General features: G+C 56.3%; 98 protein-coding genes, 2 pseudogenes, 1 riboswitch and 1 other annotated feature (1 of these 102 running past the window's edge). Of the genes and pseudogenes, 29 read left to right on the forward strand and 71 right to left on the reverse strand.

The features are described 5' to 3' along the window. The 10 genes from F1381_RS02100 to F1381_RS02145 all read right to left on the reverse strand — a co-directional run. Positions 1-375, reverse strand: partial view of an O-antigen ligase family protein gene (locus F1381_RS02100; protein ID WP_151733164.1) — the 5' end (the start) only. Its footprint begins 972 nt before the window's first position; only the first 375 of its 1,347 coding nucleotides appear in the window; the start codon lies at positions 373-375; its stop codon lies off the left edge, out of view. Positions 376-384: 9 nt separating this feature from the next. Then, the gene (locus tag F1381_RS02105; protein WP_246187870.1) at positions 385-1,326 is read right to left on the reverse strand and encodes a glycosyltransferase; all 942 of its coding nucleotides are present in this window, start codon (positions 1,324-1,326) and stop codon (positions 385-387) included. Positions 1,327-1,345: 19 nt separating this feature from the next. Beyond that, complete coding sequence (locus F1381_RS02110; RefSeq protein WP_151733165.1) at positions 1,346-2,035, reverse strand: sugar transferase; 690 nt, start codon at positions 2,033-2,035, stop codon at positions 1,346-1,348. A gap of 36 nt (positions 2,036-2,071) precedes the next feature. After that, positions 2,072-2,962: a UTP--glucose-1-phosphate uridylyltransferase GalU gene (galU, locus tag F1381_RS02115; RefSeq protein WP_151733166.1), complete on the reverse strand. Its 891-nt coding sequence runs from the start codon at positions 2,960-2,962 to the stop codon at positions 2,072-2,074. A 76-nt stretch (positions 2,963-3,038) separates the two neighbouring features. Beyond that, entirely contained in the window at positions 3,039-3,680 is a 642-nt protein-coding gene (locus F1381_RS02120; protein WP_151733167.1) for a CpsD/CapB family tyrosine-protein kinase, read from the reverse strand. After that, a complete protein-coding gene (locus F1381_RS02125) occupies positions 3,664-4,404 on the reverse strand; it encodes a YveK family protein (RefSeq protein ID WP_151733168.1) in 741 nt (246 codons plus the stop codon). Before F1381_RS02125 ends, F1381_RS02120 begins: the two co-directional genes overlap by 17 nt. A gap of 265 nt (positions 4,405-4,669) precedes the next feature. Continuing rightward, complete coding sequence (locus tag F1381_RS02130) at positions 4,670-5,305, reverse strand: response regulator (RefSeq protein ID WP_151733169.1); 636 nt, start codon at positions 5,303-5,305, stop codon at positions 4,670-4,672. A 23-nt stretch (positions 5,306-5,328) separates the two neighbouring features. Further along, the gene (locus F1381_RS02135; RefSeq protein WP_246187871.1) at positions 5,329-6,774 is read right to left on the reverse strand and encodes a sensor histidine kinase; all 1,446 of its coding nucleotides are present in this window, start codon (positions 6,772-6,774) and stop codon (positions 5,329-5,331) included. Between the two features lie 505 nt (positions 6,775-7,279). Further along, complete coding sequence (locus F1381_RS02140) at positions 7,280-7,459, reverse strand: hypothetical protein (protein WP_151733171.1); 180 nt, start codon at positions 7,457-7,459, stop codon at positions 7,280-7,282. Between the two features lie 140 nt (positions 7,460-7,599). Continuing rightward, on the reverse strand, positions 7,600-8,451 hold the full coding sequence (locus tag F1381_RS02145) for a helix-turn-helix transcriptional regulator (protein WP_151733172.1): 852 nt from the start codon (positions 8,449-8,451) through the stop codon (positions 7,600-7,602). Positions 8,452-8,534: 83 nt separating this feature from the next. On the opposite strand from F1381_RS02145, the gene F1381_RS02150 reads away from it, so the two are divergent. Beyond that, positions 8,535-10,466 carry a beta-N-acetylhexosaminidase gene (locus tag F1381_RS02150; protein WP_187355146.1) on the forward strand — a complete coding sequence of 644 codons (1,932 nt, stop codon included), beginning with the start codon at positions 8,535-8,537 and terminating at the stop codon, positions 10,464-10,466. A 95-nt stretch (positions 10,467-10,561) separates the two neighbouring features. Then, positions 10,562-10,777 (forward strand): hypothetical protein, encoded by a 216-nt coding sequence (locus F1381_RS02155; RefSeq protein WP_151733174.1) that lies wholly within the window; start codon positions 10,562-10,564, stop codon positions 10,775-10,777. Between the two features lie 11 nt (positions 10,778-10,788). On the opposite strand, the gene F1381_RS02160 is transcribed toward F1381_RS02155, so the two are convergent. Then, complete coding sequence (locus F1381_RS02160; protein ID WP_151733175.1) at positions 10,789-11,079, reverse strand: hypothetical protein; 291 nt, start codon at positions 11,077-11,079, stop codon at positions 10,789-10,791. Between the two features lie 102 nt (positions 11,080-11,181). Between F1381_RS02160 and F1381_RS02165 the strand changes: the two genes are divergently transcribed. Together F1381_RS02165 and F1381_RS02170 are read left to right on the forward strand one after the other, a co-directional pair. Beyond that, positions 11,182-12,120, forward strand: a complete 939-nt coding sequence (locus tag F1381_RS02165) for a hypothetical protein (protein WP_151733176.1) — start codon at positions 11,182-11,184, stop codon at positions 12,118-12,120. A gap of 63 nt (positions 12,121-12,183) precedes the next feature. Beyond that, positions 12,184-12,423, forward strand: coding sequence for an NHLP leader peptide family RiPP precursor (locus tag F1381_RS02170; protein WP_151733177.1), 240 nt, complete (start codon positions 12,184-12,186; stop codon positions 12,421-12,423). Between the two features lie 12 nt (positions 12,424-12,435). On the opposite strand, the gene F1381_RS02175 is transcribed toward F1381_RS02170, so the two are convergent. Together F1381_RS02175 and F1381_RS02180 are read right to left on the reverse strand one after the other, a co-directional pair. Beyond that, complete coding sequence (locus F1381_RS02175) at positions 12,436-14,340, reverse strand: sensor histidine kinase (protein WP_246187872.1); 1,905 nt, start codon at positions 14,338-14,340, stop codon at positions 12,436-12,438. Between the two features lie 113 nt (positions 14,341-14,453). Then, entirely contained in the window at positions 14,454-16,346 is a 1,893-nt protein-coding gene (locus F1381_RS02180) for a sensor histidine kinase (RefSeq protein WP_151733179.1), read from the reverse strand. Between the two features lie 220 nt (positions 16,347-16,566). Here F1381_RS02180 and F1381_RS02185 point away from each other — a divergent pair, with 220 nt between their 5' ends. Both F1381_RS02185 and F1381_RS02190 read left to right on the forward strand, forming a co-directional pair. Beyond that, positions 16,567-16,752, forward strand: coding sequence for a hypothetical protein (locus F1381_RS02185; RefSeq protein ID WP_151733180.1), 186 nt, complete (start codon positions 16,567-16,569; stop codon positions 16,750-16,752). A 44-nt stretch (positions 16,753-16,796) separates the two neighbouring features. Next, a complete protein-coding gene (locus F1381_RS02190; protein WP_151733181.1) occupies positions 16,797-17,402 on the forward strand; it encodes a hypothetical protein in 606 nt (201 codons plus the stop codon). 79 nt (positions 17,403-17,481) lie between these two features. On the opposite strand, the gene F1381_RS02195 is transcribed toward F1381_RS02190, so the two are convergent. Further along, positions 17,482-18,708 carry an MFS transporter gene (locus F1381_RS02195; RefSeq protein WP_151733182.1) on the reverse strand — a complete coding sequence of 409 codons (1,227 nt, stop codon included), beginning with the start codon at positions 18,706-18,708 and terminating at the stop codon, positions 17,482-17,484. 119 nt (positions 18,709-18,827) lie between these two features. On the opposite strand from F1381_RS02195, the gene F1381_RS02200 reads away from it, so the two are divergent. Beyond that, positions 18,828-19,553, forward strand: a complete 726-nt coding sequence (locus F1381_RS02200; protein WP_151733183.1) for a peptidylprolyl isomerase — start codon at positions 18,828-18,830, stop codon at positions 19,551-19,553. Positions 19,554-19,611: 58 nt separating this feature from the next. On the opposite strand, the gene F1381_RS02205 is transcribed toward F1381_RS02200, so the two are convergent. The 5 genes from F1381_RS02205 to F1381_RS02225 all read right to left on the reverse strand — a co-directional run bounded on the left by F1381_RS02205 (position 19,612) and on the right by F1381_RS02225 (position 23,980). Then, on the reverse strand, positions 19,612-19,956 hold the full coding sequence (locus F1381_RS02205) for a DUF898 family protein (protein ID WP_151733184.1): 345 nt from the start codon (positions 19,954-19,956) through the stop codon (positions 19,612-19,614). 130 nt (positions 19,957-20,086) lie between these two features. Further along, positions 20,087-21,190, reverse strand: a complete 1,104-nt coding sequence (locus tag F1381_RS02210; RefSeq protein ID WP_151733318.1) for a Glu/Leu/Phe/Val family dehydrogenase — start codon at positions 21,188-21,190, stop codon at positions 20,087-20,089. 330 nt (positions 21,191-21,520) lie between these two features. Further along, positions 21,521-22,453 (reverse strand): manganese-dependent inorganic pyrophosphatase, encoded by a 933-nt coding sequence (locus tag F1381_RS02215; RefSeq protein WP_151733185.1) that lies wholly within the window; start codon positions 22,451-22,453, stop codon positions 21,521-21,523. 102 nt (positions 22,454-22,555) lie between these two features. After that, positions 22,556-23,185 carry a hypothetical protein gene (locus F1381_RS02220; protein WP_151733186.1) on the reverse strand — a complete coding sequence of 210 codons (630 nt, stop codon included), beginning with the start codon at positions 23,183-23,185 and terminating at the stop codon, positions 22,556-22,558. A gap of 111 nt (positions 23,186-23,296) precedes the next feature. Further along, positions 23,297-23,980: a YjjG family noncanonical pyrimidine nucleotidase gene (locus F1381_RS02225; protein WP_151733187.1), complete on the reverse strand. Its 684-nt coding sequence runs from the start codon at positions 23,978-23,980 to the stop codon at positions 23,297-23,299. 136 nt (positions 23,981-24,116) lie between these two features. Between F1381_RS02225 and F1381_RS02230 the strand changes: the two genes are divergently transcribed. Beyond that, complete coding sequence (locus F1381_RS02230; protein ID WP_425495240.1) at positions 24,117-25,076, forward strand: MraY family glycosyltransferase; 960 nt, start codon at positions 24,117-24,119, stop codon at positions 25,074-25,076. A gap of 385 nt (positions 25,077-25,461) precedes the next feature. On the opposite strand, the pseudogene F1381_RS29205 reads toward F1381_RS02230, so the two are convergent. The 6 genes and pseudogenes from F1381_RS29205 to F1381_RS02260 all read right to left on the reverse strand — a co-directional run. Beyond that, positions 25,462-26,335 (reverse strand): annotated as a pseudogene (locus F1381_RS29205) (transposase); the annotation flags it as partial. Between the two features lie 914 nt (positions 26,336-27,249). After that, a complete protein-coding gene (locus F1381_RS02240) occupies positions 27,250-27,765 on the reverse strand; it encodes a mismatch-specific DNA-glycosylase (protein WP_151733189.1) in 516 nt (171 codons plus the stop codon). Positions 27,766-27,837: 72 nt separating this feature from the next. Further along, positions 27,838-29,847 carry a DUF6449 domain-containing protein gene (locus tag F1381_RS02245; protein ID WP_151733190.1) on the reverse strand — a complete coding sequence of 670 codons (2,010 nt, stop codon included), beginning with the start codon at positions 29,845-29,847 and terminating at the stop codon, positions 27,838-27,840. After that, positions 29,822-30,724, reverse strand: coding sequence for an ABC transporter ATP-binding protein (locus F1381_RS02250; protein WP_151733191.1), 903 nt, complete (start codon positions 30,722-30,724; stop codon positions 29,822-29,824). The genes F1381_RS02245 and F1381_RS02250 overlap by 26 nt, the downstream gene beginning before the upstream one ends. Next, the gene (locus F1381_RS02255) at positions 30,721-31,104 is read right to left on the reverse strand and encodes a GntR family transcriptional regulator (RefSeq protein WP_151733192.1); all 384 of its coding nucleotides are present in this window, start codon (positions 31,102-31,104) and stop codon (positions 30,721-30,723) included. The genes F1381_RS02250 and F1381_RS02255 overlap by 4 nt, the downstream gene beginning before the upstream one ends. Positions 31,105-31,268: 164 nt before the next feature. Beyond that, a complete protein-coding gene (locus F1381_RS02260) occupies positions 31,269-32,354 on the reverse strand; it encodes a polysaccharide deacetylase family protein (protein WP_187355147.1) in 1,086 nt (361 codons plus the stop codon). Positions 32,355-32,916: 562 nt separating this feature from the next. Here F1381_RS02260 and qoxA point away from each other — a divergent pair. Genes qoxA through qoxD form a run of 4 tightly spaced genes read left to right on the forward strand, consistent with a single transcriptional unit; the run spans position 32,917 to position 36,811 of the window. Beyond that, positions 32,917-33,933 (forward strand): cytochrome aa3 quinol oxidase subunit II, encoded by a 1,017-nt coding sequence (gene qoxA / locus F1381_RS02265; RefSeq protein WP_151733194.1) that lies wholly within the window; start codon positions 32,917-32,919, stop codon positions 33,931-33,933. A gap of 46 nt (positions 33,934-33,979) precedes the next feature. Then, complete coding sequence (gene qoxB / locus F1381_RS02270) at positions 33,980-35,923, forward strand: cytochrome aa3 quinol oxidase subunit I (RefSeq protein ID WP_151733195.1); 1,944 nt, start codon at positions 33,980-33,982, stop codon at positions 35,921-35,923. Next, complete coding sequence (locus F1381_RS02275) at positions 35,920-36,516, forward strand: cytochrome (ubi)quinol oxidase subunit III (protein ID WP_151733196.1); 597 nt, start codon at positions 35,920-35,922, stop codon at positions 36,514-36,516. The genes qoxB and F1381_RS02275 overlap by 4 nt, the downstream gene beginning before the upstream one ends. 1 nt (position 36,517) lies before the next feature. Then, positions 36,518-36,811, forward strand: a complete 294-nt coding sequence (qoxD, locus tag F1381_RS02280) for a cytochrome aa3 quinol oxidase subunit IV (RefSeq protein WP_151733197.1) — start codon at positions 36,518-36,520, stop codon at positions 36,809-36,811. 301 nt (positions 36,812-37,112) lie between these two features. Here qoxD and F1381_RS02285 read toward each other — a convergent pair whose 3' ends face one another. The 14 genes from F1381_RS02285 to F1381_RS02350 all read right to left on the reverse strand — a co-directional run bounded on the left by F1381_RS02285 (position 37,113) and on the right by F1381_RS02350 (position 61,666). Next, positions 37,113-38,822, reverse strand: coding sequence for a methyl-accepting chemotaxis protein (locus tag F1381_RS02285; protein ID WP_187355148.1), 1,710 nt, complete (start codon positions 38,820-38,822; stop codon positions 37,113-37,115). A 214-nt stretch (positions 38,823-39,036) separates the two neighbouring features. Further along, entirely contained in the window at positions 39,037-39,723 is a 687-nt protein-coding gene (locus F1381_RS02290; RefSeq protein ID WP_151733199.1) for an ECF transporter S component, read from the reverse strand. Beyond that, positions 39,696-41,414, reverse strand: a complete 1,719-nt coding sequence (locus F1381_RS02295) for an ABC transporter ATP-binding protein (protein ID WP_151733200.1) — start codon at positions 41,412-41,414, stop codon at positions 39,696-39,698. Before F1381_RS02295 ends, F1381_RS02290 begins: the two co-directional genes overlap by 28 nt. Then, positions 41,330-42,271, reverse strand: coding sequence for an energy-coupling factor transporter transmembrane component T (locus tag F1381_RS02300; protein ID WP_151733201.1), 942 nt, complete (start codon positions 42,269-42,271; stop codon positions 41,330-41,332). The genes F1381_RS02295 and F1381_RS02300 overlap by 85 nt, the downstream gene beginning before the upstream one ends. Beyond that, a complete protein-coding gene (locus tag F1381_RS28070) occupies positions 42,268-43,101 on the reverse strand; it encodes a DUF4430 domain-containing protein (RefSeq protein ID WP_187355149.1) in 834 nt (277 codons plus the stop codon). The genes F1381_RS02300 and F1381_RS28070 overlap by 4 nt, the downstream gene beginning before the upstream one ends. 118 nt (positions 43,102-43,219) lie before the next feature. Further along, on the reverse strand, positions 43,220-45,337 hold the full coding sequence (locus tag F1381_RS02315; protein ID WP_151733204.1) for an S-layer homology domain-containing protein: 2,118 nt from the start codon (positions 45,335-45,337) through the stop codon (positions 43,220-43,222). Positions 45,338-45,548: 211 nt separating this feature from the next. Then, positions 45,549-45,744: riboswitch (cobalamin riboswitch) on the reverse strand. 916 nt (positions 45,745-46,660) lie between these two features. After that, positions 46,661-49,825, reverse strand: a complete 3,165-nt coding sequence (locus F1381_RS02320) for a GAP1-N2 domain-containing protein (RefSeq protein ID WP_151733205.1) — start codon at positions 49,823-49,825, stop codon at positions 46,661-46,663. Then, a complete protein-coding gene (locus tag F1381_RS02325; RefSeq protein ID WP_151733206.1) occupies positions 49,822-51,084 on the reverse strand; it encodes a TRAFAC clade GTPase domain-containing protein in 1,263 nt (420 codons plus the stop codon). The genes F1381_RS02320 and F1381_RS02325 overlap by 4 nt, the downstream gene beginning before the upstream one ends. 292 nt (positions 51,085-51,376) lie before the next feature. Next, a complete protein-coding gene (locus F1381_RS02330; protein WP_151733207.1) occupies positions 51,377-52,012 on the reverse strand; it encodes a beta-mannanase in 636 nt (211 codons plus the stop codon). Positions 52,013-52,066: 54 nt separating this feature from the next. Beyond that, positions 52,067-53,344 carry a vWA domain-containing protein gene (locus tag F1381_RS02335; protein WP_151733208.1) on the reverse strand — a complete coding sequence of 426 codons (1,278 nt, stop codon included), beginning with the start codon at positions 53,342-53,344 and terminating at the stop codon, positions 52,067-52,069. 15 nt (positions 53,345-53,359) lie between these two features. Further along, positions 53,360-53,515 carry a hypothetical protein gene (locus F1381_RS28075; RefSeq protein WP_187355150.1) on the reverse strand — a complete coding sequence of 52 codons (156 nt, stop codon included), beginning with the start codon at positions 53,513-53,515 and terminating at the stop codon, positions 53,360-53,362. Positions 53,516-54,042: 527 nt separating this feature from the next. Further along, positions 54,043-56,421 carry a transcription initiation factor TFIID gene (locus F1381_RS02340; RefSeq protein ID WP_151733209.1) on the reverse strand — a complete coding sequence of 793 codons (2,379 nt, stop codon included), beginning with the start codon at positions 56,419-56,421 and terminating at the stop codon, positions 54,043-54,045. A 4-nt stretch (positions 56,422-56,425) separates the two neighbouring features. Next, entirely contained in the window at positions 56,426-59,815 is a 3,390-nt protein-coding gene (locus F1381_RS02345) for a tubulin-like doman-containing protein (protein ID WP_151733210.1), read from the reverse strand. Positions 59,816-59,845: 30 nt separating this feature from the next. Then, entirely contained in the window at positions 59,846-61,666 is a 1,821-nt protein-coding gene (locus tag F1381_RS02350) for a vWA domain-containing protein (RefSeq protein WP_151733211.1), read from the reverse strand. A 211-nt stretch (positions 61,667-61,877) separates the two neighbouring features. Between F1381_RS02350 and F1381_RS28080 the strand changes: the two genes are divergently transcribed. The 3 genes from F1381_RS28080 (at position 61,878) to F1381_RS02360 (ending at position 65,003) form a co-directional block, all read left to right on the forward strand. Next, positions 61,878-62,033 (forward strand): hypothetical protein, encoded by a 156-nt coding sequence (locus tag F1381_RS28080; RefSeq protein WP_187355151.1) that lies wholly within the window; start codon positions 61,878-61,880, stop codon positions 62,031-62,033. Continuing rightward, entirely contained in the window at positions 62,023-62,964 is a 942-nt protein-coding gene (locus F1381_RS02355) for a hypothetical protein (RefSeq protein ID WP_151733212.1), read from the forward strand. The genes F1381_RS28080 and F1381_RS02355 overlap by 11 nt, the downstream gene beginning before the upstream one ends. A 215-nt stretch (positions 62,965-63,179) precedes the next feature. After that, complete coding sequence (locus F1381_RS02360; RefSeq protein WP_187355152.1) at positions 63,180-65,003, forward strand: hypothetical protein; 1,824 nt, start codon at positions 63,180-63,182, stop codon at positions 65,001-65,003. A 60-nt stretch (positions 65,004-65,063) separates the two neighbouring features. Here F1381_RS02360 and F1381_RS02365 read toward each other — a convergent pair whose 3' ends face one another. After that, entirely contained in the window at positions 65,064-65,411 is a 348-nt protein-coding gene (locus F1381_RS02365; protein WP_151733214.1) for a hypothetical protein, read from the reverse strand. 122 nt (positions 65,412-65,533) lie between these two features. Continuing rightward, positions 65,534-66,673: a 3-dehydroquinate synthase gene (gene aroB, locus F1381_RS02370; RefSeq protein ID WP_151733215.1), complete on the reverse strand. Its 1,140-nt coding sequence runs from the start codon at positions 66,671-66,673 to the stop codon at positions 65,534-65,536. A 259-nt stretch (positions 66,674-66,932) separates the two neighbouring features. Between aroB and F1381_RS02375 the strand changes: the two genes are divergently transcribed. Then, positions 66,933-67,685, forward strand: coding sequence for an SDR family NAD(P)-dependent oxidoreductase (locus F1381_RS02375; protein ID WP_151733216.1), 753 nt, complete (start codon positions 66,933-66,935; stop codon positions 67,683-67,685). A 271-nt stretch (positions 67,686-67,956) separates the two neighbouring features. Here the strand turns inward: F1381_RS02375 and F1381_RS02380 are convergent, their stop codons facing one another. Together F1381_RS02380 and F1381_RS02385 are read right to left on the reverse strand one after the other, a co-directional pair. Continuing rightward, positions 67,957-68,799, reverse strand: coding sequence for a GNAT family N-acetyltransferase (locus F1381_RS02380; protein ID WP_151733217.1), 843 nt, complete (start codon positions 68,797-68,799; stop codon positions 67,957-67,959). Between the two features lie 42 nt (positions 68,800-68,841). Then, positions 68,842-69,591, reverse strand: coding sequence for a WecB/TagA/CpsF family glycosyltransferase (locus F1381_RS02385; RefSeq protein ID WP_151733218.1), 750 nt, complete (start codon positions 69,589-69,591; stop codon positions 68,842-68,844). Positions 69,592-70,004: 413 nt separating this feature from the next. On the opposite strand from F1381_RS02385, the gene thyX reads away from it, so the two are divergent. Then, the gene (gene thyX / locus F1381_RS02390; protein WP_151733219.1) at positions 70,005-70,709 is read left to right on the forward strand and encodes an FAD-dependent thymidylate synthase; all 705 of its coding nucleotides are present in this window, start codon (positions 70,005-70,007) and stop codon (positions 70,707-70,709) included. Positions 70,710-70,799: 90 nt separating this feature from the next. On the opposite strand, the gene F1381_RS02395 is transcribed toward thyX, so the two are convergent. The 8 genes from F1381_RS02395 to F1381_RS02430 form a co-directional block, all read right to left on the reverse strand. Next, complete coding sequence (locus tag F1381_RS02395; protein WP_246187890.1) at positions 70,800-71,246, reverse strand: aminoacyl-tRNA deacylase; 447 nt, start codon at positions 71,244-71,246, stop codon at positions 70,800-70,802. Between the two features lie 202 nt (positions 71,247-71,448). After that, positions 71,449-72,864 (reverse strand): MFS transporter, encoded by a 1,416-nt coding sequence (locus F1381_RS02400; RefSeq protein WP_151733221.1) that lies wholly within the window; start codon positions 72,862-72,864, stop codon positions 71,449-71,451. Continuing rightward, on the reverse strand, positions 72,861-73,499 hold the full coding sequence (locus tag F1381_RS02405) for a cysteine hydrolase family protein (protein WP_151733222.1): 639 nt from the start codon (positions 73,497-73,499) through the stop codon (positions 72,861-72,863). Before F1381_RS02405 ends, F1381_RS02400 begins: the two co-directional genes overlap by 4 nt. A 207-nt stretch (positions 73,500-73,706) precedes the next feature. Continuing rightward, positions 73,707-74,750: an ABC transporter substrate-binding protein gene (locus F1381_RS02410; protein ID WP_151733223.1), complete on the reverse strand. Its 1,044-nt coding sequence runs from the start codon at positions 74,748-74,750 to the stop codon at positions 73,707-73,709. A gap of 23 nt (positions 74,751-74,773) precedes the next feature. Continuing rightward, positions 74,774-75,664, reverse strand: a complete 891-nt coding sequence (locus F1381_RS02415) for an ABC transporter permease (RefSeq protein WP_151733224.1) — start codon at positions 75,662-75,664, stop codon at positions 74,774-74,776. A gap of 73 nt (positions 75,665-75,737) precedes the next feature. Continuing rightward, the gene (locus F1381_RS02420; RefSeq protein WP_151733319.1) at positions 75,738-76,523 is read right to left on the reverse strand and encodes an ABC transporter ATP-binding protein; all 786 of its coding nucleotides are present in this window, start codon (positions 76,521-76,523) and stop codon (positions 75,738-75,740) included. Between the two features lie 131 nt (positions 76,524-76,654). Continuing rightward, positions 76,655-77,029: a Na-translocating system protein MpsC family protein gene (locus F1381_RS02425; protein ID WP_187355153.1), complete on the reverse strand. Its 375-nt coding sequence runs from the start codon at positions 77,027-77,029 to the stop codon at positions 76,655-76,657. A gap of 245 nt (positions 77,030-77,274) precedes the next feature. After that, positions 77,275-78,015 (reverse strand): uracil-DNA glycosylase family protein, encoded by a 741-nt coding sequence (locus F1381_RS02430; protein WP_151733225.1) that lies wholly within the window; start codon positions 78,013-78,015, stop codon positions 77,275-77,277. A gap of 559 nt (positions 78,016-78,574) precedes the next feature. Here F1381_RS02430 and F1381_RS02435 point away from each other — a divergent pair. From F1381_RS02435 to infC, 3 genes are all read left to right on the forward strand, one after another. Beyond that, on the forward strand, positions 78,575-79,315 hold the full coding sequence (locus F1381_RS02435; RefSeq protein ID WP_151733226.1) for a glycosyltransferase family 2 protein: 741 nt from the start codon (positions 78,575-78,577) through the stop codon (positions 79,313-79,315). Next, positions 79,312-80,028, forward strand: a complete 717-nt coding sequence (locus F1381_RS02440; protein ID WP_151733227.1) for a glycosyltransferase family 2 protein — start codon at positions 79,312-79,314, stop codon at positions 80,026-80,028. The genes F1381_RS02435 and F1381_RS02440 overlap by 4 nt, the downstream gene beginning before the upstream one ends. Before the next feature lie 80 nt (positions 80,029-80,108). Next, positions 80,109-80,603, forward strand: a complete 495-nt coding sequence (gene infC, locus F1381_RS02445; RefSeq protein ID WP_151733228.1) for a translation initiation factor IF-3 — start codon at positions 80,109-80,111, stop codon at positions 80,601-80,603. A gap of 443 nt (positions 80,604-81,046) precedes the next feature. Here infC and F1381_RS29210 read toward each other — a convergent pair whose 3' ends face one another. Further along, positions 81,047-81,337 (reverse strand): GNAT family N-acetyltransferase, encoded by a 291-nt coding sequence (locus F1381_RS29210; RefSeq protein WP_151733229.1) that lies wholly within the window; start codon positions 81,335-81,337, stop codon positions 81,047-81,049. A 706-nt stretch (positions 81,338-82,043) separates the two neighbouring features. Here F1381_RS29210 and F1381_RS02455 point away from each other — a divergent pair. Beyond that, positions 82,044-82,631, forward strand: a complete 588-nt coding sequence (locus tag F1381_RS02455) for an RNA polymerase sigma factor (protein ID WP_151733230.1) — start codon at positions 82,044-82,046, stop codon at positions 82,629-82,631. Further along, positions 82,592-83,632 (forward strand): DUF4367 domain-containing protein, encoded by a 1,041-nt coding sequence (locus F1381_RS02460; RefSeq protein ID WP_151733231.1) that lies wholly within the window; start codon positions 82,592-82,594, stop codon positions 83,630-83,632. The genes F1381_RS02455 and F1381_RS02460 overlap by 40 nt, the downstream gene beginning before the upstream one ends. 1,726 nt (positions 83,633-85,358) lie before the next feature. On the opposite strand, the gene F1381_RS02465 is transcribed toward F1381_RS02460, so the two are convergent. The 5 genes from F1381_RS02465 to F1381_RS02485 form a co-directional block, all read right to left on the reverse strand. Continuing rightward, the gene (locus tag F1381_RS02465; RefSeq protein WP_151733232.1) at positions 85,359-86,954 is read right to left on the reverse strand and encodes an ABC transporter substrate-binding protein; all 1,596 of its coding nucleotides are present in this window, start codon (positions 86,952-86,954) and stop codon (positions 85,359-85,361) included. A 78-nt stretch (positions 86,955-87,032) separates the two neighbouring features. After that, positions 87,033-87,914: a carbohydrate ABC transporter permease gene (locus F1381_RS02470; protein WP_151733233.1), complete on the reverse strand. Its 882-nt coding sequence runs from the start codon at positions 87,912-87,914 to the stop codon at positions 87,033-87,035. Positions 87,915-87,935: 21 nt separating this feature from the next. Then, positions 87,936-88,856: an ABC transporter permease gene (locus tag F1381_RS02475; RefSeq protein WP_151733234.1), complete on the reverse strand. Its 921-nt coding sequence runs from the start codon at positions 88,854-88,856 to the stop codon at positions 87,936-87,938. A gap of 189 nt (positions 88,857-89,045) precedes the next feature. Further along, positions 89,046-90,626, reverse strand: a complete 1,581-nt coding sequence (locus F1381_RS02480) for a response regulator (protein ID WP_246187876.1) — start codon at positions 90,624-90,626, stop codon at positions 89,046-89,048. A gap of 2 nt (positions 90,627-90,628) precedes the next feature. Next, positions 90,629-92,371 (reverse strand): sensor histidine kinase, encoded by a 1,743-nt coding sequence (locus F1381_RS02485; protein ID WP_151733235.1) that lies wholly within the window; start codon positions 92,369-92,371, stop codon positions 90,629-90,631. A gap of 155 nt (positions 92,372-92,526) precedes the next feature. Here F1381_RS02485 and F1381_RS29040 point away from each other — a divergent pair, with 155 nt between their 5' ends. Further along, positions 92,527-92,661, forward strand: a complete 135-nt coding sequence (locus tag F1381_RS29040; protein ID WP_281349868.1) for a hypothetical protein — start codon at positions 92,527-92,529, stop codon at positions 92,659-92,661. Here the strand turns inward: F1381_RS29040 and F1381_RS02490 are convergent. Continuing rightward, on the reverse strand, positions 92,652-93,413 hold the full coding sequence (locus tag F1381_RS02490; RefSeq protein WP_187355154.1) for a GNAT family N-acetyltransferase: 762 nt from the start codon (positions 93,411-93,413) through the stop codon (positions 92,652-92,654). The two genes, F1381_RS29040 and F1381_RS02490, sit on opposite strands and share 10 nt — an antisense overlap. Positions 93,414-93,464: 51 nt before the next feature. Beyond that, a complete protein-coding gene (locus F1381_RS02495) occupies positions 93,465-94,289 on the reverse strand; it encodes a GNAT family N-acetyltransferase (RefSeq protein WP_151733237.1) in 825 nt (274 codons plus the stop codon). Between the two features lie 62 nt (positions 94,290-94,351). Next, positions 94,352-94,592, reverse strand: a binding site (T-box leader). 175 nt (positions 94,593-94,767) lie between these two features. Here F1381_RS02495 and F1381_RS02500 point away from each other — a divergent pair. Beyond that, positions 94,768-95,655: a GNAT family N-acetyltransferase gene (locus F1381_RS02500; protein ID WP_151733238.1), complete on the forward strand. Its 888-nt coding sequence runs from the start codon at positions 94,768-94,770 to the stop codon at positions 95,653-95,655. Here F1381_RS02500 and F1381_RS02505 read toward each other — a convergent pair. Further along, positions 95,652-96,503 (reverse strand): alpha/beta fold hydrolase, encoded by an 852-nt coding sequence (locus F1381_RS02505; RefSeq protein ID WP_151733239.1) that lies wholly within the window; start codon positions 96,501-96,503, stop codon positions 95,652-95,654. The two genes, F1381_RS02500 and F1381_RS02505, sit on opposite strands and share 4 nt — an antisense overlap. Before the next feature lie 45 nt (positions 96,504-96,548). Continuing rightward, positions 96,549-96,911, reverse strand: coding sequence for a MarR family winged helix-turn-helix transcriptional regulator (locus tag F1381_RS02510; protein WP_246187891.1), 363 nt, complete (start codon positions 96,909-96,911; stop codon positions 96,549-96,551). Positions 96,912-97,347: 436 nt separating this feature from the next. Here F1381_RS02510 and F1381_RS02515 point away from each other — a divergent pair, with 436 nt between their 5' ends. After that, complete coding sequence (locus tag F1381_RS02515) at positions 97,348-98,355, forward strand: copper amine oxidase N-terminal domain-containing protein (RefSeq protein WP_151733240.1); 1,008 nt, start codon at positions 97,348-97,350, stop codon at positions 98,353-98,355. A gap of 371 nt (positions 98,356-98,726) precedes the next feature. Here the strand turns inward: F1381_RS02515 and F1381_RS02520 are convergent, their stop codons facing one another. From F1381_RS02520 to mutT, 8 genes are all read right to left on the reverse strand, one after another. Next, positions 98,727-101,633 carry a glycoside hydrolase family 3 protein gene (locus F1381_RS02520; protein ID WP_151733241.1) on the reverse strand — a complete coding sequence of 969 codons (2,907 nt, stop codon included), beginning with the start codon at positions 101,631-101,633 and terminating at the stop codon, positions 98,727-98,729. 107 nt (positions 101,634-101,740) lie between these two features. Then, positions 101,741-103,045, reverse strand: coding sequence for a putative bifunctional diguanylate cyclase/phosphodiesterase (locus F1381_RS02525; protein ID WP_151733242.1), 1,305 nt, complete (start codon positions 103,043-103,045; stop codon positions 101,741-101,743). Positions 103,046-103,281: 236 nt separating this feature from the next. After that, positions 103,282-104,199, reverse strand: coding sequence for an HPr(Ser) kinase/phosphatase (gene hprK / locus F1381_RS02530; protein ID WP_151733243.1), 918 nt, complete (start codon positions 104,197-104,199; stop codon positions 103,282-103,284). A gap of 51 nt (positions 104,200-104,250) precedes the next feature. Next, entirely contained in the window at positions 104,251-106,023 is a 1,773-nt protein-coding gene (locus F1381_RS02535) for an ABC transporter ATP-binding protein (protein WP_151733244.1), read from the reverse strand. A gap of 486 nt (positions 106,024-106,509) precedes the next feature. Then, positions 106,510-107,436, reverse strand: a complete 927-nt coding sequence (locus F1381_RS02540) for an ADP-ribosylglycohydrolase family protein (protein WP_151733245.1) — start codon at positions 107,434-107,436, stop codon at positions 106,510-106,512. An 89-nt stretch (positions 107,437-107,525) separates the two neighbouring features. Further along, positions 107,526-108,527 carry a Gfo/Idh/MocA family protein gene (locus tag F1381_RS02545; RefSeq protein ID WP_151733246.1) on the reverse strand — a complete coding sequence of 334 codons (1,002 nt, stop codon included), beginning with the start codon at positions 108,525-108,527 and terminating at the stop codon, positions 107,526-107,528. A 652-nt stretch (positions 108,528-109,179) separates the two neighbouring features. After that, complete coding sequence (locus F1381_RS02550; RefSeq protein ID WP_151733323.1) at positions 109,180-109,503, reverse strand: nucleoside triphosphate pyrophosphohydrolase; 324 nt, start codon at positions 109,501-109,503, stop codon at positions 109,180-109,182. Between the two features lie 51 nt (positions 109,504-109,554). Continuing rightward, positions 109,555-109,944 carry an 8-oxo-dGTP diphosphatase MutT gene (mutT, locus tag F1381_RS02555; RefSeq protein WP_151733247.1) on the reverse strand — a complete coding sequence of 130 codons (390 nt, stop codon included), beginning with the start codon at positions 109,942-109,944 and terminating at the stop codon, positions 109,555-109,557. A 124-nt stretch (positions 109,945-110,068) separates the two neighbouring features. On the opposite strand from mutT, the pseudogene F1381_RS02560 reads away from it, so the two are divergent. Then, positions 110,069-110,229: pseudogene (locus F1381_RS02560) on the forward strand (VOC family protein); the annotation flags it as partial. A 230-nt stretch (positions 110,230-110,459) separates the two neighbouring features. On the opposite strand, the gene F1381_RS02565 reads toward F1381_RS02560, so the two are convergent. Then, entirely contained in the window at positions 110,460-111,188 is a 729-nt protein-coding gene (locus tag F1381_RS02565) for a YceI family protein (protein ID WP_151733248.1), read from the reverse strand. Positions 111,189-111,387: 199 nt separating this feature from the next. On the opposite strand from F1381_RS02565, the gene F1381_RS02570 reads away from it, so the two are divergent. From F1381_RS02570 to F1381_RS02580, 3 genes are all read left to right on the forward strand, one after another. Continuing rightward, positions 111,388-112,068 (forward strand): response regulator transcription factor, encoded by a 681-nt coding sequence (locus F1381_RS02570; RefSeq protein WP_151733249.1) that lies wholly within the window; start codon positions 111,388-111,390, stop codon positions 112,066-112,068. Beyond that, complete coding sequence (locus tag F1381_RS02575) at positions 112,056-113,471, forward strand: sensor histidine kinase (protein WP_151733250.1); 1,416 nt, start codon at positions 112,056-112,058, stop codon at positions 113,469-113,471. Before F1381_RS02570 ends, F1381_RS02575 begins: the two co-directional genes overlap by 13 nt. A 135-nt stretch (positions 113,472-113,606) precedes the next feature. Continuing rightward, positions 113,607-114,092, forward strand: coding sequence for a hypothetical protein (locus F1381_RS02580; protein WP_151733251.1), 486 nt, complete (start codon positions 113,607-113,609; stop codon positions 114,090-114,092). Between the two features lie 100 nt (positions 114,093-114,192). On the opposite strand, the gene F1381_RS02585 is transcribed toward F1381_RS02580, so the two are convergent. Next, positions 114,193-115,143, reverse strand: coding sequence for a DUF6612 family protein (locus F1381_RS02585; protein WP_151733252.1), 951 nt, complete (start codon positions 115,141-115,143; stop codon positions 114,193-114,195). Between the last annotated feature and the right edge of the window lie 200 nt (positions 115,144-115,343).

A 115,343-nucleotide genomic window follows, 5' to 3' on the forward strand; every position in this document is an offset into this window, starting at 1 on the left:
CGAGAGGGTGAAGGTGATAAACACCAGCGCGACCATCGCCCACAAGGGCGGGCTAAGCTTGAACTTCAGGCCGTTGACCAGTATGCACGGCACCAGCAGCATCAGAATGACCAGCTTGTAGAGCGAAAGAATCTCGACACCGAACATGCTGCCGCTGTACAAGAAGTTGATGGATATGGCCGTGGTCAGCAGAACGAAGTAACTGATCAGCTCCGGCCGCGAGATGGAGACGACTAGCAGCAGGATCAGAAGCGCCACCGCCACCGCAATGACCGGCTGAAAAATGACCGCTGCCCCTAGAAACAATGCGGAGAGCAGGTAGAGCATTCCGTATGGCACAACACTTAATTTGGAGCCCCACTGAAAATTGGTCATTGTCTTCCCTCACCCCGCTGCAGATTCCCTCTTCCGGTTCCAGACCATATGAAGCGTTCCGCGGATGCTTTCCAGCCGGCACCGGTTCAATAGCTTCCTGCCCTGGCTGCGGGAGAGCACCGAATCGGCCGCAATGTAGACTGCTTTGGCCGCCGTCTTTCCGAGCAGAACCAGATGGCCCTTCACACCTTCGCTTTTCATGGCATTCGAGATGCCCTGGCTGTAATACCGTTTCATAATCCAGTCTTCCGTCAGCCGGCTCGCCGGCACGAAATGATCCACCGCCATCTGCGGATGGTATAGGATCTGATGCCCCTGCCGCCGGATTTGCTCGAACAGCCACGTCTCTTCACCGGAGAGCAGCGAATTGCCCTTTCTCCCGAGCTCCAGCGGAAACAGGCTGATATCGAATACGAGCTTGCGCATGGCCATATTGGCCCCGCAGGGATGGAGTCCCTTCGGGTATTCCTTGATGCGGCTGCCGAGATCGACAATCGTATAAGGAAGTTCAAACGGCTTGATCAGCCAATCCGGCCGTTTGCTTTCAAAGATAGGGGCGATCTTGCCGCCCATGGCCATCACTTCCGGCCGCTGGGCAAAACTCTCGATGATCGTCGGAATCCATTCCTGGCACGGAATGGCATCGTCGTCGAGAAAGGCGATAATCGGCGATCTGGAAGCGAGGATTCCCGAGTTCCGGGCCGCCGATAATCCTTGCACCGGCTCCAGCATATAGCGGATATCCATCTCCGCACCGTGAGCGGCAATAAAGCTCTTGATGACTGCCGCCGTTTCATCCGTGGAGAGATTATCCACCACGATGATCTCCGCCTGGTCCAAAGCCTCCAGCGGCAAAAGCGATTGAAGTGTCTTAAGCAGTAAAGCCGATCTGTTATAAGTGCAGATAATTATGGAAATCTTAGGAGCGTCTCCGTATTCAAGCATCGGCATTCACCTAATTCCCATATTTTTAATAAGCATTCTTGGAGCCGAGCAGCATGAGCGCAGTCTTGACGATGATCTTCAGATCCAGCATCGTGCTGCGGATTTGAATGTAGGTCAGATCAAGCTGTACCATTTCGTCGAAGCCAACGCTGTTCCGCGCAGTCACCTGCCAGTATCCGGTGCAGCCCGGAGTCACCATCAGGCGCTGCTTGTCATATTCCGTGTACTGCGCCACCTCTTCAACGAGCGGAGGACGGGGGCCGACCAGACTCATATGGCCCATCAGCACGTTCCAGAGCTGAGGCAGTTCATCAATGCTCGTCTTGCGCAGGAATTTCCCGATCCGGGTAATGCGCGGATCATCCTTGATCTTGAACATCGCGCCGCTCACTTCGTTGTAGGCGAGCAGATTCGCCTTCAGCTCTTCGGCATTGGATACCATCGATCTGAATTTATACATCGGGAACAGCTTCTCATCTTTACCCACCCGCATTTGACGGAAGAACACCTTGCCTTTCGGATCCTCCAGCTTGATCAGGACGGCGACAAGAGCGAAGAGCGGCAGCAGCACGAGAAGGCCAAGCGCGGAGAAAAAGATATCGATGATCCGCTTGATCAGCAAGTAAGATTCCATTTCTTTACCTTCTTTGGCATGCAGCATGTACAGCTTCGGCAGGACGGCCTCATAGTCTTCCGGCAGTTTTTGCATGCTCATTTCTTCTCATTCCTCCTAAATCAAGTTTTTTCAGTTTCAACTGCTAAGTGTGGTTTGTCCCGCTTTGCTGAGCCATTCCGCCATGGCATCCATCACCGGATAGCGCAAGTCATCGCTTTGCAGGGCAAACTCCAGAGTTGTCAGGATATAACCGAGGCGTTCACCGACATCGTACCTTGTTCCATCGAAGTTGTAGGCGTAGACGCGTTCACTTTGATTCAGCTTTTGAATCGCATCGGTCAGCTGGATTTCACCGCCGGCGCCTTTTTCCTGCAGGTCGAGGTACTTGAAAATCTTCGGAGTGAACACGTACCGGCCCATGATGGCCAGGTTCGACGGCGCTGTACCCAGCGGCGGCTTCTCCACGAAATTCTGCACCCGGTACAGGCGTCCATCCTGCAGGTCGGGTTCAATAATGCCGTAACGGTTGGTGAATTCATCCGGAATCTCCTGCACACCGATGACCGAATTCTGCGTTTCCTCGTACTGGTCGATCAGCTGCTTCAGGCAAGGCACCTTGCCAGTGACGATATCATCGCCGAGCATGACGCCGAACGGCTCGTCTCCGATAAAGCGTCTGGCGCACCATACGGCGTGGCCGAGGCCCTTTGGTTCTTTCTGCCGGATATAGTGAATTTCTACCTTCGAGGAACGCTGCACCTCTTTCAGAAGTTCCAGCTTACCGTCCTCCAGCAGCCGGGATTCCAGCTCGAACGCATTGTCGAAGTGGTCCTCAATGGCCCGTTTGCCTTTACCGGTAACGATGATAATGTCCTCGATGCCGGAAGCGATCGCTTCTTCCACGATGTATTGAATGGTCGGCTTGTTGATGATTGGAAGCATTTCCTTCGGCATCGCCTTTGTCGCAGGCAGGAAGCGCGTTCCCAGACCTGCTGCCGGAATGATAACCTTCTTGACCTTTTTCATCGCTACTACCTCCTGAAAGTGAAGTTTCTCTCCATCCCATCTTTTCTCTGTACAAAACAGCTGGCATAGACAATCTTTATTTCGCTTGGTTCATGGCAATTCCGAGAATGTTGGAGCCGCTTTGCTCCATCACAGTCTTCAGCTTGCGGAGCGACTCACGCTTCGATTTGCCGTGTCTGGCAACAAGGATGACGCCGTCGGTGAGCGAAGCGAGAATGCGGGCGTCGCTGTAATCGACGGCCGGGGGCGTATCCAGCAGCACCAGATCGAAGCTTCCCTTCAACTCTGTCAGCAGCGCGGACATGCGGTCATTGCCGAGCAGGTCCGGCGGACTGATCTTTGTCATTCCGGCGGGGATAACGGCGAGGTTCGCCAGATTGCCGTATACGGCGATATCCTTGGCTTCCGCCTGCCCGCTGAGGTAGGCGGCCAGTCCGTGGCTGCCTTCCACCTCGAATACGGTGTGCAGTCCGGGACGGCGCAGGTCGCAGTCCACAACGGCTACCTTTTTACCATCCTGTACGAAAGAGACTGCCAGGTTGGACAGCACCGTGGTTTTTCCTGCGCCTTCCTCTGCGGAGGTGAAGAGCAGCACCTTGCCGCCTTCTCCTCCCAGGAGGCCAAGCTGGCGGATATACGTGCGGAGTGAACGGAACGATTCCGAGATATGCGAAGCCGGATTCAGATCTGTAATCAAGCTTTTATTCAGCCGTAGCATAAGCGCCCTCCCCTACTCTGGCATTGGCATTTGCCGCTTTGCCCAAATCGCGTTTGCGGATGACCGGAACGCTGGCGATCACCGGCAGCCCCAGATCGTGCAGCGCTTCTTTCTCGCTCCGCAGTGTGCCGCTTAAGGTTTCCATCAGCAGGATGATGCCTACGGCAGCCATCAATGAAACGACAAAGCTGATAATCAGGTTCATCGCTACTCCGCCGTTCACGGAAGCCGGCACATCGGCGGGATCAGCCGGAGTCAGCAGCGTGACGTTATCGAGCATCATCAGGGACGGCAGGGTGCGGATGAATTCCTGCGAAACCGCGTTTACGATATTGGCGGCATTGGCGTAGTTCGTATCCTGCACGCTCAGATTAATGACCTGGCTCTTCTCGCTTGTCTTAATCTGCAGTCTTCCGGCCAGCTGCTCTTCCGTCAGATTGAATTCCGGATGCTCCGCTACTACATTCTTCAGAATGGTGGGAGATTTCATGATTTCCTTGTAGCTCTCGATGAGGTTAAGGCTGAAGTTCAGGTTGTTGAGATTGTTGCTCTCGGGGACACTTGCGATGTTGTTGACAAGCAGTTGTCCGGAGGCGGAGTAGACGGGAACAACGAAGTTCTTGCTGACGTAGAAGGTGGTCAAGCAGGAGACTAACACAAATGCCACAATTAACCATAACTTCTTCTTGATGAGGTTAATGTAATCCAAAATCGTCTTTTCCACAGTAAACCTCCTTCCGTAATCTTTGGGTTCTGAAAGCAATCATGAAAATTTCAGGTTTCTTGCTTTTATTCTATCAACCAGCAGGCTTTGCCACATGGCTCCTATAATTACTTTCAGCTTCACTTTGGAGTAATTGGGTTTGGCTCATTGGAGGGGGCTCCATGGTATACTTTAGTACCATACCGGAGCTGTAGAGGAGAACACAAAAAGAACACGGACAATTGTCCGTGTTCCCGCGTTGCTCATATGTGATTTGCCGAAGTCTTTACTCGTATGACATCTCAAACTTGCTTAGTCCTACCGCATTGGCGTACAATGCCGCCTGCGTGCGGTCGGCCACCTGCAGCTTCGCCAAGATCTGGCTGACATGCTTCTTAACCGTAAATTCACTGATGAACAGGCGTGAGGCGATTTCCCTGTTGCAGGCACCCTGGCCCAGCTCGATCAGCACTTCCTTCTCTTTAGGTGTCAGTTCGTCGGTAGGACTGCTGCCGCCGATCCGCATCTTATCTTCCATCAAGCCGGGATCGTAGTATTTCCGCCCCTTATGCACAAGCTGGATCGCGAACAACAGCTCTTCGGGAAGGGCTTCTTTCAGCACATAGCCGTCCACCAGCACTTCTTCCGCCTTCAGGAAATCCTCCCGGCTCGCCGAAGAGGTAAGCAGAATGAATCTGCTGGAGAACCCGCGTGCACGCGCTGCTTTAATGACATCAAGTCCCGATTCATCGGCAAGCTTCAGATCAATCAGCACAAGATCAGGCTGCGTCTCTTCGATGACCAGAAGCGCTTCTTGGCCATTCGTCGCTTCCCCCGCAAAATTCAGATCGGGCTGCATGGAAATAACCGCTGCGAGTCCTCTTCTCACCAAAGGGTGATCATCAACAATGACGATATTCACTTGAACGACCTCCTGCCTAAAGTTTATGCGTTTTTTAATTCAGCCACACCGACCGGTATCGTAATTAAAATTCTTGTGCCTGCATTCTCACTGCTCGACAACTGAAAATCTCCGCCCAACGATTGTGCCAGATACTGCATATTCTTCATGCCTAGTCCGCCGGAATGATCCTCGGATTCGGCCCAAAGCCGCTCGGTGTTAAAGCCGACGCCGTCATCGATAATCGACAGTCTGATCCATTTCGGTTTCAGTGACAATTCCACGTCTACCCGGCTTGCCGCACCATGACGGATGGCATTGCCCGTCGCTTCGGATATAATCCGGAACAACGCCTTGTGGTACGGGTACGGCAGACTGAAATCATCGCCCGTTATTTTGAGTTCAATTTCCACATCGTTCAGTCTGGACAGACTTTTCAGATGCGATCTCACCATGCCCAGCCAGGTCGGACCGCCGCTTTTCTTGGAGCTGAGGCTGTAGATGGTAATCCGCAGCTCCTTGGCGACCTTCGTCGCCGAATCGTGGATCAGCTCGATTTGTTCCTCCAGCTGGGTGTCGCTCATCTTGCGCCAGGTCTGCTTCAAGGAATGTGTGGCATAGACAATGCCGAAGAGGCTTTGCGATACGCTGTCGTGCATCTCGTCGGCAATCCGGTTCTGCTCATTGGTAATGATCAGCCGGTTCTCAATCACGCCCAGCTCATGACGCTCCAAAATGATGGCACTGAGCTCGGACAGGAACATCAGCTGCTGAATGTACCATCTGCGTCCTTCAAGGCCTTCCGAGGCTTCCAGCTTCACACCGATCATGCCGACAAAACGGGTGCTCATCCGCACCGGCATCAGTAGAAAATCGCCGATTCCCGGCAGGCTCTTGAACAGCGGCTCACGCTGCAGACGCCATTCCTGCTCATGCTTATCCAGTTCCGAGAAGAGGAAGCGTTCCTCTTCGTGCAGCCAGCCGGTCTGCCGGCTCTGTGGCGCAGGCTCTCCGCTCTTCTTGGCGAACCAGAACAAAGCCTTATCAAGCTTCGTAAGCTTCACCACATAATCTGTAATCACCTGGCCAATGTTCATGAAGTCATGCTGGCTGGAATTCTCCACGATATGATACAGCGATTTGATATGTTCCATCGTGTCGTTGGTCCGTGCGTTTGCTTCATCCCGCTGCCGCTTCGCCCGATTAACCATTTGCATAACTATAACCGCAAGCAGCATAGCTAGAAACAGGTTGGCGTAATCTCCTGCAGCTTCTACAAAGGTTATGCCGGAATGATGAGGAAAAATGTTATTAAACAAGAAATAAATCCCAATAGAACCGAGCAACAGGCCAACGTTGAAATACAGCGGCAGCGCGCCTGCTGCAATCAGCAGCGGGCTCAGCATATAAAAGCCGAACGGACTTTCATGACCGCCTGTAAACCATGCCAGCGCAAAAATACCCGCCATCTCAAGACTTACAACCAACATCAGGACCCTTGGTTTATTCCGGAGCCTTCGGTAATAGAAGGTGCATATATAAGCGCATATAAATAACACAATAATCAGCAGTGATTTGGAAATTACAGAAGCTACGGTAGGGCCCACGAGGTACATGAGACATGTGAGGGACAAAGATAAGTATCGGTACAAGGCGATCCATTTGTCATCTGCGGTTGACTTGATTTTCATCCCACCACCCTATTCTCCAGGTTTTGGAAAATGCGAGTTCTTCTAAAGCTTTGTTAAAAGCATCATACATGAGAAAAATCACAATAACAAGTTTCCCTTTTTGCTGACAACGTTTTCATTGCAAATTAATAACAATATATCATTATTTCTTTTCAAATTTTCAGACATTTTCGCCCATTTTTCAGTGAGGATTAGGCGATATTCCTGCAGGAAAGTTCACAAAATTATCATCTGCACACACAAATAGCCTGTCTTCAACAAGACAGGCTGCATGGCTGGTCTAGACCGCCATTAAAAACTCCCTTTAATCCGCCGGTTGCCGGTCCGGAACCGCTGCCGGCAGCTTGCGGGCATTACAGATACAGATTTGGTAACGCTGTTCGCCAACGATATGATACCCGGTGGACAGGATGCGGACGGCATGGTTCTTGTGAATATCCACCTGATGGAGACTGCGGCAAGTAATGCAGTAATACTCTCTCATGGTTTCATCTCCGGCTTGACATAGTCGAAAATCCCCAGAAAACTGTTAATATTATCTAGATCATAGCATTTCAATTTTATGAGTGTCAACAAAAACTCTTATAATCCGACAAATATCTGCCGAGCGAACCCCTACGTGAATCACAGACTGCTGCGGGAAATTTGGGGAGAAACGCCCATATACTTCTTATACAGCCGTGAAAAATAAAACGGGTCGCCATAGTGCAGCATGCCGGCAATCTCCTGGACCTGCAGGGAGGTATTCAGCAGCAGATGCTTCGCCTCGGCCATTTTGAGCCGGTGTATGTACTCATGCAGCGGATAGCCCGTGCTGCTCCGCACCTGCCGGCGCAGGGTGGACAGCGAGATATGGTGCTTGGCCGCAATCTGTGCCGGCTCCATTCTCCCGTACACGCAGGCCTGCAAGTCGGCCCGGAGCTGCCGCATGATACCGGATTGCGGACGTTCCTGCGTCCCGGTCTGGCGTGCGACCCCCAGCAGCATCCGTTCCAGCGTCAGGCAGGCCAAGTCTGCCTCTTCGGCATCGCCGCTATCCATCAGCGACAGCACTTCCTCAAAGAACGTCTGCAATTTGTGCACAGCCACGTTCTGGAACACCGTCCCCCCTGCCAGAAGGCCCGCTTCCCGCCATTCCTCCACCCTCTTACCATTAAAGCTGATGTAATACTCATCCCAGAATCCGCCGGGTGACGGTCCAAAGTTGTAGCTGTACCCCGGCCGGAAGAAGAAGAGACTGCCGGCCCGCACCTGCTGCTGCCGGCCGCCGCTCTCCAGGAAGCTGCCGGCGCCTGCGGTAATCAGCACCAACGCCCAGTGCTCGAAGTCCGCCTCGCTGCGGAACAATATTCTTCCGGGCAGATGCCCGGCCTGATGGATCGTGACCGATTTCAGCCGCAGCCTGGAGGCTTCCACCTTGGGATCGATGATCCGGATGGGATAGGGACTGATCATATAATCCATGAGCTGGGGCACAGGTTCTATTCCCTCCTAGGTGCAGGAATGATATCTTGATAGCGAAGATGCCTATATTTTACATGAAGAAGAGGTGTTCCGCTATGTCTGATCCGATTAACTTGCCGCTGCTGCCCCGCCCCCGCGATCTGCAGCTGCTGAAGGGCCATTACCGTATCCCGGCAGGAGCCGCCATTTCGCTTGCCGGAGAAGAGAGCCGCTCCGCGCTGCCCGCCGTCCGCAGGCTTCAGCAGATTCTGGAGCAGAGCCTGCAGCTCCGGCTGCCGCTGTCGCTTGGCGAACACGGGGATAGCCGTGCTGCTTTCCGCTTCAGCTGTAACCGCCTACTGGCCATGCAGGCCTATGAAATCTCCGTCTCCGCTGAAGGTGTCGCGGTTACCTATAGTTCTCCGGAAGGGGCCTATTATGCCGTAGCCACCTTGAAGCAGTTATTGGAGCACTGCGGCAGAAGTCTGCCCGGCCTGCGCATTGTTGATGAACCTGATTTCGCCGCCCGCGGGCTGATGATCGACATCAGCCGCAACAAAATTCCGCAGCTGGCCACATTGTACCGGATTGTGGATCTCATGGCAGATCTTAAGCTGAACCAATTGCAGCTCTATATAGAAGGAACTCCGTTTGCCTACGAGTCTTTTCCCGCCGTCTGGGAGCTGGAAACCCCGATCACCGGTGAGGAAATCCTGCTGCTGGACGACTATTGCCGCGAACGCTATATTGACCTCGTCCCCAATCAGAACAGCTTCGGGCATATGGAGGGCTGGCTTACCCGTCCGGAATTTAACCATCTGGCCGAGATGCCCGGAGGCTTCATGCTGCCCGAAGGCATGTACGACAGCGACTTCCATCCGCAGGGCCTGGCCATGCAGCCGGGCACGTTCCACACGGAGGACCCTGAAGTGCTCAAGCTGCTGGAAAGAATGTATGATGATCTCCTGCCCTATTTCACCTCCGGCTTATTCAATGTGGGCTGCGATGAGACCTACGAACTGGGGATGGGTAAAAGCAAGGCGTCGGCCGATTCGACAGGCAAAGGCTCCCTCTATCTGTCCTTCCTGAAGAAGATTCAGGAGCTTGTGGAGCAGCGCGGCAAGACGATGCAATTCTGGGGGGACATCATTATTCAATATCCGGAGCTGATTCCGCAGCTGCCGAAGAACATGATCGCCATGGAATGGGGCTACGGCGATGACCATCCCTTCGCCGAAGACACGGACAAATACCGGGAAGCCGGTATCCCGTTCTACATATGCCCGGGAACCAGCTCCTGGAATTCGCTGACCGGCCGCAGCGACAATATGCTCGGCAACCTGCGCAGCGCCGCCGTCCACGGCAAACGGAACGGGGCAGCCGGCTATCTTATCACCGATTGGGGCGATCACGGTCACTGGCAGCAGCTGCCGGTCAGCTATCCCGGATTCGTCTACGGCGCCGCACTGGCCTGGCAGGTGGAGAACAATCTGGACACGGACCCCGTGGCCTACCTGAACACCTTCGTCTATCGTGACCGTTCGGGAAAGATCGGACAGCTGCTGCTGGATCTGGGCAATTACTACCGGCTGGAATCCGGCGCTTACCGCGCGAACGATACGGAATTGTCGATGCTGCTGCGCAGCCGTCTGGACAATTTCCGGCTGTCCGGCAAGCTGGCCGGGGCGCATCTGGACGCCTTGGATAGTTATATGGCGGGACTTGAAGCGGAGCTTGCCCTGCTGGAGCTGCACTCCGATGATGCGGAGCTGGTAATGGAGGAGCTGCGCAGTGGCATGCATTTCGTCAAGCATGCGGTCTCGCTGGCCCGGCTCAAACGGCTCCTGGAGCATGATGCCGGAGCACTTGATTCCGGTATGATCGAGCGGCAAATTCATGATCTGGATCTGCTGCTGCATCATTACCGGGCGTGCTGGAGCCGGCGCAACCGTCCCGGCGGTCTTGAGCGGAGCACGGCGCAGCTGCTCCGGCTGCGCGGGGAATATACGGCGCTTGGGCAGAAGCTGAAGGAAAACGGCACCGTTTAGCGAATGAAATAACTGAGAAAGCCTCCCTTTTTTCCGAATGCGTTAAGATAGTAATATTACCGGGAAATGGGGGGGCGCCTTATTAAGGAGGACGTATGAGCATACAATATAACACCAATAAAGATATTCCCTGTGAGCAGCTTCATGCATTATTTAAGGCGGTGGGCTGGTCGGACGGGACGGAAACTTCACATTTCCCGGATTCCGAATGGCTGGTTGGGACCACAACAAAGATTTCACGGTATTATGAAAAGCTTGGATTTAGCCCGGTTGATGAAGTTTATTTACGCATACCTTCAAAATGGTTTTAATCAAATGCCCTTCATTCCAGCCTTTTCCGCCGCACCTCTTCATACTGGTTCTCCAGCATTTCACGTTCCCGGAGCTCCTGCTGCTCCTTTCCCGCGCCTGCTTCCAGGCTTTCCTCATCCTCATATATCGTCCATATCTCTGTAAACAGGTAGTCCTTTAGTTCGACCAGCATGCCATCCGCCCTCCCCCCGTTCCAGAACAAGCCGCGGGTTGTCCGCAGCACCGTCCGCCCATCGGGCGTAGAGGCTTTCTGGCCGATCCGGATCGCATGCAGCATCTGTCCGGTGGTGTACCAGTCCATGCCGTTCCCTCCTAAATTTCATTGTAATTCTGCCAAAAGCGAGGCTATAATCAGTGTATGGAATCATCCATATTTTTACTATTATTGACAGGGGATATCTTTATGGATTGGCTGAATGAATACGAAGCGGACCTGCGAGAGGCATTCGCCGCCAGCCGCGGCATCATCTCCTCCTTCCCTCCGCCGCTTCACGCGCACGGGCTTGCTTATCTAGACCGGTTCAACCCCTTCAGCGCCGGCAGCCACAAGAATTACATCTGTTATCTGCTTCCGTTCTGGCTCCGCACGGCGTACCCCTTAGAGCTCCGCATGACGCGCGGCATGTCAACGGGGAACATTCTGCTGATGCTCTATTTCTTTCTGCAGGATGATCTGATGGACACCCCGGACTCCTCCTCGGCAGACAAGCTGCCGCTCGCCAATCTGCTGTTCACCGAATGCATGAATCTTTACCGTCCGCTTTTTCCCGCGGATTCCCCGTTCTGGACCTATTTCAACCGGTATATCTACGAGTGGGCGGACAGTGTAACCGGTGAACGGCACAGAGACTATTTCCTGGAGGACCGCATCCGCGTCGCCCATAAAGCCAGCCCTCTCAAGCTGTGCAGTACAGCCATTCTGCTGCTTACAGACCATGCTGCGGACATACCGGAGATGGAGGAGCTGCTCCATGAAGTGCTGGTTACATTGCAAATGCTGGACGATTACGAGGACTGGGAGGAAGACTTTGCGGATGGCAGCTATAATTGCCTGCTCTCCTTTGTACGCAGCAGGGCAGGAGCCGGGGGAACGGAGCTATCCCCGGAGCAGGTGAGGGAATTTCTCTTGACGCGGAGCGGACTGGCCGGATATGCCGATATTGCAGCGGTTAATGATCGGCGGATCACGGCCAGCCGGCTGCGGATTCCGCATCTGGCCGATTTCCACCGGACGCTGTCCGGCAACCTGCAGAGCATCGCCCGGACGCTCGAAGAGGACAAGCGGCTGCTGCAGGACGGAGGCCTCGGCTATTGGCTGGCCAAACATCTGAAAGAGTCATAGAATTATATAAAAGACTATGCTATACTTTTAAGGAAATTATAACCAATTGAAAGGGTGATTGATGTGTCAGAAGCCATTCTTAAGAATCAGGTTATTCAGAAGGCATGGGAAGACCCGGGGTTCAAACAGAAGCTGCTCACCGATCCGAAGGCTGCCCTCTTTGAAGCGCTGGGTATACACCTCCCCGACCACATTACACTTAAAGCCGTGGAGGAAGGCTCCAATGAATTCTACCTCGTGATCCCGCAGAGTCCCTCTTCCGGAGTTATGCAAGCCAACATCAAGCCTTACGGTTCCTGGTAAGAAGCAATAGAATTACAGGGAGTCGGAAGCATCCGGAGCATCTGCCAGCGGCAGAATCGTCACGGACTCGGTTCCGGCTCCTTTTTTGCTGATAAACCTGATTTCGCCGCGCATGGCCTCAATGATACGGAATGTAACCATAAGCCCCAGCCCTGTCCCCTTAGTCTTGTTGGAGAAATACGGCTCGCCGAGCCGGCTGAGTACCCCTTGATCCATCCCTTCCCCGTTATCCTTGATATGGATATGCACTTTATCGCCTTTGACATAGCCCGACATCTGAATGGTGCCGTCATCGCCGAGCGACTCAATGCTGTTCTTGATAATGTTGATAAACGCCTGCTTGAACTTGGAGGAGTTGCCCCTCACCCATAGCTGGTCGCCGACATCCAGTACCATTTTGCCGCCGTTCAGATGACAGAGCGGACGCAGTATGCTTTCAATATGCTTGAATTCATCCTGCACGTTCAGCAGGGACACCTGCTCGAATTCCGGCTTGGCAAAGGTCAGGAAGTCGGTAATAATACCGGCGGCGCGGTCCAGCTCGCTGAGTGCCATCGTCAGGTAGCTCTTCTCGTCACCGCTTGACTTCTCGCTGAGCAGCTGTAGGAAGCCCCGCGTCACCTGCAGCGGATTGCGCACCTCATGCGCCACGCTGGCGGCAAGTTCGCTGATGATTTCCATTTTCTCGGACCGCTGCAGTTCATTGTTGAACAGCTCCAGCTCACGCGAATATTTCACCACCTGCTGGTGGTTCAGGGCCAGCCTGCGTCCCAGGATAATAATCAGTGACAAAATAAACACAACGAGCGACCATTTCCAATAAAAGAGGTCGTAATCGCCGTTACGGAAATAGTACCAGCTCAGTTCAAGCACACTGGTCAGCGCGGCAAATCCGAAGCCCACGGCGAAGATCATCGCATCCTTATTCCGCTTCAGCGAGAACAGGACGACGCAGCCGATCAGCAAAATAAACTGCACAATCAGAATGACGCCGATGACCGTGGTGGAAATAAAATAGTAAAGCTCAACAAACCGGTTGCCGGAAATCAAATTTACAACAAGACAGAACAGACAAAACACCGAATAGACCACCTGGAATTTGCGGAATTTACGGATGATGCCGTATTTCCCGCCGCCGAAAATCCGCTCGAACAGATAAGTGAGCGCCGGGAGCAGCGACAACAGGGCGATATCAAAAAAGATAATGCTGGCCGGCCCCAAATAACTGTAAAAGGTATAGATAAACGGCGAATAGGTAACCGAAAGAACACCGGTAGACGCAATCACTACGGCGAGCGTAGCGGCAATCGGAAAATGCTCCTTATTCAAATAGAAGGCACACACAAACAGCACCACGGCCACGAATAGAAATGCACCACCCAGTATGACATCAATCAGCCCGTTCTTGATATACTCTTTAACCAGCACGCTGTGTTCCCCGACAACGAGCTTATCTTTGACGCCGATCCGGTCCTGCAGTGTTTCCGTCCATATATACAGGGCTTGCCCGCTATCGCCGGCGCTCAGCGGAACGAGCAGCGAATATTGGTCCTTGATGAAACCGCGCTCCGCCTCAAACACAAGCCGGTTCTCTACATACACGCGGACATGCAGCGCATACAGCTTCTCAATGTACACCGCCGGCGAGGTATACTTAAACTCCGGCAGCTGCACCCGTGTCCAGGCCGACGATACCCCCTCCGGAAGCTCCATTCCCCCGGCGCCGCCTGCGGCGATCCAGCCCGGTTCATCTGCAGCAGGCACATCCTTAAGGACAGCCCCGGATGCATCTCCCCATTTCATCCGCCAATCCTTAATTTCAATGGAGGCATAACCGCCCTCCGCCGAGACCGCGAGCGGGCCGGCGAGCGAAACGCCCAGACAGAACAGCAGAGTGATATATAAAATTCTCGCCATCAAGCGCATGCAAGCACCCCGAATGAAAATTTCAGAACCGATGTTCTGTCCGTTATTATTTCGCCCCCACCGGCGCCTATCCCTCCCGCAGAACATTTTTCGCCATTGTTTTTCTATATATTTCCGTACACTGGCAATTTCACGATGACCTCAGTGCCTTCCCCCTTGACGCTCTGGAACTGCACCGTTCCGCCCATGGCCTCGATAATACGGAAGGTTACCATCAGACCGAGTCCCGTGCCTTTGGTTTTGTTCGAATAGAACGGCTCCCCCAGCCGGGCCAGCTCACTGACCTTCATCCCTTCTCCGTTGTCCTTGACGCTGATGATGACATGCTGTCCGGATTTCCAGGCAGTGATACGGATGACTCCGTTCTCATGCAGTGATTCAATGCTGTTCTTGATCAGATTGATAAAAGCCTGCTTGAACTTGGAGCTGCTGCCCAGCACCTCCAGGCCGCTTTGTAAGCGCAGCTCGATCACGCCTCCCTGCAGGTGCGCAAGCGGCACCATGATTCCGGCCACATGCCGCAGCTCCGCCTCTACATTGAACCCCTCCACGGTTTCGACGGCAGGCTTGGCGAACGTCAGGAAATCCGTAATGATGACCGAAGCCCGGTCCAGCTCCTGCAGTGCCATCTGCAGATACTCCTTCTCCTTCTTGCCCGAGCGCTCGCCTAGGATCTGCAGAAATCCCCGTGTCACCTGCAGCGGATTGCGGACCTCATGCGCCACGGAAGCGGCCAGTTCACTGATCATTTCCATTTTCTCTGAACGCTGCAGTTCATTGCCAAGCTTCTCCAGCTCTTTGGAATAAGCCAGTGTACGCCGGTGGTTCTCGGCAAACTTCTGGCCCAGCACGACAATCAGCGAAATGATGAACACAACAATGCCCCATTTCCACCAATACAGCTCGTAGTTTCCGGAGCTCAGATAGTAAGCCACCAGTTCGCCGAGGGCAATGGCCGCAAAACTGCCGAAGCCGGCAGTAAAATACACCGCAGAGCGGTTGCGGCGGCGGGCCTGGGAAACGGCAAGCACCAGCAGGAGCAGCAGTTGCCCGATCATCAGCACGCCGAGAATGCGGACGCTGAACAGCCGGTATATGCCGTCCAGCCGGTAGGACTGGACGGCGTTGACGATCAGCAGTCCCAAGCACACGGCAGAATAAACAATCTGAAAATTCCGGAATACGCGCAGCAGCCGGTGCGGTTCCGGATAGAACATCCGCTCGAAGTACAGTGTAAACGAGGGAAGCAAAGTATAAAGAGCCAGGTCAAAGACTACTTCAATCCAGCGGTCCTCCCTGTGCATGACCAGAGGCAGAACCGGCGAATAGGCGATCAGCAGCACGCCCAGCGACAGAACGACCAGCATCAGCCAGAAGCCGCCGGCAAAGAAATTAAACCTCAGAAACATCAGGCCGAGCAGCAGGATAAGGGCCATAAAGATCAGCGCAGCACCGATGATCAGATCGAACAGGTCCCTCTTAATATGATACGCAAGCAGCTTGTTATACTCTCCCACTCTGCTTTCCCCGTCAATGCCGAAGATATTGCCATCCGCGCTGCGTAAATATAGCATCCCTTCACCTTCGGCCCCTGTTAAAGGAATAAGCAGCTTGCTGCCGCCCGAGCGCGCAGGCTTGTCCGAATCATAGACAAGCGTGTGATTTCTGTATACCTGAAGGCCTGTGCCGTACACCTTCTCCAGAGTCAGAACGGATTGCGCCGCAGTATTCGGCAGATGAACGCGCAGCCAGACCGGCCCCGTATTCGCCCGGTGTTCCGGCGGATGTTCGTCCGCTACCGGCCTCCAGCGCTCAGCGGGGATAGCGGCAGCCTCATTGACAGTGAGCGAGGCCGGTCCCTCCCGTACATATTCATAGCCCTGCAATAAAGTGCCGGGAAACCCGTCCCATTCCACAGCAGTGACAATAGGCACGGCAGCGGCCAGAAGCAGCAGGAGCAGCAGGGCAGCCGTCCGCTTTGGCGATAAATCCTTCATTTGGCACCTCAATAAACCGTAAGTGGTATTTTTATAGTCCTTATGATTCTTACTTTCGACAAGCTTCGCGCTATCCCCTCCCCAACATCGCAAAATTCCGCGAAAAAAGCATCTCTACGTACTGATTAAACCATCCACGGGCTGCTTATATTAAGACAGTCATGTCGATTCGCCGCCGGGCAAACGGGTATAGAATTACTATAGCCAAAGGAGGGCGCCTATGAAGGAAGAAGAACAATTCCAAGCGGCTGCTCAGAGCGACCGGGACGATCTGGTCACTGAACGGGATATCGATGAGGAGTTCGGCCTGTTTCAGGAAGGAAGCTATCCCGCAGCGCTGCAAGACGACGCACAGCGGGCAGCTGTAGAGCATGCGCTGCCGCCCAAGGACACGAAGGACCAATAATGCACAGGCAGGACATTCAACCAATGGAAGGAAGTTGAACCGCTATGGGCAATGAATTCAATAAAACGGATGCCGATTTCACCTATGACCGCTACAATACGCTGAGAAGCGCACCGGAGGAGCAGGATATGCCGCTGGAGGAGCTTCGGCCGCTGGGCACTATTACAGAGCAAAGTGCAAGTGGCGAAGATGTTCCAGCCGATACACGGCCGCTGGAATCTGCGCTGGCCAGCCACGAGCCTGTCGGCAGGCACCCCATTGATTTCGACGGCGTTACGGATGACGGTGCGGATCCGGCTTTGACCGGCGATTCCATTCTGGCAGCCGACATCGGCCTCTATAATCCGGAGCCTGAGCTCGGCAGACGGGCCGAACGCCATGGCGGCGTTCTCGCTTCGCCGTCTGCAGAGCGGGATGAGCTGGTGGAGTCGGATGCGCTTTTTGCCGCAGGCGCCGCCGGACTGACCGGAGGCGTCATCGATTACGCCGAGGATGAGGAAACGGGGGACTATACGGGTGACCAGCCGCTGGAGGATATTCCGGATGCCGATGAGCTCCAGCCCGGCACTGCGGTAGACCCTGCCGCGCCGCCGGTGGATGTGATGCCGGGAACCGATCTGTTGAACGGTTCTACCGGAGAAGAAGAATAGCTTAAATAAGCGTGCCGCCGGCTGGAGAGCCGGCGGCACGCTTATTTAAATAGAAGAGTCTGGTTCGCGGACGCTTTGCCTACCCTGGAAAGGCTGCGGAATCCGCTTTCCCGCGGATCGCCTCCACCTTGGCTTCGAGCCTGCGCGTCTTGACCAGCACCGCAGCAAGCAGCAGCAGAATCCCGTTGACGACGAATACCCAGCGGATCGGAATCAATCCGCCCAGCGCACCGCCGATGATCGGACCGGCCATAGTCGCCAGCTGTGTAGCCGCCTGATTCAGCCCGAATGCCCTCCCGCGAAAGCCGGGATCAATCGCCTGGACAATCATCGCATTGACCGAAGGCAGCACCCCCGCATAGAACAGACCGTAAACAAACCGCAGCACCGCAAATTCAACATAACCCGTCATAAAGTACTGCAGAATATTGCCGATCCCGCCGCCGATCAGCCCGATGAAGAGAATCATCCCGAAGCCCTTGCGGGTGCCGAGCTTCCCCCACTGCGGAGCCATAATGACCGTTGCTATGCCGACGGCGGAGAATACAATCCCTGAACTGAGTGAAGCACTGTCCCGTGAAATGCCCATATCGAGCAGATAAATCGGCAGCAGCGGCTCCAGAATCATCACCGAGAAGGTGGCAATTCCCGCCAAGGACAACAGGGTCATGAATGCGGGATTACGGGCCGCCTCACGAATATCGTCGCGTACATGCGAGCGCGGCGCCGAGCGATCGTAGTTCTCTTCCTTTGCAAAAAAAGTGGCAATCAACGCCGACACGAGCACAATGACCGCCGAGAACAGAAAAGCGCTGCGGTTGCTGGAATAATAGCTGACCACCCCGCCGATGAGCGGTCCGATAATACTTCCGGTAGCGCCTGCCGTAGACATAACGCTAAGCGCATACCCCGTCTTCTCTTCCGGTGTGTTGGTGGCCACCATGGCGATCGCCGCCGGAACAAAGCCGGCCAGCAGCCCCTGGAAAATGCGCACAATGACAAATACGTAAGGGTCCTGCACAAAGTAGTTAATAAAGTAAAGCGCCGCAAGGCTAAAGCCTGAGCGGATGAGCATCGGTTTGCGGCCGTATTTGTCGGCCAGCGAACCCCAATACGGGGAGATCAGCGCACTTGCGAGAAAGGTAATCCCGAAGCTGATTCCCGACCATAGCTCCAAATGCTCCGTAACGCCGAGCTGGTCACTGAGAAAGATAGACATAAACGGAATCGAGATCGAATAAGCCGTACTGCAAAAAAACACTCCTACCCAAAGCACGATCAGGTTCCGCTTCCATGAAAATTTCATGCTGCTGCACCGCCTCTAACGAATTTTCAAAGAAGACCCCTTTTATTGTAAACCTCTTTAGCCGAAGATGCGAGTGCGCAAAGACCGTGCGGCTTTGCAAGAAGCAGGGCAAAGAGGGTATGATGGGGGATGGAAATAAAAGAATGGCTAATACACAAAGGAGAGATACCAAAGACGTGAAACGCACAACCAAACATTCGTTCATGCTGCTTATGCTGGCGCTGCTGCTCATGGCGGTTTCGGGCTGCGGCAATAAACCGGCAGGCAACAATCCCGCGGACAACGCTGCCGGAGCCGCCGAAGGCGTGCCATTGGAGACAGCCAGCCATCCGGTGGTCACCATTGAGATGGAGGACGGCGGAATTATCAAGGCCGAGCTGTATCCTGAGGTGGCCCCCAATACCGTCAACAACTTCATTTCGCTGATTCATCAAGGCTTCTATGACGGCACGATCTTTCACCGCGTCGTTCCCGGCTTCATGATCCAGGGCGGAGATCCCGATGGCACAGGCAAGGGCGGACCGGGTTACAGCATCGCCGGCGAGTTCACGGCCAACGGCTTCACCAACAACCTGACGCATACGGCCGGAGTGCTGTCGATGGCCCGTACCCCGGCGATGGATACCGCCGGCTCGCAGTTCTTCATTATGGCCGCAGATTCTCCCCACCTGGATGGACAATATGCCTCCTTCGGTAAAGTTACTGAAGGACAGGATGTAGTGGACGCCATCGTCAACCTTTCGCGCGACACCGAAACGGACCGTCCGGACCAGCCGCCAGTAATGAAGAAGGTAACGGTGGATACGCTTGGCGTAACCTATCCGGAGCCGGAGAAGATACAATAAAGTGTAAACAAAGCCCATTTCCGCGGTTACAGGGAAATGGGCTTTGCTGTGAATTGTTCTATTGAAACCGGATGTTCTTCGTCTTCCATTGCTCCAGCTTGATGCCTACCCAGAAGCCGTAAATCCCCAGCGTAATAATGGATAACAGGAACCATTTGATCCAATGGCCGAACAAGCTGACGGCCGAGCCTTCGAAGCGCAGACGCCGCCCTTCGACAACCGTATGCTCTGTCTTCCAGCGGTAGATCATCACCACAGACCAGGGAAAGCATATTCCCAGGGTACATACAGTAACAAGCCAGCCCGCCAGCCGCCAGCCGATATACTCGATCAGCTTTCCGTCGAAATAAGATTCCTTGCTGCCGTAATCCAATTCAGAGTAAAGATTATTAATGGCCGACATAGCTTCCACCTTTCATCAAAACCGGTTTGATCGGAGTTGAATCCGGGTCTATTGTCCCAATTATCCGGCCCCCGCACCGCGACATTTCTCACTAACAATAGCAAAATATTGAATTTTTGCGGCTACCTGTTCAAATAAAAGTTCTTCTGCTGATCGCATGGTGCTCGCGGCGCAGGAAGGTACTGCGGCTGGCGCGCAGCCGGGCGATCCGTTCCTCCGCCAGGCGGTCAGCCGCCTGGTAAGCAGGGATGCCGGAATGCTGCGAGATTTCCAGTACCCGGGTAATGCTATCGTAAATTTTGGCGACCTGCTTAAACGCACGGTCTTTATTATAGCCGTTCAGTTCATCGGCAATATTGATGACGCCCCCGGCGTTTATGACATAATCCGGCGCGTATACAATACCCTTCGCATGCAGGGCATCGCCGTGGCGCGGTTCCTTCAACTGGTTGTTCGCCGCTCCGGCCACTACCTTCGCCTTCAGCAGCGGCAGCGATTCGTCGTTGATCGTCGCGCCGAGCGCGCACGGTGCGTAAATGTCGCAGGCTGCGGAGACAATGTCGGCGGGATCGACCGCCTTTGCACCGTAAGCCTCCACCGCACGGCTCACTGCCCCCTTGTTGATGTCGGTTACGATCAAATGCGCCCCCTCTTCATGGAGGTATTGGCACAGCGTGAAGGACACATTCCCCACACCCTGTACGGCAACCGTCTTGCCGGCCAGCGAGTCGCTGCCGAAAGCCGCTTTGGCCGCAGCCTTCATGCCCTGGTAGACGCCGAACGCTGTCGCCGGGGAAGGATTGCCGGAAGAGCCGTAGGTAGCGGAAATCCCCGTCACATAATCCGTTTCCTGATGAATAATGTCCATATCCGCTTCCGTGGTGCCGACATCTTCGGCGGTGATATAGCGGCCGTTAAGACCCTGAATGTATCTGCCGAAGGCGCGGAACATCGCTTCGTTCTTATCCTTCTTCGGGTCGCCGATAATCACGGTCTTTCCTCCGCCCAGGTTAAGGCCCGCCGCCGCATTCTTGTAAGTCATGCCTTTGGCCAGCCGCAGCGCATCGACTACCGCCTCCTCCTCGGAAGCATAAGTCCACATTCTTGTTCCGCCCAGTGCAGGACCCAGCGTCGTGTCATGAATCGCGATGATCGCCTTCAGTCCTGAAGCTCTGTCCTGACAAAACAACAGCTCTTCGTAATCGTCCCGTTCCATTGCCGCAAAAATTTCCATCGGTTTCATTTCTCCTGTCTCCATACTAGTCTCCATACTATATGTTACGTTTCATAACAAAGCTAGTATACCGGGTGCGGATTGTCAATGCCATATGTCCTTTCATCCAGGACATTTCATTAAGTTTCCCCGCCAAACCAACACGAACTTCACCATGAATGTAAACCCTCTGACTAGCCAACTGCCTTCTTCCCATAGTGTAGCAGAAAGCGCCGCAATTCCAAAAATCGTCTCCTTGAAACAAAAAGACTCCGCCGGCATCACCCTGAGGGATGCGACGGAGTCTGCCCGCGCGAAGCGGCTTGTTATCCTAAATATCCAAGCAGCGGATTAGAGCTTGGCAATCGTCTCGGTAAGCACCGGTACGATTTGCGACTTCCGGGACACTACGCCCTTCAGCAGCGCTTTGTTGTCATCCAGCTTCACATTGTAAGCCTCCTCCACCGCTCCGGCGATGCGGCCCAGAGCCAGACCGACGGAATCGTTGTTCAGAATATCAGTAACGACGAACAGGAACAGATCGAGACCCTTCTCGTCGATGATCGCGCTGAGCGCTGTCTCCAGTTCAGCCTGCTTGGAGAGCACATCATTCACGTCCACGGCATTGACCTGGGCAATCTCCACCTTGTGGCTGCCCATCGTGAACTCTTTGGCGTCAAGGGAGATCAGCTGGGCAATCGATTTGTCGCTGAGATCGGCGCCGGCTTTAAGCATAGCCAGCCCGTAGGTATCGGCATCGACACCGGCGATTTCAGCCAGCTCGCGCGCAGCCGCCACATCCTGCTCGGTGCAGGTAGGCGATTTGAACAGCAGGGAATCGGAAATGATTGCGGACAACAGCAGGCCGGCGGTCTCTTTGGATACGGCAACGCCATTTTCCTTGTACAGCTTATTCAGGATTGTAGCTGTGCAGCCAACCGGCTCCGCACGGTAGTACAGCGGATGGGCCGTTTCAAAGTTCGCGATGCGGTGATGGTCGATAACCTCAACGACGCGGACCTGGTCGATATCGCTTGCGCTTTGCTGGCGCTCATTGTGGTCCACCAGAATAACCTGCTTGGCTTCGGCGGCCACCTGCTCGACCAGGCGGGGCGCTTCTACGCCGAAATATTCAAGCGCATATTGGGTTTCGCCGTTGATTTCACCCAGACGGACCGGCTCGGCATCCCAGCCCAGCTCTTTCTTCAGCGCAGCATAGGCGATTGCCGAACAGATCGTATCCGTATCCGGATTTTTGTGTCCAAACACCAGTGTTTTTTCCATTTCCAATCTCCTTACTTTGTTTTTTGTGAGAATAATATACCATACATTGATAGAGACAAGCCAGAATCGATTCTAAGCAACTGCGCACCGGATAAGCAGCCATCAACTCTCCGACCAGGTAACGGTAAAGATATTGTAGCCCGGACGGGCCGTCGAAGGCTTGCCGGTAATCGAGACCGGGCTGGTGCCGCCGAGCCGGCCGGTGATCTTGACCGTCGTTGCCGTCACCGTCTGCGAAGCATTGTCAAGCCGCTTGATGCGTGCATACTCGCCGTACACGAAGCCCATGGTCGTCAGTGATTCCTGGGTGGAATAGGAGAACGCCGCTTTCTTCACGCCGCCCTCATCGGTATCGACAGTGGTGGCAATAACGGCATCCGCCGGAATCGGAAAATCCTTCGGCAGATTGACCGGGCGCTCGGTGCTTTCCACCGGCGCCGCTGAACCGCTGCCGATCCGCACTTTATAATTGGCCGCGTCGTACGTAATCGGCACATCCAGCGCGTCCGCTACCGAACGGACCGGCAGATAGGTCAGACCTTCGTAGGTGATCGGGCGCAGCGTCTTGCCGTTGCCGTCCCTCAGCCAGTAAGGCGAGCCGTTCACCTCCACGCCGATGCTGTTATTCAGGTAAGCCTTAATCTGCTGGAGGTTCGCACCGGCATATACGCCGGCCGAGCCAGTCGTCAACATTCCTGCGGCTACTGCCGCAATCAGCCATTTTCGCTTCATTCAGATCCTCTCCCATGTATAAATATAATGATTGCAAGGTTGCTATATATTTAACACGGAGAGCCTAATTCAACTCAAAGGGTCCCGCAAAGCCATGCTCACCTGCTTCCTCTAACGGACGATATCCGGCAAGTCGCCCAGGTCGCGGATTTCATAGGTCGGACGGAGGCCCAGCTCATTGGGCCGGCCCAGCGGATTGAACCAGCAGGTGTCGATGCCGTAATTGATCCCGCCCTGAATGTCCGAGGTCAGGGAGTCACCGACGATCAGCACCTTGCTTTTGTCATGGATGCCCAGCTTGGCAAAGGCATAATCGAAGATACCCCGTTCCGGCTTCTGGCTGCCCGCTTCCTCTGAGATGATGATGTGCTCGAACGTATCCGCCAGCGGCGAGCCCTGGATTCTGGACAACTGTACATCCTTGATTCCGTTGGTGATGATGGCCAGCCGGCAGTCACCAAGTTGTCCGCACAGCTCTGCAGCCCCCTGGATCAGATAGGTGCCTTCGCCCAGGAAGCGCAGATAGGCCTCGCTGAACGCCCCCGGATCATACTCCAGCCCATGGCGGGCGAACAGCCGGTTGAACCGTTCCACCCGCAGAACCGCCGAGGTAATCCGCCCCTTCTCCAGGTCCTTCCACAGCGCCTGATTAATTTCCTTGTAGCTTGCGGCATATTCCTCCGCTCCAGTGGGAAGCCCGAACTGTGCAAATACACTGTAGAACGCATTGCTTTCGGCCATACCGTAGTCAAACAAGGTATCGTCGGCATCGAACAAAATCACTTCATACTTCATATGTATTCCCTGCTCCTCTTCTCTCGCGTCGACAAGTGCTGTCGATCTGCGGTATAATTTGAACAGCCGTCCGGCATTGCGGGCGGGTAGGTCATGCGTAAATTCTGTAACGCAAAAAACAACGGTGGTGATTGTCATTTTATACGTTTTATCGTTTGTTGTGTCATTTTTAATTGTTTATTTGCTGATTCCCCCGCTCGGCCGTCTGGCGTTCCGGCTTGATTTTGTGGACAGGCCGCGGCAGGATACTGAACGCAAGATACACCGGGAACCGATTCCGCTTACCGCAAGCTACGCGATCTTTATCGGCTTCTTCATTACATACCTGCTGTTCGCCCGCGATTTCTCGCTGGAGACGCTGGCGTTATTCGCCGGGGGTGTGCTTCTGCTGACCATAGGCACCATTGACGACTGGTACAAGACCAAAGGCAAGGATTTCCCGGCGCTGCCCAAATTCATCGTGCAGATTACCGCTGCTGTCCTGGTCTTTCTGTCCGGCAATGCGTTTACCGGATTTATTAACCCCTTCTCCGGAGACTATATTTCCCTGCCGGTGATTCTGCAATTCATCCTGACGATCGTGTGGATCTTCGGGGTGACGACGGTCATTAACTTCTCGGACGGAATGGACGGGCTGGCCGGCGGGCTTACCGCCATTTCGGCCGTCACACTGTTCATCGTCGCCCTGGCCAAAGGACAATCGCCATCGGCGATGATGGCCATTACGCTCGTAGGCGTTACGCTGGCTTACCTGCGTTACAACAAAGCCCCGGCGAAGATCTTCATGGGCGATGCCGGCGCGACCTTCCTCGGCTTCATTCTGGCCGTTATTGCGCTGGACGGCGCATTCAAGCAAGCTACAGTGCTGTCGCTGTTCATTCCGATTCTTGCACTGGGCGTACCGATCTTCGACAACATCTTCGTGGTTGTCAAACGGTTCCTTAAGGGCCAGGCTATCTATCAGGCGGACGCCACACAGGTTCATTACCGCCTGCTGAAGGCCGGATTGAACCAGAAGCAGGTTGTTGCCGTACTGTATCTGGTCAGCGTCTGCCTGTCGCTGTCCTCTATTATATTGCTGCTGATTGAAACCTAAAATACCTGTGATTACAAAGGGGTGTCCCAAAAGTAGTTTTCACTCTACTTAAGACAGCTCATTGAGAAAAAATGGGTCGTAAAAAATAGCCGAGCAGTCATTCTCCTGTTATAGGAGAATGACTGCTCGGCCAGGCTGTCGAGAAACCCCCTGTTTTTTTGCAGGGGGTTTAAAACTGTCTTGGTGGTCTAAAAAACAGGGTCCTCAGAGCGTTTTAAATCGATTTTTGATTAGAGAGTTGAGTCTCCCCACATAAAAATAGAAGTGTCGAAAAGTCCCCTGGACTTTCTCGACACTCTGGCCGAGCAGTCATTCTCCTGTTATAGGAGAATGACTGCTCGGCGTTTTTGCTCTACTGCAGCTTGTTTTATAAGATTGTGGGCAAGGTATCCGTCGTAATTTGGTGGACCGCATAGGCTAAGATGAAATGGTTCTCGGTGCCAAACTGCACATTGTATCCGGTTTGAGCTGGCCGTTTCGCATGTGGTCTTCCTTCATCCGCATGAAGGTTGCATCCGAGTCCGTCTTGCTGAAGCTGTTCCTGTCCCCCAAGCAGCCTTTGGTACTGCTCATACTTCAGCAGCCTGGGTAGCAAATCCTTACGAAGCTTCCGTACGGCTTTCTTCAGGAGCTTGTCTTGGGGGTTTTCCAGCAGTTGCGACTCCAGGGCCTGAGTCATTTGTTCCAGTTTCTCACGGCTCATCTCGGTGGACTCGTCAAGTTCGCTCAGGTCCTGGCCACGGTGTTCTTGCTCTTCTTGTTTCTCTGAGGTCTCAATATGTCTGCAAACAATGCATCTACCTTTTCTTGGAGCTTGGCCTTATGCTTACTAACCGCTTTGCCCCACACGAAGGTGTACCGATTGGCATTGGCCTCGATCTTGGTACCATCCACGAAGTAATGTTCTAAGGAGATGTACTTTTCATCGGCGAGAAATTGAAGTGCGGAGAATATAGTTTCGAGGACGTCTTTCATCCGCTCAGAACGGAAACGGTTAATGGTGCGAAAGTCCGGACATTGCCGGCCGACCAGCCACATGAAAGGCATGTTTTCCCGGACCGCTTTGGCTATTTGCCGGGAGGAGTAAATACGCTGTGTGTAGGCGTAAATAATGACTTTGGTGAGCATTTTGGGATGGTAGCTGTCGCGGCCACCGCCAGGGTATGCTGCGTCGAAGATGGCGTCGTCGAGCCGGTTAATGGCGGCGTTCACAACACGGACAAGGTGGTTTTGTGGAATATATCTTCTTCCAAGTCCATTGGCAAGCAAAGTTTCTACACTAATAGGAGCTGTTCCCCTGGGCCGGCAGCAGCATATTGTATTCGATTTTTCGCATACAATTGCCCCGCTCACCCTCGAAGCAGCATATTGTATTCGATTTTTCGCATACAATCGCCCCGCTCATCCTCGCAGCAGCATATTGTATTCGATTTTTCGCATACAATTGCCCCGCTCACCCTCACAGCAGCATATTGTATTCGATTTTTCGCATACAATGGCCCCGCTCACCCTCGAAGCAGCACATTGTATTCGATTTTTCGCATACAATTGCCCCGCTCACCCTCACAGCAGCATATTGTATTCGATTTTTCGCATACAATTGCCCCGCGCACCCTCGCAGCAGCATATTGTATTCGATTTTTCGCATACAATTGCCCCGCGCACCCTCGCAGCAGCATATTGTATTCGATTTTTCGCATTCAATTGCCCCGCTCACCCTCGCAGCAGCATATTGTATTCGATTTTTCGCATACAATTGCCCCGCGCACCCTCCGAATCCGGCGTCAGCGTGCTCTAATGTCCTGGCGCTGGACCGCTCAGGGTTCATTCAGCACGGCGCTCTCACCATTGCTCATATCCATAATGACGGAGCTTAGTCCCTCCCCTTCCCAGCCGCTATGTCCCCTGCAAACCTAAGAGCACCTGCAGATCTTGTAGACACCGCGGCAGAGGCTACTAACATCAGGCCGTAAAACCAAACTTTAAATACACCGCTAAGGAACCCTTGAACCTAAGCGGTGTATTTTTTTGTACCCGGGTCGATATAGCTTGTGTTTTGGGACACCCGCTTTTGCCGTTGCTGTTCTATTTTCCATTCCGATGCTGAACTGGTCCCGCAACGGCTATGCTGCCGGAAGCGCAAGCTGATCCCAAGCGCTGCCGCATGACCTTCTCATATCTGTTCTCTGATCGAATCGGACAGCTGCCGGTAAATCCCCACAATTCTTTCCATCGGCATCCGCACCAGCCCGCTGGAAGACGGGGCGACAAATTCGCGCACGCCGTCGACAACCGGCTCCCCTTCCTGAAACCCCCACTCCGCCTTCGGCCTGCGGCTATATTCTGTATACACGCCCTTGCCGACAAAGCAGGCAACTTCCGGCCGGTAGCGGGCCAGCTTGGCGCGCAGCAGCTCCCGTCCCTCCGCATACTCCCCCCGCGTAATATCCTCCGCTCCGACCGTTGGCCGGGCAACGATATTTGTAAACCCGTAGCCCAGCTTCAGCAGCTCGCCGTCCTCGGAAGCGCTGTACAGGCGCGGTGTCAGTCCCGAATTGTGCAGAATGCGCCAGAAATTGTTGCGCGGGTTGGCATAATGGTGTCCCAGCTCGCCGGAGCGGATGCTCGGATTAAACCCGATGAAGACAATGGTAAGCCCGTGGTCCAGATGATCCGGCACTTCGTTCATAAAGCTCTCCTCCCATTCTCCGGGGCGCGGCGCCGGACAAGTCATTCCGCCGTGCCTTCCGGGGGCCGGGGCTCAGCTTCCCGCAAAGAGCGCCCGGATCGCCGGCGTCGCGTCCTCCCCGGATATCGACAGATAGGTTCCGTAATCGTTGGCGTATTTTATATTAACCACATATTCCCCGCTTACGCCGCTAAAATTACGCTGATGGTCGAGTATATCGGCAATGACCGCCGCATCCGTCGTGAGAACGGTCTGCTTCTCGCTTCTTGCCAGCGCAAAGCAGTCGTCCAGATTATCTTTCTGCGCCTCACTCAGCTTGCTGAAGAAATCATTATTTATAATTTCCACAGACTCCACTTCACTGGGCAGGGTGCGTATTTTGTCCGCATAGCCCTTGTGTTCCATCCATTGATCCAGTTCTTCATAATAAGGATACCAGTCATAATTATAATAAATCTGATAACCGGTATCATCCGGCTTGGCAATGGTTTGAATCGAGGCCCGCGGCATAATTCCTGAATGTTGCTCATCAAAGGACAGGGTCATGATTTCACGCTCCAGAATTCCTTTCAGCTCCGCGATCTCTGCGGGATCGGAAACATTGAACACCTTATCCATATTACTGAACCGGAAGCTCTCCACTTCGCCGCCGAGTCCGAACACCATAAACTGCTTGCGTTTAAAGTCCGCGCTCTCCATGACCGCCTTCATCTCCGGTTCAAAGCCCGCCACGGGAATCCAGTAATTACGGATAAGCTTCCGCCCGCTCTCCAGTTCATAGGCGATCGTAAAATATCTGCTGCCGCTGTAGCTGTACCGCTCCATCTCTTCAGGCTTAGGCTGAGCGGTTACCAGCGACTGATGCAGCAGGCGGACTGCCGCAATATAATCCTTGTCCCCGGCAAAAGCCCCCTCCGCCCTCGCCAAGGCATCCTGCGGATTGCCGCCCGTCTCAAACATCCGGTAGTGATCGCCAGCGTATACCCCCACAATGCGGTCGGCAGCCGGCACCCGCTTCTCGTAACCGGACAACCCGCTTACCGGAATGTAGATAATAAGACCGAGCGCAGCGGCATAAACCGCAAATTCAACAATGGTCTTGCGGGAAACAATATGCCAGGATTTGCGGATGACCATCTCCGCGGCGATATAGCCGATGAGCGCTCCCAGAATATAACCGGAGATTGTCCAGCCCATACGACCATTCTGCACACTGGCGAAGTAAGCGCCGGAAATCAGCATCGCACACAGCATTACCCCTGCTTTAAACAGCGGGTTAAAATAGGTGAAGGCCAGCGCATACCCTGTCTTCTCGGCATGGCGTCTGCGGTAAAGAAGGAAGGAAAGCCCGGCGAATACTGCACTGAGCGCCGCGTAAATCCCTATTTCCGTCAAGCTGAAGGGATCGACGCTGATGTCCATCAGCTTGAATACCGGCGACCAGTTGTCTACCCTGCCCAAATATCCATTATCGGGATACCCGTATAAATATCTGTTAAAATGCTGGCTTACCAGCAGCAGCAATGCGGCGGGAAGCATCAGCAGAATGTAAATGACGATTCCCTGAAGCACCGTCTGTCCTGTGCAGATGCCGATGAATATACCGAATACATAGAAGAATAAGGTGATGACACTGACGCTCAGGCACCACATCCATACTTCTTCACCCTGATAGGCGAAGGCATTGCTCTCCAGCGGCAGCAGGACCGCGGCCAGGATAGCGTTCAGCCAGACCGGCACCAGCAGAAGCACCCCTCCGCTGAGCAGCTGCTCACCCAGCAGCCGTTCCCGGCGCAGCGGCAGGCTGTGCCATAAGTCCGACGGCTGCCTGGCCTGCAGATAGCGGAACTGGAACAATGCGGCGGCAACCGGCAGCGTAAGGATGAACAGCATCTGCACATTTCCGGCAATGTCGAACAGGCTGTCGACCGTCAGCGGCGGCTGATCCTCCCTTCTGCCCAGAAGCATTTGCAGGGGAACGGAAAAGAACATTCCCAGCGTATACATTATTCCGATCCAGCCATGCTGGCGCATATTCTGGCGGAAGATCCCGCCGTTAAAGAAGAATCGGCTGCGCATCATAACCGGCGTCCCCCATTTCATAGATAAAGATTTCCTCAAGCGTCAGCGGCAGCAGGTCCAGCACATAGGGATCGTATACGCGAAATGCCTGCTCAATCCGTGCACGGTCGCCTTTCACAATATAGAGACGGACGCTTCCGCGCGTCTCCTGGTGCAGCACCTGCAGCTTGGCAGTAAGTGCCGTGGCATGTCTTTCATCCCGCAGGGCAACCTGTACCTTGTGCGTATCCGCCTTCAGTTCATCCAGCTCCCGCTCCACCAGCATCCGCCCGTGATGCATAATCCCGATATGGTCGCACAGATCCTCGATCTCGCGCAGATTATGCGAAGAGATCATCACAGTAAGCCCGCGGTCGGCGACCTCCTGGAACAGCAGGTTCTTGATTTGCCGCCGCATTACAGGGTCGAGTCCGTCGATCGGCTCGTCCATAATCAGCACCTCCGGCATACAGCTCAGTGCCAGCCAGAACGATGCCTGCCGCTGCATTCCCTTGGAGAAACGGCTCAGCTTGCGGCGCGTATCCAGCTTGAATGCCGCCTCCAGCTCCTTGAATCGCCTATCACTCCACTTCGGATAAATGGAACGGTAGAAATCAGCCATCGTCCGCAGGGAGGCCTGCGGGAAAAAATACGGAATATCCGGCATAAAGATGATACCGTTCTTCACCTCCGGCTGTTCAAAGACCGGCTGGCCGCCGATGGTGACCGTTCCTTCCTCGGGCCGGTAAATGCCGGCGAGTGTCTTGAGCAGCGAGGTTTTGCCGGCACCGTTGGAACCGAGCAGCCCGTATATGGCTCCCTGCTTTACGGTAAGCGATATACCGTCAACCGCCTTCTCTCCCTGAAAGCTCTTGCTGACTCCGCGAATCTCGATCATGCTTTCTCTCCTCTCTTCTGCTCCAGCGCCTGGCGGTACAACGCGCCGATCTCGCTCTCGGTAAATCCGAGATATACAGCCTCCGCCATCAGCCGCAATAATTCCCCGCGCACTTCCGCCCGTTTGCCACCCTTTTGCTCGGGCCCAAGCGGGGCAACGAAGCTCCCCTTGCCCTGAAGGGAATAAATATAGCCCTCGCGCTCCAGCTCCCGGTACGCTTTCTGGATCGTATTCGGATTGACGGTAAGCTGCGAGGACAAGGTTCTGACCGAAGGTAGCTGTTCGTCCGGCTGCAGAATCCCGTGTACAATCAGTTCCTTGATTTTGTCGGTCAACTGTTCGTATATGGGCTTGCGGCTGCGGATGTCCAGTTCGAACATGGCCGTCCTCCTTTCTGAGTGCTGCGACCTGTGCATTCAGCATCTGTATTAACTGTACTACTATTATTAATACAGTATAAAATGATTGTCAACAAAAAAACGGCCCATCCGGACCGTTCCTACGTTTCCATTCACTATAACCCAAGTAAAACTTGCAGCACTGCTCAGCGTTTGTCCTTCCAGAAATTCACTGGTGTCATCCCTGCGCCAATGACTCCAAAGCTATAGCCTTCCTTCTGCAGCTGCTCCACAATACGCGGCAGCACCAGCAAAGTCGCCTTCTGGTCGTGCATCAGGATGACCGGATCGGTCTTGCCTGCCTTCAGCTTATGCACCTGGTTCATGACGGAATTATAAATTGTGGCGCTGTCCTCTTTATATTTCCAATCCTCCGAGTCAACGTTCCAATCCCATAAATGATAGCCCTGGCCAAGCAGCTTATCCCTGAAGCTTTGGGTAAAATACGGCTTACTGCCGTAAGGGGGACGGATCAGCGTTGTGCTTTGGCCGGATATTTGCTCCAGTATGGCATTCGCATCCGTCATTTCTTTCAGCGCGGCAGCGGGCGAGGCATAGAATTTATGCTTAACATGGGTCATGCCGTGCAGACCTAGCCCGAAGCCTTCCGTGCCCATCCGCTTAACCTGAGCCGGATACTGGCGCATATGCGGCCCCAGCATAAAGAAGGTCGCCTTCACCTGATACTTGTCCAGCATATCGAGCAGCTGCGTTGTGGTATTCGATGGACCGTCGTCAAAGGTCAAATACACGGTCATGCCGGGCTTGGCGACTGGATCCTCCGTTCCGGGATTTGGTGCTGTCTCCGGCTTCAGCTCAGCCTTATATTTATCGGCAAAAGCAGCATCGTCCAGCTTCGCAGCGCCGCTCCACACACGCAGCAAATATTTATCCGGCACATAGGAAACGCTATACCCAAGATAGACGCTGAGCTTCAGCGGGATCATCAGACTGCCGTTCTCCAGATATGTATTTAAGGGCACAGTCGTGCCATCTATCAGCACAGCGCCGCCATTATTGCCGGGCAGCAGCAGTGAACGCGAATTGCCGGTAATCTGAATTCCGTCCTTCTGGCCCGTCAGACTCCAGCCAAGCGCTTCGGACAAGCTCCGCAGGGGTACATAATAGGTGTTATGGCTCGACACAGCGCTTATTTCGGACAGGGAATCCTCGACTGCCAGCTTTAAGGATGCGGAAACTCCGCCCGCAGCCGCCCCGGCTGCTTGTGTCAAGGCTATGCCGAGAAGGAGGTATAAAGATAAGAATAAGAGCATTACTTTTTTAATGGGCACCGATTCTAAACTCCTAACTAAGTATATTTATCTATCACTTTATCACATCCCTTGTTTAGGAGATTTGAGAGTTTGTAACCGTCCATAGAAAATGCTGTTACCCTTTAGCTGTGAAAAAAGACACAATCGTAACTTTTTAAGCAAAACCTCTTCATCTCCGTCGAACCCTGTCACAGCAAGGAAAAAGCGGATACATTCCCGGGTTTTCAGGCAAAATATTTGTGACGGAATTGGTAACATTTATTTATAATTGTCTAAATTGTGAACTTCCTTAAAATCAGCTTAAAACGCGCCGTTACAGTGATCTTTGTCATACATAACAAGTAACGTAACAATTTAGACAAATATTTTTAACGTAATCGCCACTTTTCAGGTCGTTTGTAGGCAATATGACAAAAAATGTCTTTTGCAATCTGGTTAAGTAATTCTTACTATAGATTAAGGTTATGGATTGATTGTTTAACGATCGGCCAATGAAAAGTATTGAAGGAAGGAGTTCGTTATGAACAAAAAGGGACCGTTATACGCTTTGTTTCTCAGCCTCGTTCTTCTTTTGCCGGGATGCAGTTCACTCGCTGTTCTGAACCCGAAGGGACCGGCTGCACGGACATTGTCGGACACCATCATCCTCTCGATTCTCGTAATGATGGGAGTTCTGGCCGTTGTCTACATCTTATATGTCTTTGTGCTGGTGAAATACCGGGCCAAGAAGAGCAACGAGGGGTACATTCCGGAGCATGAGGAGGGCAATAAGGTACTGGAGGCAATCTGGATTATCATCCCGATTATCATCGTAGCCTTCCTGTCCGTCGTTACCGTCAAGTCGACGCATGCCGTTGAGAATGTCGCTGAACAGTACAAGGATCAGGATCCGCTGGTGATTTACGCATCCTCATCGAACTGGAAATGGCATTTCAGCTACCCGGAGGAAGGCATTGAGACGGTTAACTATGTGAACATCCCTGTTCACCGCGCTGTTGAGTTCCGCCTCTATTCGTTCGGCACCATTACGAGCTTCTGGATTCCGCAGCTTGCCGGACAAAAGTATGCCATGAGTGACATGCTCACCGAGCTGAACCTTTCAGCAGATACTGTAGGCTCCTATATGGGCCGCAACTCGAACTTCAGCGGCAAGGGCTTTGCCCACATGGAGTTTGAGGCCCTGGTCATGACTGGTGACGAATACAACGAATGGGTTCAGGATGTTAAGGCAAACGAACCTGAGTTAACGGAGGATGAGTTCAAAGGCCTGCTTGCCGCCGAACATCTCGGGCGCAAAACCTACTCCTCCACCCATCTGACCTTCAGCCCGCCGCCGGGTGACCATAGCGAGCATATGAGCGGCGACGGCAGCGAAATGAACATGGAGAACGGAAACGAGGATCATCAGGACAACAAGGATATTCATCCTTCACCGGAGCCCTCCAGCCAGACCGAGTTCGACGGCGAGCCTAACCCGGAGCTTGAAGAACCGCTTCCGAGTTTCCCTGCCGACGAAAGCACACACGAGGGCCATTAAGCTCTTGCCATAGTACGAAGCAATTAGCCTGAAAGGAGCCACCCTAATGGATTTAGAAAAATTTAAGGTTCACGGCGAACCCCTGATTTACGGGGCCATGATCAGTATTGCACTGGCCACCATCGGGATCATCGTCGGATTGACCTACTTCAAGAAATGGGGATATCTGTGGCGCGAGTGGCTTACTACAGTAGACCATAAACGGATTGGTGTCATGTACATCATCGCCGCCCTGCTCATGCTGTTCCGCGGCGGCGTCGACGCGCTGATGATGCGCCTGCAGACCGCAGCGCCGGAGATGAAGTTCCTCGACGCCCAGCATTATAATGAGGTATTTACCACGCACGGTCTGATCATGATTCTGTTCATGGCGATGCCGTTCATCATCGGTCTCATGAACGTCATTATTCCACTGCAGATCGGCGCACGCGACGTCGCCTTTCCGCGGCTGAATGCGATCAGCTTCTGGCTGTTCTTTATGGGCGCCATGCTGCTCAACATTTCGTTCGTTGTCGGCGGTTCGCCGGATGCCGGCTGGTCGGCCTACTTCCCGCTGGCCAGTATTGAATTCAGTCCGACGGTCGGCAACAACTACTACTCACTGGCGCTGCAGATTTCCGGTATCGGGACTCTGATGACCGGCGTCAACTTTATCGTAACGATTCTCAAAATGCGCGCACCGGGCATGACACTCATGAAAATGCCGATGTTCACCTGGTCCGTGCTGATCACCAACATTATCATCGTCTTCGCGTTCCCGGTACTGACCGTAGCGCTCGCGCTGATGATGTTCGACCGCCTGTTCGGCTCCCAGTTCTTCACGATGGCCAACGGCGGGATGGATATGCTCTGGGCGAACCTGTTCTGGGTTTGGGGCCATCCGGAAGTATACATCGTTATTCTGCCCGCCTTCGGGATTTACAGTGAAATCATTGCCACTTTCTCCAAGAAGAACCTGTACGGTTACACTTCCATGGTCTTCAGTATGGTGATTATCTCGCTCCTCTCCTTCCTGGTTTGGGCGCATCACTTCTATACCATGGGTCAAGGGGTTATGGTCAACAGCTTCTTCTCCATCACCACGATGGCGATAGCCGTACCGACCGGGGTCAAAATATTCAACTGGCTGTTCACGCTGCGCAAAGGGCGAATATCCTTTACCACACCGATGCTTTACACGCTGGCCTTTATTCCGATCTTTACGATCGGCGGGGTAACCGGCGTCATGCTGGCGATGGCCAGCGCCGACTACCAGTACCACAATACGATGTTCCTGGTTGCGCATTTCCACTACGTGCTGATTCCGGGCGCCGTGTTCGCCGTTATTGCCGGGTTCCATTACTGGTTCCCTAAAGTATTCGGCTTCCGTCTGAATGACCGGATCGGCAAGCATGCCTTCTGGTGGATCGCGATTTCGTTCAACGTGACCTTCTTCCCGATGTTCTTCCTGGGACTGATGGGTATGACACGCCGGATGTACACCTACTCCGAAGAGAGCGGCTTCGGCCCGCTGAATATGCTCTCCTTCGCCGGCGCACTCGGCCTGGCAATCGGATTTGTCATCCTGGTATACAACATCTATTGGAGCACGCGTTATGCGCCAAGAGACACCAACGGCGATCCATGGGACGGCCGCACACTGGAATGGGCTACGCACAGCCCAATCCCGGCTTACAACTTCGCCGTTATTCCAAAGGTCAATTCCCGCGATCCTTACTGGGAATCCAAGCAGAAGAACACACCGCTGTACGAAGACAAGATCACCAAGATTCACCTGCCGAACAACACCGGAAAGCCGTTTATTCTGGGAGTAATCTTCTTCTTCCTGGGCTTCTTCCTCGTCTTCAGCATGTGGATTCCGGCCATCGTCGCCGGGGTCGGCATCATCATTATGCTGGCCGTCATGTCCTTCGAGCGGGATCACGGCTTCTACATTTCTGCAGAAGAAGTCGCTGCTACTGAAAAGAAACTGCGGGGTGAGACTGTATGAAGATAGATGCGTCCAAGCCGCTTGAATATTCAACGGAAGAGAACAGCAATAAGATCTTCGGATTCTGGGTGTTCCTGGGAGCGGAAATTCCGCTCTTCGCCACCCTGTTCACAGTATATTTTGTTATGGTGAACCGCTTCGCGGACGGTCCGAGCGGCGCTGAGCTGTTCGAGATCGGCCCGGTGCTCTGGGAAACCTTACTGCTCCTGACCAGCTCGTTCACCATCGGACTTGCGGTCCATGCCATGCGCCTGGGCAACAAAAAAGCTACACTAGTCTTCATGGGCATCACGCTGCTGATGGGCCTGGCCTTCGTCGGTATCGAAATCGACGAGTTCTTTACCTACGTGCATGAAGGGGCAACGCTGCAGACCAGCGGCTTCCTGTCCAGTCTGTTCGTCCTGCTCGGCACCCACGGCGCCCACGTCAGCTTCGGCTTCCTGTGGGGCGTGGCGATTATGATCCAGCTCTGGCGCGAGGGCATCAGCCCGGCAACGGCCAACAAAACATTTATCTTCTCACTGTTCTGGCACTTCCTGGACGTTGTCTGGATCTTTATCTTCAGCTTCGTCTACCTGAAAGGACTGATGTGATATGATAAAGCAACTGTTTCCCATCCGTCATGTGATCGGTTATCTCGCGTCCCTGGTCCTTTCAGCAGCCGCACTCGTCGTCATTTACGGAGACCTCTCCGACGCGGCGAATATGGTCGTGCTGCTGGTCACGGCGATCATCCAGGCTTCGCTTCAGCTCTTCGTCTTCATGCATATCGGTGAATCTGCCGATACCAAGAAAGAGCTGTACATCAATATCGCTTACGCGCTGTTCGTCGGCCTGATTACGATCTTCGGAACCCTGTTCATCTTCGTATGGGGCTGGTACGCGTAAATTACATGAAGGTTCGATTAAGTCCCGCCCCCGGCTTCTGCCGGGGGCGGTTTTTTGTTTGGCGGGCGGGCCCCGGTCCTCGGCCGGGGAGCCTGGCTTTGCGGCCTGCTCCGTGGGAGGGGCCTGGCTTTGCGGCCTGCTCGGCGGGAGGGCTGTTGCGCCCCGCCCCCGCAAGAAGGCTGCCCTAAAGCGAAGAATAAAAAGCAGCGATTCTGTGTCAGAATCGCTGCTTACTCTTCTCCTATTTCCGCTATCCTCCGTCTCCTCCGCTGTAACCAGCGGGAGTCCGGAAGGCCGCCGGTTACAGCTTGAACCGGCCCAGCTCCTTCTGCAGATTCTCGGCAAGTGTGGCCAGGTACTGGGCGGAGTGGGACATTTCGCCCATGGCAGACAGCTGCTCTTCGCTCGCCGCACTGGTATCCTGCACATCATCCGCACCTTTGCGCGAAATACGGCTTGCCTCCTCCATTGCCTCCGTTACGCCCTGCGATTCCCGGGAGATATACCCGATCGCTTGTTGGATGCCTTCTGCCTGCCGCCGGGCGGCTCCGATCGACTGCTGGATCTCGGCAAAGGCCTTGGCTACAAGCCCGCTGTGCGCGACGCCGTCCGACACCTGGGCTGAGCCTTTGGCCATCGCATCCACCGCCTCCGCAGTCTGCACCTGAATATGGGTGATGATTTCTGTAATCCGCTGCGAGCTCTTTCCTGTTGCTTCCGCAAGCTGGCGGATTTCACCCGCCACTACCGCGAAGCCGCGGCCATGCTCGCCGGCCCGTGCCGCTTCGATGGAAGCATTCAGCGAGAGCAGATTAGTCTGTGTCGCGATTTCATTGATCGTGGTAATGATCGTATTGATCTCCTGGGACAGGCTCCCCAGATTGACGACCACATCCTGGCTGCCGGAGACACTGCTGTCGATCCGCTGCATTTGGTCCAGAATCAGCTCCACTGCTTCGGCACCCCGTTCCGTCGAACCGGCGGCTTCCTCCATCAATGCAGCCATTTCACCGCCGCTGCGCTCCATGGTATACATTTCCTCTGCCATCGTCTTCACAGAGGATGCCGTCCGTCCGATCATCTGCGCCTGGACCTCAAATCCTGCGGCGATCTCGCCCGAGGTCTCTGCAATAAGCTGTGAGGCGCGCGCCGTCTGCTCAGAACTGGCGCTCATCTCCTGAGAGGAGGCCGAAAGCATTTCTGCACTCTCAGCAATACCCTGCATCATCGTCCGCAGGCTGCCGAGCATCCGGTTGAAGGACTGGTTGATCTGTCCGATTTCATCCCTGGAATTATAATGGGCCGTTACCGATAAGTCCCCTGCCTCTGCCTGCTTCATTAATCCCTGCAGCTCCCGCAGCGGCTTCGTGATCAATCTGGTAATCACAACGCTGATCAAGATAATCAGTATCCAGGCTGCGGTGATAATGATACTGTTCGTCGTCCGCGAGCTTGCCGCACTGCTGGCATTCAGCTTGTTCTGGGCTTCGGCATCAGCCAGCAGCAGCTTGGAGGTATCATCGAGCAGAGTGGTCATCCGCAAGCGGGCCTCGCTGAAGGCTGCGCCGGAGAAGACCCGGTACCCTTCGCTGTTCATATTCTTGGCCGCCAGCTGCAGAATGGCCTCACGCTGTGCCCGGTAATCACCCAGCAGCGAAACGTACTGATTAATATTGTCCTTGATGGCGCTATCGCTGAAGTGCAGCTGCTGCAGCTGTTCCATCAGTCCATTGTTCTTCTCAATGCTCGACTGAATGCCTTGCGCCAGCTCATGGGTCTTCTCCTGATCGTCAGTGAGCAGATCCTCCAGCAGGTAAGATTCAATCATGCGGTTGTTGGCACGGATTTCTGTAACCAGGTAGATCGGCTGAAGGTTATGGCTGTACGTGTTCTGGGAACGCTTCGCCATATCATCGGTATTCAATATCCCGATCATGCCCAGGATAATAAGCATAATGACAGCAATGGCCACCAGCACCGTCATTTTATACTTCACTTTTAATTGCTTCATTTTTCCCTCTTCACCTCTTCTTCTCATGCTGTGTAATGCTATTTATCGGCGAAAAAGGTCGAATAGTTGATGTCGGAACATGAAATTTGTCGAATCTTCAATTATCAGTCCAAGCCGGACCGTTGTTCAATAAAAATCCGCCGCCCTATCACCGGCGGCGGATCGTAATGGCGGCTGGAAAACGCCTGTCCGCCACATATATATTTCGTTTTTCCTATTCCTTCAGCAGGCCGTATTTGCGGCGGAAGCGCTCCAGCACTTTCGTCCAGCCACCGGCCAGCACGGCCAGGAATACGACATTGGACACCGCATGGGCCAAATCAAAGTAAAAGCTGGAGGCCACGGCAGCGGCGGCCAGCGGCCAACTCAGCGTGTCGGGCTGGCTGAGCAGATACCAGATGTCCATAATCCAGCCGAACAGGAATCCCCAGATGAAACCGAAAGCGAGCAGCCCGGCCCGGCTGTGCAGCAGGGGAGTACTCCGCAGCCAGCCTGCGCTGAGGCCCATTATTCCCCAGGCAAACATCTGCCACGGCGTCCAGGGCCCCTGGCCGAAATAAATATTCGACACCAGCGCCGCGACCGCGCCGATGATGAATCCCGCCTCTGCACCGAAGACATAGGCGGAGAGAATCACCAGCGCGGAAACGGGCTTCACATTCGGGAGGGCGGCGAACGGAATCCGGCTGATGGCCGCAACGGCCGCCAGCACCGCCAGCAGCACCAGCTCCCGGGCCTCAAGCGGCCTCCGCTCCAGCCGGATGAACAGTGGCAGCAGGGCCGCAGCCAGCATCACAAGGCTGAGCAGCAGATAATGACGGTCCTTCAGCGCGGCCGTCAAGCCCAGCAGGGACAGGAACAGCCCCAGGGCGATCAGCAGCGGGTAGCGGTATTTGGCCATGCTCTCACCACATCCTCTAAGGTCAATGCCTCCGGCAGCAGATCGCGAGCCATGCGGTTAACTGCCGTCGTGTAGAAATAGTTGCCGCCAAAAAATTCAGCTGGCGTCCCTTCAGCCGTAATACTTCCGTCAAACAGCAGCGCACATCGCGTGGCGTATCTCGCCGCGAACTCCACGTCATGCGTTACAGTCACGATGCTGACGCCCTGCCCGAGCAGGTCCTCCAGCAGCCCGGCGAAGCGTTCCTTGGCACAGGGGTCGAGCCCCTTTGTCGGCTCATCCAGCAGCAACACCGCCGGCCTCAAGAGCAGCACCATGGCCAGCGCGAGCTTCTGCTGCTGGCCGCCGCTTAAGTCCAGAGGATGCTGCTCCAGCACTCCGGCAAGCTGGAACGTTTCCGCCAGCCCGGCAATTTCGCGGGCGGCCTCCTCCGTCCCGAGTCCGGACACCTCTGCCATATGCCCCAGTTCCTCCGCAGCGGTGTCCTGACTGAAGTAGAGCAGCGGATTCTGGGCCAGGTAGCCCGCCCTTACCCCTTTGGCGAAGGACAGCTTGCCGCGCTGCGGCTTCTCCAGGCCTCCGAGGATATGCAGCAGTGTTGATTTACCGGCACCGTTGCCGCCCATTACCGCGAGCCATTCTCCCTGGTATAGGGACAATGAGAGCTTGCGCAGCACATCGGGAGCCTCCTTCTCATACCGAAAGGTAACTTCCCGGCAGTGTAGCAGCCCTTCACCGCCGGTGGTTTCAACGGAGGATGGTTTAGAGTTCATGCGTTTGTCTCCGTGTTTATTGCGGGACGTATACATAGGGTGCTTCTCTACACGTCTACCCGCACTGGCGGCGTCCAATAACCAGCGCTTCCCCTCCCTTACGGTCAGGGGAACCTCTGAAGGTCCGGCGGCTGCATCTTCCGGAGACAATGAGTAGTACAAGCGGGTCGCTGCCGGCAGATAAGTCTGCATTCCGGCTGCCGCAGCTCCGGCCTTACCCGTCTCACGCGCAAATTCACGCGGAGTGCCCTGAACGCTCAGGACGCCGTCCTGCATCAGCCATACCCGGTCCGCCAGCGGCAGCACCTCCTCCAGCCGGTGTTCGCTGATAATCACCGTCATCGCCATCTCTTCGCTCAGCCGGTAGACGGTCTGAATGAACTCGCGGGCGGCGACAGGATCGAGCTGGGAGGTCGGTTCGTCCAGCAGCAGCACCTTGGGCTGCAGCAGCAGCACCGAAGCCAGGTTCAAGAGCTGCTTCTGGCCCCCGGAGAGCTGGTGCACCGGATGGTACAGCAGCGACTCCAGTCCGAATAAGGCGGATATCTCCGCCAGACGGCTGCGCATCACCTGCGGCGGGTAGCCCAAGTTCTCCAGCCCGAAGGCCAGTTCATGCCATACGGTGTCCATAACAATCTGCGCATCCGGGTTCTGGAAGACCATTCCGATCTCTCCCGCCGCCCGTTCCGGCGGCAATGCCTCCAGCGGCCGCCCCCGGTAGCGGATTTGCCCGCTGCGTATGCCCACCGGGGCCAGCTCCTGCTTCAGATGGCGCAGCAGCGTCGTCTTGCCGCCGCCGGAAGGTCCAAGCAGTACAATGAACTCGCCTTCTTCTACCGTAAAAGAGAGTTTCTGAAGCGAGTCGCGTCCGGCTGCGGGGTAGCGGAAGGATAAGCCTTCCGCCGCGAGGATCTCCATTGCCATTTCTCCTTTCCTTCCAGGACAGGAGCCGTCAGGACGAAGAGGCACAGTCCGGCATACATCCCGCCTTCCTCCCAGCCCCAGCCCATCGGCTTCAGCCGTGGATAAACTTCCCAAATCCCCTGTCCGCCAAACCAGCCGATGAGCGGGACACAGGCACAAACCATAAGCCACAGCAGGACCAGCTTATCCAGACGGTCCATCCGGTAGCTTCCGTAGCTGCTTCGCTTGCTGACGCCATAGCCGCGCGCTTTCATCGAGTCGGCTGTCTGCAGCGCTTCCTCCAGCGACCAGCTCACCAGCACCTTCAGCAGGGTCATTCCGTCCGCCATCCGTTTGCGCAGGCTGCCTCGGCCGACATCAATTCCGCGAAGCCGCTGGACCCGCGTAATCTCGCGCAGCCGCCGCTGGAAGAGCGGCACGAAGCGGAGGGCCATCCACAGGAGCAGCGCCGTCTTCGGGGCGAGACCGGCGAACAGATGCATGAATTTATCGGCAGTTACGTTATAGTTGTAGGAAATAAACAGGATAAACACCGCCAGCAGCAGCGTCATCGTCATCAGGCCGTACAGTACGGCTTCGAGCGTAATCTGCCGGTCCCACAGATAGAATAAAATATGCGAACCCCGATGAGAGAACAGCGGATTCAGCAGCGCTACGGAGAGCGCCACCGGCAGGAACAGCAGAATTCCCCGCAGCAGCCGTGCCTGTCCCTGCAGCGCGGTAAGCAGCACAAGACCGAAGATTTGCGTCAGCACAAATACCGGATGAAGCTGCAGCAGCGCAAACAGCAGCAGCCCCATGTAATACACCAGGGCAACCGCCGGATGCATAGCCCCGAAGCCGCCCCTCATCGGCTGGCTCCGAGGTCCTTGCCCATATCCAGCGTGTACAGCCACTCAATGCTGTCGCCCGGGCTGAGCGTATAACTGCCTGCCGCTTTGTCCGGAAATTCTCCGTTGACCTTGTACATCCAGCCGCTTTCCCCGCCGTGGTCGCCCTCATACAGATTGCCGATCCCTTCCACATAGGCAAAACTTCCCGCTCCTTGGAATTCCAGCGGAATCTTATGCTTGCGGGTAATCCGCTTCAGCAGATCCAGCACGCTCTCGCCCTCCTCGACCTCATAGGCTGTCGGCGCCAGGATCGTGCCGAGCTCCTCATCGCCGACGATGGAGAGCGTCACGGTCTGCTGCGCAGCAGCCTGCGGCGCGGCCGCGCTGTGAGTGGCCGCCGGCCGGGTTGCGGCCGGCTTAGTGGCAGCCGGCTGGGTCGTTGCCGGCGCGGTCGCCGCCGGCGTGGCCTTTGCCGGCTTGGCCGTGGCCGCAGGCGCCGCAGTCGCGGCCGGCGCTTGGCTCCGCGCCGGCGCGGTTGCGGAAGGCGCCGCTGCAGCCGGCGCCGCGCTGGTTGCCGGGCCATCCGCAGGCGGCCCGGCGTCGGTGACCGGTGCGGCGGCAGCGCCTGCACCGGGGCTTACCGGCACGGAGCCTGCGCCCGTGCCGGCAGTGGCGGCCTCTCCGGGGGACGGAGAGGCTGCCGGGGACGGCTGCGGCGCAGCGGACGCAGCCGCCGTTTGAGCCGGCGCTTCGCCCGCCGGCTCAGACGATTCGGAGGCGCAGCTGGCGAGCAGCAGCGCCGCAAGCAGCAGCGGGGCCAGGCCGCTGCGCAGTATTTTCCGTAACATGAACAGAGCACACCTCCCAAAAACGGGAAAAGAACGAGGCATTCATCCCCGTTCTGTCCCTATACAATATGCAGGCTCCCGGTATTCCGGTTGCCACAAATCCGTAAGCAGCCTTTACTTAAGGCAGTCTGACCGCAACCACCGCAGCCATTTCCCGCGTTACATAAGCGGCAGGCTCAAAGGCGCCGCCGGCAGCGCTCATATAGCCCAGCGCCGTTACCGCACTAACGGCCTCCACTGCGTACGGGCTAATCTTGCCGCCGTCGCTGAAGCTGAATGCTGCAGCACCATTGCCTGCCAAATCAAAAGCCTTGGCAATCATTACCGCCATATCCTGACGGGTAATCACACCGTCCGGATTAAAGAGGCTGCCGTTGCCGCTGATATAGCCGAGTTCCTTGGCTTTGTTCACGGCACCGTAATACCAGGCGCCCGGCAACACATCGCTAAAGGTCTGGGCCGAAGAAGCCGCAGCCGGCTCCTGGCCGGTCAACCGCAGCAGCAGCGCTGCGAATTGGGCGCGGGTGATGTATTCTTTCGGAGCGAAGACCTGGGTCTCCTCGCTGACGCCCTGGATCAGACCGGCATCGGCCGCACTGCGCACCGCTTCCAGCGCCCAGGCCGAAATTCTCTTCTCATCGGCAAAAGCCGCGCCGGAGCTCACACCCAGCTCACCGGTATAACGGACAAGACTAGGCGCTTTGCCATTGTCATAGCCGGTAATGTCCAGCGTGTAGCGGCCTGCCGCCAATCCGCCGCTGAAGGTGGCCAGGCCGTAGGCATCTGTCGTCACACGCTGTCCGCCTACCGACACCTGGACTCCGGCCGCCGGCGAAGTCACCGGATCAGAGGTAAAGGTGTCCGCGTTCCAAACCCATTGTTTCTGCGTTACAGTCAGGGTGAAGGCCTCGCCCGGCTTCGGTTTCTGCGGATTTACAGCTACGGAATCCACCACCTGGGTTACGTCTCCTCCATAATACACCAGTACCTTGTCATTGTCCTGCAGGGCAAAATCATTCATGCCCACACTAGGGTAAATCCATTGTCCGCCGCGGGATACGATATACATCCAGCCGTCATAGCCGCCGTAAAGGCCGGCGGAAACACCGCCAATGCCGGTTACGTAATTCCCCGCCTCATTGACAAGGGCCAGATGATTGGCCTGAGCGGCCCGCTCCAGAGCAGTCAGCACATTGCCCGCATAGACATTTGCCTGGCCCAGAGCGGCTTCCGGCCCCTCAATCGCCACGCTTACGCGGACAAGCGGATTAACCGCTGCTGCATGGCTTAAATCATACAGCTTGCCGCCGTTCTGGCCGAAGCTGCCGAAAGCCGCCAGCGCCAGCAGCGCCTGCTCGGTTGACAGCGTATTGGAGCTGCCGCCGGTGTTGTGGGCAAAGCCGCCGTCCGCATTCCGGTAGCTCAGCAGCTTGCCGACAAGCTCCGTACCGTCTTTGGCATACTCGGCTCCAGTCGGGTCTATACCGAAGGAAGATAAAGCGATAATGGCCTGGGCAACGCTCTCGCTGCTGTCCCCGTAACCGCCCCCTGCATCTAGCGCGGAGGACAGCCAGGCTGCAGCCCGCTCTCCGGCGGAGACTGCCTTGGCATCATCCTTATGGGCCGCCAGTGCCGTCAAGGCCATCGCTGTCATATCCGGATCGCTGGCGCCGCCCGTGAGGGCAAAGCCGCCGTCCGTATTCTGCTTGGCCAGGATTTCCCCGAGCAGCTTCGCTTTGGTCCAGGCTGCGCTGTCCGGAATGGAATAGCTGCCCGAATCGAGCGCCAGCAGCGCATAGACCGCATTGTTCAGTGTCTGGCCGGCAATCTTGTCATGGCTGTACAGCTTGGCAATCAGATTGTACCCGCCGAATTGCTCCGGGTCAGCGCCAAGCGCCTTAACGGCAAGCACCGTGCGGGCCGTATCTGTGGCACGGGTGAATGTGCCTTTTGCTTCCTTTACCTTGGCTTCCAGCTTGTCCAGATAGCTTGCGTCCGCCTTGTAGCCGGCTTTGACCAGGCCGATGGCCTGCCAATCGGACTGCACGCCGCCGCCCAGAATGTATTCGGCTGCGGAATACACCGCCTCCGACACACTGACCTTAGCCGGAGCGGCCGCTGCCTCTGCAGCATCAGCCTGTCCGGCCGGAGCCAGCGCAGAGCCGAACATGGCCACGATAAGCAGGAAGGCCAGTCCAAGCGCAGTAGATTTCATGTGCATGTAGTGCTTTTTCATAGAGTAATTCTCAACCCCTCTTCCGCAGTATGATAGATAACTCCGCTTGCCTTCACTTCACCGGCGTTTCACCGGGCACAACATAAAGACCGCCTGGATCAGGCGGCCGGGGGAATTGCACCAGAGCTGCGACTTGAGGCAGGAACGTATCGACACCAACGCTCTTACTGCCGTCACCAGATGTCCCGTATCCTTACCCCCGAAGAACCGGAACCACTTGCGGACAAAGGCAGGTCTCCTGACTTATGCGTCAACGCTTCCCTCCGCCTTCCCGCCGTTCCCGGCAGTGGCCTGTTCTGAAGAGTCGCTCGGCATTTACAGTGGCGGGACCGCGCCGGACTTGCACCGGACTTCCCTATTAAGCGGGTTCCAGCACTGGAATCCGCACCTCTATCCTATGACTTATGAAATTGCAATATTAATAATCATATCCAGTATTGGAGGTCATGTCTATACCAAGCTGCCGCTGTCCCTCAAAAACTGCCGGAGGCCGCCCGTAACGGCAGCATTACGATTTTTACACAGTTCCCACCTCTTGCCGCGCGGCTCCCACCGCTTGTTCAGCCGGTCCTAGTAATGTCAGCTTCCTTGTATTGTTTGGTCGTATGAGCATACAATCGTGCAGGTCTGAAAATACACACTAACTCGACTACACTTAACCGACTACACTTAACCGACTACACTAACTCGAAAATACTAGCCCAACTACAATAACCCGATTACACTAATCCGACTGCACTTACTCGGCCACACTTAACCGACTACACTAACCGACCGCACTAACCGACTACACTAACCGACCGCATTAACCCGACTACACTAACCCGACTACACTTACCGACCGCACTAACCCAACCACACTTACCCGATCACACTAACCCGACTACACTAACCGACCGCACTTACCCGACTACACTAACCCGATCACACTTACCCGACTACACTAACCCGATTACACTAATCCGACTGCACTTACTCGGCCACACTTACCCGACTACACTAACCGACCGCACTTACCCGACTACACTAACCCGATCACACTAAGTGGAAAACAGCACACTAATTTCAGCTTAAGCAAGCCAATTATAATTCTAGTTTGCTTTGCGCCACTTCTTTCGCGGATTTTCAGCTGACGTAGCCAATATCCCCGAAATTAGATAGACATTTTCCACTTAGTCATGCCGGAAACCTCATTGGACGTGATTTAGTTGGCGGAAATCCAATTGGTTTATAAAAAAGCCTGAACCACAGTTGCTGCCGGATGCTTCCGGGCAAAAACTGTGGTTCAGGCTGGCTGGTGCGGTAAAGATGCTCTTTCGTGAATTATTCACCGTTTGTTGCTGCCGGGTCCGGGGACGGTGCAGATGTATTGCTCGCCTCCGGCTCTGTGCCGGCAGAAGGCACCGGCGTGCTTGCTGTACCGGCGGCTGGCTCCAGCGTCAGCGTATAGGTGCCGGCCGTAATCATGCTGCCGGGCACCAGCACCGCGTCCTCGGCAAGCTGCACCGTCACCTGGTAGGTGCCTGCGGCGCCCTCACCCCCGGCTGCGTTTCCCGCAGCCGCATTACCAGCGCCCGCGTTGTCCGCTGCGGCGCCTTCGTCCCCGGCTGCGTCATTCCCCGCAGCCGCAGCACCAGCGCCCGCGTTGTCCGCTGCGGCGCCCTCACCCCCGGCTGCGTTCCCCGCAGCCGCATTACCGGCGCCCGCGTTGTCCGCCGCGGCGCCCTCACCCCCGGCTGCGTTCCCCGCAGCCGCATTACCAGCGCCCGCGTTGTCCGCCGCGGCGCCCTCGTCACCGGCTGCGTTCCCCGCAGCCGCAGCATCGCCGCCGTCCGTGCCGGCGGCATCGGTCACCGGCGACGGCAGCAGGCAGCTGCCGGTCGTCGCCGTGACCGGGTACACCTCCGGCTCGCCGCCGGAGGTGACGACTGTAATCTCCGCCGGCTTGAAGGCGGAGCATTCTACGGGGTCAGCGAAGGTGAAGACAAGCTGACCCGCACTGTCCGTGCCTGCGGCGAGCTGCACGGAGACCGGCGCCGGGCCGGTGGCAGCCGGCGAGGCGCTTGGCACCGGCGCGCTGGCCTCGGGCAGCGCGGCTTTGCCGTCATCCTGGCGCAGCAGGCTGAATACCACCAGCACGCCGATGACCACCACGCCGAGCCCGATCCCGGAGAGGATCAGCCCCATCCGGCTGCGGCCGATCCAGCGCGCCAGCGGCGAGGCCTGCTGGGAGCGGACCTCATTATAGACCTGTTGCAGCGCCGGTCCGGCGGCGGCGGCATAGGTTTTGCGGAACTCACGGTTCTTGAACGCCTCGCGGTCCCGGGTACGGAAATACTTGAGGATCGCCCGGCGGTAGCCCGGCCACAGCTTTTTGCTGGAGACGGTAAACAGCGGGTTCTCCTGGCTCCAGGCCAGGAACCGGTACACCGTCTCCTTGTCCCCTTCCGCCTTGCGCTCCACCATCTCCAGCAGCGCATCGTAATCGAGCGGTCCGCCCTCACGCTCCATGCTGTGGTAGAAGGCCAGCGGCAGACGTTCAAACGGCTCAGCACCGCGCGCTTCCTTCAGCCAGCGGCGTCCCAGCAGCTGCACCTCGTCGAGCTCCCGGGGAGTCAGCCCGGCAAAAATCCGCTCATCCGGGTTCTCCTCCCCGAACCAGCGGTACGCCGCACGCAGGGCATTGGCCTTCTGTCTGCTGATCGCATCAAGCGGCGGCTGCCAGTCGGAGGCCTCCTGATAACGCAGGAAGGAAATCTCCAGCAGCTGCTCCATGGACAGCTCCTCCAGCGAAAGCCGGTTCAGCAGGTAACGGTCGGCGGCAGACGCCAGCTCGTCCAGCAGCGAACGAGCCTCGGCCGGAATGCCTTCCCCCCTGCCCCTGCGGCGTTCTTTATCCGCCGTATCCAGATAATCATGCAGCCCGGCCACCGCCGCACCGGGGTCCTTGTCCCGCTGCAGCTTTTCCAGCAAATATTCCTTTACCGTATCACGGATCGCAGACTGCTGCAGCGCCTCCGGCAGGAAGCGGCCCCAGCGGGTGACGAAACGCAGAATATCGGCGGCTTTTGCCGCCTTGGCCAGCCGCACCTCCAGGTAAGGCTCCAGCAGCTCACGGCGGAACACCGGCTGGGCCAGCACTCTTTTGAAGAAGGAATAACTGAGCTCATCCTCGCTCTCAATGATCCCGTAAGCCGCCGTCAGCGCCCCGTCTTGTCCGCCCGCCTTGGCGTTCAGCATGCCGTTGATGAAATAATCGACGATCTTGACCCGGTAATTATGGCCGTTCAGCCTAAAATATTCCTTAAAGCTCTCCAGCAGCTCCGCCTGCGGTATTCCCCGTTTGCGGATCAGATCGTATTCCCGGTCAAACCGCTCCAGAAAAATATCGTTCAGCCGCACCCGGCTCTCGAGCGCCCCCTCTGCCTTGAGGTAGGACAGCAGGCCGCTGAGCACAGCGCTTGCATTCTCCTCATAGAGCGTCTCATTGCCCTGTTCAATCTCATAAAAGACCGCCAGCTCATTATAAGCCGCGAGCGACAGCTTGCGCTCCGCGCTTTCCCCGCGCAGCAGCGCGTCGGCAAACCGGGAGAAATCGTCGAGATTCCCCCCTTGTCCCAGCGTCCTCCAGGCCAGCCCGGCAAAAGCCTGCTTCCCGCCGCTGTCGCCGAACTCGGCATTCTGCACCCGTCCGGAGGGCAGATCGAACACGAAATCGCGCTCGGTGGCCCGGTCGCCGGGACGGAGCGAGCCCCGCTCCACGAACGTCAGATGAATATACTTGCGGCTCTGCGGCTCCTTGGCATAGGTAATGACCCCGAGTCTGCGGCGGAAATCAAACGGCAGGCACGCAAACAGAATTTCCGTCAGTTCCAGCGCCCGCGCAGACAGCTCGGATATAGGCACATCTAGGGCGACATAGAGCTTCTTCTTCCCCGCTACCGCCGTCATTACCGCCTGCAGCAGCGCCTTGAACAGCTCTTCCGTAAAGCCGAGCCCGCGCAGCACCGCCTGCGGATTCTGCTTCCGCTCCCGGCGGCGCACCGGGATTTCCGCCAGCTCCGGCAGCGAACCGCCCGGCTCACCGGCGTAGCTGTCTGCGAATTCGGCGTTCAGCCACCCGGTGTAGTTCTCGGTAATCTCCTCGGAGCGCAGCGGCGGCACCACATAGTTATGGGCAAAAAAAGCGCTGCGCTGCCCGGTGAAATCCGCTGCCACAAACCGGTTCCGCCCGATGATCGTCTCGCCGGACTCCGTATGAAACAGATGCAACGCGGAAGGATACTGCTCCTCCGTCTTCTCGCCGCGTGCCGTCAGCTCCGCCGGGGCATCGTAGAGGCAGAAGGGATGGAGAATTTTTTTGACAAAATTGTTGTCCAGGCTATCCGATTTGGCCACCGTGTCGAAGCCCTCTGTCGTCCGGTACACGCCGCGCCGTTCCCGGGTGTACATCTGCTGGGTAATCATGGACCCTGACCATTTGTTCACGGCCCGTCGCTCCCCTCAATGTACTTCAGCTTATGCAGCAGCCAGATAAACGGCTCGTCCACCCGGATCGGGCTGACCACACCCTCCACCTTCTGATTGACCGGATTGCTGCCCAGTGCGGAAACGGCAAAGTACCCCGTATTGGCAAAATACACATCCATCGTATCCTTGAACGGACGGTCCACCTTGGCGATAAACCGGCGGATTTCCCCGTCGATATTGTGGAACTCATCCAGATTCAGCGTGTTGCGGTGCACATAGTTGTTGAACACGTTGCTGTTGGACTTGATGTAGTCGCCGTCTTCGTCTTTGAGCGAATGCAGCATGTCGCTTTTGGTCAGGACGACCGCAGTCGGAATCTCCGTCTTGCTCTTCTCCTGGTAAGCGATGAAATCGCCGAACAGGGTCAGCACCACATCGCGCGGCTCGTCATACTGCGAGACCCATGCACCGGGACGGTCGCCGTAGTTGATGCGGATTTTCTCACGGATGGAGCGAATCTGCAGCGGATCGACCATGAACAGGATGCCTGCGGAGTTCTTGATATGCTGGCCGTGCAGCCCCAGATAGTCCTGATCGACCATACCTTCACCGGCGACGTCAAAAAAGACCAGCGTCAGCGGCGGCTTGGCTTCATCCTTGAACACGAACTGGAAAATAAACGGCTCCTGCATCTTCTCCTTCTGCGTAGAAGCCAGCAGATCGCCCCGCTCGAACAGCGGTTCTTCGTACAGCGTACGGAACTTGCGGCTGATTTCGGCATTCAGCGGCATGCAGGCCGCGTCAAAATGCCCGGCCGTCGTATGCTGCAGCGTGTGAATCAGCGAGGTCATGTACACCGACTTGCCGACCTGGGAGGCGCCGACAATCGAAATAATGTTGCTGGGCACCTTGCCTGCCGTTACCGGCAGCTCGTTGTGGCAGGCGGGGCACAGACGTCTGCGCGTCAGCACGCCATAGCGGTCGGTCAGACCGGTCAGCACATGATCGGTATAGTGATGGTACTCCTCGGGAATATCAGCCGGGTTCAGCACCGCCTCCATATCGTCAACGGTATCGAGCCCGAAGCGCTCGCGGTATTTGTTCAGCGCGTCGTCTTCGCTCAGCGCGTAGTTCTCGTCATCCTCACGGCTATGCATGGCCCGGAAGACGACCTCGTCCGGCTGAAATTTGCTGAAGCAGTAGGGACACACAATATCGTAAAAGAGCGGCCGCGGCTGCGGCTGGTTCTTCTTCATAAAGCGGCTGAAAAACGACATCTCTCATCCTCCTCTGTAAAGCGTCTTGATCTGAAACGGATAACTGCGCTTTGTACAGCTGCATGGTTTATGGAACTGCATGGTTTATGGAACTGCATGGTTTATGGAGCCGCCCGCCCCCGGTGCCGGCCTCTTCGCGGCCTTTACCCGCTCCGGGCAGAGCCATAGCCCTGGTCTCCCTAACTTCGCCCGCTGCAGATGTACACAGCGCAATTAAAAGGTGCAGACGGCCTTCCGGCTGCCCGCCTCTTTATGCCGGGTCCGCTCACCCGCAAGCCTTGGGCTTGCAGGCTCATTCCGGGACCAATTCATAGAATTGTCCGTATTTGCGCCCGTCGGTGAAAAAAATCCGCACTTGATCCTCTTTGCCGATCTCGATCGGCGGCAGCGCATGGCGTCCGGCGGCAAAATCCTGTACAAACGGGAACTGTACCCCGTCCCCTCTTGAGGACGGGACACCCCCGCGTTTCTTGACATAGCAGAGCGCCTCCTTGGGCACCGGAACCTCGGCGGTAATCGTCATATGCACCGTCTTGGTTTTGCCGAAAAGCGCTTTGCGCGGCGTAATCGAATAATAGATGCGCGCCTTACCCGCACTGACCAGCGCCTTGTTGCCGCCGTCCTGCTGGCGTACCAGCACGGCTTCGCCGTTCTCCTGCAGCCGGGCAAACACCGTGTACGTCACCAGCCCAATGTCGTCCAGCCGGTCCCGGTAGCCGTTGTTCGCTTTGTATTCCTCCCGGGTATACAGCTTCATACCCGTCAGAGGGGGCGTCCCTCCCCCTTCGCCCTCCGCGGCCGCCTTATGGATGCAGACGGCCTGCAAGCCGTCCGGCCAGTGCCAGCGCAGCGTGCAGAACCGTTCCTCCACCCGGGAGACGACGCCGGTAATGGACGGGGTATCGGGTGCCGGGTCAATGTATCTCATGGCCGCCAGCCCCTTTCATGGTTTCGTCTCGTTCTCCTGTCTAAGCCCACTCCGCTAAAACCCTTTGCTTCCACGGTTACGGCGCGGCGGCGGAAAGCTGTCGGCAGTCTGGCTCGATGCCCCCGCATTGCGCGTGCCGCGGCGGGTCAGCCGCCCTTCGCCAACCGGGACCACCAGCGTGAACAGCGCAATGATTCCGGCCAGCACCAGCAGGGCCAGCAGCCGGACCATCGGGTCGCCGAACGTGCTGCCGCTGAGGCCGAGCTCCAGAATCAGCCCGGCGCAGAGACCGGAGAGGAAGCCGCCGAGGCCAAAGCTCTTAGCTAAGTGGCGGTTATCGAAGATAATGCCCAGCCCGATGCCGAGCGCCGTGCCGATCAGCGTCAACGCGAGGATACGGACGGCTGCGTAATACGGACTGTCCGCCGTGGCGTCGGTACGCTCTGTAAGCAGCGTCCGGTCACCCAGACGGTCATAGATTTGCTGGAACACCAGGCCTAACCGTTCGGCGTCGGCCACATCGTAGTATTCGCCGCCGGTCACCGCAGCAATATCCCGCAGCAGGTTAGAACCGGAAGGATCATCGAGCGCGAGGCCGATGGTGTTCACCTTGATTCCCCGGCTCACATAATCGTTCAGCTCGCTGGACGTATCAAACTCACTGACACCGTCCGAGAGCAGGATGACCATCGCGCCCCGGCTGCCGTTGCCGTCGCTGTTCACGACATTCATCGCCTCGGTCAGCGCGCCGCTGATATTCGTGCCGCCTTCCGTGGTGTGCAGGCTGCGGATCACCTGCATGACCTGATTCCGGTTCTCCGCCGGAGACAGCGGAAGCAGCGGCTGTACTACCGCAGCGTCCGTACTGAACGTGACCACCGCCACCCGGTTGTCGCTGTCCATCCGCTCTACCAGCGCCTCGGCCGCGGTGTAGCGGCTGTTGCCGGGGTCGCTCTGACTCATACTGCCGGAGTCGTCGATCACCATGACGACATTCTTCACCGGCTTCACGCCGCCGAAGTTCAGCTCATACACGAACTCGGACAGTGTACCGACTCCAAGCAGCAGAACCACCGTCAGCGGCAGCAGCTTCCAGGATAGGCCCAGGTAACGCTGCTTCCAGGAGAAGCCGTTCAGCTTCGGCGAGATCATCTCCGCCAGCAGGCAACCCGCGCCGACGCCCAGCGCGACAATGGCGAAGTAAATACCGACAAGCACAATGTACGGCAGATCGTACGGCTGGCGGTCCAGCAGCAGCTCGCCGAGCACAAAGGCGATCCCCCCGCCCAGCAGGCTGAAGCAGAGCAGCAGCCAGTTGATTTTTCGCTGCATTCATAAATCATCCTTTCAGGAAACAATCTGGTTAACATCAGAAGGACCCGTGCCCACCCAGGCACCATTGGACACTGCACCCAGACGCTGCACGGCGAATTGACTGCTGGCGTCTTCGGCCACATTTGCAGCGGCGTTCGGCTGCACCTCTACGTCCGCGTTCGGCTGCACATCTGCAGCTGTTGCGGCAGATCGGCACAGAATGTCCGTCTACAGCAATTTTAGTGTATTCTGTACAGCAGAATAAATGAAAAATGCCCATATCGGGAATAAACGTCCGATTTCGCTGCGTCACGCGCAACAGAATCCAAGTTCAGGCCGGAATATTACCGTTTCCTCATCAAAATGCAGCCAGGCAACAGCTGACTTGCATAGCATCCTTTAGATAAGCCTTGTTTCCGGGAACTAGCTTGATTTTCACCACTTAAATTGCTCACTTATGCCGGTTAGCTGTAGTCTAGTTCGATAATCGCCACTTAATAGTAGACAAAGTGAGCACTGGCATGAATTTTCGTCAAAATAGATGGCGGAAATCCAACTAAAATCCGGGAATCGGTCCTGTACATGAAGATAAGTAGCAGAAATCAAACTAGCGGCTTGACCGCAGCATATTACGGCTGCGCACCATCTAACTTGCATGCTGCGCCAGTTCCTCTGTGCTGCTCACTTGCAGCGGATACCTCCCGCCTAGCGGCCGCTTAGCGGAGCGGCGGCAGCGATTCCTCGTCCGTTCCGTGCAGCCGGTAGCCGTTCTGGACATACGTCTCGTAGTAGACCTTGCCGTTGCGGTAATAGAGCAGGTCCTCCAGATGGAAGCCGCCCATCAGGTTCAGCTTCTCGGCGCCGCTGCGGCGCTCCTCGTGCACCAGGCCGAGCCGGTATACGCGCGTAGTCTCGTCTTCGGCGGCGGCGTAGCGCAGAAATGCGGAAGTGCTGTCGCCGAAGAAGTATTTCTCCTCATGCCGGTGCTCCTGGGTATATTCGAACAGGCGGACATTGATCATCGCTTCGTCCTCCAGACTGCGGTAGAGCTGCTTGAACAGCTCCTCCTTCGAGACGATCTCGCGGTTCTCGTAAGCGGCGGCCACATTGGCCCGCCGCAGCAGCTCCTCCTCGAAGGGCAGCGTGAACGGCTCCGCCGTCAGCAGCTCCCGCCGGCATACCTCGGCCAGCCGCGAGACGACAGCCGGCCCGTCTTGCCGGAGCAGCTCAGACATGCTGCCCATGAACCGCTCGCTCTGGAAGATGCCCGGCCCGCGCCGCGCCTCAATATCGTTCATTACCTCTTCGGTGACTACACGGTAATACTCCATAATGTTCTGATCCACCGCAGCGCTGCCCCGGCCGATGCCTTCGAGCGCCGCCGTGCGCAGCTCCGCTTCGATGGCTTCCATGGCCCGGACCTTGGCTGTGCTCTCTTCATGCAGCCGCTCCAGCGCGGCATCGTACAGGCGGCACAGCTCCAGTTCACGCTCCATGCGCAAAATCTCATATTTCCTGCCGTACACGTTCGTGAACAGGTAATGGATGAAATTGCGCACCGTCCGTTTGTCCAGCAGCGGCACGCGCTGGAACGGCTGGCGCTCTACGCTCTCCGCGTAGAGCTGCTCCAGCTCGCCGCGCGCGGAAGCCAGCGCCGCGCGCAGGCCGGCCATGTGCTGCCGCAACGCCTGCAGCACGCTGCCCCCGCCCTGCTCAAGCGTCCACTCCGCCAGCTGATAGAACGTCAGCGGCGGGGTGGACTGCTCGCGGGCGGCCAGCACAGCGGCCCATTCGCGTCCCGGGTCCGCCCCCGCCAGGCGGGCGGCGGACACCTCCGCGAAGTTACCGCGGAAGTACGCCTCGCCGCCATCGCCGAATAGCAGCGTCTCCGCTTCGCGCAGGGACAGCGGCTTCAGCTCGCCGAAGGACGGGCGGCCGTGGCTCATCAGGCCGGTCATGTCTTCCAGGCCGGCTTCATCCGGCAGCAGCCCGGCCGCCCGCTCGCGCAGGCTCTCGGGCGTGAGTCCCAGCAGCGCCTGGCGCTCGCGCAGGCTCCATTCGCCGGCCTCGCGCATGCGGGAAGCGAGCCCGCGGAACGCATGGTAGAGCACCGCCAGGGCAATCGGCTTGTCGGGCCGGCGTACAGCGGAGAAGCCGGCCGAGGCATAGCCCTGCCGGCCCGAGCTGCCGCGGATGCCGCTCTTGAAGGTCATGTTGTTGTAGCCGCCGTGCCCGGAAGCGGCGTCCGCAGCCGGCCGCACCCGGTTCTTCAGCAGGCTGATATGGGCAATGATCTCGTAGTTGTCGTCCATGCCGTGTACCGGACTCATCCCCCGCTCGTTCTTGTCCGAGAGCGTATAGACGAGATCGAACAGCGGCGACGGCCCGTGGGCTACCGGGATGGACAATCCGTCCTCCGTGACAAGCAGCGGCGCGCGGAACGTATACTCTGGGAGCTGCATCACATCCAGCTCGCGCAGAAACGCCAGCCCCACCGAGCTGGAATATCCGAAGCTGTCTCCCTGCTCCCGCTCATTGATCAGCAGATACAAATCGGTCTGCACCGATTTGAAGGACTGGCTGAGCACAGCGCGGGCCAGCAGCGCAATCTCCGGCAGCAGCACATTAAGCGGGTCATCGACCCGCGTAATGATGGAGAGATGGATGACATCAAAAGAAGAATACAGCCGCCCATAGTCCGCTATGCTGTTGCTGAGCTGCCGCAGGCTCCGGTTCATCCCGGCCAGATACCCGCCGTCTTCGCGGAACTCGCGGTACACGTCCTGACGGACGGTGCGGGGATCACGTCCCGCCGCGGCCGGCAGCTTCATCGCTATGACCCGCTCCCTGCCGCCTTCTGCCTGCCCCTTGACTGTCGGCTCGGCAGCGGCATGCAGGGCCATTACACCGCCGGCATTGTCCCATTTCCGCTCGCAGGAGTCCAGCACCGGCCCGATGGCCGGTGCGGATTTGTCGCCCAGGAACAGGAACAAGGCCGGGTAATGGATACTGCTGCGCCCGTCGCCCTTGCTGCTGAGCGCTTGCTCCTGCCGCGCATACGCCTCCGCATACTGATTAGCGAGTGTCCTGATCATCGCGCTACTTCAGCTTTCTGCGGATGCTGCCCAGCTTCGAGGTCAGCGTCTTGTAGAAGCTGTACATCTCGTCGCCGTCGGCATGCTCGACACGCTCATATTCCAGCGAATCGCGCGCCTCCAGGAAGGACACATACAATCCTTCCAGCTTGTAGAGCAGCGGCGACACATCCTCGGCGGCGGTCATCTCACCTGCGCGGCGCGCAGCCTTGCGCAGCAATACGCTGCGGCTCTTGTCGTCCAGTCCGCGGAAATGACGGTACACGGCATATTCGACATAGCTGCGTTCCTTCATTAAATTGGCGAACGGCTCCCACGCTTCCTCTTCCTCGTCGCGGTCATAGACGTAGAGCGCGCCTTTCTTCACGATCGTATCGGTGTACAGCGCCTCGATGAACTGGTCGAGCCACTTGTCTTCGTCCAGATGCTGATGCAGCAGCGCTTCCAGCTCCGCCGCCTTTGCGGCAAGCGCATCGTACTTGGCCAGCTCCTCACGCACTCTGGCAATCAGCTGCGGCGAACGGATCAGGTTCTCCTGGGCCAGCTCGCGGTTGATGCTGCCGAAGATGTCCTTCACGCCCTCGCGTTCCAGACCGCTCTCGCGCAGGCGCTTCAGTTCATCCGAAGCCTTCTTCACTTCCCCGAGGTTCGGGCGCGAAGCCGTCAGCTGCAGATCATAGCCCTTCAGCAGGCTATCGAGATCGAATGGCTTGGTGAAGATGACAGAGAAGCGGCTGCTGGTGTTGTCGTCGAGCCCTTTTTCCATAATGACGCCCGCTTCAAGCGCTCTGGCGAAATCCGCCCGGACCCGCGCATTGTATTCCTGCACCCGCGGATTGGCATAAGTCTCGCCCCACGACTTCTCCGGAATCGGCGAAGGCAGGTAGGTCCAGTTCTCCTTGTCGGTCATCACGAGATGGCGGCCGATGCCCTCTTTGTCGAGAATTGTACGTTCGTAGTTCTCCTCGTATACGCGCAGCGGCGTATAGACGAACAGCGGCACCCCGTTGCGGGTATTCAGCCAGAAGATCCGGTTCTTGACCTCGCTCTCCTTGACCGTAAACTGCGATTTGCCCAGCGCATTGTTCTGGTAATTGCGGATGCCCTTCAGGATTGCCGGCGCCTTCACCGGCACGGAGACGAAGCCCCATGACGGGAAGTGCAGACTGCCGGAGCTGTTGCTCAGATGGAACACCGGCACCGCATCCTCGTCGAGTCTGCCCGCAATAATCCGCTCTACGAATTTCTCCAGCGGTTCTTCGCGGCCGTATTTCATGACCAGGAAGTCCTCCATGGAGCGGGTAATCAGATCGCCGAACTTATCGCTCAGGAACTCGGAGATGGAGCGGACAATGTCGACCTCCTGCTCTTTCACCCAGCGTCCGGAGTGCTTCAGCATTTCACGGGCAAAATCGCGGATCAGATCGTCGCCGTCCTTCTGGTCCATCACCTTGGAGATCGTCGCCGTAATATCCGGCACATTGACGATGTTCCAATAGTAGGTTTTGTTCCCCTTATGATCGGTCTGTTCCTCACCGTGGGTCAGAATATCACCGTTCTTCTCAAAAATCGCGCTAAGCGCGCTCAAAATTTCCGTAAACACCCCGTAAATCCGGCTGTTCTGCTCGTTCAGCAGCTCGAACAGGTCCTCATAGAACTCGATCATCTGCTCGGTGCGCTCCACATCGGCATGCAGCCAGTATTCATTGATCTTGGCATCGATGTAGGCGTTCTTCTTCTTCTCCTTGGAGACAAAAGCGCTCCGCGCATCGCCCAGCTTCTCCTCGGCGCTGTCCTGCGCAGCCTCAATGTCGCGCGGCAGGCGCAGCAGGCTCTCGCGCAGCGTCTCGATATAGGACTGGATCAGCTTCAGGATGCAGAAGCCCTTCTCCGTATACAGCAGCCGCGATACATAGAACGGCCCCTGCTCGGGATGCAGGAAGATCCGTTCCAGCTCTTCGCCGAACTTGCCGGCAATTTCGCCGGGCAGCTGCTTCTTCGCCTTAATATATTCTTCGCGCGCACGGACCAGGAAGGTCTGCTCCAGCTCTGTATCCATATCAACGACCTGGTTCTTGATCACATTGGCATGGCTCAGCCGCTCGCTGTTCTCAAAGCCCGGCAGCGGCTCCGGCACACGCGACTCAAAGGTCTTGATCATCGTGTCGAGGTCGATGCCCAGCTTGCGCGCTGTCTTCTCGACCTCCTCCTGTCCGGGAGCCTGCTGGAACATCTTGTCCATCTTATCGAACAGCCGGTAGGCCAGATAGGTCGTCATTTCCTCGATCGGCAGCACCGCCGACGATGCGCCGATGATGTTGTATTCATAGTTGGCCGGATACGTCTTGTTCATCTGCGCAATATTGGTGCGGATATTGCTGATATAGTCATGGATGGCGAATTCTTCGCCCGACTGCTTTTCTTCGCTGGCCATGAAGTTGGTGATGTTCTCGGCTGTCACGTTCATGCAGTAATCATAGGCGTTCTCCAGCAGCTTGCCCTCGGTATTGGTTGCCGAGATCAGGTGACACAGATTGAACGGCGGAAGCGGCGAATTGACGGTCAGAATATTCCCGTACTTCTGGCGGAAGCGTTCGCCCCGGCTGTCCACGTTCATCCAGTAATCCAGCTCTTTGAGTGCGGCATAGCCGTTCTTGCGGATATACTCACGCGTATGCTCGCTGAGGCTCTTGTTGGAGAGATTCACATCCGGCGTGAACAGATAACCTAGCGTGTTCACCCGGTCTACGCCGGCTGCGCCGTAATCGCGCTCGATGATGCCGCGCACGATGTAGGCGATGTCCAGGAAGGCACCGCTGCCTGTGCCGCCGGAGAGGCCTGTCAGCAGGAAGACCATCAGCTTCTTGCTGGTTCCGACGGACAGCGTCTTGATCTTCTTGTCGATGGCCCCGACCACTTGATTGATCTTCGTAAAGAGCAGCAGCCGTCCGGCCTGCCGCACCCCGGCGGCGCCGTTCATGCCGTCGGTGATGCTCAGCTCCGGCGACAGCCACTCGGTAATGTACGGATCGAGGATGCTGCGGTTCTGCAGCAGTCCGCCGATCTCGGCATTGGCCAGCAGCACGAATTCATTCTGCGGGTCCAGCCCGATGCCTTTGTATTTCTTGCCGCGGTCCTGTTCGTTCGTCTCGAACGCCAGAAATTCCACATTGTCCGGTTTGTCCCGCTTTTTCTTGGTCAGCGGGTCCTCGGGCAGCTTGAAACGGCGGTTGATCTGGTATTTCAGCCGCAGCAGGGCGTCGATGCCCGTGCCGCCCAGGCCGATGATCAGAATCGGGTTATCGATGGTGTCGACGCGGATCTTATCGCTGACGATGCCTCCGCCCAGCGATACATCAAGCTGTTGAATATGCTCTCTTACTACCGGTTTCATAGGTTCTCCCCCTAAACGTTCGTTAGTTCGTTATATCAAATACTCCAGCATAATAGACTTGTCTACGGCCTGCAGTGTTACTGTAATCCGGTCTCCGCTCTTCAGCTCAAGCCCTCTGGATACGTCGGCCGCGCGGCCCGAGCGCTCTACGGTAAGTCCTTCTCCGCCCTTCAGCAGCAGGCGGTCGCCTTTGCCCGGGGTAAAGACCAGCTTCTCGGTCTCCTTCAGTTCGGGCGTCAGCTGCAGCAGCTGATGCAGCGTGAACTTCCTGCGGAAGCCGGAGAGGCGTTTGTACTGGGGATATGTCTTCTCCCCGGTGTTGCCGTCAAGCACCTCCACCACCATCTGGCCAACGAAACCGCGGGTGGATCTCTTGCGCAGCAGCCACAGGGCCACCCCGGCGGCAATCAGCAGAATAATACCGCCGATGATATAGTACAAGAGGCCGGATGATTTGCCGTCATCCTGCAGCGGCTCCTCACTTGGCGCCGCACCTCCGGTGCCGGCCGTTGGCGCAGCTCCCGTCTTCGCACTGATCTTCACAATATCGCTTTCGCGGTAAAAGCTGCTCTCCTCCGCACGCACCTTCAGCTCGTAATCGTGGCTTTCTTTGATTTCAAAGCTGCCCTTGAACTCGGCTGCGGAGTTATCCAGCGGAATCTCCTCGGTGGTGCCTGCGTCCACATCGGTCACCAGCAGCACCGCATTCATATCTTGATACAAATCGCTGAGCGTTACCTGAGTGCCGCTGGCATACAGATGGGAAACGACATCTACGGTGTCGCCCTTCTTATAAGCGGCGGAGGCAGGTGTGTCAATTTTCAGCTCCAGATCATAGTTAAACACGAGGTTGATATCAATCTTGTCTTTGCTGACGCCCTTCACCTGCAATTTCCAGTCTCCCTGCTCCGGAGAGAGCAGCTTGATCAGGCTGTACGTGCTCGACTTCGACAGCAGGACATCATCCGACGGAACCGCGACTTCTTTGCCCGAAGGATCGCTCAGCTTCACGGTAACGGGCTGCGAGGACATAATCGAGATATTTGCCTCCAGCACACTGCTGTTTGGCACATTGACCGTCACGTCCTGGAAGCTGCCGTTTGCGGTGATCGACTGTACGGGAACGACCTTAAGCTTCAGGTGGCTGGCAAAAATCTCGCTGAGAATCTGCGGCAGATCATCAGCGGAGTCAGTGACGAACGCCTTGCCGCCCGTCTGTGCCGACAGGTCGGCCAGAATCTGCTTGTTCAGCTTACCGTCAGCATTAAGGCCTATAGTATATACAGGGTAGCCTTTCTGCTTGGCCGCTTCCACCGCCGCCTTCAGCTCCTGGTCGGATTCGCTCTGCGTCCGGCCGCTGGATTCATCCAGATCGTTGTTGCCGTCCGCCAGCATGACGATCATCGGCTCGTGGGAAGGATCGCTGCCGTTCTCCAGCACCTTCACGGCCTCCTCCATCCCGACGGCGATATCCGTATAGGCGCCCCGGTCCAGACCGTCGATGAAATCCTTCAGGTCCTCCTTGTCGGCGGAGGACTTGATTTCAAGCAGTGCCTTCTCGCGCTGCACCTTGTCGGTATACGCCACAATGCCGACCTTGTCGCCTTGCGTGGACAGCATATCTATAAACATCTTCATCGCTTCACCGGCGAGATTGTTCTTATCGCTGGTCTTCATGGAGTTGCTGACATCAAGCAGCAGCACAGCATCGATGCGGGCAGGCGCTGCGGAAGCGGCCGCTGCCCGGCCGGCTGCAAACGGTCCGGCCACAAGGCCGATCACCAGCAGCAGCGGTAATATACGCCGCAGCAATTTGCGGAAGGGTTGGTTACTCAGTTGTGTACGAAGCATAAAGATGGCTCCTCTTTGTGTTGATTTCGGCAATCAGGCCGATATGCCGCAAGGGTTAGCTAAATTCTGTCAATAGCATGCCATTATGATATAATTAAACCTTGTAAACTTCAACTTTGGGGCGCAGGGACCCGGTTTTTCGGATGCGGCGAAAGCCCTGTCTTTCGAACATCCTCGTGCCCTTACTCCAAGGCGAGAAAGGAAGAGTTCCATGATTTCATACGTCATTCTTGGAATAACGTTTCTCTATGTCCTGATTCAGATTGTGCGCTATGTCCTGCGCCTGCGCAAGCCGCTGACCCACGACGAGATCGATGAGCGGCTGCTGGCGGCCCTGAACGGAGGAGATTCTGCGCATGGCCGATAAGCGAGCAGTACATCTGAAGAAGCCCGTAACCCTGCGCCCGTTCAAAGCGCCGCGATTTTCTTTCGACAAGCTGCGGGTATGCCGCCGCTGCGGACGCTACACCGCCCTTGACGGCGAACGCTGCGGCCAGTGCGGCCGCGCCTCGCTTATCACCGTGGAGCGGCAAGCCGCATCCAAGGCCCGCAGCAGCATGCAGACCCGGCTGCTGCTGGTGATTCTGCTGACCCTGGCCGCCGTCTACTTCGGCGAGAGCCTGCAGCAGATGGCGCTGTGCGCGGGCGCCGGTATTGTGCTGGCAAGCCTACTCTACTATACGCAGCGGAAAGTCCGGCAGAATGAAAATCTGTATGCACTGGACCGCTTATTCGCGCGGAACATCGGCTTCGTCCGGGACGGCCTGGAAATCAACCGCAAGGAAGCCGTCTCCGTGCTCCGCGAGAATGATGTGCTGGCTTACGAGAAGCTGCGCGAGGTTGCTGTGCTTCTGCGCGGCGACCGTGTCTCCCGCCAGCGTGTGGCGCTCCTGCACGGCTTCCAGCTGCGCAAGGATATGAATCTGGAGCTGGAGCAGCTGCTGCTCAAGGATTTCGAGCCGCTGCTGGCCGAATATATCGGCGAAGTAGCAAAGGTCCGGCCGGAGCTCATCAAAGACCGCACCCTGCGTTATATCAGAACCTACGAAGCGCAGATTCTTGAAATGCCCCAGGGACGGGCCATTATGACCGGCGTCGCCGGAGCGGCCGTCCGTATGAAGCGCTACGCGCTGCTCTATTCGAACATGATCGGACGGTACATACAGGACTTGCCCAAAGACCGTTTCCTGCGTCTGGCGAGGCTGATCGAAAGCAGCCCCTACGAGCCGTGGGACGGCCTTGATCTAAAGGTGGCGGAAATCCGCGAAGCCAAATACCGCTGGGACCCCGAGGTTTAGCGGCGGCAGAAGACTTAAGGCGCCGGCGGATATCCTTGTTCAGCAAGAAGAAACGGCAACCGCACTGACCGGAAGAGGGCCGTTTCTGCAAGAAATATATGGAGCTTTATCACGCAAGAATTCCCCCGGTGTATATGAAATTTTTATATGTAAAAAGGGGCTACTAATATATGACGTTCAGGCAAGCAATATCCCTGCGGAATATTTTGATTATTTTGTGTATTTTAATGCTGCTGCTGCTTGGACGGAAGGGCCTGCGGATCGGGGACAAAATCGGCGACGTCAAGGAAGCGGACCGGCTGTATGCCGCCGGAGACCTGATTGCAGCGGAAGAGCTGTACCGCCGGGCGGCGGAGAACCCGGCGATCCGGTATCATGAAGAAGAAATTTCTTCCCGGCTGCAGGAGCTGGATCCGATTACGGCAATCCGCAGCGGACTTGCCGCACTGTCGCTGAGCGTATCGGAGCAGCTGAGGACCGGCGATTTTGCCGGATTTATGGAAAGCTACGCGTCACTAGTCAACCTGAAGGGAAAGTATATGGTTTCCGGGGGACCCTATGAAGCCTATTACCGCCAGCTTTCGGCGGAGACGGATATTTCCGGGCAGATTACGGCCGGCTTCAAGCAGTTCCGGCAGCAGTTCTTGGCAGAGCTGGCAGCGGGTAAGGCGGGAGCGCCGGAGGAGAGCAGTGACGACAGCTATAAATGGAATCTGCTGCAGATTCCCGCTGACTACTACGGGGGAGCGGACGCCAAGGCCGAGCTGCTGGCCGAACAATTTGCCTCCTATGACCAAAGCAGGCTGAAGGCGCTGGCGGCAGCAGGCAGCTTCGGCCCGATGCTGGACCGTGCCTGGTCCATGCAGCAGGCGTACAGCGATCACAGCTATAAGGCTCCCTGGCTGCAGGAACAGGCGGATGCAAGTGCAGGGTTGATGCTGAACAAGGATCTGGAAGGCGACCTGACGGCAGCGTTTGCCGCTCATGCCGCAGCGTACCGCCAATATGCCGCGACCGCAGGCCTGGAGAAATCAGACGTGCTGAGCCTGATTGACAGCAGCATCGCCAAGCTAGTCAAGAACGCCGGCCGGCTGGTCCGCAGCGGAGAATACGCTGCCGGAATCCGGCTCTACAGCGATCTCGCCACGCTTACAGATACGGGCGAGCAGATCAAGGCGGCGCAGGTGGCCTGGAATCTGGCCGAGCCGGTCCGCCTGCTGCCGGGCGGTGATCAGGCAGGCATGTACAGTCATGTCACCTCCGCCGCCGAGCTGAATGGACTGCAGGTGGCGGCAGCGGGCACGGACAGCTCCGGCAAGCTGTACTACGCCGGAATGAGCCGGGACGGCACTGTCTCCACTATGAGCGGAGATATCGTACTGGAGCTTGACCCGCTGGAGCAGCTTGCCTTCGAACGGGAGCTGTCGGAAGCCTCCGGGCTGCCGGTGATCATGGCGGAGAGCGGCGGGACTGAAGGACGGACCGCATATAACGCATACACCGTCTCGCAGACAGGCATTACCCCGCTGCTCAGCTTCTCCGGAGACAGCTATGAATTTGACCCCGTTGACCGCTCCATCCGGGTCTTCAATGCCGATCTCGGCGACGGCAGCAGCGGCCAAACTGCTATCTACCGGGAAAGCGCCGGAGTCTATCAATTCTCCGAGGTGCTGCAGGAGACGCCGGTCATTCCAGTTATTTCCGCCGAAGAGCTGGAGCAGCATCCGTTCGAAACGGTCTCGTTCAGCGGCGATATTTATTACGACAACGCCGGCAGAGCTGTTGCCGGCTCCGCCGGGCGGTATGTACTGCTGCAGGGTGATTTTGAATACAGTGTTGGCCAGGCACTGATCACCGGACAATTCCAGACCGGCTATGAAATGGCCGATACGGAGCTGGGCTCCCAGTTCATGCCCGTGTTCGTCGTCGAATCTATAGAAAGCCTAAGTGTGCAATTGCCGGACGAGGGTTTATCCGGAGAGGATGGCGTGGACACCGCACCGGAGGTTTTGAACGAAAACGAAGTAACCCATCCATAGAAGAAGAAACGGAGCTGCCCATTCCGCCGGGAGCTCCGTTTTTTCTTGTTCAAATCCATTTTATCTGCCGATCAGCGCCATTCGTCCTCTCTTCAGCAGAGACGGCCGCTTCGGCTGCTGCTTCAGCTTGCGGTAACGCCTTTGGGTGTGCAGCACTTTAGCGGAGGCAGTTACGGTGTCTTTCACCTCGGCTACAGCCGCTTTGCTCTCCTGCAGGGACGCTTTTATCCGTTTAAATTCCGATTTCACACCATCCGTACGCTGCAGCGCAGCCTCCTTGGTCTCCTCTATGCCCGTCTTCATCTCATCCACCGGCTCCATCAGTCTGCCCGCCGCCTGCTTCACACCGTCCAGCGATTCCTTCAGCCCGTCGATACTCTGCTTAAACTCTTTCAATGGATTACCCATGCTGTATCCCTCCAGTGCTTCTTGTGATAACAGTATCTTGTATCTACCATTACCCGGAATGGGCGGGATTCAATTCACTGGCTTATGCATTGGCTTATTCATCGGCTCGTTCATCAGCCTATTCAGCAGCGCATTTCCTCCAGCAGTTCCAACACTGTCTCCTCATCCACCGGCGTGGAATAGGTGCCTCCCGCAAACACCTTCATGGCCCCGATCCCCTCCTGAAAAACAAACCGGATGCGCCCGCCGCGCACCTTTTTGTCTGTGTACATCTTGTCCACCAGCATCCGGTTTGTAATGCCGGCCGGAACGGCTGTAGGCAATCCTGCCTTGCACAGCAATGCTTCTACGCGTGCAGCCTCAGCTGCCGTCATATATCCCAGCTTCGCAGCCAGTCGTGCCTGAATCACCAGCCCGACGGATACCGCTTCCCCGTGCAGCAGCGTGTAGCCGCTGACCGCTTCCAGCGCCCTCCCCGCCGTATGCCCCAGGTTCAGAATCTGGCGCAGGTTGCTCTCATGCTCATCCTGCTCCACCACCCGGTATTTGATCGCACAGTTCTGCAGGGCGATCCGCTCGCAGACGGCCGGCTCGAGAACCAGCTCGCCTTCCGGAGAGATGATCTTATCCATGTTCTCCTCCAGATAAACGAAGAATTCCGCATCGGCGAGACAGGCATGCTTGATCGTCTCGGCGAGTCCGCTGCGCAGCTCGCGGGGCGGAAGTGTGCGCCATGCCGCCAAGTCGATATAGACCTTGCGCGGCTGGTGAAACACGCCGATCAGGTTGGTGGCGACGGGAGTGTTGACACCGGTCTTGCCGCCGACAGAGGCGTCGGCCGCCGCCAGCAGCGTAGTCGCCACATTCAGACTCGGGATACCGCGGCCGAATGTTCCGGCGACGAAGCCGGCAATATCCGTCACCGCGCCTCCGCCGACGGCAATAATGCAGGAATCCCGCCCGTAGGCGCGCTCCAGCAGCTGATCCTCCAGCAGCGCCTTGGTCTCGCGGGTCTTGTGTTTCTCGCCGGCCGGGAATACAAACAATTCGGCCACAAAGCCCTGCTCCCGCAGCAGCTTAAGCAGCGGCTGCCCATACAGCGGTTCAACGGTGGAATCTGTGATGACCGCATATTTACTGACACCTGCTACAAGCCCTTGCTGCAGATCCTTCAGCAGAGCAGGAAAAAGATGCTCGCCGATCTCAATCTCATAGGAATGATCAACCGTTTTCTGTAATGCAACCTGAAAGGTTTGGGACATGCGCTGCAACCCCTTTGTCATAGTTTCAATATGGTTTACCGATAAGTTCGCCACCGCAACGGGAAATCCCTTCAATACTTGTTCGCGTTAAATCACAAAAGCAATAAGTGAGGTAAAGCTACCCATTTGAAATATTTCTAGTGAAATTCGCCTGACACATATGCTAAACTTTCGGGGGAAGCAAACGCTTTCCAAGGCGAAACCGCAAAGGTCTAAACTTTTTCTTCCATAATATAGGTGAACAGGAGCGGATAGACTTATGGTAAACGTACAGGGAAAATGGGCGCTGATTACCGGCGCGAGCCGGGGCGTCGGCTATCAGACTGCGCTGTTCATGGCCAAGCAGGGCTGCAATCTGATTTTGCACAGCAGACATCTCGGCCACACGGCAAACGTCGAACAGGAAGTGCTGGCACTCGGGGTAAAGGCGTACAGTGTAGCAGCCGAGCTAGGCAATCATGAGGAAGTAGCAGCAATGCTGGAGGAGATTGATTCCAAGGGTACGGCTGTCGATATCGTCTTCAACAATGCGGCCGTGCAGATTGCCTACCGGACCGATTACTGGCAGACACCGGTGGAGGATTTCGAGCAGAGCTTCCGGATCAACTTCATCTCGGCCGTCACTATCTGCAACCATTTTATGCCCAAGATGCTGGAACGCGGCTTCGGACGTGTTATTAATACCACCAGCGGCATCAAAAACGAGCCGGAGCAGGCAGGCTATGCCGCCAGCAAAGCGGCGCTCGACAAATTCACCAAGGACCTTGCCTCCCGGCTGGACGGCAGCGGCGTCATCATCAGCCTCACCGATCCGGGCTGGTGCAGCACCGACCTCGGCGGCCCGAATGCGCCGAACCGCGTGGAAAGCGTCATTCCCGGCATCGCCGTCGGTGCTTTCGTGGATGACGGCGTGAACGGCCGCTTCCTGCCGGCGCAGAGCTTCACGGACATATCCCTGGAGGAAGCGGTAGCCAAAGCCGAGAGCATGGAACCGGCGCCTTATGTAATCTAATGCGGATTTGTTAGATTGATAGAGCTGCCCATCATCCAAAGGTGGTCATTCAGGCATCCCCTGCAGGCCTTTCTGCTTTGGTGTTCCACCGTAACGGACACAGGTGCCGCTATTTTGCCTTTTCGCACGCTTTGAGCGGTGCAACGGACACCAGTGCGTTTATTTGCCTCGAAGCAGGCTAATCTCTGCCGCTGGAACAGGAATAAGCGCATCTGTGTCCGTTAACCCGGCAAATCCGGCTGTTTCACCGAAATAGCGCCTATAGAGTCCGTTAGCGGCAGAAGGTATGCTCCGCGAAGCAGGCGATCTCGGCGAATCCATGGCGCTCATAGAAGCGCTTGGCCCCCGCGTTGCTGCCCGCCACCCGCACGTAGACCGGCTCCCCCGGACGCTGCTCCAGCATCCGGCTTACACTGCTCCGCAGAATTCCTGCGCCATAGCCGTGATTCTGGAATTCCGGCGCTACCACAAGATCACGGATATAGTTACCTTCTGTAATGACGGCGCCCGCCAACCGTTCGTCCAGCCAGTACGAATGAACCTGCCGCCGGGCTTCATGCCTGGTTAGGTTCTCCAGAAAGGCTTCCGGATGGTTCCGGCAAGCTCCCGTCTCCCAGCCGTTGTCCAGATTCAGTCTTAGATACGCGCCATCGAATACTGAGATGAACGACTCCAGCATAGCCGGCGAGAACCCCCGCTCCGTCAGCGCACTGTTTTCTATCGGGAAGTCAGGCTCACTCGAGGTATAATGCAGGTGAAACCCTTCCATATCCGGCACAAAGCCCAGCTTTCTTACCCATTCAATAATCTCTGTATTTCTGCCATGGACATTAAAGCAAACTTCACGTGTCTCCTCCGTTCCCAGATAGGGGCGGATCGTATGCTCCATCAGTTCCAGCAGCGCCTCAGGCTTATCTTGCCGCACAAAGACAGCATAAGCAATCACACTATCCGGATTTTCCACCAGGCAGAACACACCTTCAGCTTCAACGGAATCCGCATAGCAGACCACAGTCACGTTTCCTTGCGCAAAGCCGTCTCTGACATAGCTTTCCGCACCCGTAGATATTGAGGAAATCAGCCGCAGAATCCCCGCTCTTTCTATATCATTCATCTGTTTCTACGCTCCCTATAGTTGCATCATAAATCAAGCCTCTTATTTGCGGAGGATGGCCCGGTACGCGAATTTCGGCAAGGCCGCCTGGCGGCGCCAGCGTGATTTCTGGCCTTTGGCGGCGGGTGCGAACAGCAGCCGGTGCGCCCATTCCAGATTGAGCTTCTTCCAGACCGCCGGTGCAGGCTTCACCTTGCCGGAGATGACATCCAGACTGCCGCCCACGCCAAAAGCCAGCTTAACCCCCGCCAGCTCCCGCTTATGCTTGTACAGCCATTTATCCGAATACGGCGCGCCCATCGCCAGCACCAGAACATCCGGGCTGCTGCGGCGGATATCCGCGAGAATGTCCGGCTCTTCCGCCGCACCGAAGAAGCCGTGGTGCCTGCCGGCGATCCGGATGCCCGGATAAGTACGGCTGATGGTCTCCACCGCCCGCACACTCGTCTCTTCGTCCGTTCCCAGAAAATAAAAGCTCCAGCCCCGCTCACTGCCCTTCTCCAGCAGGCGCAGCAGCAGGTCATAGCCGGTCACTCTTTCCGCTACCGGCTCGCCCCTGCGTCTGGCCGCCAGCACAATGCCGATGCCGTCGGGAACAATCAAATCCGCCGTGCCGATAATTTCCCGCAGGTGTCCGTCCGACTGGCTGGCCAGGGTGATCTCCGGATTAGCCGTGATCACATGGTATAGGCCGGCAGGCCTGTACTGAATTTGTTCATCCAAGTGCCGCACCGTCTGCTCAAGGCTCATTTTGGAAAAAGGCACACCCAATATGGATACTGTATCCGCCATCAATTATTCATCTCCCAATCTTCAAGGATACTCCACTGTATATCTGGCACATCCGGCTCTATATGATCTCCAACCGGAACAAGCCGGCCCGGGAGGAATGCGCTTTCGCAATTTTTGCGCAGAAACAGCACTTCTTCCCGGGAGTTGAACAGAAAAGCCGCTGCCATTTGGCGTATCCGCATCATTATCCTCCATAGTATATATATCTCTGCATTTCGCTTGTATCGCGATATTATCGTCACTTTAACGATACCTTTAACCTTAGCAGTACCTGCGGACCGGTGACAAGGAAATTTTTAACTGCGGCTCTGCAAGCCAGGATGTCCACCATTTCGCCTTATTATAGATGAAGGAGAGGCGGTATCTGTAAGGAATTAGGTAGGGATGAATGAAATTTCTCTGGGGGTTAAATCATGCATATCGAGGTTCTTGATAAAGGGTACGTCCGGCTTATCGATCATATGGGGAGTGATTTGACCGTCGTCAATGCGGCGCGGGTATCCTATGCCAAACAATCGCCGGCGCTTACGGATAAAGACATCCGGCTCATTTCGTTTCTGGCCCGCGAAGGCCATACGTCTCCTTTCCGGCATGCCATGCTTCAGCTTGAGGTATACGCACCGCTGATGGTTGCCCGGCAGTGGTGGAAATACGTTGTCGGCTCCGCCCACTACGAGGGCACCGGAGACAGCCTGGAAGCCTGGAATGAATCGAGCCGGAGATACATTACAGAGGAACCGGCTTTCTATGTTCCTGCGGCCGGGGAGTGGCGGCAAGCGCCGGAGAACTCCAAACAGGGCAGCGGCGGCACGGTATCGTGGGAGCTCGGGGAAAAATATACAGAGGAGCTGATGCGCTACACCGAGCTGGGGCTGGAGAAATACGAAGCCGCATTGGCCGAAGGCATCTGCGCCGAGCAAGCCCGGCTGTTCCTTCCCGCTTACGGGCTTTACGTGCGCTGGTATTGGACTGCCTCCCTCCAGTCGGCGGCGCATTTCCTGCAGCAGCGTCTTGCGCATGACGCGCAGCGGGAAATTCAGGCTTACGCGCTGGCCGTCCTGGACATCGTCAAGACGCTTTTTCCGGTGACGGCCGAAGAACTGCTGGGAATGTCGTAATTTCTTTGCAGGAGCCAGTATTTGTCCGGTCGCGCAGAAACCCTCCTCTTGTCACAGGGGAGGGTTTCTGCAATTTCATACGGCAATCATTTAATCCAATTCCGCTACAGGCGATACGATTGCTTTCAGGTCACGCGGGTTGATCCGCAAAGTGCAGTAAGGATCGCCAATCCCGCCGTAGGCATCGTCGTGTTCAAGAATCCGGTTGTCGAATATGTACGGCAAACCCAGCCCAATTAGTGGAACCTCTCCCGGTTGAGCACCGGTCTGTTCAAATACTTCCTTCCTCCCGGCCATCTTCACCACTTCGCAATCCAGCACGGCCTTGAGCCCCTCCAATACGACCTGACCGCGCGAGCCGGAAACAAGCAGTGCATAATAACCCCGTTCTGTTCGAATAATCAGATTCGGTACAGCAAGGTCAGTGTTGAAATACATTGCGGCGTCGGCAAGAGTATGGATTGGCTTCTCATGCTGCAGGATTTCAAAATCCGCGTGCCGGAGCTTCAGCAATTCGCTAATTTGGCTGACAGTCATCAATTAATACACCCTCTTATCGATACTTTGTTTGATATTAATTCCCTTTCATTTCCCTGTCAATTAAATGGATAACACAAAGACAACAATCCTCCGCCTACAGGACGGAGGATTGCTGCCAGAGAGCTCATTTCCGGCTCAGCATCAGACCATACGTATAAGACATAGCTTCAGGCCGGGCGCTCCGGCGCCGCTTCCCTGGTCAGTGCGCCTGTTCGCGCAGCCGCTTCCTGCCGCTGCCGCGGAAGGTCTGCAGCAGCCAGAGACAGGCCAGGCCGACGCAGGCGGCACAGACCAGGAACACAGCGGCATAGCTGCCGCCCCGGCCGGCGGATTCGCCGCCGATGACCAGGCCGCCGGCCGCCGTTCCGAACATCATGCCGATGTTGCGGAACAGGGCCAGCACACTGCTGACCATACCAAGCTGCTCCTTCGGCGCCATGCCCATCACGATGCTCGTGTTGGGCGAGGTAATCATGCCCATGGCGCAGCCGAGCAGCACCACCGGCAGCGCAATCGCTGCGGTGCCGAGCGCCGGGGCGGCGAGGCCCAGCGCCAGCAGCGTGACGCTCATCAGCGTCAGGCCGGCGGCGAGAATGCCGAGCGGCCCTTTGCGGTCGGCGAGGCTCCCGCCCAGCGGGGCCGTCACGACCAGCGCCAGCGGGTAGCCGATCATGATGAGGCCGACCCAGGCCGGCTCCGCGCCGGCCAGCCGCAGCACCGCCGGCAACGCCAGCTGTGCTGCGAACGCGGCCATATAGGTGACCACGGTGATGACAATGCCGAGGACCACATCGCGGCCCGCGAACAGCAGCCCGCCAGCAGAAGCGGCCGCGCCGCCGCCGCGCCGGGCATGCCGCAGCTTCACGGCATAGGCTGCGGCTGTGGCTGCCGAAGCGCCGAGCAGCAGCAGCACTGGCAGCGAGGCAAAGGACGTGCGGCCGCCGAGATCAATGGCGACCATCAGCGTAGACAGGCACGCCGCGAACCAGAGCGCCGCGCCCAGGTCGAGCCGTCCGCCGGCGGCCTCCGTATCGCGCGGAATCCAGCGCTGGGCCAGCACCGCCACCGCTGCGGCTACGGCGGCCAGCAGCCAGAAGCTGCTCTCCCAGGAGAACCACTGGAGGAGGAAGCCGCCCAGCGCAGGCCCCGCCATGGAGCCGGCGGCGACAAAGGTGCTCATCAGGCCCAGCGCCCGGCCCCGCTGCTCCTGCGGGAATACCGAGACGATCAGCGCCATGTTGGTCGCCTGATACATCGAGGCGCCAATCCCCTGGATGACGCGGAAGAACAGCAGCATGGCGGCGTTGCCGGCAAGGGCGCAGCCCAGCGCGCCCAGCGCGAAGGCGAACAGGCCGGCGTTATGCACCCGCCGCCGGCCGCGGATATCGCCGAGCCGGCCCATGACCGGCAGCAGCACGGAGATGACCAGCAGGTAAATGCTGACCACCCACTGGGCAGAGGCGACCGGTATCCCGAGGTCCGCCGAAATATCCACCAGCGCGATATTGAACATGCCGGCGGACAGATTGGACAGAAAGGCCCCGAGGCAGATCACCGCCTTGACCGCCGGTCCGTTCACCGCGGGCCGCCCGGAATCCAGCGCCCGGCTGTTCATAGCGCTGTCTTCAGCGCGGCTTCACTCCAGAGCCTCCAGTTCTTCTCCACATCGGCGGCGGAAGCCACCGCTCCGAAATAGCCCTGCATATTCTCAATGGTCATTTCATGCGCGGCCCTGGAATAGGAGGCGCAGGCATCCTCGGCCAGCACAACATGATAATCCAGCATGAAGCCGTCCCGCGCCGTCGATTCCACACACACGTTGGTGCTGACTCCCGTCATCACCAGCGTCTCGATACGCAGCGTCCGCAGCACCGAATCAAGCCGGGTGTTAATAAAAGCGCTGTAGCGGTGCTTATTCACCACCGTCTCTTCCGGCCGGGGCGCAATCTCATAGAATTCCGCACCCCAGCTTCCCTTCCGGCATACGCCCAGCGAGCCGCGGCCGGAGCGCGTGACCCAGGCCTGCGAATCGGTAGCCTGCTCATGAAAGGTCTGGATAAAGATAATCGGCACCTTATTGGCCCGGGCCGCCGCAATCAGCTGATGCAGCCGCGGCATCATCTCCTGTACGGCGGAGACGTCGTTTCCGCGTGCAGCAAGCGCCCCTTCTGGGTGGCAGTAGTCATTTTGCACATCCACAACAATCAGTGCAGTCCGTTCCGGCATCAGCAAATCGGCAGTCAGTTCCATATTGTCACCTCATCGTTTTTTGAAAGCACAAGCGGTATATTGTCCTGCGGGTCGTTCCCGCATCTTGCTCGCAATCCTCTTCACCGTTTCACTCCAGCTTCTGTCTGCAGTCCTTTCTGCAGTCTTCCTGGACAGCCTTCCCTACATCATTCCTCTATTTGCTCTTTCTTAAGCTTCTTTGCCCCTGCCTTTCCCACTTCCCGCTGCTCATTCAGCCGTCTTGTTCACAAACTGCATGTCCACCAGCCCGTCGTAGGTATATTCGCCTTTGTAAATTCCCGTCTTGATCATTACATTCATATCCTTGTCGAGCGCTTCCTCGGAGATGATGCCGTCCGGACTCCAGAGCTGATCCTCGTACGCCCGGTCCAGTGCAGCCTGCGCCGCCGTATCCGACAGGGTCGGGAACTCGGCCTTCAGCACCTCCATCGCCATTTCCTGATCCTCCTGAATCGCCTTGAGCGCTTTGACCACCGCGTTGACCGCCTTCTGGACCGTTTCCGGGTCTTTCTCGATCGTCGATTGCTTTACACTCAGCACCGAGTAAGCATAGTCGCCCAAATCGTGGAATTTATAAAAGGGCTCGTCCCATACCCCCTTCTCCATCCCGTCACTGATTTGCGGTTCGGCGCCGTTGGCGATATCCGCCGCACCCTGCTGCACCATCGCCACTACGGTTGAGCCGTCCGCCGGCTCCAGCAGCCGCACATCCTTCTGCGGATCAAGCCCCAGCTCCAGCAGCAGATATTGGGTCAGCAGGTTAGGCGTGCCGCCGTGACGGCCGGCGTTGACCTTTTTCCCCTCCAGAAATGCTTTCAATTCTTCATCTGAGCTGCCGGCAGGCGCCGTGCCCTTCTTGGCCATCAGATACACATTGGCGCGGTTGACGACATTGCTGACCGAGATAATCGGGTCGGAATTGCCGATATTCGCCAGCGCGTTGGACTCCGGCCCGCCAATGACGCCCCAGGCGTCGCCGCTGACTACCGATGTGACATGCGCGCCGCCGGCCGCCTGCAGCATCTCCACCTCCAGCCCCTCTTCGGCAAAATACCCCTCCCGTTGCGCCACATAAAGCGGCAGATAGCCGGTGTAATGCAGCGGCTCGGCAATGACCAGCTTGGTCAGCTTCCCGCTTTCGGCGGCGGCCGTGCCGGGTTCGGCAGTCTCTTCATTGCCGCAACCGGCAAGCATAAGGGCAGCGGACAGCAGCAGGACGGCGGACAGCTTCACTTGGTTCTTTTTCTTCATCGGTTTCTCCCCTTTTGGTTGAGTTAGGCCTTCTTCATTCCGTAGCCCTTCGACAGCCACTTCTCCAGCAGCACAACGCCCATATACATGACCATCGAAAGGATGGACAGAACCACCACGCCAACCCAGACCAGGTTGATGTCGAGGATCGTTCCGGCATAGATGACCATCCGTCCGATGCCGTGGCTCGATGCGATGAATTCACCGACAATTGCGCCGGCCAGCGACAGGGCGATGTTGATCCGCAGGCTGCTGATCATCCAGGGCATGGCCCAGGGGATAACCACCTTGGTAAACACCTGATGCCGCTTCGCCCCAAGGGAATACATCAGCTTCTCCATATCCTTGTCCACACTCTGCACACCGCTGTGCGCAGACAGGGCGGCGACCACCACCGTCATGGCAAAAGCCAGCGCCACCTTGGAGAAAAAGCCGATTCCCAGCAGGATGACCAGCACCGGGGCGAGGGCCAGCTTCGGCATCGCGTTCAATAGGATCAGGAACGGCTCACTGATTCCGGCGAATTTGCGCGACCACCAGAACGATAACCCTAGCAGTGAACCAATCAACGTGCCTCCTACAAAGCCGAGGATCGTGGAGCTTGAGGTATAGCCGATATCCTGCAGCAGTGTCCCCTCCGTGATTTGCGTCCAGGTTGTAGTGAGGATGCGGGACGGGCTGCTCCAGTAATAGGCGTCCATCCAGCCGATGCGGGTCAGCACCTCCCAGAGCACTACAATCAGCACGGCCACCGCCGCTCTGCCCATGGTAATGATCCGTTTGTTCCGCCGCTCCAGCGCTTCGTCGTCGGAAATGACCGGCTTTGTCGGCCTCGCCTCCTGCTTCAGGGCAGGGGCGCTTTCCGCCGCCTCGAACCTGTGGATGACATAGCCTTTCTTCTGCACATTCTCCATGCTGCTTCCCCCTTTAGTGGTTTGGGTGTTACGTCCTGCGGTTTAGGCTTGCGTGCTGCGGCTTGTCCGCCGCCTACGAGATTTGCGCCGTCTGCTGCGTGCCGCCGTCCGACAGCAGATCGAGCAGATGGGCCTTCAGTTCCATAAACGAAGCGGACACCGTATCCTCCATGTGGCGCGGGCGCGGCATGTCTACGGAAATCTTGGATATAATCCGGCCGGGCCGGCCGGAGAACACATAAATGTCGTCGGAGAGATAGATTGCTTCATCGATATCATGGGTTACAAACAGCACAGTCTTGCGGAAGTCCTCCCAAATTTCCAGCAGCCAGTTCTGCATCGTCAGCCGGGTCTGCGCATCCAGCGCGCCGAACGGCTCGTCCAGCAGGATAATATCCCGGTCATAGAGCAGGGTGCGCAGGAGCGCTGCCCGCTGGCGCATGCCCCCGGACAGCTCAGCCGGATAATGGCCGCCGAAGCCCTTCAGCCCGTAGCGGTCCATGAGCGGCTGGGCCCGGGCCACTGCCTCCTTACGCGGCACTCCGCGGATCTCCATTCCGAGAATAATGTTGTCGAGAATGGTCCGCCAGGGGAGCAGCATATCTTTTTGCAGCATATAGCCGACATGTCCCGTCTTGCCGACGATATCCTCCCCATCCGCCAGCACACGTCCGGTTGAAGGCGGAACCAGGCCGGCGATAATATTGAACAGCGTCGATTTGCCGCAGCCGCTCGGACCGATGATGCTTACGAAACGCCCCTCTTCAATGCTCAGATTCGTCTCCTGCATCGCTGCAATTTCCTGTCCGTCGCGGCGGAACCATTTGCTTACCCCGGCAATCTCAATTTTGGTCTTCATCATCTCAGCCTCCTAGTTTGTAGTGTGACTCCCTGCAGACCTTCACGATAATAAAAATGCCGCCAGTTCAAGACACAGCCCAAACAGGCTAATGTCTAAAACTGACGGCAGGCCGGCTCTCTTGCTTTCCGCTAGAGCTCCAACGTAACGTTCAGATAATGCTCCAGGTCCTTCTCCAAAATTATGATCGTACCGGAATATTCGGTCTCCACATCATAATCTTTCAGAACAGCCCTGATATTCACTTGAAATTCATCCATAAACGCCTGCTTGATCTCGCTCTTGAACACCTCGTGCAGAACGAGATTGATTTCCCGGCTGGCCGCGGCGGCGTGGGTATCCAGCACCTTCAGCACCGGCACCCGGCTGTTTATGGATAAGATAATAATCTTGTTCCCGACAAAATCGACCTTCTGCTGCCTGACGCCGGCGTTAAACAGCTTCTTATTGATTTCGTTATAAATCCGTAAAATATCCTGTTTCCATTGTCCGGCGGAAGCGATCATCAGCGAACACCTCTGCAGCTCATATAATGTTAACTTATATAACGAATAAGTGCGACAACCAACATTTTTGCCCGCCGTTACCCTCATTATAAAGAGTTTAAGTGACTTGTCAACAAGAAATGTGTTAATTTAAGTAACATTTTGTCCAAATAGATTGTTTGGTGTCACTATTAATAACATATATATAAGGAAGGGTACCATAGGCACGAACGGCAAATAACCCGTACTCCTCTCCTCTTTCCCGCTCATTCGGAAAAATAAAACTCCAGCGTCCGCTGCATCCGCTCTTTATGGTCCCTGAACTGCTTATGCCGGTGCCCGTTGGCGCCCGAAGGGTGGGGAAATCCCCACAGGCAGCGTTCCGCCTCCAGGATGCCTTCGTGAGTCAGCCCCCTGAGCACCTCTTCCACAACGGTCCCTAGCGGGATGACCAGAGCGCTCCTGACCTCACCCAGTTCTAAGGTAAAAGAGGTCCGTGCCGTTTCCCGCAGAAAATCGCTTGCCGGCAGGCGGGGCTGCGACCCGCTGTAATTCCTGCCTGCGGCAAAGACCGGAAACCGCAGCAGCGAGGTCGTATGCAGCAGGCTCCGGTCCCGGAAGAACTCGTCCGTTGCCCCGATATGAAGCTGCTTCGGCAGCCCCAGCCCGTCCAACATTTGCGTCAAGTTCCTCCGCATCGTTCCGGCGAAGCTGGCGGCTGCTTTGGCCCGCAGACAAGCTTCCGTGTCCGGGACATTCTCCCGTAGCGCCTGTACAGCCGCTTCATAGGCGGTCCGCATCTGCGTCCAGCCCGGGGTCAGGCCGACGATCATAACCCTGGCGGCTGGATTTACAGTCTCATTATGCGGAGCGTAGTACATTTCCAGCGCTCCGCTGGCTGCCATCAGGAAATGCCTGTTCAGCAAGTCCTCCTTCTGCAGGGACCGGTCCGCCGGCAGCTCCATTATCGCTTGTTTATACTGCTGAAGATAGCTGGAAATCAGCATGGCAGGCCTGTCCTCCTTCCTTTGATCTTTCTGCGCTGTCCCTCTACAACTAGATTGATTTTCGCACACTAATTCCGCCATTATTACAGGCCGCAGCCATCTAATTCGACATTCGCCACTTAATTCTGCCCATATTGGCGCAAAAGTAATTTCCCGCCCTTATTAGGGGGCGGTTATCCAACTAAATCTCTGGTAACCTTCAATAGTGGGGAAATTAAGTTGTGATTTTCCAACTATATATAATTTACCTCTCAAGCTACAGGCCGACAAAGACAACATAGCCGCCGTATTACGCAAGATCGAAGAGGAGAAAGCCGTCGCGGGTATGCAAGAGCGGTTTCAATACGCTTTTTGCAGCTCTATATCGCCTTATGCAGGCAATGCCGCTATCAGTCGGCCCTCGTCCACCCTGGCGTCCTGGATGCGGTGCGGCTCCTGATATCCTGTCTTGCGATTTTCGTAATCTATACACTTGCCGGCAAAATGTGCCCCATCCGCCGTTACTCCCGTTATCCCCGCACATATCGTAAAGAAAGATGACCATAAGGGGAGCGATGTCATGGGAGCCGGTGCCGTAGAGGCTTCATCCAAGCAGGGAGTTTCCATCATTACCTGCACGAACCGCCGGGGGTATCTGCGCAATCTGTTCCATAATTTCACCCGACAACGGTATAAAACCAAAGAATTAATCGTCGTAGTGAACAATGACAGTATTCCGCTGGCGCCTTATCTTGATCAGGCGAAGCGTCTGCGGCATGTTCACATTTACCGCATGCCGGGCTCCGCCACGCTGGGCGCTTGCCTTAATTTTGCCGTGAGGAAGGCCAAGTACAGCTATATCGCCAAATTTGACGACGACGATTATTACGCCCGCCATTATTTGACGGACAGCCTGCAGGCGCTGCACACCGCCAAGGCGGATGTCATTGGCAAACGGGCGCACTATATGTATCTGCGCGGCTCCGGCAAGCTGATTCTGCGGTTCGCCCAGGATGAGCACCGGCAGGTAAGCAAGCTTCCCGGCGCCACTCTCTTGATCAGACGCAGCGTGCTGCACAAGGTGCCGTTCCCGGACCGCAATGTGGGCGAGGACGATCTGTTCTGCATCCGCAGCCGCAAACGGGGCTACAAGGTATACTCCGCCGGACGGTTCAACTTTGTGGCGATCCGCCGTCGAAACTCCGCAGGCCACACCTGGATCATCAGCGACAAGGAGCTGCTGGCCCATCACAAGACCATACCTGAAGTAAAGGACTACCGGAAGTATGTCCAGCGGAAGCCTAAGGGACACCGCCCATGACGGCTCCCCTACTCTATTACGGCCATGACGGAATCTCCGTGATTACCTGCACCAAGCGTGCCAGACAAATGGACGCCCTGCTCCGCAACTACGGAAGGCAAAATTACCGGAACAAAGAGCTGATCATCATTCTGAATCACCCGAGCCTCCGTGTATATGACTACATGCGGGCGGCGCAGGCTTATCCGAATGTCCGGGTGTACAGCCTGCCTGCACATGTCCCGCTCGGCGCCTGTCTGAATGCAGGCGTGGGCTTCGCCCGCTGCGGGGTAATCGCCAAGTTCGACGATGACGATTATTACGCCCCCGGCTATCTGACGGACAGCCGCCGCCTTATGCAGGAGAGCCGGGCGGCCATCGTCGGCAAACGCGCCCACTTTATGTATCTGGCCGGCCGTAAGCAGCTGCTGCTGCGGTATAAGGCACGGTCCGGGCGCTATGTCGATCAGGTGCAGGGTGCCACCTTACTGGCGAAACGTGAGGTTCTGGAGCAAGTGAGGTTTCCGGAGCTGGACCGGGGGGAGTGCGTGAAGTTCTGCACCCGGGCACAGGCCAAGGGTTACCGGATTTACGCGGGCAGCCCCTGGCATTTCCTGGCCATCCGCAGCGGCAAGGCCGGGGAGCATACGTGGAAGATCAGCGATCACGCGCTGCTGGCGCGAAATGCGGAGGTACTGAAGGTGCGGGATGTGCTGAAGTATATTGAGGGGTAGGCCGCGGACAAACCATTTGAAGCCCGGCCCACTTCCGTATATGATAACTTTATCCATGTATACAGGAGGCTTTCATTCTAATGCCAGTCATGATCAATGAGAATATAAAATCGCCCGAAGTCGTACTCACCGGCCTGAACGGAGAAGAGTATGGCATTGTCGCCAGGGATAAAGCGCTGAAGATGGCCCGCAAAGCGGGAGCCGACCTCGTCTGCACCTCGCTGATGAGCAGCCCTCCGCCATGCTCGCTGGTTCCGAAGGGTCAGGGCAAATCCACTGTGCAGAAGGCGTCCGCCGTCCGCAAGGACAAGAACGGCAAAGAAAAGGTCAAGGAGCTGCGCTTTACCGCACACATTGAGGAGCATGACTATGAGACGAAGCTCCGGCAGGCGGACAAGCATCTGCGCTCCGGCAGTCCGGTGCAGCTGGTCGTGAAAGCCACGGGCGCCAAGGAAGGCGCCGCCGCCAAAGCAGTGCTGGAGCGGCTGCTCGCCGATCTAAAGGAAGCGGGCGTGAAGGAGACCGGTATCCAGACCAGCGGCAAGGGCTCGCAGGTGAAGGTCAATCCGCGCTAACGTTCGTCCGCAAAGAAGAATCGGCTTCAACCCGGCAGTTTGCCGGCCTATGATGCTCCGCCCAAGATTATGAATCAGTAAAATATCCGGACCCAATAACTGCCTTGAAGCTCAAGGCAGTTATTGCTCTTCCCAAGGAGGATACATGCGGCAACAAAGATGGTTCAGGCCCATACTGGGCTGCAGTTCTTATCCTGTACGATGTGCCTTTTCAGGACACAGTCTATATGACGATCCAAGTCGTTGCGCCTTCCACAGACCTAATGGGGGTGGAACTATAAAACAGTATGTTGCCAATTTTATAGAAATGAATACGGGCTTAGCCTTTAAGCCTGGTACGATTCCATCTGTAAATACCGTGCTTAGAAAATCGGCTTCATCCTGATATAGCCTTGCCCATCTGACTTTCATTGTTTCTCCTGTACTTCCCCAACGTTCGCATACTAAATCCCAAACCCCCGGCATCTGTACCGGTGCACCTGTTCAAAGCCCAAGCTTAGCGCCAGCCTGCGCGAAGCTTCATTATCGAGTGAGCAGTCCCAATAGGGAGTGAAGCCGTGCCTCATCTGATCATTAATAACCAGGTTTGCCAAAAGCGTTCCCACTCCCTGTCCACGGTAATCCGGTGTCGTCTCGATGCCGATAGCATGGGTATTCTCCGTAACGAAGCTGGAGTAGCACACTCCGGCGACCTCTTGACCGGCAAGGGCTGCATAGCCGAATCCTTGTTGCACAAACTGCTCCTCCGAAGCCCAGACAAGCCGATGTGGTTCCCGACAAAGCTTTTACCGGTCCAGTCTGCTTCCCGCCATTGCGGCGACCGTAAATCCATTGCCCGTAATCCCTGCGGTACCACCGCCTCCGCCGGCTTACTCGCCAGCTTGAACACTAACTGCTCCCACGACTGCATCTCTCTTGCAGCAAAAATCCGCTCCAGATCCCACTCCTCATCCTGCGCAGAAATCTCGAAGTAGCTCACGCCCGTTTCCCGCAGCCGCGGAGCCAGCGAATCTGTAACATAATCATCAAGCGCATCAAGAAACGTCCAGTTTAACCGGTCCCCGATCAGATAAAATCCCTGCATGCCCTGACTCCAGATCAATGCCGTACGGGGCGCCTCCTCATGGTCGGCAAACACCCAGCCGGGATTATTCCCGGCCAGAACAGCAGCTACCTCGGGATGGACAACACCGCCATCAAGCAGCGGCCTCACTTTATCGTAGTTCCCTCCGGCCAATTCGTACATCCATCATCTCTCCCCACTTTTAGAATTCGCTGAAATAGACTTCCTGCTCTCCCTCCACTACACTGATATCTGTCTGTTTCTCTAGACCTTGACCCTGCTTCTGCAAAAGAATTCGGTCCGGGCTGTCCCTTTTCCACCCGCCGGATTGTTATATAGACGTAAATCGATACGGAGCAAAGGAGGAACCTGCAACCTTGAGTGAAGACACCGAATACTGGATCCGCCGCGTTCAGGCCGGAGAGGTCCAGGACTACGCCCACATCGTCCAGCAATTCCAGCACCAGATTCTGGTGTACTGCTGGCGGATGCTGGGGAACGAACAGGAAGCGGAGGATGCCGTGCAGGACATTCTGGTGAAGGCTTTTGAGAGAATCCAGCTGTATCAGCCTACCGTAAGCTTCTCTTCATGGCTGTATAAAATGGCCTATCACCACTGCATCAACGTCATCCGCCGGAACAAACGGCAGCGCTCATTGCACCGCAGGCTATCCGGGCAGTCCCTCAGTGCGGACAGCGCCGCACAGGTGGCGGAGCGCAGCCTGTTCAGTGAACCGCTGAGCCAGGCGCTGCTTAAGCTGTCGGCGGAAGAGCGGAATCTGCTTGTGCTGCGCACCTTTGAAGAGAAGCCGTTCGGCGATATTGCCGAAATTACAGGCAAGAGCACAGAGGCCGTGAAGAAGAAATACAGCCGTACCTTAAGCAAGCTAAAGCAAATCATGCAATCCCCCAAGGAGGAAGAATCATGCGTAACGTACAGCGGATGGATCAAGAGCAAGGCCTGAGAGCGATGGACCTGCTGCCGGAAGAAGCGGCCAAGCTGCAGTCCTTCGATATTACCGGCAAGGTGATGGAACAAATTAACCGCAAGAGCGGGCGTGCCGGAAACAGAAGAACAGAAGCAACGGGCACCCGTATGCGGATGCGCAAAGGCTTCGCCGTGCCCGCCATGGCTCTGGCCTGTGTCCTGGGACTCTCCGTCACGGGCTATGCCGCTTCGCAATATTTGGAGTTCCGGGACAGCAAGGGTGCTGTTGTCATGAACACGGCCCCGGTCCCCGAGGCTTCAGAGGCCTTCCAGAATTATACGGATCTGTGGTTTAACTATTTTGAGCAGGCTAAGGACTTGCTGCGGCCGGGTGAATATGGCGCCTATTACGTCAAGGATGACATCATTAATCAGTATGACCAGGAGAACCCGGTCAAGTTCGCGTACCAGGAAGCCAAATTTACTGACATCAGCGGATTGCAGACAGAAATCAAGCGTACCGGAGCACCGGTGCTGACCATACCTGCCGCTCTGCCGGACGGCTTTCATTATGATTATGGATTCGTAGGTCCGGACAAGGATTACTCCGGTTATCTGAAGAATGCGGAATACCGCGCCTTGGCAGAAGAGCTAATTCAGCAAGCCGAGACGGATTCAGCCGGTAAGCGGGTATTTATCCGCAAAGTAGAATGGACCCACGCCCTCTCCACCGTGTCAAAGTATACAAACGGAGACGATAGCATCACCATTTCTGCCGTGAGACAGAGCCCGGATACCACGTTGACAACCGTGGTTCAGAATGAGCAGGATACGGGCGAGAAACTGAACATCAACGGAAGCGAAGTGTTCTATATTAGGTCCGGCGAAGGAAGCGAGGCCGCGTCCAAAAAAACCAATCATCTCGGCTGGCAGGATGAGGCCAATAATCTGTTCTACCAGATTATCGATAACCCGGGCAGCTCGCTGACCCAAGAGGATCTGGTGGAAATCGCCGCATCATTTCTTGCCGCACAATAGTGCTTTACAGCTCCGCATTAGCGGAGCTTTTTCATTTACAAATAAATGAGAAGGACAGCAAATTATTGAAGCCTGTCTCTCTATCACTCTTAGATGGGCTAAGGCGGCATAGACAATACTCACTAGAAAACAAAGAGCAGTCATTTCATCAGCAATCCCTGGACATTATATGCAGCAATTCGCCGTTACAATCGGCGAAGTTACCCTCCAAAGCTTCCAGCCTGCGTTCAAACGCGAAGCCCAGCTTCTCCAATATACGCAAGGAAGCGGTATTCCGCCGGTCGGTCTTGGCATAGAGGCGGTCCAGCCCTACTCTAGGGACATTTGCGCAAGCACTGCATTCATTGTTACCTCTCCTTTATGTATCAAATACCACGTTGTTCTATTCCCAAACTAGAGCAGCCGTGCAGCAGGTAGCAAGGTAATTCTTTATTTATACTATATTTTATAGGGTCCGAGCCTCCCTTTTACCCGTAAGGATAAAAACCGAACACATTGCGCTCCCGCAAAGGCAAACAGGACCATTGTATGCGAAAAATCGAATATATTGTGCACCCGCGAGGGCAAACGAGCCTATTGTATGCGAAAAATCGAATACATTGTGCTCCCCCGAGGGCAAACGGGATCATTGTATGCGAAAAATCGAATATATTGTGCTGCCGCGAGGGCAAACGAGCCTATTGTATGCCAAAAATCGAACACATTGCGCTGCCGCGAGGGTAAACGGGATCATTGTATGCGAAAAATCGAACACATCGTGCTGCCGCGAGGGCAAACGAGCCTATTGTATGCGAAAAATCGAATACATTGTGCTCCCGCGAGGGCAAACGAGCCTATTGTATGCGAAAAATCGAATACATTGCGCTGCCGTGAAGGTAAACAGGACCATTGTATGCGAAAAAACGAATACATTGTACTGCCGTGAAGGTAAACGGGATCATTGTATGCGAAAAATCGAATACATTGCGCTCCCGCAAAGGTAAACGAGATCATTGTATGCGAAAAATCGAACACATTGCGCTCCCGCAAAGGTAAACGGGACCATTGTATGCGAAAAAACGAATACATTGCGCTGCCGCGAGGGCAAACGAGCCTATTGTATGCGAAAAATCGCATACATTGCGCTCCCCCGAGGGCAAACGAGCCTATTGTATGCGAAAAATCGAATACATTGTGCTGCCACGAAGGCAAACGGGACCATTGTATGCGAAAAAACGAATACATTGTACTGCCGTGAAGGTAAACGGGATCATTGTATGCGAAATATCGAATACATTGCGCTGCCGCGAGGGCAAACGAGCCTATTGTATGCGAAAAATCGAACACATTGCGCTCCCCCGAGGGCAAACGAGCCTATTGTATGCGAAAAATCGAACACATTGCGCTGCCGCGAGGGTAAACGAGCCTATTGTATGCGAAAAATCGCATACATTGCGCTCCCCCGAGGGCAAACGAGCCTATTGTATGCGAAAAATCGCATACATTGCGCTCCCCCGAGGGCAAACGAGCCTATTGTATGCGAAAAATCGAATACATTGTGCTCCCCCGAGGGCAAACAAGCCTATTGTATGCGAAAAATCGAATATATTGTGCTGCCGCGAGGGCAAACGAGCCTATTGTAGGCGAAAAATCGAATACATTGTGCTCCCGCGAGGGCAAACGAGCCTATTGTAGGCAAAAAACCGGACACAACAAAGCCCCGGTCCATTGGACCGGGGCTATACTGTTACTGTTTCGCCAGGAACGCGTCGATCTGCGACTGGAGCTCGGCCTGGATCTTATCCAAGCCGGCGGCGTCGAGCTGCTTGTTCAGGTCGGCGAGGCCTTTGTCGATGTCGTCGATGACGCCGTACTCCAGCGGAATCGCATAGCGGAGCATCACGTTGCCGACATTGGCGATCTCCGTCTTCACCTTGCTGTTGTCGAAGACGAAGGTCTCCAGCTTGTAGTGGTACACATTGGCTTCCCAGCCCTTCGCCAGGTCAGAGGCCTCCTGCGGGAAGGCTTCGTTGTCGCGGTTGAGCGGCGAATTGAAGTTCCAGTTGGAGAAGCCGGTATAATTCGGGTTCTTGTCGAGCGCCTTGTATTTGTCGTCGCCGACCGGCTCATAGTGTACGCCGCTCACGCCGTACATCATAAGATCATGCAGTTCCTTGTCATTCTGCATCAGGTCGATCAGCATCAGGGAGCGTTCGATATTCTTGGAGGTAGCATGAATCGATGTGCCGTTCTGGGTGGAAATGGCCACCGATTTCTTCTTGCCCTGATTAATGTCGGCCAGCGCAACCTCATAAGGAGAGTTCTCCTGGCGCATCAAGGCCATCAGCGAACCGAGCGTGCCGTTATTGTGCGTAATGGAGGCCGTCTTGCCCGCTTTGAAATCGGCCTGATGATCATTTTTGCTGTTCAGCACGTTCTTCGACCAGGCATTGTTGTCGGCCAGATCCTTATAGTACACTAACAGATCCTTGAACTCCTGCGTTTCATAGACATTGAATACCTGACCCTTCTCATCGGTCAATTTGAAGGCGAACGGCAGGTCCAGATCGAACATGTTCCATTCGTTCTGCTGCTTCAGCAGGACGCGGTCCAGGTTGTGGTACTTCCAGTCGCCTGTCTCCGGTGTGAACGGCGCTATGCCTTTTTCATTCTCAGCAACGGTCTTCAAATAGTTCGCATAGGCCTCCGGGCTGTTGATTTCCGGCAGATTGTACTTCTTGCGCAGGTCTTCGCGGTACAGGATCAGCTTCTCGACGGACTCGCCGCGGTTCTGCGGTACCATGTACAGCTTGCCGTTGACCTTCGCCTGATCCCAGCTCACATCGGACATCGCCTTCATGGTCTCCGGCGCATAGGTGGACAACAGCTCGTCGGTCAGCTCCAGGAATCCGCCCTTGAGCGCCTGATCGTTGTAGCCGGCCCAGTTGGCCGAGTAGATCAGGTCAAAATCTTCATCCGCAGCCAGCTTCAGCGGATATTTCTGCGCCCAGTCGGACCAGTCGAGGAACTCGCCTTCCAGGGTCGCATTGATCTTCTCCTTCAGCTTCTTATTGATCTCGGCAAACACCGAATCATAGTCAACCGGCTTGGGTCCGACAAAAATCATCTTTAGCTTCACTTCTTTAGATGTATCGACTCCTCCTGGAGCAGCCGTAGCATTTCCGGTATCCGCATTGCCGCTTCCCGGTTCCGTGGCTGAATCTGTAGCTTGTGCAGGTGCATTGGCGCTGTTATTGCCAGTATTGTTGCTGCCACAGGCACCCAGAATCATGGCTAAGGTCAGAACAAGCGCCAGCATCATCCACCGGTTATTTTTCCGCATATCAAGCCTTCCCCCTTATTTGTATTGAGTATATTGATAAACCGGGCAGACCCGGGTTCATCCTTTACCCGTACCCCTTCATCCCTTCACAGCGCCAATCGTCAAGCCTTGGACAAAATACCGCTGCACGAACGGATAAGCCAGCAGAATCGGGCCGGTAGCGACCACCGTCATCGCCATCTTGAGGCTCTCGGTCGGGATCGCCGTCGTTACAACTGCGCCCGCGCCCATCATCGCCTTGCGCATGCCGTCCATGTTGCCGAGCATTTTATAGAGATAATATTGCAAGGGCATCAGATCTTCACTAGAGATGAACAGCAGGGCGTTGTACCAGTCATTCCAGTAGGCCAGGGCCAGGAACAGGCCGATGGTGGCCAGCGCGGGCTTGGACAGCGGCAGCACCAGCCGGGCGTAAATGCGGAAGTCGCCTGCCCCGTCGATCTTCGCCGATTCTACAATGGCTTCCGGGATGCCGCTCATAAACGACTTCATCACGATGATGTAGAACACATTCAGCACCAGCGGGATAATCAGCGCCAGCACCGTATCCTTCATATGCAGGTAGTTGACGATCAGCAGATACCACGGCACCAGACCGCCGCTGAACAGTGTAGTGAAGAAGAAGAAGAACGAGAACTGGTTGCGCCATTTGAAATCCTTGCGGGAAAGCGCATAGGCGGTCATCGAGGTCAGGAACAATCCCAGGGCGGTGCCAGCAGTCGTCACCCCGATCGTTACGATATAGGCCTGAATCATCTGCTGCGGATATTTGAACAGAATACTGTAGGCTTCACCCGAGAAGACCGTCGGGATAAACTGGTAGCCGTCCGTGATGATTTTGTTCTCAGCGGTGAGCGATGACGAGACGACCAGGATAAACGGCAGCAGACACAGGATGGCCAGCACGATCAGGGACACATAGCCGATGATATTAAATATTTTCCGGTCCAAATGCTTCATTCACATTACCCCCTTCTGCCTTTAGAACAAGGCGCGGTCTTTGTCGTATTTGCGGACGGCATAGTTGACGGTCACAATGGTGACGAAGCCGAGGACAGATTGGAAGAGCCCCGCCGCCGCCGACATGCCGATCTCGTTCGAAGTAATCAAGGACCGGAACACGAAGGTGTCGATGACATCCGTTGCCGAGAACAGCAGCCCGTTGTTGCCAATCATGTTGTAGAACATCCCGAAATCCCCGCGGAAAATATTTCCGACCGCCAGCAGCACCAGAATGATGATCGTCGGATATAGATTCGGGATCGTCACCTTGCGGATCCGCTGGAAGATATTTGCCCCGTCAATTTCCGCCGCTTCGTACATTTCGGTGTCGATGCTTGTAATCGCCGCCAGGTACATCACCGTTCCGTAGCCAAGCCCCTTCCAGGCGGAGACAAGCACGAGGATGTACGGCCAATAAGCGGGGGTGTTGTAAATATCTATCGCTTCAAGCCCAAGGCCTCTGAGTACCGCATTCACGGTACCGATATCATAGTTCAGCAGGTTATAAGCGATGGCGCCAACGACAACCCAGGAGATAAAATAAGGCAGGAACAGCGCCGACTGCGTGATTTTGCGGAACCACTTGCCCCCGACCTCGAACAGCATAACCGCCGCAAAGATTTGCAGCGCATTGTTCACCACGATAAAAGCAATGTTATACAGCGCCGTGTTGCGCGTTACCCGCCAGGCATCGCCGGATTCGAAGAAGAACCGGAAGTTGTCCAGCCCGTTCCACGCACTGCCGAAGATCCCGCCCGCGTAGTCGTAACGCTTGAAGGCAATGACGATGCCGGCCATCGGCACGTAGGCGAACAGAATATAGAACAATACCGCCGGCGCCAGCATCAGCAGGAGAACCCGATAGTTCTTCAAGTCGTTCCAAAAGGTATGCCGCTTCATGTATACTCCCCTCTCTCTGCTCTATAGCCCCCATTATAAAAGGTTGTATGCGGTTACATAATTCAGCGGAACAACGATACTTTATACTAATTCAACGATTTATGCCTGCTGCCGATTCAAGCACCTTACGGGGCTTATAAAAAAAAGCTCCCGTTCCATGTGGAACAGGAGCATTCTTCCAGCTGACCCTCAGATTTTGTGGCGCTTCCGGTATTCGCCCGGCGACATCCCCATATGCTGCTTAAACTGCCGGTTGAAATAGATAATATTCTTGTAGCCGGCCTGCTCGGCGATTTCATAAATTTTGCGCGTCGGGTCCTCCAGCAGCTCGCAGACCCGCTTCATCCGCTGCTCGCCCAGGAAATCGCTGAACAGCTGGTTCGTCTCTGTTTTGAACAGATGCCCCAGATAGTTGGGGGTGAACTGGAAATGGGCGGCTACCTCGTTCAGGGTAATTTTCTGGTCCAGCCGCTCCTGCACATACGCCGCAATATCGTCAATCAGCTTCCGCTTCTGCCGTTGCCGCTTCAGATAGAGCAGCTCCGACAGCTCGAAGCATCGCCGCCGCAGCCAGGACAGGATATCCTGCACCGTCTCGAACTGAAACAGCACCATCGGATGATAGGAGTCCCAGTTCCAGATTTCGTACAGAGGCTCGTTCATCTGCCGCAGGTCGGTATGCAGCCTGGAGGTGAGACGGATGATCATGCCGTAAATATCGTTTTTTCCGGTCAGGGGCCCGTCTCCGGCGAAGAGCTTCTGCAGACTGTCGTCGATGGCCGTCAGGTCATAATCGAGCATCGCCTTCAGCATTTCATCCACAATATGCTCCAGATCAGTAGCAATGGCCTCCTTCGGCTGCCACTGTGAAGCATCATCAATCAGCCGGTTCTTACCGACAATCCATTTGATGCTGAGCGCCGCCTGAGCCTGCCGGTAGGAGTCGTGCAGCCCGGTCAGTCCGGTCGTATACATGCCCCGGCCAATCGTAACGGAGCAGCCCAGACTCTGGTGGAACGTGCGGATCAGCTCTTCCAGCAAAGCGGTGAAATAAGGCTCCGGCTGCGCGGCTACGAGGACATAATGGTGATCGTAGGTGGAAATGACCAAGCCCAGATTATGCTCCTCGGCGAACTGCCGGATATACCGTCCGGCCTCGGCTGTCCACTCGCGCCGCCGTTCCTCGCTCCAGCCATGGATGTTCCGGGCCATATCGTCGATTTCAAGCATCGCCACCGCGGTCCCCTCCTGCAGATAGGGTGCCAAAAAGCTGCGGATATGGGACTCCGCCTCATCCGGAGCCGCCTCATTGAACCAGCGCAGCAGCAGCTCCTGATGCACCAGCGACAGCGTCTCCGACAGCGAAATCTTCCGCTGCCGTTCCTCCTCAATCCGGGCGCACAGCTCTTCCAGCGTCTTGCTGAGCTCCCCGTCGTCCACCGGCTTCAGCAGGTAGCCGCAGGCATTCAACTGAATGGCTGCCTTGGCATACTGGAAATCCTGATGGCCGCTGATGAACACAATATGGACCTGCGGATTCAGCTCCTTCGCTTTGCGGGCAAACTCCACCCCGGACATAATCGGCATGCGGATATCGGACAGGATCATGTCGATCCGGTGCTGCTCCATCAGCTTCAGCGCCGCGAAGCCGCTTGCGGCCGTCAGAACGCTGTGCAGCGGCAGATGTCCGCTGCCCGCCACCCGGCGTCTCAGCCACTCCAGCTCGACCGCTTCATCGTCCACCAGCAGGACGTTGATTTCCAGTGCCATAGTTACACCTGCTCTCCTAAGCTTTCGCGGATTTCTTCATTGTCCACCGGCAGAATCATCCGGACTGTCGTGCCCGCCCCGTAAATGCTGCCAATGTCGATGCCGAATTCGTTGCCGTAACGCAGCTTGATGCGCTCCTCTACATTCCTCAGGCCGTAGCTGCCCGCGTGAGCGGGATTCGACCGCATCTGCACCAGGGTCTCCGGCCGCATGCCGATCCCGTTGTCGATCACCTTCAGCTCAATCCTGTCTCCGGCACGCCTGCCGGTAATGCGAATGGCAATGGTCTCACCGAACCAGGCATGCTTAAAAATATTCTCCACAAACGGCTGCAGAATCAGCTTCAGCACGGGAACCTGCAGAATATCCGGCTCCACATCCACGTAGATTTCAAAGGCGTCCGCATGTTTGACCCGCTGGATTTCCAGATACATCCTGACCTGTTCCAGCTCCTGCTCCAGCGTGACGTACACCCTTCCTTCATTCAGGGTAAGCCGGTAGAACTTCGATAAGCCCTGCACCATCCTCGTCACCTTCTCCACCTCGCCCAGATTGGCCAGACTGACGATCGTCGATAGCGTATTGTACAGAAAATGCGGGCTGATCTGCGCCTGCAGCACATCCAGCTCCGCCTGCTTCTTCTGGATGCCCTGCACGTAGACATTGCGGATCAGCTCCTGAATGCTTGTCGCCATCTGGTTGAACGCACCCGCAATATAACCAAACTCATCGTTGCCGCCGAACCCGATCCGCTTGTAGAAATTCCCTTCCTGAAACGAACGGACCAGGGTGACGATACGCTTGATTTTTTTGCCGGAGAGCCGGGCGACCAGAAAGCCAATCAGCGCCATAATCAGGAAGCTGATGGAGCATACGGCGGTAATCGCCCGCTGCATCCGGCTCGCATCCTGGTACAGATAGGCATGGGGCACCCGCGCTTCAATAGCGTAGCCCGGCAAAGACAGCGCTTCGCTGATGACCAGATATTCATTTTTCCCGGCGGACGGTTTGACTTGTCCTTTCTCATAGATGCTCGTTCCCGCCGCCGTATCGATCAGCCGCAAATTCATCCCCTGTCCGATAGGGAACGCGTCAAAATTGCCGAACAGCTCGTCAATCCGTGCGGTAACCCGGACGTAACCGATAATCGCCGGAGCCGCGTTCGAGGCGACCAGCTTGCGCACATATGAGATATGGCCCAGACCGGCATCGGTGTCGGCCTGCAGCCAGAAGCTGTCTTTTCCTTCCGCAATCATCGCCTGAAACCAGTCCGCATGCTCAATCTCCCGGTATGACAGCACATAATAATCGCTCCGGCCGATAGGCGTCCACATCTCGTCGCCTGTAATGTCATACATGGAATCATTGACGGTATAGAGCACAAGCCTGAGCCTGTTACCGTACAACTGCAGCGGCGCCTTCATATAGGGAACGATGTCATCCCGCATCTTCAGCATGTTCTGCAGCGGTTCGCCCCGGAACTGCAGCGCACTCTGAAAGGTAAGGTTCAGAAACAGCGAATTGGCCATCCGTGTAATTTCATCCGTCTGATATTCGATATTGCTCCGGGTCTGCTTAAGCGCTGTACGGATATTCGTCTCCGCCATTTCCGTTCTCGACTGGATCAGCATCGTGTAGGCGATGTAGCCGATAATCATATCTGTCAGCAGCACCAGTACGAGATACGGAATCATGGTCTTGTAGGTGAACGGAATATAGGTTTTGCCGAAAAAAGACCTCTTCATGGGCCTGCTCCCTTGCTAAGAAAGTCGCGGATAGGACCGCTGTGCATCTATTCTACAACGTTATGTAAGCGGTTACTATTATTTATTGATGAAAATTTTAATCATTCTCCGGTACATTCGCATATAATCCCCGTTCGGCCGATATCAGACAGCAGGTGAACAATGGACATTTGGACCAGGGCGTGCTGATTTACCTGGACACGCTCTGGGAGCAGCGTGCCTCCTTAAAGCTGCTACCTCCCTGGATGTGCGGCGCGCGGGAAGAGCTGCTTGCCGCAGCTCAGGCCTGATTCCGGGCATACAGCTGTGTCCATGCGGGCCAATAGCCCGCAGATACCGCCAGCTGCCGGGAGCGGAGATTGCTCGTACTGACGGTATAGTACGGAAGAATGCCCTCTTTGAGCAGAGCCTGCGTCAGCAGGCCAACGAGGGCTCTTCCGATTCCGCCGCCCTGCTGTTCCGGCACAACGTCCACTCCAACCTGCCACATGGCATCACTGTCGGCAGATGCACCGGCGATTCCCGCAAGGGTGCCGCCGCACACGGCGACAGCCGCCAGCATATCCGGCCGGTTGCCGGCGCTGCTGTAGGACAAGGCATTGCGGAACTCCCCGTATTCATACAGACCGGGGATAAGACTGCGGTCATACAGCCTTATTTCGATCCCCTCTGGAAGATTGCCGGGGTTTATACTGTCCAGTGAACAGACATATTTCAATTCAGGACCGGCAAGGGTCTGGTTATCCCCATTAATGAAATGTTCAATCCTGCTGATGGCAGCCGCCGTGAACAATTGTTCTCTGCCGAGCGCGCCAAGCTGCTTCCTCGCCCACTCCATCCTGCCCTCACTGCAGGAGATCACTGTCCCGCTGCCCATGGTCACCATCCGCAGGGATGGCTCCGGAAGCGGAAACCGGAACCCGTCCGCTCCAACCCCGGCGCTATAAATACGGGTCGCACTATCCTGTAAATCGGCCTCACTGCAGGCAAAATCCGCTGCCAGTACCTTCCGAACCGTTTCTATGGCCTGCTTGCGATTCATTCTCATTTCCTCCTGTTCATTCTAGCCTTACTCCGCCTGCCTCGCGTCCGCTTACCCGGGCAGTACCGCTCCAAAGTCATATTCAGTAATGGTACCACATTCCTTAAACCCGAGGCTCCGGTACACCTTGTTGGAGTCTGGGTTCACGACATCGGCGTACAGAACGGGTACCCGCCCTTCAGCCAGCAGAAGTGAACATACCCCCGCCACCAGCGCGCTGGCATATCCCTTCTTCCGCAGCGGCTGCGGCGTGTAAACCATCCCGATCCGGGCATGGCGCGGAGTGCGGACGGAAACGTTGGCCATGCATACCGGCTGCCCCTCCCTGATCCACAGGTACAAATCCCCTCGGCCGATCCGGGCTTCGGCCGAAGCGAGCTGGCTGGCCGGTTCCACTGCGCTGCCGAATGCATCATTCATAAACCCGGCGAGATATTCCGCCACTGCAGATGTGTCCTCCGGGACAGCCTGCCGCAGCATCCCCCCGGCCACAGGCGGCTGCTCCAGCACCGGACAATGATAAGCGGTCATGGTCATCCCTTGGCTGACTTGCACATCATGAGTTCTGCCGTAGAGTCCGGCGAATGCTGCCGCTACCTCCGGCTCCCCGACCGCTCCCGGCACCTGCGCTTTGCCGAGAACGCCCACCAGCTCCTGCAGGAGCTCCTCTCTCCGGGCTGCGGACACTTCCCGCGAACACCATAACCATGCCCTGCGGCCCGGTGTCTGGGCGTAGAGCATCGCCTCGTCGGCGCTCTTCAGGCACAGCGAGCCGTCCTCACCGCTGATCTGGTGAATGAGATTGTTCGATACTTCGTCCTTCCGAAAGCTCTCCCCCTGCAGTATAGGATCGGATGCATAAAATGGCTGAAACATGTACTTTCCTCCCTGTAAAAGTGATCATGACTAACTGGCAAAACACAAAAAGACCCCATCCCTATAGGGACGGAGCTGCTCCGCGTTACCACCCTGATTGGCATGCCCGCCGGCACACCCGCTCTGTCATCGTCTGATTAACGATGCTTCCCGTTAACGGCGGAATCCCGGACCTCCTTACTGCACTTTCAGTCGGTCTGCTCAGAGGCGACGCTTCCCTACGGATATCCGCTGCCTCGCACCGGCCGGCAGCTCTCTGATCGGTATAGTTCCGTATGTACTGATCCTCTTCAACGCATGTAGCGGCAATAAAATTATCCAAACTATATGCCGGTTTGCATTTTTTGTCAATGATCATTCTTCGCTGCCAGGCATGCCTCAATTTCGCTAACCCGTTCTCTGCCTATCCTGCCGGCAAAGTTGCTTATAGCATATTCAGCAGGATCGATCTATACCACAATGTTCGGAGGGATGAACCATGACCATCACTTGCCGCCGATACCGGCTGCTTTCTGATTTTGAGCCTGTCAACCGGCTGCTCCGCCACAATTTCGCGAAATATCAGCTCAGCGGCAATATCCCGCAACCCTTCTGGGAGTACGCGCATACCCATCCCTGGTTCAGTTACCCGCTCGCGCACAGGAACGGAATATGGGAAGAGGACGGTGAGATCGTTGGCGTTGCCTGCTTTGAAATGAATGTGGGCGAATGCTATTTCATCACCAAGACGGGCTATGACTTTCTGAAGCCGGAAATGCTGGACTACGCCGAACAGGAGCTCTCTAAGCAGGATGCCGGTCAGCGCAGCCTGGAAGTCCGCGTCCATGACTATGAAGACGGGCTCAGACAACAGCTGCTCCAAAGAGGGTATCAGAAGGTATACAGCGAACCGATCCGTGTATATGACTATGACGCCGGGTTCCCGGAGCGCAGTCTGCCTGAAGGGTACAGCCTGCATTCGCTGGAAGAAGAGAACGATATCCGCAAAATCAACCATATCCTCTGGCGCGGCTTCAATCACGGAGATGAGCCGGACGATGATCTGGACTCCAGATGGCTGATGCAGAGCGGTCCCCATTTCCGCAAAGAACTTACTGTCGTCATCAAAGCCCCGGACGGAGAGTATGCCTGCTATGCCGGAATGTGGGTGGACGGTGTCAACGATTATGCCTATCTGGAGCCATTATGCACAGATCCGCAGCACCGCGGCCTGGGGCTGGCGACGATCGCCATCGCCGAGCTGATGAAGCGGACAGCACGCGAAGGGGCGACCTACTGCACCGGCGGTGTGGTGGATTTCTACCCCAAGCTCGGCTTCAAGACCGTCTGCCAGCGGGAGCTGTGGTCGAGGACATGGACGGTTTAACTGGCCTGAAAGCTGCTTAACCAGTCCAACACCGCATCCACCGTCTCCTTGTAGCGCTGACCCACCAGCACTCCGGTATGTGTGGTATTCCATAATGCTGTGTAATCGGCGTGAAGCTGCTGCGCCATTGCAAGTCCCCGGCGGTCGTCCTCAGCAGACTGGACGGCTTGAATCACCAGGCCCGGACAGGTGATGGCTGCACTGTTTATAGATACCCCTTCCGAATACGCTGCAAATGAAAAAGCGCTATAGGCTAATGCCGACTCCATGCCCAAATATTTGCGCTGAAAGGCAATATCATCGGAGGATTCATCGATGCTGGAAAGCTCCGCACGGGCCGGAGCAGGCATGACGATGCCCGGTACAAACCGTTCCAAGTGCTGGTAGGGTACCGCTTCATGCACTTCCCTGCTGATGCTGGAATCAATCAGGACCATACCGGCAAGCTCCTCGGTCTCGGCCAGCTTCTGGCTGAGGATTCCGCCCATGCTGAACCCGATCAGCACTGGCGGAACAGCGCATTCCGCCAATACTTCGCGGATATCGGCCAAGTAATCACCGAAGGTAACGCGGGTCAGGTCCAGCTGTCTGCATTTGTAATGGCTGCGCAGGTTCATGACATAACAGGTCCAGCCTGCTTGGCAGAAATGAGGAATGAATTTGCTCCACATCCAGCTTCCCGTATAGGCACCGTGGATGAATAATAGCGGTGGCCTGCCCGGTAAGCTTGCCGTAACCGGATGGCTCAGGTTATGCTCCCCCTCTCCCTTATAAATTTCCAGAAACAAATCATGGACTCCCAGATACTTCTCCGTATGTGCTGGCAATGCTTTGGTGTAATCGATCATCTGCTCATCCTCCAGTGTAGCTGCATTTTGTTTGATATCAAACTATCAGCCAAAAAATTGGAAATTCCGGTGGATCTTTTCTAAAATACGCAGCAAATCCTGCTGCTCCTGCTCCGAGACATTGCGGTAGAACACATTCAGCATGTTCTGCGAGACAGCTTCAAATAAGGCCTCCAATTCGCGCCCTTTACTGGTCAACGCTACATAAACCACCCGGGCGTCCACCTGGTCCCTTTCCTTGACCACATAGCCCAGCCGGACCAACTTGTCGACAAGCGCGGTGACGGTAGACTTATCCTTGTGAATCCGCTGGGATATCTCAGCCATCGTAAGACGCGGTGCGCGCAGCAGCGCATAGATGATGTCTCCGTGCGAGGTGCCGATCCCCTCCAGCCCGTTCTCTGCCATCTCGGCCACGATGAACCGGTTGACCTTTTCCCTTACTTTTGAAATTAGCGATATAACATCTCTCGTCTCCATAGGGCCATTATAGTTTGATATCAAATTAAAATCAACCATCGCTCATAGCACCATACTGTCGGGTACAGCACTATAGAGCGTTAGCTGCATTTCGTACATCTAAATCTCCCCGACAACCCCGTAAAGGCGCTATAGTTGCACTTCGTACAATTTAAAACCTGAGATACCTCCGATTTCGGCGGTTGACCGCAAGTTTAAGTGTATAAAGTACAACTGACTCGAATAGACTGCCGTTTTCCGGAAAAATAGATGTACAAAGTGCAGCTATGTCTGAAATATAGCCTGCCTCAGGGCCGTCCGGCAGCAACTTTTGTCCCTTCTCTGCGTCTGTATAAAATACAATATATGGAAGGAGCCTAACTGAATGTCACGTTTCAAAAGAATTTCCGTGCTTGGTCTGATCTTCCTCATGCTTACGGTGATTTCCACCTCAGCCGTTTCTAGTGTTTCTGCTGCTTCTGCTGCTTCTCCTTATACTGTTACGTTTGCTACTACTGCTACTTCTGCTGCTTCTGCTGCCGTTGCCCCTGCGCCGGCTTCCACCACTCCCGCCGTCACTGCGATTCGCCCGATCGCTGTAAATATTAACGGCAGCTTCATGGCCACAGACAGCTCGCCGTTCATACAAAGCGGACGGGTGATGATCCCGATCCGCAATCTCGCTTCACTCGGGCTGACGTATTCCTGGGACGCCAAGTCCCGTAGCGCAACTATTGTTGACCGGACGAACAATACGTTTGTAATGACGCAAGGCCTGAGTACGGCCTACAAAAACGGTCAGCCCGTTGTAATGGACAGTGAAGCAGGCAACTATAACGGACGGATGATGGTGCCCGCCAGATTCGTCAGCGAAGCGTTCGGCTACAGCGTCTATTACGAAGCGACCCGCGGCATCCTGTTTATTACCAGCCAGGATTATATAGCAGATCCCGCCAAACTGAATTCCGGCAATGTGCAGGAAGCCCGCCGGGCCGCCATTGCCCTGCCGATTCAATATAACTTCAAGGCTGCACCCTTGGCGGTAAGCGATAAGCTGCTGAATTACTCCTACAGCTTTGCTGCAGGCGATGCTTCACGCTATGTGTATGACAATGGACAGGTCACCACTGTAGTGGAGATTACAAACGGCAAAGCGTATGCGGTCTGGCAGTACAGCACAGGCGGCATCCCGGGCTACGATCTCTATACCACGCTGGGAGGAGAGCAGCCGGCTTACATGAATGATATGTTTAACGATTCCTTCAACTACTCCCGCGGAAAATACAAGGCCTACTTCAAGGATGCAGCCGGAAACGTCCAATCGTTTGCGTACACTCCCGCCCATTACGGTGAGATCATCCAAGCTTCTCCGGTTGCTGCAGGCTCTATATAGTGCCGGTTTCCTGTCGGTTGCTCACCGTTGCTCTCCCGTAACAGCATCTGCCTATAGCATAAAAGAGGAGCCTGATTGCAGTTTGTGCAATAGATCGCCCTCGATTTGCTCCACAAATGAATTCTGCTGCAGTTGGTGCAACAGATTTCGGGGAATATGCCCTCTCCCATCCCGATAGCCCAATTCTAATGCACGAAATGCAGCAGACCGCAGGAAACCGCCCGTTTTCTGCGGATCTAGTGTATGAAATACATTAGAAGCCCATTAGCAGCAGCAACAGCCACTCTCTCCCTGCAAAAAGAAGCCGGCCCGGAGTCATCATGACTCCGGGCCGGCCCATAAGCCGTCAGCCACTTACCGGGCTGCGGCTCTTACATAAACTGCACGGTGCTCAGCGCGGCCTTGCCGTTCAGGACAATGTACACGTCCTGCCGGCCGCTTACGCCGCTCAGCTCGGCGGTGTAGTCGCGCCATTCCTGCGCGCCTTCGCCTGTCAGCGGCACTGTACCGGCCAGCGGTCCTTCCGGACTCTGCAGCCGGATCTCGGCCGCCGCTGCGCCTTGGGCCGCCGCGCGCAGCTTGACGCTGCCAGCGCCTTCGCCGAACTCGGCGTCCGCAAACAAGATCCAGCCGGTTGATGCTCCGGCCACTTCCGCCGCACTGCCGCCTTCCCGGCATTCGCCGATCAGGATGCCTTCGTAGTCGTCGTAGTTGACCGCCTTAACCGGCTGCCGCAGATCGCGCGGCGGAATCACTTCGCCCTGCACCGCAAGCGCTGCGCTCACCGGCAGACTGCCGGAGGAACCGCCGGCCAGGAAGCGGTACGTGCCCGTCTCGACGCAGAAGCGCTCGCGGGTCACATCCCAGAACGCCAGCTCGGACAGCGGCAGCGTGAAGCTGACCTCAGCCGTTTCACCCGGCTGCAGCGCTACCCGCCGGAAGGCGAGGAGCTGCTTCAGCGGACGCTTCACGCGCGACTGCTCCGCATGTCCGTACAGCTGCACTACTTCTTCGCCAGGCCGGTCGCCGGTATTCGTAACGGTAACCGTAAGGCCGATCCCGCTGTCTTCACCCGCAGTCATCTGCTCGCGGTCCAGTACCAGTCCATCGTAACGGAACGAGCTGTAAGACAGCCCGTGCCCGAACGGATACAGCGGCTCGCCGGTGAAATACTGATAGGTTCTGCCGCGCTTGATGACATCGTAATCCATGAATTCCGGCAGCTGTTCTACCGAAGAATACCACGTCATGTTCAGGCGTCCGGCCGGGTTCACCTCGCCGAACAGCACGTCGGCTACAGCATTGCCCAGCTCTTGCCCGGCATGCGTCGTATACACAACGGCCGGCACATGCTCGTTCACCCAGTTCAGCGCATAAGGATAGCTGCCCACCACCACAACGATAGTATTCGGATTCACGGACAGCACTTCCTTGATCAGCTGCTCCTGCGAAGCCGGCAAAGTGATGTCCGGACGGTCGATGGTTTCCTTGCCGTTGATCAACGGATGGTTACCGACGAATACGACCGCCAGATCGGCATCACCGGCAATATCCTTCGCCGCCTGGAATTTGTCCGTCACCGTCTCCACTTCGAAGACATCGGCGCTGATGATCTCCGCCTCGCCGCCGGTCACCGAAGCAGCGCCCGCCACGTTAATCTCGTTGGCGGTCTCTTCCGCGCTGCCGGTGCCGACCAGCAGCTCGCCGGTCTCCGGCTTCACCGTTACCGGCGTATCGTTCCACGTAGCGAAGGTTACGTTGTGCTGTCCTTCTTCGGAAGGACGAACCAGGAATACCTCCTTCGTAAACCATTCCCAGATCTGCTCGGCCGAGGCCTTCACAATCCGGTCATCCGTCGTCAGGTAACGGCCGTTGTCCTCGGCGATGAGGGTATGGCTGTCCCAGCCCCAGTCCGTCAGCTCGAAGACGGCCGCCTGTCCGGCAGAGTCCCCTGTAGCGGCTAGAGCGCTTTGTTCGCCCGGCTGCACCTGCACGTACCGGCCGCTGCGCTTGGCCTTCAGCTTGATCCGGTCCGTGCCGCCGGCGAACGACGCCTTGCCGCCGTGTGCCTTCAGCTTCTCCTGAATTCCCTGCAGCGGGGTCACAGCATACGGCAGCGAACCGCTGTACCAGTCGCGGTACACAGTGCCGCCGAGCGGTCCGATCACAGCGACCTTCTTCAGCTTATCGGCGGCAAGCGGCAGAATGCCGCCTTCGTTCTTCAGCAGCACGACCGCCTTGCCTGCGGCTTCCCGCGAGAGCTGTGCATGCTCCGGAGCCAGAATGGCCGACTCATCGATCGCGGCATACGGATTCTCGTCCGTGGGGTCGAACTCGCCGAGCCGGAAGCGGACGCGGAAGGTATTGCGCAGCGCAACGTCAAGGTCTCCCTCTGTAAGCAGGCCTTCCTCCAGCGCCTCGCGGAGCGACTGCTTCATCAGTTCGTTGTCATCCGTAAGGCTGTCAATCCCGCCCTCGCGGACCGAACGGGCCACCGCTTCCTTATGCGTCTCCAGATAACCGTGGTCGCGCACCGTGCCGGAGACGTCGAACGCATCGCTGACGACGAAGCCGTCCATGCCCCACTCTTCCTTGACAATGCCGTTGACATCCGGGTTCAGGTTGGCCGGAACACCGTTGATGGCATTGTACGCCGTCATCATCGACTGGGCGCCGCCCTCCTTGAACGGAATTTCAAACGCTTTCAAATAATACTCGCGCATATTGCGCGGATCGATGCTGACCGAGGTATCACCGCGGCCGACCTCGTTGTTGTTGGCAATGAAATGCTTGAGCGTGGCAACCGCTTTCAAGTATTTGGGATGATCGCCCTGAATGCCCTGTACCAGTGCGGACGCCAGCTTGCCGGCCAATACGGGGTCTTCACCGTAGGCCTCTTCGGTCCGGCCCCAGCGCGGATCGCGCTCCATATCGACGGTCGGTGCCCAGAGTGTCAGGCCGTTAATCTCCGGATTGCGCTTGAAGAAGCCCCGCGCCTCATCTCCGATAGCGCTGCCAATTCGCTGCAGCAGCTCCGTATCCCAGGTGCATCCAAGCCCGATCGGCTGCGGATAACTGGTGGCTTCGCCTAACCAGGCCATGCCGTGCGCCGCTTCTGTGCCGTGCTTATATGCTTTAACGCCAAGCCGCTCTACTGCAGCCTGATATTGCACCATGAGTTGAACCTTCTCTTCCAGCGTGAAGCGGGACACCAGGTCGCTGACTCTTTCCTCAAGCGGAAGCTGCGTATTCTGGAACGGATAATTGATAGTAGACATGTAGAACCTCCTTCGTCATTTCCCTCAGGCGTATTTTATGACAGATTGTCCGCGGCGGATACCCGCATAATTAGATGCGTTTTCATAGACAATTCGCGGATACGGGCTTACGCCTGGGTAAACGGCATATACTCAAGTTCGAAGGCTTCACTGTCTATCGGCCTGGAGAACAGGAAGCCCTGGCCGGTATCGCATTCCAGCTCCCGCAGCAGCTTCAGCTGGTCGGGCGTCTCGATGCCCTCCCCTACAATCTCCAGCCCGAACCGTCGGCCGAGCGAGATGATGGCGGGAATAATCTTCTGCTGCTGCTCCAGACTGCGGTTCAGGAAGCTGCGGTCAATCTTCAGGCAATCCGCCGGAAAAGCTTCCAGATACCGGACGGAGGTATACCCTCTGCCGAAGTCATCAATGGAGATGCTCACGCCATAGTCTTTTACAGCTTCCAGCAGCGGCACCGCCTCCGTCATATTGCGCACCATGACGCTTTCCGTAATCTCCAGCTCCAGAAAGCGCCCGTCCAGCCCATGCTCCTGGAGCGCCGCAGATACCTCTTCCACCAGCTCCGGCTGCAATTGATGCGCCGATACATTCACGGACATCCGGAATGGCTTCAGCATCCGGACGCTCCAGTCCCGGGCTTGGCGGCAGGCCTCGCCGAGTACCCAGCGGCCAAGATGGCCGATCATCCCGCTTTCTTCGGCAAGCGAAATGAAGTGGCCGGGCATAATGCGGCCCAAGCGGGGATGGTCCCAGCGAAGCAAAGCCTCCATGCCCTTCAGTTCACCGCTTTCCAGGTCGATGCGCGGCTGATAGTGCAGCACAAGTTCATGGTGTTCAAGCGCCCGCTGCAAATCCCCTTTCCCCAAAGGCTGCTCCTCCTGAACGCCGCTGTCTTCGGTGTATAGGCGTATAGGCTCTGTGCTCCCGTGAGGAATCTCGTTCATCGCCTGCTCCGCCTGGGCCAGGACCGTCCCCCATGGAGTTCCCGAAGCTCTGGCTATGGCCGCTCCTGCACAGAACCTCAGGTTGTATACCTCGTCAGCATACACATATTCTCCAGCGAGTGCAGCACATATGACACTGGCAATTCTGTAAACTAGGCGGGGATCTGTTTCCCGGCTCATTACAATGATTCGGTTGCCGTCAGCATTGTAGGTACAACCGGTGCTGTTCAGCAGAGCGTCTACACGGCCGACCGCCAGAGTCATTAAAGCTTTTCCGGTGCGTCTACCCTTGGTACGGATAATCTCCGGGAGCTGCTCGGGGGCAAAGCATGTCACGGAAACAACAACCGGGTTTCCTTCACACGCATCCGGTGCATCAGACAAGTTTAAAGGACCGGAAGCGTCCTGGACAGAGTGGCGGACATCATTCATAACCTTCAGGGGAGCAGGCTTATGGGGTTCAATCATACGAGCACCTCCGTTATTCTCTTTTACAAGGTTTCAGCAGGGAAGGCAGCTATCAGGGATGATCCTTGGATCGCATTCTTACCGGTAAGTTGAGTGGATAAATGTAACATGTATTAAACTTTTCCAGATCAAAATATTCCTTAAATTCAAAATATCAAAAAACAAAAAAGAAAGGAAGCGGCTTACCTCCGTTTCCTTTCCAGTCAAACTTATATATGCATACCGGGTCCCGCTTTTCAGCCCTGCATCCCGTTCTCGATCCGCTGCATGAACTCTTCCACAGCGCTGTAGCCAAGCTGTTTCAAATACCAGTTGTTGGCTGCCGCTTCGATCAGGCCGGCGACATCGCGTCCCGGCTGCAGCTGGATTTCCAGATGCGGAATCTGCACGCCGAGATATTCCGTGAACTGCGGCACGACCTCCAGCTCATTGTTCAGCGCGTTCTCCCGCCATGGTGCAAGCTCTATATCCAGCACAATCCGCGTCTCATCCTGAAAAGCCCGCCGTCCGTACTGGCGGACGACATTAATCAGGCCGACACTGCGCAGCGCCAGGAATTCGCGCGTCGTTTCGTTATGCGAGCCCAGCAGCGTCGCCGGTCCCAGCTTCTTCAGCACCACAATATCGTCCGCCACGAAGCGGTGGCCTCTGCGGATGAGGGTGTGGGCGGTTTCGCTTTTGCCGATGCCGGATTTGCCTCTGAGCAGGATGCCGATGCCCGACACATTGACGCACACCCCATGGATCGACAGCTCCGGGGCCAGCGCCTTCACCAGATAACTGTCGAGCTTCGCGATGAACTCGGTGGTCGTATCCGTCGTACGCAGCAGCGGAATGCCCTCCTGATCGCAAAACAGCTTCAGATAAGGAATCTCCTGCTGCCCCGAGGTCACAATGAAGCAAGGCGGATGGTACTTCACGATATTCCCGATATGCAGCTTGCGTTCTTCTACGCTGAGCGTCAGTAAGTAAGTAATTTCCTTGCGGCCGAGCACCTGAACCCTTTCCATCGGAAAAAAGTCAAAGTACCCGACAAACTCCAGCCCCGGACGGTGTGTCCGTGGGCGGGTAATTTCGCGGTCCATGCGGGATGCTCCCGCGAGTACCTCCAGATGAAACGTATCCGTTAGTTTTTGCACGGTGATCGATTTCATGTCCTTCTCCTCCTGCGGCTTGGCGCCGGGCTGCATTCCATGCTTGAATGATTAGTTGGAGACCATTGTATCATTTTCCGGCGTCCGGTTGTATCTTTCGGATTCGGGTGCAGCAGCAGCCGCTTCGGCAGTCCTGCCGTCATTCCATAGCTTACGAAAGGGCGCCGAGCCCCGCAGCAGGGAAGCGAAATCTCCCTGTCCCACAAGAGCGCCGTGCTCCAGCATCAGGATCTGATCGGCCTCCTGAATGAAATTCAGCCGGTGCGCGACAATGAGCACGGTCTTCTCCCTGAATTCATGCAGAACGGTCTCCATGATCCGCTTCTCCGTAATGTTGTCGAGCGCCGAGACCGGCTCATCCAGAATGATCAGGCTGCGCTGCTGCACGATGGCGCGGGCAATGGCCAGCCGCTGCCGTTCGCCGCCGGATAACTTGAGCCCCCGTTCTCCGACCTCCGTGCCCAGACGTTCCGGCAGCGCCAGCACTTTTTGTTTCAGGGATACCTTGTCCAGCACCTCATACAGCTCCTCATCCGAAAGCCGCTGATCAAAATCGATGTTCCCCCGGATCGTGGTATCGAAGACCGGACTGTCCTGGGACAGATAAGAGAGATGGTCATAGTAGCTGTCCAGGCTCAATTCGTCCAGCTCGCGGCCATCCAACAGGATGGAGCCGCCGCCTTTTTTGAGCAGACCCGCCAGCAGCTTCGCCACCGTCGACTTCCCGCTCCCGCTGGGGCCTACCAGCGCAACCGTCGTCCCGCCCGCAATGGAGACTGACAGCTCCCGCAGAATACTGTTATTGCCATAAGCGAAGGATACGTCCTTCAGCTCGATATCGCCCCGCAGCTCCTGTACCGCCAATCCGGTATACAGATTCCGGTCCTCCGGCGCCTGGATGAACTCCGCAAAGCGCTCATACGCCACCCGGTTCAGTTTATAGTTCACGAAGAGTACATTGAAGATGGCGATCGGGGTATAGACTTTATCAATGAACATGATCAGGGCGACCAGTACCCCGGGAGATGTGCCGCCGGCCACTATACTCCGCACACCATAGAGGAGAACGCCCACCTTGATCACTGTTATAAACACCTCGAATATGGCAAAAAAAGACTCATGAATCATCTGCAGCCGGGCGCTTTGCTTGACAAGATGCTGCGCCGAAGCATTGATTGCTGCGATCTCCCGGTTATACCGCTTGTTCAGCCGGAACACCACCAGCTCCATAAAACCGCGCACCGAATACCGGGACACCGCCTCCTGCTCTGCCAGAATGGACGACTTCATCCGGTAGAGCACCTTCAGCAGCCTGCCCGCGATCACGAAGACCACGGCGTAGCCGGCCGCAATCACCAGCATAATCCGCATGTCGTAGAAACCGAGGAAGATAAGGCTGAACAGAATGGTCGGCAGCAGCTCATGCAGCGTCTGCAGCACAAAAGAATTCAGCATTCCTCCGCCCGCCGCCGCTCCGTTCTCGATGACCTTGATCATCTGGCCCGTGCCAATATTCTGATAGGCCTGATAGTCCATACGCGAAATCTTTGCCAGCGCCAGCACCTTCAGCCGCTCCGGAATCCCGTTCGCCAGCAGGGCGCTCGGATACTCATCCACATAATTCAGCAGCGCCGCAGCGCCGCGCAGTAAGCCGTACACTACAATCAGGGCCGTCAATGTCTTCAGCGGGCTTCCGGCCACGGCGGTATCCAGTATTTCCTGTAGCTTTACAATTTCCAGGGCGCCCAAAGCCTGGATGATAAATCCCAGCGCAATATGCAGCAAGATCCAGCCTTTGAATTGAACCATACACTGTTTGATCATACACTTCTGCTCCAATCTCCAAATGGGTATAGAAAAGCCGGGCCTTCCGCCTGCGCAAGCCTCAAGCTTGAGCAGACCGGTGTCCCGGCTTCGTCAGGATGACAATCCGGCACCGTTCCGAGTGTCTTAAGGATCTGGTCCAAAGGGCAGACTGCCCCCTTGGCGGCTGGTACGCGTCTTCCCCAGCCCGATCCCTAATTCCTCGGAACCATGCGGTATCTCATCACTTCACCTCATTTGCAAGATTTAACCAGATTGTAGCATAGGCATGCACGCGATGACAATTGCTGAGCCGGACGACAGTCGTCCAAATACCAGACAATTGTTTACACTGGTGCTGACAATCATTCAATCGAGATGACAATTGTTCTTGCCGGCAATGATAATCGTCTTTTGGCCGATTGACTAGCCCGTTCTGCGGCTGATTGACCCCCATACTGGCCGGGTAGTTCATCAGCCGCTTGTTTCCTTCGCGCAGGGTGCTGCTTACCGCTGCACCCGTTCGGTGTACAGCCTGCCGGCGTATTCCTCAATCAGCCCGCCCAGGGCAAGCTTCTCCCGCCATCCGGCAGGAATGCCGGAGCGGCCGTAATAGGCGCCGGCAATCTGGCCGTACACGGCGCCGGTGGTGTCGGCGTCGTTGCCGAGATTGACGGCCAGCAGCGCGCCTTCGGCGAAGCTTGCCGACCGGTCGAACGCCCACAGCGCCGCTTCCAGCGATTCCACCACATAACCGGTGCCCTGAATCTGCGGAGGTTCCTTGAGTTTATACGAGCCCTGCGCGATGCTGAGAATATGGGGCGTCAGCTTGTCCTCCGGCAGCCATTCACGGAAGGCCTGCGGAGCAAGCATTTCTTCCTTGCTCCAGCCGTGCAATCCGGCGAGAATGTACGCCGCCAGCAGCCGGCAGGCGGCCAGGCATTCGCTGGCGGCATGGGTCGTGCGGGAGCTGCGGGCGGCGTATTCCACGGCAGCCGGCGGATCAGCCGCGTAATACATGACGACCGGCGCCAGGCGCATGATCGAGCCGTTCCCGGCAGCGAGCGGATCATCCGAGCCGCTGTAGGGCTCGCCGTCCGCCGCAAAACGCAGCAGCGCCGCACGGGTGGCATTGCCGATGTCGAAGCACTCGCCGGTGCTGCTTAAATGCCCGTGGCGGAACCACCTGAGATAGCGCGACATCTGGTCGGCGGGGTCAAAGCCCTGCTGCTCCAGCAGGCTCTCAGCCAGACACAGCGCCATCGACGTATCGTCCGTCCACTGCCCGGGCTGCAGGCCGAAGACGCCGCCGCCAATCATCTCCCCGATCGGCGCAAACGTGCCGGGCGCCTTGAACTCGGCGGTAGTCCCCAGTGCATCGCCCGCCGCCAGCCCCAGCAAGCAGCCGGCGTACCGTTCCTTGTCCAGTCCCATCCTCATTCCTCCTTCTGTGCTTCAAATATCACCTGCCGAAGGCAGAACACTGTGAATTCATACAGGCAAGCCGGTTTAGCTAATACGGCTCATTCTTCCCCCGGATACTTCAGTCCCCATTGCCCGCGGACCTGGTCGAGCAGCTGCATAATCGCCAGCGATTCATCAAGCGGCATGACCGGGCTTTCCGTCAGGCCCGCTTCCAGGCAGCGGCCCACTTCCTCGGCTTCGAACGAATAGCCGATGGACTCCCGGCTGTCCTCGAAGACCTCCGCCAGCTCACCGCCTACGTACAGCTCGGCTGACTTCGGATTGACGAGCGTCCCTTTGACGATGATATGGCCTTCGGTGCCAAACACATGCGCTTCCTCCAGCAGGTTCAGCCGCACGCCGCCGCTGAGGGCTGCCGCTTTGCCGCCGCCGTAGGAGAGCAGCAGCGAGAAATGCTCGTCCACTCCGGTCTCCCCGATATGGACGGTGCTGGCCACGCTTTCCGGATGCGGCCCGAACACCATGGAGGCGAAGGATACCGGATAGATGCCGACATCCAGCAGCGCCCCGCCGCCCAGCGCCGGATTCAGCAGACGGCCTTCCGGGTTCCAGTCCGCCTTGAAGCCGAGGTCGGCCTGCACCAGCCGGACCTCGCCGATCCGCCCGGATGCGATCCATTCGCGCACCTTCACGTTGGCCGGAATGTAGCGGCTCCACATCGCTTCCATCAGGAACAGCTTACGCTCGCGGGCGTAAGCGACCACTTCCTCCAGCTCGCCGCTGTTGACCGTGAACGGCTTTTCGCACAGCACGGCTTTGCCGGCGCGCAGCGCCAGCAGCGCGTTCTCCTTGTGGAACGGATGCGGCGTTCCGATATATACAGCGTCCACCTCCGGATCATTCACCAGCTCCTCGTAAGTGGCATAGGCGACCGGAATGCCGTGGTTCTTGGCAAATTCATCGGCGCTCTCCTGATTACGCGAGCCTACCGCATAAGCAACTCCATTGCTGGCATGGGCCAGATCCGTAGCAAACTGATGGGCGATCCACCCGGTACTGAGTATTCCCCATTTTACCTTGTAAGCGTTGTCTTGAGTCATTTAAGAACATCCTCTCCCGCGTAGCTGTATTCGTTCATTTGATTCTATCAAACTGTTATTGAAGTGTCCAAGACTTGGACCGTTATTTGCTTAAGAAACGATAGTGGTTGGACGTGGAACGTTGGATTGATTGGGAACAGCGGATTGAAGAGCTGTGAAGTGCTGCTGTGGATTAAATCGAGCATGGCTGAAGCAACGCGATCAAGAAGTCATTAACAGGATTGAGCGCCGGCTATACAGTTGGAAAATCGCCACTTAATTCATCAATACGGAGGATAATCGTAAAGCCAGTTGGATTATCGCCACTTAATGCGGGGGTATATAGTTGCTTCTGCTGATATTACTCCAATTAAGCAGCGATAATCGAATTAGATTGCTCAGATCCGCGAAAACGGCAAAATTAGTGTGCGAAAATCAAACTATATATGTTGGACTGTAAAATTAACTTGAGCCTCAGATCGCAACTGCGGGGGATGTTTGGACTTCCGGCCGCGGTCGCCAGCGCTTCTCCAGTTCCAAGCTTCGCCTTCGCACTCCCATCTCTTTTGTTCAACTTATATAGCACCGTGACAGGCCGCCATTTGCTCCATAATCGGGAACTGCAGTGTCTTCCATCAAGTCCTACCATCAAGCAGCTAGTCCCCGGTTGTTGCTACTCTTCTATCCCCAGCAGCATAATCCGCTTCGCGAATCCGCCGCGTTCCCCGGCCTTGCGGGCCCGGATCGCTTCGAGTCTGGCCGGGTCGGCCCCGTGGACTCCTGCCAGCACATGGATGACCTCCAGCAGGTCGGCCAATTCCTCCAGCGCCTCGTCTGAAGTATCCGCTGCCAGATATTCCTCCGCCTCCTCGCGTAATTTGGTGCGCAGTGCCGTTATGTACTCTTCCGTCTCCAAGATTCTTGTAGTGCAGGTGCGGCCTTGGACGGCAATCAGTGCCGGAATCTCATCCCGCACCAGCTTCGGGTAGGTTGGCAATTCGCTCAATCCCTTCATTAATATAATAATGATCACGCATATAATTGCGCCTCACACGCGGTCGCTTCTGATCCGCTCCACAAAAGGCACATCCGCCGGTGTGAACCCATACTCTCCCAGTTCGTCCGGCAACGCCCAACAGTATTCGTCATGGTCAGTCAGCATAATCTCTCCTCCGGTATACGCCGCCTCCCAGGCAATAAGCCGGATTTGCACATTTCCGTAATCATGCTCATTCACTCCGAAATACCGCACGGGTGTTACGGCAATATGCATCTCTTCCAGCAGCTCGCGGCGCAGACACTGCGCTGCATCCTCTCCGGCTTCCAGCTTGCCCCCCGGGAACTCCCATGCCCCCGCATGGGCCTTGCCGGCCCTGCGCCGCGCAATCAGAATCCGCCCCTCTTCATTACGGATAATCGCCGCCGCCACTTCGATCATGCGCTGTCCTCCCTTCTTCCAAGCAGGTTCTATTCTTTGATATTATAATGCACAGTGATTAATTGATACATGAACAAGATAGACCTATGCCAGAAGAAAGGAGGACGTCCAGACCTATCTGGACCGCATCAGGGCACTGGGTCTGGAGCTGAAGCCCCGCGGCTGCGGATTGGCGGTGAGGGGATTCCGCTTTATTTTTACGACTATGATAATAATCTGTTCGAGCTGCACACCGGGACGCTTGAGGAACGGCTGGCTTCCTATAAAGAAGCGGATCGCGGGTAGAAGCGTTTGTCGGGCAAAATTAATTCTCCCTGCCTATATTCACATTAAAACTGGCCGTAACACTCTTGTAGCGGTTATTGTTCGGAATCGCATTAATCTCAACCTGCATAAAAGTACCATGACAATTGACGTGCTTATGTTCATAAAAAAAGCCCTGCTCAGAACGGCTGCTGATGCCTCCATTCCTAAGCAGGGCTTATGGTCTTCACTGATTCGCATGGCCTGTCCGCTTATTTATCCAGCGCAAGCTCCAGGCGGACTTCAAATTCATTCTCCGTGTCCAGCACCACGTTATGCGGATTCGTCAAGCCGAAATCGTCAAATGTAACGGTGGTTGTGCCTGACAGCAGCAGTTGCCCTCCGCTGTAGACCACCTGGGAATCAAAGGTCACTTCCTTCTCGATGCCCCGCACGGTAAGAATACCCTGCAGTTGCACCGGTACCACTGTACCCTCTGTCCATTCCGCCGGCAGTTCGGAGAACGAGGTCGCCGTAAACGTGGATTGCGGGAATTCCGCTACCGACAGGTAGTCCGCATCCTTGACATGCTCATCCCGCTGCGCATTGCCGGAATCGAGCGCGCTCATTTCCACTACGCCTTCTCCTGTCATTGCCGCAGGGTCCTCAAGATTCACATTCCAGCTACCCGACACTTCCTCATTAACGAAGTTGACGGTTTCCTGCGAGGTCGTTACCGACCAGTATACCTTCGATGCCTCGGCGATACTCCAGGCTCCGTTCAACTGCTCGGCGGTAACGGCCGCTCCTGCAGCTTCGGCGCCGCCCGCAGCGGCTGTTTCTGTGTTGCCTGCGTTGTTGCCTGCGTTTTGGCTCTGAGCCGGAATCACGGACTCGATCTCGACGTTGTTCCCCAAGCTGTTGTTCAGCAGCAGAAAAGCTGCAACAGCGCCTGCGACCACCACTCCCGCGCCCGCTAAGGCCCATGTTTTCTTCTTCATCCTTAATCCCTCCATAGCTTATTGGTTTTGTGCCGTATTCTTGCTTGGTTCCCATTGTAGCAGCGCAATATGTCGGGAATAAGTCAAAGCAACGCCCACCGCAATGTGGTAAAATTGTCGTAATTTTAATTAATTGTGCTGCCGCATTCCGGAGACCGCACGGCCGCCGGACTTATCCAAGGGAGGCTTACTATAAGTTGTGAAGACCATTCTGATTGTTGAAGATGAAGAAGCCATCGCCCGGGTGCTCAGCGCATATTTGCGAAAGGCCGGCTTCGCCGTCACCCGCGCCGCCGACGGCCCCGGGGCGCTGGAGAGCTTCGATGCCTCGCCGCCTTCGCTGGTGCTGCTTGATGTGATGCTGCCGGGCCTGGACGGGTTTGCGCTGCTGGAGCAGATCCGGAGCAAAAGCAGCTGCCCCGTCATCATGCTGACCGCCCGGGACGGTATCAAGGACCGGCTGGCCGGTCTGAACGGAGGCGCCGATGATTACATCGCCAAGCCGTTTGTTCCCGAGGAGGTGCTGGCCCGCGTCAATGCTGTGCTGCGCCGTCCTTCCCAGTGGACGGACGGCGGCCGCAGGCGCCATTTCGGCAGCCTGTTCGTGGACTGGGAGGCGCACAGTGTCTTTCTCAATGGCGCAGAGGTCAGCCTTAGCCCGCGCGATCTGTCGGTGCTGCTGTTCCTCGCCGAGCGCCCGAACCAGATCTGTACGCGCGAGCAGCTGCTGGAATATGTATGGGAAATGGACTATGAGGGCAGCGACCGCGCGGTCGATTTGTCCATCAAGCGGCTGCGCCAGGCCTTGTCGCACTGGCCTGCCACGGAAGGGGAGATCCGCACCTTGCGGGGAACTGGGTATCAGCTATGGGTAAACTAACGAAAGCAACTAAAAAAAGAACCTCCATCCTCTCCTACTGGACGATCCGCTATCTGCTCATTATCAGCAGCGGGCTGCTGCTGATTGCCTTGGTCACCTTCTGGTGGATTCAGCGGGAGGCGATGAACAACCGCATGCAGACCACTGCCCTGCTGGCGCAGGAAATCGCGGACCGTAGCATCGGCGCGGACGGTACGATGAAGATCAGTCCCGGCCTGGCGAACCTGGTCGAGGATCGCAAACGATTCTTCAAGGTATCCATGGAGATGTGCGTCATTATTACCGGCCAGAACGGGGAGCTGCTGTTCTCGGAGCCGCAGCTGACCGAGGAAGAAATGCGGCACAAGCTGAATGACAGCCTGACCGATGCGCGCAGCCCGCAGTTCAAGGCGGCAGTGGCCAGGGTTACGGCAGACAGTGGCGACACGCTGGGCCAGGTCGCCGTGCTGCAGTCGAAGCGTTCATTGCAGCATATCCCGCAGGAGGAGATCATTTTCTTCTCCACGCTGCTGGTGTTCCTGATTATTCTGAGCTGGCTGACCATCTATCTGCTGTCCATCAAGCTGGCCCGGCCTGTCCAGGAGGTAGCCGCCGCTGCTGCGCAGATCAGTGACGGGGAGTACGATATCAAGCTGAAGCCGGACGCCCAGGAACGCGAAATTTATGAGCTACAGCTCTCTTTCCGCGAGATGGCCGGCAAGCTGCGGCAGTTCGAACAGTCGCGTGCAGTCATGCTCGCCGGGGTCTCCCATGAGCTGAAGACACCGGTCACCTCAATCAAGGGGCTGGTCCATGCCGTCCGTGAGGGTGTGGTCGAGGAAGAGGAAGCCGCAGAATTCCTCGATATCGCCCTGCTGGAGGCGGACCGGCTGCAGCGCATGGTTGCCGATCTGCTGGATTACAACGCGCTGACCGCCGGCATTGTGGCGATCCGCCATGACCGGCTGGAGGCTGCGCCGCTGCTGACGGAGGTCGTCTACCAGTGGAAGCTGACCCAGACGGGCGATATGGCCGAGCCGGAGCTGCTCTTCCCGGCGAAGCTGCTGATGTTGCGGGGCGACCCCCTGCGCATCCAGCAGATTCTCGTCAACCTGCTCGGCAACAGCATGCAGGCGAAGGCACCGGACCGCCCGTTGCAGCTTACGGTGCGGCTTCGCGATACCGGCGACGGCAGTGCGGAGATCTCCGTCACCGATAACGGCATGGGCATTGATCCAGCCAGCCGGGAGCAGATCTTCGAAGCCTTCTTCCGCGGCTGCGACAAGCAGACCGCCCTGCGCGGGCTTGGGCTCGGCCTGACGTTCAGCCGCCTGCTGGCCGAGGCGATGGGCGGCAGCCTGGAGCTTGGCGAGAGCGCGGAACCGGGCTGCACCTTCGTGCTGAGGCTGCCGCTGGCCGCGTGAGGCCCGGCAACCAGCCGGGAGAGCCGGAAGAGCCGGGAAGCCCGCAAGCAGCGCTGAACGCCTGATGGTGCCGCCCTTCCTCCCCGTGGTATAATGGGATACTTGAACGAAACAACCGTAAACCGGAGGCGCGATATGCTGACTTTTGAACAGAAACTGGCTGTACTGGATTCCTACCCCGAGCTTGAGCGGAAGAACGTGTCGCTTGGCCGGGTGAACTACCACTTTGAAGAAAGCCGTCACGACAAAAAGACCGTCGCCTACCACCTGCACCCGAACGGCAACGGCTTTGTCTATGCAGGGCTGCTGGACGGGTATCCCCTGGATGACAAAGGACTGGTCAATATCCGCGATTATTCCGAAGGCGACCTGCGCGCCCTGCTGGATGCCACCATCTCCGCACTGGCCGCCTATGAGCCCGCCGCTCCCGCTCCAAGCCGGAAGAAGCGCAAAGCGCAGGACAGCCGCTGGACCGATGCAGAGGGAAATGTCCTGGAGCTGAAACGCGAAGAGGACATGTGGTACCTCTACGCCGGCCTGAACCTGGATATGGCCTTCGAGACGCTGCAGGAAGCGGAGGAATACCTGGCGGAGGAAGGCTTCACCCGCGCTGAGCCATAATTCAGGCTGCGCCGCAGCTGAACAGGCGCATCAAAGTGGCCTGCCTGATCCGTAACGAACGCTACGGACCGGGCAGGCCATTTTTTTAAAGCGGATATCCTTATTGTTGCGTCGTCGTCTCAGGCAGCTCGACTTCTTCAGCGTTCAGCGCTTCTTCAGGCACCTTGATCTCCGCAATTTCATTGTGGCGGTCAATCACGCCCGTCATGGTCATGTCGATGCTGATGGTCTGTCCGTCTGCCGGCGCCTCCATCACTATGGTTACATCCGTCCGGGTCGGAAAGAAGGTCTCTTTGTCGACACCGTACACAATATTCATACTCTTGATGTCCATTTGATCCATTGCAGCGGTCATTGAATTATCCGTACCGCCGGCCTGATTCAGATAGCTTTGCGCCAGCTCCTTCACATTGGCTCCTGAGACATCGGCGGTAAGGAGATACTCATTGCCTTCCTCCGTCACCTCGGTATACTCCGTAATGGACTTGAACTGTTCAAGCTGCTTCTCCGGACTGGCCGACTGTTCCAGCGAAGCTGTCATTTGCTGGGTCATGGAAGCCGGCATTTTGAACCATTGCCCGTCCGATTGTGTGTATACACCGTTCTGTGTAACATATTGCTCTATGTCTTGGTCGCCCTGACCCATCATATTGATCTTGGCAACCTGATGCATCTGCAGCGGCTGCTTCGTATACTCGGATTGCGCGGTCATTTCAATTCCCTGCATCTGCGAATCTTCGCCTTGGGAAGCGGTAATATTCTGCGTCATCTCCATGTCAAGAGCAAAGCTCTGCAGCTCCTGGCTCGCCTCGGCCGCTTTTGTAATGAGCTCGTCTACGGAGATCGGCCCTTCCTGGGCCTGTCCGGTTGCGGCTGTATTGTTCGCCCCTGCTGCAGCGGCTGCTGCGTTCTCCGCTCCTGACGTTGCTGCCGCCGTACTCTCGGCTGTAGCCGCAGCACTCTCATTGACCGCCTCGTTGTTCCCGCAAGCCGTCAGAGCCATGGCAAGCGTCATCCCCAGTGCTACTGTTAACCCTCTTTTCTTCAACATAGATTCCTCCCGGTTCGTGGTGTTTACATTTCTCCGCCAGTCTCAGTAAAGAAATGTATGTGGAACTATTAACCAGCTGAGAGTGCTTTTAAATCACTGGTGAATTGTTATCAGACGTACAGATCATCATTTCATAAAATAGATACTGTCCACAGCCGCTCTTTTATGATTAGATGAAAGCGTATGCGACTATTCCAAAA

The sequence above is a fragment of the Paenibacillus tengchongensis genome, assembly GCF_008973665.1.
GTDB lineage: Bacteria > Bacillota > Bacilli > Paenibacillales > Paenibacillaceae > Paenibacillus_AQ > Paenibacillus_AQ tengchongensis.

Bases quoted from the DNA above. Each gene is read 5' to 3' on its own strand.
- F1381_RS02105 (WP_246187870.1), bottom strand. From the start codon at position 1,326: ATGCCGATGCTTGAATACGGAGACGCTCCTAAGATTTCCATAATTATC.
- F1381_RS02110 (WP_151733165.1), bottom strand. From the start codon at position 2,035: ATGAGCATGCAAAAACTGCCGGAAGACTATGAGGCCGTCCTGCCGAAG.
- galU (WP_151733166.1), bottom strand. From the start codon at position 2,962: ATGAAAAAGGTCAAGAAGGTTATCATTCCGGCAGCAGGTCTGGGAACG.
- F1381_RS02120 (WP_151733167.1), bottom strand. From the start codon at position 3,680: ATGCTACGGCTGAATAAAAGCTTGATTACAGATCTGAATCCGGCTTCG.
- F1381_RS02135 (WP_246187871.1), bottom strand. From the start codon at position 6,774: ATGTTGGTTGTAAGTCTTGAGATGGCGGGTATTTTTGCGCTGGCATGG.
- F1381_RS02140 (WP_151733171.1), bottom strand. From the start codon at position 7,459: ATGAGAGAGTATTACTGCATTACTTGCCGCAGTCTCCATCAGGTGGAT.
- F1381_RS02150 (WP_187355146.1), top strand. From the start codon at position 8,535: ATGTCTGATCCGATTAACTTGCCGCTGCTGCCCCGCCCCCGCGATCTG.
- F1381_RS02155 (WP_151733174.1), top strand. From the start codon at position 10,562: ATGAGCATACAATATAACACCAATAAAGATATTCCCTGTGAGCAGCTT.
- F1381_RS02160 (WP_151733175.1), bottom strand. From the start codon at position 11,079: ATGGACTGGTACACCACCGGACAGATGCTGCATGCGATCCGGATCGGC.
- F1381_RS02165 (WP_151733176.1), top strand. From the start codon at position 11,182: ATGGATTGGCTGAATGAATACGAAGCGGACCTGCGAGAGGCATTCGCC.
- F1381_RS02175 (WP_246187872.1), bottom strand. From the start codon at position 14,340: ATGGCGAGAATTTTATATATCACTCTGCTGTTCTGTCTGGGCGTTTCG.
- F1381_RS02180 (WP_151733179.1), bottom strand. From the start codon at position 16,346: ATGAAGGATTTATCGCCAAAGCGGACGGCTGCCCTGCTGCTCCTGCTG.
- F1381_RS02185 (WP_151733180.1), top strand. From the start codon at position 16,567: ATGAAGGAAGAAGAACAATTCCAAGCGGCTGCTCAGAGCGACCGGGAC.
- F1381_RS02190 (WP_151733181.1), top strand. From the start codon at position 16,797: ATGGGCAATGAATTCAATAAAACGGATGCCGATTTCACCTATGACCGC.
- F1381_RS02195 (WP_151733182.1), bottom strand. From the start codon at position 18,708: ATGAAATTTTCATGGAAGCGGAACCTGATCGTGCTTTGGGTAGGAGTG.
- F1381_RS02200 (WP_151733183.1), top strand. From the start codon at position 18,828: ATGATGGGGGATGGAAATAAAAGAATGGCTAATACACAAAGGAGAGAT.
- F1381_RS02205 (WP_151733184.1), bottom strand. From the start codon at position 19,956: ATGTCGGCCATTAATAATCTTTACTCTGAATTGGATTACGGCAGCAAG.
- F1381_RS02210 (WP_151733318.1), bottom strand. From the start codon at position 21,190: ATGGAAATTTTTGCGGCAATGGAACGGGACGATTACGAAGAGCTGTTG.
- F1381_RS02215 (WP_151733185.1), bottom strand. From the start codon at position 22,453: ATGGAAAAAACACTGGTGTTTGGACACAAAAATCCGGATACGGATACG.
- F1381_RS02220 (WP_151733186.1), bottom strand. From the start codon at position 23,185: ATGAAGCGAAAATGGCTGATTGCGGCAGTAGCCGCAGGAATGTTGACG.
- F1381_RS02225 (WP_151733187.1), bottom strand. From the start codon at position 23,980: ATGAAGTATGAAGTGATTTTGTTCGATGCCGACGATACCTTGTTTGAC.
- F1381_RS02240 (WP_151733189.1), bottom strand. From the start codon at position 27,765: ATGAACGAAGTGCCGGATCATCTGGACCACGGGCTTACCATTGTCTTC.
- F1381_RS02245 (WP_151733190.1), bottom strand. From the start codon at position 29,847: ATGATGCGCAGCCGATTCTTCTTTAACGGCGGGATCTTCCGCCAGAAT.
- F1381_RS02250 (WP_151733191.1), bottom strand. From the start codon at position 30,724: ATGATCGAGATTCGCGGAGTCAGCAAGAGCTTTCAGGGAGAGAAGGCG.
- F1381_RS02255 (WP_151733192.1), bottom strand. From the start codon at position 31,104: ATGTTCGAACTGGACATCCGCAGCCGCAAGCCCATATACGAACAGTTG.
- qoxA (WP_151733194.1), top strand. From the start codon at position 32,917: ATGAACAAAAAGGGACCGTTATACGCTTTGTTTCTCAGCCTCGTTCTT.
- qoxB (WP_151733195.1), top strand. From the start codon at position 33,980: ATGGATTTAGAAAAATTTAAGGTTCACGGCGAACCCCTGATTTACGGG.
- F1381_RS02275 (WP_151733196.1), top strand. From the start codon at position 35,920: ATGAAGATAGATGCGTCCAAGCCGCTTGAATATTCAACGGAAGAGAAC.
- qoxD (WP_151733197.1), top strand. From the start codon at position 36,518: ATGATAAAGCAACTGTTTCCCATCCGTCATGTGATCGGTTATCTCGCG.
- F1381_RS02285 (WP_187355148.1), bottom strand. From the start codon at position 38,822: ATGAAGCAATTAAAAGTGAAGTATAAAATGACGGTGCTGGTGGCCATT.
- F1381_RS02290 (WP_151733199.1), bottom strand. From the start codon at position 39,723: ATGGCCAAATACCGCTACCCGCTGCTGATCGCCCTGGGGCTGTTCCTG.
- F1381_RS02295 (WP_151733200.1), bottom strand. From the start codon at position 41,414: ATGGAGATCCTCGCGGCGGAAGGCTTATCCTTCCGCTACCCCGCAGCC.
- F1381_RS02300 (WP_151733201.1), bottom strand. From the start codon at position 42,271: ATGAGGGGCGGCTTCGGGGCTATGCATCCGGCGGTTGCCCTGGTGTAT.
- F1381_RS28070 (WP_187355149.1), bottom strand. From the start codon at position 43,101: ATGTTACGGAAAATACTGCGCAGCGGCCTGGCCCCGCTGCTGCTTGCG.
- F1381_RS02315 (WP_151733204.1), bottom strand. From the start codon at position 45,337: ATGAAAAAGCACTACATGCACATGAAATCTACTGCGCTTGGACTGGCC.
- F1381_RS02325 (WP_151733206.1), bottom strand. From the start codon at position 51,084: ATGTCGTTTTTCAGCCGCTTTATGAAGAAGAACCAGCCGCAGCCGCGG.
- F1381_RS02330 (WP_151733207.1), bottom strand. From the start codon at position 52,012: ATGAGATACATTGACCCGGCACCCGATACCCCGTCCATTACCGGCGTC.
- F1381_RS02335 (WP_151733208.1), bottom strand. From the start codon at position 53,344: ATGCAGCGAAAAATCAACTGGCTGCTGCTCTGCTTCAGCCTGCTGGGC.
- F1381_RS02340 (WP_151733209.1), bottom strand. From the start codon at position 56,421: ATGATCAGGACACTCGCTAATCAGTATGCGGAGGCGTATGCGCGGCAG.
- F1381_RS02345 (WP_151733210.1), bottom strand. From the start codon at position 59,815: ATGAAACCGGTAGTAAGAGAGCATATTCAACAGCTTGATGTATCGCTG.
- F1381_RS02350 (WP_151733211.1), bottom strand. From the start codon at position 61,666: ATGCTTCGTACACAACTGAGTAACCAACCCTTCCGCAAATTGCTGCGG.
- F1381_RS28080 (WP_187355151.1), top strand. From the start codon at position 61,878: ATGATTTCATACGTCATTCTTGGAATAACGTTTCTCTATGTCCTGATT.
- F1381_RS02355 (WP_151733212.1), top strand. From the start codon at position 62,023: ATGGCCGATAAGCGAGCAGTACATCTGAAGAAGCCCGTAACCCTGCGC.
- F1381_RS02365 (WP_151733214.1), bottom strand. From the start codon at position 65,411: ATGGGTAATCCATTGAAAGAGTTTAAGCAGAGTATCGACGGGCTGAAG.
- aroB (WP_151733215.1), bottom strand. From the start codon at position 66,673: ATGTCCCAAACCTTTCAGGTTGCATTACAGAAAACGGTTGATCATTCC.
- F1381_RS02375 (WP_151733216.1), top strand. From the start codon at position 66,933: ATGGTAAACGTACAGGGAAAATGGGCGCTGATTACCGGCGCGAGCCGG.
- F1381_RS02380 (WP_151733217.1), bottom strand. From the start codon at position 68,799: ATGAATGATATAGAAAGAGCGGGGATTCTGCGGCTGATTTCCTCAATA.
- F1381_RS02385 (WP_151733218.1), bottom strand. From the start codon at position 69,591: ATGGCGGATACAGTATCCATATTGGGTGTGCCTTTTTCCAAAATGAGC.
- thyX (WP_151733219.1), top strand. From the start codon at position 70,005: ATGCATATCGAGGTTCTTGATAAAGGGTACGTCCGGCTTATCGATCAT.
- F1381_RS02395 (WP_246187890.1), bottom strand. From the start codon at position 71,246: ATGACTGTCAGCCAAATTAGCGAATTGCTGAAGCTCCGGCACGCGGAT.
- F1381_RS02400 (WP_151733221.1), bottom strand. From the start codon at position 72,864: ATGAACAGCCGGGCGCTGGATTCCGGGCGGCCCGCGGTGAACGGACCG.
- F1381_RS02405 (WP_151733222.1), bottom strand. From the start codon at position 73,499: ATGGAACTGACTGCCGATTTGCTGATGCCGGAACGGACTGCACTGATT.
- F1381_RS02410 (WP_151733223.1), bottom strand. From the start codon at position 74,750: ATGAAGAAAAAGAACCAAGTGAAGCTGTCCGCCGTCCTGCTGCTGTCC.
- F1381_RS02415 (WP_151733224.1), bottom strand. From the start codon at position 75,664: ATGGAGAATGTGCAGAAGAAAGGCTATGTCATCCACAGGTTCGAGGCG.
- F1381_RS02420 (WP_151733319.1), bottom strand. From the start codon at position 76,523: ATGAAGACCAAAATTGAGATTGCCGGGGTAAGCAAATGGTTCCGCCGC.
- F1381_RS02425 (WP_187355153.1), bottom strand. From the start codon at position 77,029: ATGATCGCTTCCGCCGGACAATGGAAACAGGATATTTTACGGATTTAT.
- F1381_RS02430 (WP_151733225.1), bottom strand. From the start codon at position 78,015: ATGCTGATTTCCAGCTATCTTCAGCAGTATAAACAAGCGATAATGGAG.
- F1381_RS02435 (WP_151733226.1), top strand. From the start codon at position 78,575: ATGGGAGCCGGTGCCGTAGAGGCTTCATCCAAGCAGGGAGTTTCCATC.
- F1381_RS02440 (WP_151733227.1), top strand. From the start codon at position 79,312: ATGACGGCTCCCCTACTCTATTACGGCCATGACGGAATCTCCGTGATT.
- infC (WP_151733228.1), top strand. From the start codon at position 80,109: ATGCCAGTCATGATCAATGAGAATATAAAATCGCCCGAAGTCGTACTC.
- F1381_RS02460 (WP_151733231.1), top strand. From the start codon at position 82,592: ATGCGTAACGTACAGCGGATGGATCAAGAGCAAGGCCTGAGAGCGATG.
- F1381_RS02465 (WP_151733232.1), bottom strand. From the start codon at position 86,954: ATGCGGAAAAATAACCGGTGGATGATGCTGGCGCTTGTTCTGACCTTA.
- F1381_RS02470 (WP_151733233.1), bottom strand. From the start codon at position 87,914: ATGAAGCATTTGGACCGGAAAATATTTAATATCATCGGCTATGTGTCC.
- F1381_RS02475 (WP_151733234.1), bottom strand. From the start codon at position 88,856: ATGAAGCGGCATACCTTTTGGAACGACTTGAAGAACTATCGGGTTCTC.
- F1381_RS02480 (WP_246187876.1), bottom strand. From the start codon at position 90,626: ATGGCACTGGAAATCAACGTCCTGCTGGTGGACGATGAAGCGGTCGAG.
- F1381_RS02485 (WP_151733235.1), bottom strand. From the start codon at position 92,371: ATGAAGAGGTCTTTTTTCGGCAAAACCTATATTCCGTTCACCTACAAG.
- F1381_RS02490 (WP_187355154.1), bottom strand. From the start codon at position 93,413: ATGAATCGCAAGCAGGCCATAGAAACGGTTCGGAAGGTACTGGCAGCG.
- F1381_RS02495 (WP_151733237.1), bottom strand. From the start codon at position 94,289: ATGTTTCAGCCATTTTATGCATCCGATCCTATACTGCAGGGGGAGAGC.
- F1381_RS02500 (WP_151733238.1), top strand. From the start codon at position 94,768: ATGACCATCACTTGCCGCCGATACCGGCTGCTTTCTGATTTTGAGCCT.
- F1381_RS02505 (WP_151733239.1), bottom strand. From the start codon at position 96,503: ATGATCGATTACACCAAAGCATTGCCAGCACATACGGAGAAGTATCTG.
- F1381_RS02510 (WP_246187891.1), bottom strand. From the start codon at position 96,911: ATGGCAGAGAACGGGCTGGAGGGGATCGGCACCTCGCACGGAGACATC.
- F1381_RS02515 (WP_151733240.1), top strand. From the start codon at position 97,348: ATGTCACGTTTCAAAAGAATTTCCGTGCTTGGTCTGATCTTCCTCATG.
- F1381_RS02520 (WP_151733241.1), bottom strand. From the start codon at position 101,633: ATGTCTACTATCAATTATCCGTTCCAGAATACGCAGCTTCCGCTTGAG.
- F1381_RS02525 (WP_151733242.1), bottom strand. From the start codon at position 103,045: ATGATTGAACCCCATAAGCCTGCTCCCCTGAAGGTTATGAATGATGTC.
- hprK (WP_151733243.1), bottom strand. From the start codon at position 104,199: ATGAAATCGATCACCGTGCAAAAACTAACGGATACGTTTCATCTGGAG.
- F1381_RS02535 (WP_151733244.1), bottom strand. From the start codon at position 106,023: ATGATCAAACAGTGTATGGTTCAATTCAAAGGCTGGATCTTGCTGCAT.
- F1381_RS02540 (WP_151733245.1), bottom strand. From the start codon at position 107,436: ATGGGACTGGACAAGGAACGGTACGCCGGCTGCTTGCTGGGGCTGGCG.
- F1381_RS02545 (WP_151733246.1), bottom strand. From the start codon at position 108,527: ATGACTCAAGACAACGCTTACAAGGTAAAATGGGGAATACTCAGTACC.
- mutT (WP_151733247.1), bottom strand. From the start codon at position 109,944: ATGATCGAAGTGGCGGCGGCGATTATCCGTAATGAAGAGGGGCGGATT.
- F1381_RS02565 (WP_151733248.1), bottom strand. From the start codon at position 111,188: ATGAAGAAGAAAACATGGGCCTTAGCGGGCGCGGGAGTGGTGGTCGCA.
- F1381_RS02575 (WP_151733250.1), top strand. From the start codon at position 112,056: ATGGGTAAACTAACGAAAGCAACTAAAAAAAGAACCTCCATCCTCTCC.
- F1381_RS02580 (WP_151733251.1), top strand. From the start codon at position 113,607: ATGCTGACTTTTGAACAGAAACTGGCTGTACTGGATTCCTACCCCGAG.
- F1381_RS02585 (WP_151733252.1), bottom strand. From the start codon at position 115,143: ATGTTGAAGAAAAGAGGGTTAACAGTAGCACTGGGGATGACGCTTGCC.